Below are 115343 nucleotides of genomic sequence, written 5' to 3' on the forward strand. Positions count from 1 at the left end.
CACGCCCGATCGCGAACAGGGCGTCGATCAGCAGAATGCCCGTCTCCACTGGTTCCGCGACCAGATCGCGTTCGATGATCGCGGGCGCGGGGCGCTCGATCGGCATGCGCGCTGCGGCCGGAACCGCTTCGTCACGATCGAGCGGCCGGCACAACGGATCGACCACGCGGCCCAGCAGGCCGGGACCGACCGGCACCTCGATCACTTGCCCCGTGCCGGCAACGCACGAGCCGGCGGCAATCGAATCGCTTGCGTCCAGCAACACGGCGCCGATGGTGTCGGCGTCGAGCGTGAGCGCGAAGCCGAGCAGACCGCCGTCGAAGCGCAGCATTTCGTTGAGCCGGACATCCGGCAGACCCGACACGAGCGCGATGCCATCGGCAATATGCTCGACGCGGCCTACCGTCTGCGCTTGCGTCGAGAAGCGGGTTTGCGCGAGTGTCGCGCGGCTGCGCGCGAGCCAGTCGTCCGCCGGATCAGGCGTGGTTCGTGTCATGGCCGGGCAGTTCCGTTTGAAGGCGCGCAAGGTCCGCGCGAAAGCTGTTGCGCACGATCGCATGGGGCGCTTCGAGTTCAAAGGCCGGCGATCACTTGCGGATCGACCGACGCTTCGAGCGTGACTTCACGGCCCAGCGTTTGCGCGAGCACCGCGCGGCAGTGAGCCAGTTCATCGTCATTCAAGGCTCGTGCGGCGACGAGCCGAAGGCCGCCGGCATCCAGTTGCGCACGCGTGGTCTGTGGCAACTGGCCGAGCGCGTCGGCGAGACCCTCGACGAATCCTTCGACACGCGCTTGCGGCGGCAAGCGGTCGAGCAGGCGCGCCGCGATGTCGAGTGCCAGTTGCGAAGCGCGCGCGGCGTCGGACCGGGCCGCGTCGCGCCGCATCGCGTCGATTTCGTCCCGGGCGGCGGCCCGCAGTCGGTCGGCATCGGCGTGCGCCGCAGCTTCGAGCGATGCTTTCAGCGACGCGGCCTCCGCGGTGGCGGCTTCGAGCAGCCCTCCGCGATGTTGCGCGAGTTGCGCCGTCTGGGCTGCGGCCTGCGCCTGGGCATCGACCGCGGTTGCCTTCGCTGCAGCGGCTCCGTTCATGAGCGAGGCGACGACCTGCTGGCGTTCGCTGACCATGCGGGCGACCGGTTTGAACAGAAACCGTGCGAGCAGCCAGACCAGGACGAGCGCATTGACGGTTTGCAGGCCGAGCGTCCACCAGTCGATATGCATGTGGGTCTCGCGCCTATCTGATGAACGGATTGGCGAACAGCACCAGCAGCGCGATCACGAGGCAGTAGATAGCCATCGTCTCGATCATCGCGAGGCCCACGAACAGCGTGCGCGAGATGGTGCCGGACGATTCGGGCTGGCGGGCCAGCGCATCCATCGCGGCCGCGACGGCGCGCCCTTCGCCGAGCGCCGGACCGATCGCGCCGAACGATACGGCGATCGCGGCGGCGAGGATGCTGACGACCTGAATTAGATTGTTCATGGTGTGCCTTCTTGTTGATTCGTGGATCGGGGTGCCGCGTCGGCCAGCGCCGCGCCGATGAACACCATCGCGAGCACCGTGAAAATGTAGGCTTGCACCGCGCCGGTCAGCAGATCGAGCGCCATCAGCGGAATCGGCACCAGCAAGCCGGCGAGCGACAGCACGATGCCGACGACGAACACGCCGCTCATCACGTTGCCGAACAGGCGCACGACCAGCGAGAAAGTGCGCGTGATCTGCTCGACGACGTTGAGCGGAATCATGATCCACGTCGGTTCGGCGAACGTCGCGAGATAGCGGGCGAGGCCGCGGCTGCGCACGCCGTAGAAGATCGTCGCGCAGAACACGATCACCGCGAGCGCGGCGTCGGTCTCGATGTGCGCCGTCGGCGGCTCGACGCCCGGCACGAGCGAGGACCAGTTGCCGGTCAGGATGAACAGAAAGAGCGTGCCGACGAGCGAGCGATAGGCGTTCGGATCGGCCTGCATCGTGTCGCGGATCTGATCGTCGACCGTTCCGACCAGCATCTCCAGCACTGTCTGCGCCTTCGAAGGCACAAGGGCAAGACGGCGCGTGAGCAAGGCGGCAAGCGTTCCCAGCAGCACGATGATGACCCACGTTGTGACTACCGGCGCTGACACCGGAACGGGACCGAGATGAAACAGCGCTTGCGTGTCGAGCGGCGAGCGCATCATGAAGACACCCCGATCCGACGAAGCACCACTTGCCGCGCGATCAGCAACCCCGCCGCGCCGGATAGAAGCGCCCACGGCCCGATCCGCGCCAGAGCGAAGAACACCGCCGCCAGCACGCCGAGACGCGCGAGCTGCAACCCGATCGCGATGCCGGGCGTCCCTGCCGTGAGCAGCCGCACGTTCCAGCGCAAGCCCGTGAAATGAATCAGTCCGGCCAGCACGCCGACGGACAGACCGATTGCGATTTGAGTGGTCATCGTCACCTCCTCGTTCGGCGATGCATCCATTTCCATGCGAACCACAGTCCGGCCGCCGCGCCGATCATCAGAAGCGGTGCGGAGAAAAACACGCCGGTGCCGAAACGGCGGTCGAGCCAACGGCCGAGCAAGAGCGCGAGGAGCGTCGGCATCACGATCGTCCAGCCGAGGATGCCGATCTGACCGAGGCGCGCGCCGAGCGAAGGCTCGGGTTCCTCGCGTGCCTCGCGCTCTCGCTCCGTGGCTCGACGGGCCGCGCGCGCCATCGGTTCGGTGGACGGATCGGAGGGTTCGACGGGTTCTTGCTCGCGACTCATGGCGCTTTCGGGTCCGTTTCCCGGGCGTCTTCGCGCAACGCGATCGCCACGCCCGGGCGAAGATGCCGCAGAAGTTGTCTAACCGCCTGCGCATGAAGCCGCGTCTGCTCGACGCGAGCGCGCCGCGCCGCGTCGAGGCGCTTCGCGCGCGCGGATTCGACCCGGGCTTCTAGAGCGGCGAGTGTATCGCCTTGAACGCCGCCGCGGCATGCGATCGTCACATCGCGGCCGCCTGACACGCGAAGGACACCGCCTTCCACCGCGCAGAAATGCGGCGCGCCATCGGCGCCATGCCAGCGGATCACGCCGGGGACGAGCACGGTCAGGAAATCGGCATGGCCGGGCAAGATGCCGAAGCTGCCGCTTTCGTCCTCCGCGCGCAGCGCCACCACATCGGGGCTGTCGGCCAGCACGGCGTCCGGCGTGGCGATGGTCAGGCGCAGCGATCCGCTCATGGCGCAGCACCGGCGGCCGCGCCCGGCGTCGCTGCGCGCGATGCATCTTCCCGCGCGCGGGCCTCGTCCAGCGTGCCTACCATGTAGAGCGAACTTTCCTGCCATGTGTCGCACTTGCCGGACAGGATGGCCTCGCAGCCGGCGAGCGTCTCGGCGATCGAGACCGAGCGTCCGGGCACGCCCGTGAACGCCTCGGTGACCGCGAACGGCTGCGTCAGAAAGCGCTGCAGGCGTCGCGCGCGGCCCACGATGCGGCGGTCGTCCGCGCCCAATTCGTCCACGCCCAGCAACGAGATGACGTCCTGCAACTCGCGATAATGCTCGATGGTTCTCCGCACTTCGATGGCGATCGCGGCATGCGCTTCCCCCACGACGAGTGGATCGAGCAGCACCGACGACGACGCGATCGGATCGATCGCCGGGTACATGCCTTCGGCGGCCATCGAACGCGACAGCACGACCATGCTGTCGACATGCGCGGCGATGGTGGTCACGGCGGGGTCGGTGAAATCGTCGGCAGGCACGTAGACAGCTTCGATCGCGGTAACCGATACGTCTCCGACCGACACGATGCGCTCCTGCAACGCGGCGACTTCGCTCGCCAGCGTCGGCTGATAACCGACCCGCGACGGCAGCCGTCCGAGCAGGCCGGACACTTCCGCGCCCGCCTGAACGAAGCGAAACACGTTGTCCATCAACAGCAGCACGTTCTGGTGGCGCTCGTCGCGAAAGTATTCGGCGACCGTGAGCGCGGTCAGCGGCACGCGCCAGCGCGCGCCCGGCGGCTCGTTCATTTGCCCGTAGACGAGCACGGTGCGCGGTAATACGCCCGAGCCGCGCATGTCGAGCAGCATTTCATGGCCCTCGCGCGATCGCTCGCCGACCCCGGCGAAGACCGAGATGCCCTGATAGCGCTCGACCATCGCGTGGATCAGTTCCATCACCAGCACCGTCTTGCCGACGCCCGCGCCGCCGAACATGGCCGCCTTGCCACCCTGCGCGAGCGGCGTGAGCAGATCGATGATCTTGATGCCGGTGGCGAAGATCTGCGTGGCCGCCTCCTGTGACGACAGTGGCGGCGGCCGGCGATGGATCGGGCGTCGCGGCACGTCGGCGGGGAGGGGCTCGCCGCGATCGCCCGGCGTGCCGGTGACGTCGATCAGGCGGCCGAGCACGGCTTCGCCGACCGGCACCTGAATCGGGCCGCCCGCGCAGCGAACCGGCGCGCCGCGCCGCAAGCCATTGGTGAAATGCAGCGCGAGCGCACGCACCGTGCATTCGTCCAGGTGCGCTTGCACCTCGGCGATGATGGGCGGCCCGCTATCCGCGTCGATCGAAAGCGACTCTTCGATGAGCGGCAGCGCCGCGGTATCGAAGGCGACGTCGATTACCGCTCCGCGCACCGCGATCACGCGACCGCTTGCCGCCGAGCCGGAATCGGATGGTTCTTGAGCCATGGTCATGCGGTGATGTGGAAACCGGCGTCCGCGTAGATCGTGGAACCGGTCAGCGTCATGCCCGCGTCGCTTGCCAGCACCGCGGCGATCCGTCCGATCTCGTCGATGGTGACGAGGTGCTGCGCCGGCGTATGCGCGCGAACGTTGTCGAGCAGCGCGTCGAAATGATCGATGCCGGATGCCGCGCGCGTCTTCACGGCGCCCGCGGAAATCGCGTGCACGTGGATGCGGCGCGCGGCCAGGTCGGCGGCGAGATAGCGCACGCTCGATTCGAGCGCCGCCTTCACCGGACCCATCACGTTGTAGTGATCGACCGCGCGCTCGGCGCCATAAAAGCTCACGGTCATGAGGCTGCCGCCGTCGGCCATCAACGGCAGGGCGAGCTTCGCCATGCGGATGAATGAATGACATGACACCGCCATGGCGAGCGCGAAGCCATCGGCCGGGCAGTCGATGAGGTTCGCGTGCAATGCGTCGGCGCTCGCGTAGGCGATCGAATGAAGCAGGAAATCGAGCCTACCCCAGTCATGGGTCAGGTGCTCGAACACTGCTTCCATTTGACCGGAAACCGTGACGTCGCAAGGCAACACGATTGACGCCCCGAGCGCCTGCGCAACGGGTTCGACGAAGGGCCTCGCCTTCTCGTTGAGATACGTCACGGCGATCTCCGCTCCCGCGTCCCGCAACATTCTGGCGCAGCCGGTGGCGATGCTGTGTTCGTTGGCGATGCCGACCACGAGCCCGCGCTTGCCTGTCAGATCGATAACCGGATTCATTCGATGGACTCCTCGCGATGGTGAACGGCCACGGTTTCGTCGGCGATGATCTGTTCTTCGTCGGTTGGCATCACCAGCACCGTCACCCGGCTGCGCGCGCTGCTGATGACGCGTGCGTTGCCGGCATTGGACTGCGGATCGAGTTCGACGCCGAGCCACGCGAGCCGCTCGCACACGGCACTGCGCACCTGCGGCTGATGCTCGCCGATGCCTGCGGTGAACACGAAAGTGTCGATACCGCCGAGCGTGGCCGCGAGACGCGCCGCTTCGCCCGCGATGCGAAAGGCGAAGAGCGCCAGCGCTTCGCGGGCTTCCGGCCGATCGCTCGCCTGCAATTCGCGGCTGTCCGCGCTGATGCCCGATACGCCGAGCAGCCCGGATTGCCGGTACAGCATATACTCGACCGCGTCCACGGCCATGCGCCGCTGCTCGAGCAGATGCAGCACGACGCCCGCGTCCAGCGCGCCGCAGCGCGTCGCCATCGGAATGCCGTCGAGCGTCGAAAAGCCCATGCTGCTGTCCCGGCTGATGCCCGCATCGAAAGCCGCGAGGCTCGCGCCGCTGCCCAGATGAACCGCGATCACCTTGCCACGCGCCAGGCGCGGGAACGTCTGCGCCAGCCGCTCCGTAACGAACCGGTACGACAGACCATGAAAGCCGTACCGCTTGATGCCTTCATCGAACAACGCGCGAGGAAGCGCGAAGCGGCGCACGAGGTCGGTCTGCGTCGCGTGAAACGCGGTATCGAACGAGGCCGACTGCAGAAGGCGCGGCCGCAGATGCCGGATCGCGCGGATCAGCCGCACGCTTTGCGGCTGATGCAGCGGCGCGAGCGGTATCAGCGCGGTGATCGCGGCAAGCGCGTCGTCGTCGATCGCGACCGGTCCCGTGAAACGATCGCCTCCATGCACGACGCGATGGCCGACGGACGCGAGATCGTCGAGCGCGAAATGCGTGGCGAACCAGCCGAGCGTTTCGTCGAGGACATCGTGCAAGTCTTCCGTGACGCGCGAAGTCAGCGCGATGTCGGCGCGCTCGCCGTCTTTCGTGAGATGCAGGCGCAGCGGCGTCTCACGAAAGTCGATCGTGGCCTGTCCCATTCGCTCCGCCACGCCGGATGCCACGCGAAACAGCCCGATCTTGATCGTCGACGAGCCGGGATTGAAGGTCAGCAGAAGCGGCGCACTCATGATGTCCGCGCGCCTCTTTGAGCGCGTTCGAACGCGAGTTTCGCGAGCGCAGCGGATGCGAGGCGCACGCGCAGGCTGTCGGCGCGGCTCGTGAGAATGATCGGCAGGCGCGCGCCGAGCACGATGCCCGCTGCATCGGCGCCCGCGAAATACACCAGTTGCTTGGCCAGAATGTTGCCGGCTTCCAGATCGGGCGCCAGCAGAATATCGGCCTGTCCCGCGACGGGAGAGTCGATGCCCTTGACTTGCGCCGCAGCCGCGCTGATCGCGTTGTCGAACGCAAGCGGGCCGTCCATCCACGCGCCCGTGATCTGTCCGCGCGCCGCCATGACGGTAAGCGCGGCCGCGTCGAGCGTCGTGGGCATTCTCGGATTGACGGTCTCTTCCGCCGCGAGGACGGCGACGCGCGGTTTTTCGACGCCCAGCAGATGCATCAGGTCGATCGCGTTCTGGCAGATGTCGCGCTTCTGGTCGAGTGTCGGCGCGATGTTGACGGCGGCGTCGGTGACCAGCAGCGGTTTCGCGTAGGCCGGAATGTCCATCGCATAGACGTGGCTGATCCTGCGATCCGTGCGCAGCCCGGACCCCGATGCGACCATGGCCGAGAGCAGTTCATCGGTATGCAGGCTGCCTTTCATCAATGCGCCGATCTTCCCCGACGCGCCTAGTTCGACCGCGCGCGCGGCGGCAGCATGGCTGTGCTCGACCGGTTCGATCTCCACGCCTTCGAGACTGAGGCCCCCGGCATCGGCAATGGCGCGAATCCGGGCTTCCGGTCCGATCAGGATGGGATCGAGCAGCCCCTGGTCGCGCGCTTCCAGCGCCGCACCGATGGCATCGGCCGAGCAGGGATGAACGATTGCAGTGCGCAACGAGGGCCGCTGCCGTGCCTCGCGGATGAACGCTTCATAGCGATCATGCCGGCGCACGCCCACTTCCGGGCGCGGCATGGACGGCCACGCGATCGGCGCGGCAGGCGCGATCACCGTGGCGACGCCCAGCAGTACGACCTCGCCTTTCTGGTTCGTGCAGCGCGTGTCCAGCAGCACGATGCGCTTCTCGGCGCGCTTTTCGGTGACCGTCACGGTAGCGGTGATGGTGTCGCCCGGCGTGACCGGATGGCGGAACTGCAGTGTCTGATCGAGATAGATGGTGCCCGGGCCCGGCAGTCGCGTGCCGAGCAGCGCGGAAATCAGCGCGCCGGTCCACATGCCGTGCACGACCACATGGCCGAACAGATCAGTCGCGGCGAAGGACGCATCCATGTGCGCGGGGTTGACGTCGCCCGACATCGCGGCGAAGAGGTCGATGTCGTTCTGCCCGGCGGTGCGCACGATCGAAGCCGATTCGCCGATCGCGAGCTGGTCGAAGGTCCGGTTGCGCATGAGCATGTCGTCGTTCATGGCATGGCTCCTAGGACTGGAAGACATAAGTGCCGGGCGCATCGGCGAGCGTTGTTGCGTCGTCGCTTTCCCCCATGGCGGGCGGCGCGATGCGTTTCGGTCCCGAGTGCGCAGCGAGCCAGTCGGTCCACGCGAGCCACCACGAGCCCTCCTGCGTCGGAGCGACCGCCATCCATGCTTCGGGATCCATGCGCAGATCGCCCGCTTCCGTGTGCTTCAACCTAAAGTGGCGATGGGGATGCCCCGGCTCGCTGACGATCCCGGCGTTGTGACCGCCGCTCGTCAGCACGAAGGTGATGTCGGTATCCGAGAGATTGTGGATCTTGAATACCGAGTGCCACGGCGCGATATGATCGCGTTCCGTGCCGACCACAAACATCGGCGTGCGAATATCGCGGATCGAGACGGGCCGCCCGTCGACCCGATATCGACCGCATGCGAGATCGTTGTCGAGAAAGAGCTTGCGCAAATATTCGGAATGCATGCGATAGGGCATGCGCGTGGCGTCGGCATTCCATGCCATCACGTCGATCATCGGCGCTCGCACGCCGAGCAGATAGTCGTGAACGACGCGCGACCAGACGAGGTCGTTCGACTGCAGCAACTGGAAGGCCCCGGACATCTGACCGGCTGTGAGATAACCCTCCGACCACATCATGCTTTCGAGGAAATAGACTTCGCTGTCGTCGATGAAAAGTTGCAGCTCGCCCGGCTCGCTGAAATCGGTTTGCGCGGCGAACAGCGAGACCGATGCGAGCCGCTCGTCGCCCGCGCCAGCCATCGCCGCGGCGGCGATCGCAAGCAGGGTGCCGCCCAAACAGTAGCCCGTGGCGTGGATACGCCGCCCCGGCACGATTGCCGAGATGCTGTCGAGCGCGGCCATCACGCCGAGTCGCCGATAGTCGTCGAGGCCGATGTCCCGGTCTTGCGCGCCGACGTTGAGCCATGAGATGCAAAACACCGTGTAGCCCTGTCCCACCAGATAGCGGATCAGCGAGTTGCGCGGCGACAGGTCGAGAATGTAGTACTTCATGATCCAGGCGGGCACGATCAGTACCGGCTCGCCGAGCACTTTGGCCGTTGCCGGGCTGTACTGAATCAGTTCGATCAGATGGTTGCGAAACACGACCTTGCCGGGCGTGACGGCCAGATCGACACCGACCTTGAACTGATCCACGCCCGCGGGCGGCTGCCCGGCCGCCTGACGCAGAACGTCTTCCACCGCGTTGCCGGCGCCTTGCAGAAGGCTCAGGCCGAACGTCGAAGCGGCTCGCTCGAAGACCTCCGGATTCGTCAACGAGAAGTTTGTCGGCGCGAAGATGTCGAGCCATTGGCGCGCGACGAACGAGACGACATCCTCGTGATGACGCGTCGTACCGGGCACGTCACGGGTCGCCGTGTTCCACCATTGCTCCGCGAGCAGAAAGCTCTGCTGCCACAGCCGATACGGTTCCGTCTGCCATGCAAGAGCGGTGAAGCGGTTATCGCCCGGCGTGGCGTCGACGAGCGGCGCGACATAAAGCCCGGCTGCGACGTCTCGCACATAGTCGATGATGCCCCTGGCGTTCTGCATGGCGAGCGCGGCCAGTTCCATGCGCTTACCGGGCGCGGCGGCAAGATGGATGGACCAGTCCGCGAGCGCCAGCGTCAATGCTGCCGGCGACAGTCCTGCCGTCGTTCGGGCGATCATCGCTTCCTTCGCATGATCCAGCGCCCGAAACGGTGCTTCGGGCACGCTGCGCCGTGTGTCTTCGTGAACCAAGTCGTTCCCCGGCGGGGCGGAACTGAGACGGGCATCCATTCGTCGCTTCCTGTCGTTCTGGAATACTGAAGAGGTCTCGCCATGCTCGCGTGCGTGCTCTGACCGATTCTTTGAGATCGGCCGATGGCGGTTTGCATCGCGCACCGTGCACTATGTTGCGCTGCGGGAGAAATGTAGCGTCTTGCGAAGATGGCCGCGTTGACGCAAATCAACGATTGCGGAGAAGCGGATCGTCGCGGCGGGTCTCACCTTTGCGCGAGGGGCGAAATCGGCGAGGAGACCGCATCTTCCGTGGGTGGAATCGGGAAGGTGAGATGCACGCGGAAACCGCGGCCCGGCCCGCTGTCGAGCGACAGCGTGCCCTCGATTTCATCGGCGCGCTCGCGCATGCCGATTAGTCCCAACGAGCTTCCACCGTCCAGCATGGAAAGCGCTGTTCCTCGCCCGTTGTCGGAAATATGCAGGATGCCGATGTTTCCCGCACGTTTCAGATCGATGGTAATTTTGCCGGCACACGCATGCCGTGCGACGTTGGTCAAAGCCTCCTGCACGATATGAAACAAGTTTTCCTCGGCACTCGGTTCGAGGCCGAGGTCATCGGTGCTGAAGCGGGCATCCACCTCGATGCCATACCGTTGCACGAATTCCTCGACGAGTCTTTCGATCGCGGCGGCAAGTCCCAGCGTCTCGAAGGCAACGGGACGCATGCCGCTTGCAATACGCCGCAGCGACGCAACCGTCATGTCAATGAGGCATTCCATATCTCTGACGCGCGTCGATGACGGAGCGGTGATGATGCCGCTTTCGCGAAGCAGCTTCTCGAGGTCGGCAAGCGCCATCTTGAGCGCGGTGAGATTCTGTCCGAGATCGTCATGAAGCTCCCGCGCGATGCGCTTGCGTTCGTCTTCGCGCGCCGACTGGATAGAAGTCGCCGGTCGTGCGGCTCGAGCGGACCTTTCCAGCTCTTGGGTTCGCGGCTTCTGCTCTGGATGGATCGAATCTTCCCTGTCGTTCATTCGTTTCCTCGACGCGCGCCGACGTGAGCGGGAACCGGGGCCACAATGGCCGGATCTCCGGGCAGGTCATTGTGGATGGAACGAACTCGAAGAAACACTGACGCAAATCAAAAATGGCCCCCAGGTATCGGGGGACATTCGATAGGGACCGGTCTATCGTTCGTGATGCAGGCGGCCGCGTCCGCCTTCAATCGAATTGGCGAACCGGCCGTTCAGTGAGACATGAGCACGGGAACGGTCATCGACGCGAGGAGCGTTCGCGTGACGCCGCCGAGCACGAGTTCCTGCCAGCGCGCGTGACCATAGCCGCCCATCACCACCAGGTCCGCATTCAGGTCTGCCGCGCGGGAAAGCAGTAACTCGCCCGCTGAGGCATCGGTCGCGCCGACGCTCGGCGAGATCTCGGCCTTCACGCCGTGTCGCGCGAGGGACTTCGCGATATCCGCGCCGGGAATGCGCTCGCCATGCGCTCCGCCCCGGTCCGTATCGATGCTGACAATCGACACGCGCTCAGCCGTCTTGAGCAGGGGCATTGCGTCGTGAACGGCTCGGGCCGCTTCGCGACTTCCGTTCCAGGCGACCATGGAACGTCGGCTGGGCTCGGCGAAAAAGCCCGTGTAGGGAAGGAGCAGGACCGGACGCCCGGAGGACAAAATAAGTGTCTCCGGAAAATGATCGCCGACGTAGGCTTCTGCATCGCCCGGATCGTCCTGGCTCACGACCACCAGATCCGCGCAGCGCGCGAGACGCGGCACCACGACGTTCGCAGGCTCGGTCGTTTCGATCCATTCGCCGGGCACGCCCGCGCGCTTCAGCTCCGCGTGAAACAGCCGCTCGATCGCGCCGCGCCTTTCGCGCCGCATGGCCGCGTGCTGCTCGTAGTATCCGGCGGTCCCCGCCATGACTTCGAACGCGCGCGGGTCGGGTTCGAAGATCGCGAATAGTCCGACGATGTGTGCGTCGAAGCGCCTCGCGAGCTGCAAGGCGGTTTCCAGCCTCGGATGCGCACGCACGCTGGTGTCGAGATGCACGAGAACGGTCTTGTAGCTCATCACGTCACTCCTTGAACCGAAGGGCAAGCAGGTGAACACGTCGATTGCACGGATCCTCACAGCCAATGAGTCTAGAGACGTGGCGCGGAGATCCGATTGATGCAGGTCAACGGCGCGGCGCTTCGTCGCCGTGGTCCGCTTCCGTTGACTCAGGTCAATCGCCGATGCCGGCCCGGGCCATACAGTGGCCGCGTCGACACAACGTCATGCGCTCACGAGGAGTTCGAAGATGAAAGCACTTGTCTATCATGGCCCGGGGAAAAAGTCGCTCGACGAGCGCCCCGTTCCGAAGCTCGCCAACGCCACGGATGCGATCGTGCGCGTGACGCGAACGACCATCTGCGGCACCGATCTGCACATCCTCAAGGGCGACGTGCCGAGCTGCGAGCCCGGCCGCGTGCTCGGACACGAGGGCGTCGGCATCGTCGAAGAAGTGGGCGCGGCCGTTGCCGCATTCAAGCCGGGCGATCACGTGCTGATCTCGTGCATCTCCTCTTGCGGCAAGTGCGAGGCATCCCGGCGCAGCATGTATTCGCATTGCGCGACGGGCGGCTGGATACTCGGCAATCGCATCGACGGCACGCAGGCCGAGTATGTTCGCATTCCGCATGCCGACACGAGCCTTTACCCGATCCCGCCCGGTGTGGAGGAAGAGGCGCTCGCCATGCTGTCGGATATTCTTCCGACGGGCTTCGAATGCGGCGTGCTCAATGGCCGCGTGCAGCCCGGCAGCACGGTCGCGATCGTAGGCGCAGGGCCGATTGGTCTTGCCGCCTTGCTCACCGCGCAGTTCTATGCGCCGGCGCAGATCATCATGATCGATCGCGACAAGCATCGTCTTGAAGTGGCGCGCACTTTCGGTGCGACCGCGTGCATCGATATCGGACCGACGGAACCTGTCGCCGAGGTCTTGCGCCTGACGGATGGCGCGGGCGTGGATTGCGCGGTGGAAGCGGTCGGCGTGCCTTCGACCTTCGAGCTGTGCCAGTCGATCATCGCGGCAGGCGGGACCGTCGCGAACGTGGGCGTGCATGGCGCGAAAGCCGATCTGCATCTCGAAACGCTGTGGGACCGCAACGTCACGATCACCACGCGGCTGGTCGACACGGTGAGCACGCCCATGCTGCTCAAGACGGTGCGCGCGGGGCGCCTGGATCCGCAGCGGCTCATCACGCATCGCTTCTCGCTGGGCGACGTGCTGGATGCGTATGCGACCTTCAGCAACGCGGCGGACACTCACGCGCTTAAGGTCCTGATCGAGGTCTCATGAATCGCCCGAGGCGGCGCACGCGGCAGAAGGCGAGAGCAAACGGAAAGTCGCGCCGCCTTCTGCCGATCGCCAATTACGCGGTCCGGGAGAACGAAGGTGTCGAGAGTGCTGGTGGTCTGCTTTTCACGCAGCGGCAGGACGCGCTCGCTGGGCACGACGCTCGCCGCATGTTTGCGCGCCGATTTCGAGGCGATCACGGAGCCCGCCGATCGCGCGGGCGTGTCCGGATATCTGCGCTCGCTTGCCGACACCCTGTTCGGACGAAGCGTGCGCCTCGATCCGCCACAGCACAATGTGACGCGTTACGACGTGGTCATCATCGGCACGCCCGTGTGGGCCGGCAAAGTCAGCGCGCCGGTGCGCGCGTGGCTGGCGGCCAACCGGCGCAAGCTGCCGCATGTGGCTTTCTTCTGCACACAACGCGCGTGCGGCGCGGCCACGGTCTTCGCGGACATGAAGAAGTTCGTCGGCAAGCAGCCCGTCGCGCGCTGCACGATCACAGGCACACCCCGCGCGGACGATGAGCGGCGCGTCATCGATACCTTCGTTAAGCAGATCGAACGCAGACTCGCGCGGATCGACAATCTGGAGTCGGTGGTCTGAGCGAGACGCCCCCAAGGAGAGCCTTCACGTACCGGAACATCATGGTCGCGCTCGACGGGAGTAAATCGTCGCAGCGCGCGCTGGACGAAACGGCGCACATTGCGAAGTGTTCGAACGCGCGGGTGCACATCGTCTTCGTGGCGGATGCGGCAGCGCTCTCATCGTATCCGGCGCGCTACCGCTCGGAGGTGTTCGGCCATGCGCGTCGCATGCTCGACGACGCGCAGGCGCATTTGCACGCCGCGGGCACCGAATGCGAAACGCAACTGCTGGAAACGCAAAGCCACGCCGATCCGGTTGCGCGATGCCTCCAGCGCTGCGCGGTGGAACGGTCGGCCGATCTCGTCGTGATGGGAACGCACGGCCGCGCCGGATTTCGGCGGCTGGTGCTGGGCAGCGTCGCGGAGGCGTTCTTGAGAAATTCGACATGCCCCGTGCTTATGATTCGCTCACGTCCTCAGGCATGACAAGGCGACCGTTCAGGGCATTCAAATCGGACCGCTTCGAAACCAGACTATCGCGACATGGGACACTGGATGCGTGAAGTGGGCGCGGGCGGCGTCGAAACGCACGATGCACCCGCCGCCGTGCGCGCCTGGCATCTGCTGCGCTGGCCGCCGTTCGCCGCTCAGCTCCTGCTTGTTCCAGCTTTCTACCTCGAACTCATCGGTCCGTCCGTCGCGCTGTTCTGGGCGCGCGGGCTCGACGTATTCGCTGGCCTTGCATGCATCGGCGTGATGGGTCACATGCTCGCGCTGACCCGTCATCGCGCGGCGTTTCTGCGTAGCAATGCCTTGGACGCGGGCCTCGGCTTGGCCGCGCTACTGAGCGTCTTCGCGAGCGCCGCACGCTGGTCGGCGAGCGGATGGGTGCTGAGACTCGTGTTCATGGGCGCGCTCGCATTGCGTATCGTGCTCGCGCTGCGGGCGTTGTTCGTTCCTCATCGCCTGTTGATCTTGCTGTCGATCGGCGCGGTGCTCATCTTGCTTGCGGGCGGCGGCTTCTATTGTCTGGAACCGCGCGTGCAGACATACGCGGACGGTTTTTGGCTCGCGTTCGAAAGCAGCGCGAGCGTCGGCTACGGCGACATCGCTCCGACGACGCCGGCCTCGCGGGTCTTCGCCGTGTTCATCGTGCTGTTGGGCTACGGCATGCTGTCGCTCACCTTCGCGAGCATCGCGGCGCTGCTCATCGGCAACGAAGAAAAGCAGCTTCGGCGGGACATGCACAAAGATATCAAGCGCCTCGAGACGGAGATGGCGGACATGCGGGAAGACCTGAGCACGCTGCGTGAACTGCGCTCTCGCCCGGATGCTGCCACCAACCACGATGCCACAAAGCAAGCCACGAGGCGCGCGCCCCGATGAGCGGGCGCGCCGGCACCGCGTTCCGATGAGTTAAATCAAACCCGGAGCGCCCGCGCGCCGGTATCGTCGTGGCATCGACGAAGCCTCTGGAGCGGAGTGCAAGATGAGAAAGTCGGCGCTGTGCGCAGCATTGCTGCTCGGACTCGCGGCATGCGCGCCCGATGACCGCTGGAATCGATTCAGGCAAACGGAGCCGGCGCTCGTCGAGGCGCGGGAATTTGCCGCGATGGATTGCGCCGGCCCGGACGAATGCTCGCGCCGTTGGGAGCGGACCCGGGAGTATGTCGCGCGCTACTCCGCCACGCGCATCCGCCGTGCGAACGCCGCCGAGATAGAAACGGGACGCCCGCTCGAAGCCGGCGTCGTCTATCTGTAGGCGACACGCACGCCGTCGGGTACGAGCAGTGACGATGCGCGCATAAGCCTCAAAGGCATGTGCCGGGGCATGTATGGAATGGATGGCGGGCCGGGCCTGCTATATGCGCGATGCGCGAGCCAGATACGCAGCATCGAGATGAAGTTTCGCGCCTTCGTGCTGGCGCCGGCTGACGGTCCGATAGACGACGCGGCGTGATCGCACGCCGCGGGGATGAGTCGCCGGTGACGCGCCGATGGTGAAGCATGTAGCGCATCAGACGCCCGCTTCGCAGTGTATGCAGGAACCGTGAAGGAAGGGAGAGAAAGACCATGGGCCTCGGAATGCAGATCGCCTGTCTGGGTTTTGCCGGCTCGGATGAGATAGAGCGAGAAGCCGGCGTCGGTCTGGTTCGGCTCGAACGCGTCGCGAAAGACATTGCCAACTGCCACTTGAGCATCGAGGCCCATCTCGACCAGTCGGGAACCTGCCTCTATGATGCCCGGCTCGATCTGGTGACGCGCGAATTCGACGTCGTCTCGGCCGGGAGTATCTCGAGTTCCGATTTGAGCGCGGCGATCCATCAGGTGTTCGAGCATGCCGTGCGCCTTCTTCGGCAGAGAAGCAGCGCATGATCTACGAAGCGATGCGCGTCGGTCACCGGATGCGCAGAGCGCATACTTCCGGGCGCTCACACGAAGAGCGCTCCGCGCGTGCGCCAGTCCCGCTCTTTAACCCGAGGCGTTGCTCATACCCGTTCGAGCCCCTCGCGATCCAGAATCCGCACTTCCTTGCCTCGCGTGTCCACCACGCCAGCCTTATGCAGCTTTGAGAACATCCGGCTCACCGTTTCCAGCTTGAGGCCCAGATAACTGCCGATTTCCTCGCGCGTCATTCGCAGCACGAACTGCGCCGGCGAATAGCCGCGCGCCTTCATGCGCGACGAGAGATTGAGCAGGAACGCAGCGACGCGCTGTTCCGCCGACATCGTGCCGAGCAGCATCATGAGCCTGGATTCGCGCACGATTTCGCTGCCCATCAGACGATGTACGTGATGCTGAATGGTCCTGACCTCGCGGCACAGCCGTTCGAGCAGATCGAACGGAATGACGCAAACCACGCTCTCCTCCAGTGCGGTGGCGTCGCAGCTATAGTGGTCCGAACTCACGCCGTCGAGCCCGAGCGCGTCGCCCGCCAGGTGAAAGCCCGTGACTTGCCCGTTGCCTTCGCGATGCATGACGACGGTCTTGAAGCAGCCGCTGCGTACGGCATAGAGGCTGCGGAATGCGTCGCCGCAGCGGTAGAGCGTTTCGCCGCGCCGTACGGTCCGCGTCGCGCAGATGATCGCATCGAGCCGCTCGTATTCATCGCGCGAGAGCCCGCCCGGCATGCAGATTCGCTGCATCGAACAGGTCGAGCAGCGCACGCCGTTGCGTGTCGCGGCGGACCTGGAACTTTCCGCGATCTGAAAAGCGCAGCGCGGCGCCGGCGCTTCGGATCGAACGGCGATGGATCTGTGTTCGCTATCGAGTAACATGCAAGGCTCCTGTCGAATTTCAGATTCGCGTCCGAGCCGAATGTCGTGAGACCCGGAAGTTCGATACGCCGCATGAATCCATGCATCGATTATCAGCCGCGCTATCTCGAAAGCAAATCGGCAGCGATGGAAAGGTCGGTAGGGATTTGGGAAGGCGTGTAGGGAAATCCTGACACGCGGGAGGCCGGTCAGACTTCGTTGTCTTCGTCGTCGAACAGCTTATGCTTGACTGCATAACGCACGAGCGCCGCTTCATGCGACATCTGCATTTTCTCGAGTATGCGCGCCTTGTATGTGCTGATCGTCTTGGCGCTCACGCACAGCGTCTCGCCGATCATATTGATGGACTCGCCCGCGCAAAGCCGCCGGAAGACTTCGAATTCGCGGTCCGACAGATGTTCATGCGGTAGAAGCTCGGCGCGCCCGCTCAGGTTCTGCGCGAAGCGTTCAGCCATCGCGAGGCTCACGTACGCGCCCCCCGCGGCGACCTTGGTCACGGCAGAGACCAGTTCCGAGCTCGCGCTTTCCTTGGTGAGATAGCCGGATGCGCCTGCCTTGAACGCCCGCGTGGCGTATTGCTGCTCCGCGTGCATGGTGAGTACGAGAATGCGCAGGCCGGGCTTTTCCTCCTTGATCTGGCCGAGCAGATCGAGGCCGCTGCGGCCCGGCATCGACAGATCGAGGACCAGCACGTGCGCCGGCGTCGAACGAACGAGAGCAAGCGTACTGGCCGCGTCGCTCGCTTCGCCGGCGACCTCGAAGCCGCTCGCGTCGGCAAGAATATGGCGCAGTCCGTCGCGTACCAGCGTGTGGTCGTCCGCGATCAGCACTTTTATCGTCATGGTTGCGATTCCTTTTCCCGCACGGCGTCGCGCGGCAGAACTACGGTCAGCACGAAGCCGCTTTCCGGCATCGAATCTATCTGGACGCGCCCGCCCAGCGCGTTCGCCCGCTCGCGCACGCCCAGCAAGCCGAACGATTTCGCGTTCGCCGATGGCAAGGCCGAAGCGCCGATTCCGTCGTCGCCCACGCGCAGCACGCAATTGTCGCGGTCGGCGCTGAGCGACAGATCGACGCGGCTCGCGTGCGCATGGCGAACGATATTCGTGAGCGCCTCTTCGACGATGCGAAAAACAGCGGTCGCCGCGTCCGTATTGAACGCGAGATCGCCAGTGTCGAACTCGTGCCTGACCTCGATGCCGTGGCGCTGAATGAAATCCTCGACGAGCCAGTCGATGGCCGCCGGCAAACCGAGATCGTCGAGCATGACCGGCCGTTGATGCGCAGCGATGCGCCTGAGCGACGCGATATTGCAGTCGACCAGGCCAAGCATGCGCTGCATTTGGGCGGCGATGCCATCGTCGAACTTGCCCTGCGCGTCGAGCCGCGCCTTGAGCACGGACATTTCCATCTTCAATGCGCTGAGCGTCTGGCCGAGGTCGTCATGCAGTTCACGCGCGATCCGGCTCTTTTCCTGCTCGCGCATCTGCTGAAGATTCGCAGAAAGCGCGCGAAGTTCCTCGCGCGATTGCCTGAGGATGGCTTCTGCTTTCACGCGCTCGGTCACGTCGCGCAGGATGACGGTGAGCAGCTTGCCGTCACCGTCTTCGGTCTGCGATATCGATGCCTCGAGAGGAAACTCCTCGCCGTCCGCGCGCAGCCCGTGCATTACGCGGCTCCCGCCCATCTGGCGATCCGATACGCCTGTTCGTTCGAAAAGCCTGACTTGGCGCTCATGTCCCGCGCGATAGCGTTCAGGTATCAGGCGAGACAGCGGCGCGCCTATCGCGTCGCTCGAATTGCAGCGGAAGACCTTCTCCGCCATCGGATTGAACATCACGATGCGCTGCGCCGAATCGACCGTGATAGTGGCCTCCGTCGTGGAGCGGAGGATACCCTCCAGCCGCTTTTGGCCAAGAACGGCGCGGTCGGCCGAGGCGCGCGCGGTGCGCTGCGCGCCGAAAAGCAGGATCGATGCGGTCAGCAGCAGGGTCGACGTCACCGCGCCCGCCCACAACCAGAATTGCGCGAGTCCGCTGAGCGCGCAAGCGGACAACAGGCGTTGAAGTCCGGTCGACCATGCGACGATCAAGGCCGCCGCAACCAATGCTGCCAGCGCGATCCCATGGCGCGACCCGGTGCGCCAGCCGGGCGCACCATTCATGAGTATGGAAGGTCGGCGTTCGTTTCTGCTCATAGGGACCTGGTGACAAGCACCGATAGTCTGCGGACGCGCGTGGGCGGACCGCACGGGAGCGAAAGCTCGATCAATTATCGCCGATCCCTTGAGCTGAGCAAGCGCCTGACATTCGCTGTGCTCGGTTCGGCGAGGTCCATGCGAACCGCGTGACCTATGCAGAGTGCGCAGTCGCGCGCGAGACTCGTGCGACGCTCAGCCGGCTGACTGCGCTGCCGGCTCCCCGGGTTTCGCCCGAGCTTCGGCTTCGCGTCCCGGCATGAGCATGACCGGGACGCGCGCCAGTCGCATGAAGCGCTCCGCGACGCTGCCGAGCACGAGACGTCGCCAGCCGCGCCGGCCATGCGTGCCCATCACGACGAGGTCCGCGCCGAATTCCTCCGCGCAAGTCGCGATGCGCTGGGCGATGTCATCACCTGTCAGCTCGACTTCGCTCAAGCGCGGGGTTCCTTTCACGCCTTCCCGGGTCATGCGCTCGGCGGCTTGTGCAGTGACGCGTCGGCCCTCTTCGAGAAGCGCGTCGCGCATGTCGGAATAGAAGGTAGCGGTGGTGTCGTAGGCGAGAGGCTGCGGATCGACGACATAGAGCGGCTGGAGTATCGCGTCGTTGGCTCGCGCGACTTTCAGGGCCTCGTCGAAAGCATGCGAGGAGATAGTGCTACCGTCGACCGGCGCGAGAATGCGGGCGTACATGGCGAACTTCCCTGGAGAGGATTGACCTTGCTGCAAGCCAAGTCTACGGATGTCCGGACGTCCGTCCTTGACTCAAATCAAGCGATCACAAGGCGAGACTCGCGACATGATCGGTTGATCTGGCTCAAGGGCGCGTAGCGCGATACTCGTAGAGTCGGTCACGGGATGGCCCGGGCGTTTCTGGCGACGCCAAGCTGGCTCCTCGTGTATCAGACGTTCGGATTCGCGTGCCAAGGAATGCGTTTATCAATACAAGGAGAGCGTCATGTCGCTCAAGGGACAAGTGGACGATACGGACTGGAGCATCACCTGCAACACGGAGCAGGTGACGGAAGGCATCGTATGTTCGATAGGCGTGGAACAGCACGATGCCGAGCGCGGGCGGTTTGTGCACCGGTTCAGGCACGCACGCATCTTCGACAACGAGTATGAGGCCGTGCTTGCCGGGCTGAGTGAAGGCATGACCTGGATCCGTCTGCGCGCATCCGGAACGATCGATGTCTAGACGCCGCGACCGCGCCCGAAACAAGCGCGCTTCACCAACGCAAAGATTTAGACCGCCATGGTCGCCGTCTACGAGGCTGGGACGCTTAACGGCGATCAGCTGCTGAGAGTGCGTCGGGTCTCAGCAAGCGAGAGGCGACGGGCAAGAAGCCGCATTTGACGCAGCCCTGCGACAATAGCCGAAGTCACGCTGTATAACATCCGCTGCTTTGCTTCGGCAATGATATGCCCAAATGCGATTGTGTAACCAGATTGCAGTGGGTGCCAGCTATGCAGGCACCGAAACTGCCTAGTGTTGCCACACACGCGGGCAGCTCGTCTCGGGACGCGTCGTGACAGTCGCATTCGAATGCTGTGCACGACGGGAAAAGTGACTAACGCGCCCGTATGCGCGCTAGAGCTACTCATCTCCAAATTTCCAACAACGGTTGCAGACCACGTTTTCTTTCGTGTTTTGGGTCATTTGGATCGGCGCGGCAATACCCGCACCGTTGTCAGCCGAACATCGGCCAAATGCTAACCGCCTATTTTCCGCGGATATCGTACTCGCAATGCTTACGATCACGCTTGAAAAGCGGCGTGATCGCCTGTACCCATTCGCGGACTTCACGAAGTTGAAACGCGACCCAAGACGTAAAATTGTTCTTCATGTTCCATCCTATGGAGAGGTTTCACACCGTTGTGACGAACCAGTCGGACCCACCTCGGCGAAATAGTCCCAGCCGGCCTTCGCCGCAGACCATATCGGGCTATGTCGTTCTATCACGAGCCGCGGCTTAAGTGTTGGCCGGAAGCCGCTCAAAAATTTAAACGTATTCTCGTTGGGAATGCCGTCGAAATCAAATGTTAAATTTCGCTCGGCGGCGTTCTTGATGGCTTCCCAAACTAGAACGCTGATCGCGCCGCCATGGGCATTTTGCGTGCGGGACGACAAGATGTAATACGCCGCATGCGAGTCCATGGCCACACCGATTGCCGCGACGAGGGCCCCGTCAGCGTTGTAGGCTCCAAGAACGTATCCTGCGCCGCGCTGAGTGAATTCGGTAACAAGTCGGTGCATGACTTGCGACCCGTAGATGTTCTTACGGCTTCGAGCCTCAAGGTTGCTATCGTAAAACCGGTTAAATTCGTCCGGCGCAAGCGGCTGGATAGTCACGAACTTTTGACCGGTACGAACCATGTTCCGCGTCTTATAATGCAAGCCCTTCCATAAATCTTCCACAGTTCGTCCAACTGGAAACTGAAGCGTGTAACGGGTTGATACCGTGAATCCCTTCAACCCAAACGCCAGTGCATCTTCGACGCGCGGATCAAAGATTTGGTAGAAGCTATGGACCGTCGGGATCTGTGCGATCAACTCATTGGTGAGGCTCACGCGCTCAGCCATTGCCCGCACCGGATCTTTCTCATTTTCTTTGAACACTGGACCGAGCGTTCTAGTTAGCGAAGGCATATGTGACGTTTGCCAGGGTCCTCGCTTAATCAAGGAATAGGGCATCTGCGCCAAGACTTCGCCGTCTTGTAGGACCTTCGCAATGCTCCAGTTTCCATCAGTAGCGATGTCGAGCCACCAAGGTTCATGAAACACTGAAAGGGGCGCAAGAGAATCGCCGCTAGGGAGCGCGTCAGCTTCCCGTGATTTCCCCGGCGCCGGCGGCGTATTCGTGTTTACTGAAGCGCCGTCACGGTGTCGAAACTTCCGCATTTCGGGGGTGTTACTGATAGTCGCTGAAGGCATTGTTTAAACGTTGTTTTGGTTGCGAGCGTCAGAGATTCGTTGGAAAGAGTAACCAGTCTCCCAGTTTTGGACTGTACGGCGTCAAACAAACATTCGGCGATCACCGAGAGTAAAGCAGTTTTCGGTATTGATATGATCATTATCGTGTGCAACAATCGACTGGCGCTGATAAGTGCCCACAGCGGATAAGAGATCTAGGATGAAAACGACAACCGTCTTCTTTCACACGCTCTTCGGATAGCAGGCACTCATGCGTTCACTCTGCAGTCCGCTTCGCCGAGGTTGCAAGACGCGCTGTCTCGAATCATCGAATAAATCGTGAACGCCGAAATGCCCGATAGTCGTCGTATTGAGAGATATCGTCAAAGCAATGAATAGTTGCCCGCCGCCTCAGACTAGTGATTGTCGTGTGCCGCGGCCATCGCCGAAGTCATGGCAAACCGCTACAACTGCCTGTTCCACGTTGTGTTGAATAATTTTGGGTTCAAGTAAAAGACGTAAGTTGGGTTAGGTCTTCAAGATAACCGATTCTGCTGGCGGCATTTACTTCTATCTCGTAGTCCACAAAAAGGAGCAAGCATGGCACTTAGCGTAACAAGCGCAACCTTGAATGGAAACATTCTCACCATCGTCGGCACAAGCACGCAATCAATTGATGGAAAGGAGCTTGCGCCGCAGTCTTTCAGCGACGCGGTGGATGTATCTGCGTCGCCAATCGGCGCGAATACCTACGTATTGCACAACAGTTCTGGCGATACTGTGAACGTTCCCTTCAACAAGACCGTTCCCGAATCGGCTGACGGGACCGTTATTTCGAGCAACACTGCCTCGATTGTTGATGCGGCGGGGGGTGTTTGGACCTTGCACAACGATCCGACCTACGGCAACGTGGTCTATAAAAACGGCGTGCAAATCGGGAATACCGATCATGTACTGTCCTTGTTATACGTTGGCAAAGCGTTTTATGCGCTTGGCGATGACCAGAACTATTACGAATTCAATGCGACATCGAATTCGTGGAACCAAGTGGTCGAAAGCGCGAATGGTGCTACCATCTCAAGCAACGCGGCCTCGCTTATCGATGCTGCAGGCGGCATCTGGACGCTACACGACGATCCTACATATGCGAACGTCGTGTACAAAAACGGCGTGCAAATCGGCAATACGGATCATGTTCTTTCTTTGCTGTACTATGGCAAATCGTTTTATGTGCTTGGAGACGATCAGAACTATTACGAGTACGATTCATCGACCAACACCTGGAATCAGACCACTGATCCCCGCGGAAACAACTACCCTAGCCCCGTCCAACCTACTTTCTATGGCGTGAATGGTCATTTCGATTGGGGCGGTAGCGGGGTTGATCGACAAGGTGTCCAGCCAACTGCGGCGGTCTATAATGTCATCGTCGCTGCAATGAAAGATCTCGGCATGAAGACTTTTCGGAACGGCTTTGCGGGCTGGGGTGGCGAAGTGGCGATTTGGCAAGATTTTATCAATAATTATGCTACGCCGAACGGTATTTGCGTTTATCCCAACATCGAGGGCGACTATGATCCAACGCAGGACGGACACACGGCAACCGAGACATCGGCCTATAACGTCGGTTATGCGATCGGGCAGACCGCGGCGGCGCTGAAAGGTTATGTACCGTGGTACGAAATAGGTAATGAGGAGGACTCGTATGCCTTGCTCTCGGGAAGTTACAACGGTATTCAGCCCAGTCACTACGATAACCGTCGGTTCACTGTCATCCGCGGTTATTTTCTGGGCGTGATCGCTGGCATCCGCACAGCTGATTTAACGACGCCGATTATGATGGCTGGGATTACCTGGCTTCACACGGCCTTTAATGACATGCTATTCGCCGGTACTCAGCCGGATGGCACGAGTGGCCACACCAAAGTGGTCGTCGATTTGGTGGCGCTTCACTGGTACACCAATTCCAACTCGAACAATGACAACCCCGAGAGCTCGGAGGGTGGGTATAATCTGCTGGCGCATGCCGCAACTTGGGGCAAACCTATCCGGATCAACGAGTTTGGTGCGAATTGGAATGTTTACGGAAGCAATGAAACCAGCGTAAAGAATGCCGTTATCGGACCGAACTTGATGGCGAAATGGGTCTCTGTGGCTGCGCAGTACAACATCACAGGCTGCGATTACTATCAAATCATCGACGCTGCCGGAGATACCAGTACGCCGCTTACTGGTGACGAGATGAACTATGGCGTTTTGAAGTATGACGGCACCAAAAAGGCCCGGTACGCCACCATAAAAAACTTCATCAGCGCGCACCCTAAATAACCCGCTTCGCCTTACGTCGCTAAAACGCCCGCTTGATTTATCGGGGTCAGCGGGCGTTTTATGACATAAAGTCTGGCGTCGCTGGTTTAGCTCGGGCAATGGGCGCCTGTGAGCATCAGCCTTTGCGCACAATAGCGCCGGGCAACCGCTCGCCGGAAAACGGGTCCACACCCAGACCCAAGGCCGCGCAGTACATCTCCCATCCCACGCGCGTGCTCGATTCGAGTACATGCCGTTCTTATCGCAATCGAAGCCCGTATCTGGTCTTGGGATAACCTCGTAACTGCACCCGTAAGCCTGTTCGAATTGCCGGATCAGATCTTTTCGGTCGATCTCCGACAAGTCCACGTCTTTCGGGCGGTTGTTGCTCGTCGACTTCGTGTGTCATAGCCGCTCGCGCTTTAGAAGTGGACAGTCGTCTGGTGTTTCCAGCGCTCGAACACGGGCGTCATCCCCGACGGTCCCGGAGCATGCTGCAGGCCGCTTGCCGTCACGCGCAGCGCGCCCTCCGTGTCACAACTCTCGATTTCGATGGCGATGCTCGTGTCGAACTCTTCGTCGAACAGATCGATCGAGGAGATCACGCATTCCATGAAACGGGTCAGTCGATCGCTCGCCAGGCGCTGCGTCCGACCGTGAAGCGCGTAATGGCTCGCCAAGCAGTCGGCGATTTTCGTCAACACGAAGAACGACGCGCCGCCCACACGCATCGTCTCATGGGTGATCGTGTAATCGAAAAAGGGTGCGGGCTCGCGACGTACAGCAAAACGCAGTTCAAGGACATCGGCACCTTGGCAGGGTTGCCGGCAACGGGCGCGGGCGGCGATGCAAAGTTTCATAATGGTGAATTGAACGTCCGCTATCAGTTCACGCCGTCCACTTCCTTTGGGATAGGCTACAACTACACGAAAGGCTATGGTGTGAACGATGCACAGTATCATCAAGGTGTTATAGGCGCCGACTATCTGCTCTCGAAACGTACTGACGTTTACGCGGACGTGGTCTATCAGCACGCTTCAGGGACCGACTCTACCGGCAACAAAGCGGTAGCCAACTTGACAGGAGCCAGCGCTTCGTCGACGCAGAATCAAGTATTGGCCGTCGTCGGTATTCGCCCTAAGTTCTAACAGCCACCACTTGGAAAGCATCGACAAGCTGCCAAAGTAACGGTCGCGTGCCATCGCGCCACCAGCATCCGAGCTTTTTCTAGGCGGTCATGTCGATCAGGGTTAGCAACGGTCGATATTCGTGTATTAGGCCTCGGGCGGATTTGTGATCGGACCAGCAGCTCGAGTAACCGCTCCATCAACAGTGCGAATGGCAGAAGACAGCGTGCTTCGCCTTCGGCTTTGCACGAATGCGAGCAGATCGGCGTTAAGCGTATCGCGTTCACTGTCAACATGCCGTGCGACAAGCCGCGATACGTCTTGAGCGTGCCGCTATTCTGCGGCACAATCACTCGATGTTGAAACCCTCGTCGGCAACTTTACGATGCTGGGCGGCCGTCTGACTGCTCTTTCTTCCTCGAAGCATATGACTGCACGTGGCCCAGACCGTGTCAAAACGTCATTTTGAAGCGTTATGATTTTCGTATCCGATAGCGGAGGCGAGCGAGATGAAGCGATTCGTTCAAGGCGATAGCCGTACGCAAAGCTTTCTTCTTCCTGAGGCGTTGGACGATTACGTAACGGACACGAATCCCGTGCGCGTCGTCGACGTTTTCGTCGATGAACTAGATCTTCGGCAGTTAGGTTTTGAGGGAGTCGATCCTGCTCTCACTGGGCGCCCCTCGTACCACCCCGAGGTGATGCTCAAGATCTATATCTACGGCTATCTGAACCGCATTCAATCCAGCCGTCGACTTGAGCGTGAAGCCCAACGCAATATTGAGTTGATGTGGTTGACTGGCCGCTTGACTCCCGACTTCAAAACGATCTCTCGCTTCCGTCGGGACAACGGCAAGGCGATTCGCAGCGTCTGCCGTCAATTCGTGGTGCTGTGCCAGCGCCTTGACCTGTTTGCGGAGGCACTCGTAGCGATCGACGGTAGCAAATTTAAAGCCGTCAACCATCGCGACCGCAACTTTACGAGCGCGAAGCTCGAGCGTCGTATGCGGGACATTGAGGAGAGCATCGGCCGGTACCTCTTAGCGATGGACACGGCAGACCGACAGGAGCCGGGAATAGCAAAGGTCAGAACGGAACGACTTCAGGACAAGATTAAAGCTCTCAAAGAGCAAATGCGAAGCCTGAAGGAGATTGAGTTTCAACTTAAAGCGGCACCCGACGCGCAAGTGTCACTCACCGATCCTGATGCACGCTCGATGAAGACGCGCGGAACAGGAGTCGTTGGCTACAACGTCCAGACGGCAGTCGATACAAAGCACCATTTGATCGTGGCGCACGCGGTGACCAACGAGGGCATTGATCGTGATCAATTGACGTCAATGGCGAAGCTTGCTCGCACGGAAATGGGCGTCGAGAAGCTCACGGCGATTGCGGATCGTGGTTACTACAAGAGCGAGGAGATGCTCGCCTGTCACGAAGCGGGCATCACCGTGTATGTACCGAAAACCATCACGTCGAGCGCGACGGCTCACGGTCGCTTCAGTCGAGACGATTTCATTTACGACCCACAGGCGAACGAATTTCACTGTCCCGCAGGCGAGCGCCTCATCTGGAGGTTCTCGACTGTCGAGCGCGGACTGAAGCTCAGTAAATATTGGAGCTCAAACTGCCAACAGTGCGCGTTAAAAGAGAACTGCACTCCAGGTCCGCAACGCCGTGTGACACGCTGGGAGCATGAGACTGTGCTCGAAGCGATGCAGGCAAGACTCGACCATGCGCCCGAGATGATGAGAATCCGACGACAGACTGTCGAGCATCCATTCGGCACGATCAAGGCTTGGATGGGAGCCACTCACTTCCTGACAAAGACCATCGGACACGTCAGTACCGAGATGAGCTTGCACGTGCTTGCCTACAACATGAAGCGCGTGATTGCGCTGCTCGGTTCAACAAGACTTATCGAGGCGATGAGGGTGTAAGCGAGACGGCGGTCTCGATGTTGCCGAAGACGCAAGAGCAAGATCAAGTTCGGCGACTTCGCAGTTTGCTCATGCACTCGGCGGAGCGCCGCGCACAGTGTGGCTCTCTCGGAGTTTTGACACGGTCTGGGCCGTCTACGGAAGTTGAGAATCCCACTGGGTGCTGGGGATGCCGGAACCGAACCATACACCGATTTAACATAAAGGAATTGATCGTTTGTTATTTAGGGTTGCTATATAACTGTTCCCTAGTAGGCTGGTGAGTCTCGACCTTTCGAAGAGTATAGGGAAACCCGTTAGTGTTTCCGCTACCTTAAATTTGAGGATCGACTCAGGCGCCAGGGAAATACTTCGGACCCTCTGTGCGGTCAACGGCTTCGGACTTTGGCCACGTCAATGCGATACTTATTTACGAAAGCGGGCCAGTCGACATGTTGCGCCAGCGGGAGATCGTCAACCACCACGACTTTCGCTCGTGCCCGGCAGAAGAGAGCAATGCATGTCGCTGGGAAATTATTCCGCGAGGGATAAAGCAGACCGTCGAAGGCTGGGATGCCGCTGTAGTCGAGCGCTTTGTGAATCTGCCGAGAAATACGCTGCGTGTGGATGTAACGTCGGCTCGCCAGTTGGCCGAGATTGAGGCCGAATTCCCGCGCCATCACGCCTGGCGCGGTCATGTCAGCCAAGTTCAGTCGCTCGACTACGCCGACAGCACGCACAATGCGTCCACGAATCTCGCTTAGCGTAATGGTACGCGAACGGCTCCGGTGCCATTGGTGCTGATGGAAGACCGACTCCATCAATACTGTCGGAAGGTCGAAGCCCAAGTACAGAACCCCATAGTCACCGGTCGGATCGTCGTATCGATTTGCGGAGCTTGTACCAAAATAGAGCGGCGTGGCGGCGTATTCGACTCGGCTGATGTGCTGGAGCAGTTCTCCGGCCGCAATGACGCGGCTTGGAATCGACAAAGTCAAACCGCTTCCTCACCGTGAATACCGACCGCGTTCAGGACAACCTCGACAAGTCGATCAAAGTTACCTGGCGTCACGGCTTCGATAGGTGAGTGACCACCGAGCGCATCATTTCGAGACGACAGCGCTCGATAGAGCGTCCATGAGTCAACCGACGCCGCTCGGGTGAGCGCTTCGCGCGTAAATTTAAGCTTCAGCGGATCAAGCTGCCAATCGGGCAGTCGCTGACCCCGACGACCCACGTCTAATGAGAGAAGCCGCCGAGGCTGTGCTGACAGATCTTTATAAATCTGTTGGCGCGACTTGTGTGCGAACCGCGCAAACTCCGTCAGTGGAATGTTCCCGGGTGCATCGTATGCGCGCAACAACGCTGCACGTCCGCGCTGCACATCGGTCGCCGACGGCTGCCAGGGTGACTCGGCCCGAAGCGAGCGTGCTTTCGCTCGCAGGTCCGTGTTGAGCTGGAGGGGCGAGGGCGCGGCTTCCGCAAATTTCTCTCGAATCAACGCGTTCAGCTCTGCGATGAAGGCATCCTCATCATCGATGCGTACGGCGCGTTCGAAACGATGAGCGTCTTCAGCGGTGATCTCAGGGAAATCTATGGTGGGCATTGGCTTGGACATGATTTGGCCTCGTGCGAGACACATACCGGCACTTTGAACACTTTTGTCGCGTTTGTCAACTTTGTCGCCTTAGCCTGGCTTCCTGGCCACGCGGCAAACGACCGCAGTTAGGCTTAACGACGGTGATGAAGACGACTGGTAAAATGCGCCGACTGAGTGCAGGCGATGGGATTCCAACAGCCCGTTGCGTTCAAAGCTCACCTGAACCGAGGCAGCAAAACGTTGCGCCACGCTCGACGTTATCGCAAGTAAGCGTCAACCGAAATCGAGCAGCCACAGAGACCTGCGCGATCGTCCGCTACCGCAGCGGCGCACGCAGGAACCACGCTGCAACGACGTTTCGCGCGCGCCTTTCCGCGAAATCTTGTCCAAAGGTGCCGCTTAAGGTATGGATTTGTTGGACATGCTTACCCGAGCGGCGTCGCTCGGACTGAGCGAGCGAGACGCTCGTAACGGCGTCAAGCTATGGTGCCGCGGCCAACGCTACTGGACATGTCTCATCGAAGGCACGGTGCGCGTAGACCTTGACGGTGCGAAAGCTGGCGTCGTTACAGCGACCGAAGTGGAGTATGGGACGAGTCAGGAGAACACTCGGCTCTCGCGCAGCAGGAGCAGTTCTCAATAACCTTCATGGTACATGGCGTTGACCTGGCAAGCATCATGCAATAAACAGCGAACCTGACATAATATAATTTAACGCATTTTAATTAGTTGTCCTTATTGACGGTCCGCCTTACATCATTTGTGGATGAGTGAGCTTCGTGCCGTCGGTGAAGCGGGCCAATCGGTAGCGCCCAATGTCGAAATCTGGCGCCTCGTCTAACACCAGTTGGCTCGCGAGCAAACCCGCGCCAGGCCCCAACCCAAAACCGTGCCCGCTAAAGCCAGACGCGATCACGAGACCGGGTTTTGCATCGACCTTTGAAATGACTGGAATGAGATCCGGCGTGGTGTCAATCGCACCGGCCCATGCATGTGCGATCCGTAAGCCCGACAACGTTGGAAACACGCTCGCGACATTTTCCAGCGCACGTTGGAGCCATTCTCTATCTGGTTCGGGATCCAGCACGCGCATTCTTTCGAACGGAGACACGTCGTCGTCGCGCCAGTCCGCACCGGCCTCTGGTCCGTGAAAGAAACTGGAGCCGACGCGGATCTTTAGTTTCTTCTTTAACTTGCTGCGAAACATGGTTCGGAACTTGATCGAATGCCGCAGGTTCTGTGGCGCGAGTTCCACGCGTCCGTACCCGGGCACGGCGATGGTGTAGCCGCCGTCCAGCCTGCGCCTGAGCGCGAACTCAGGCCCGGAGAAACAGCCATCGATGACCTGCGGCGCCTCGGCGGTTCGCAACGCCGTGCCTATTACGTTGATGGCAGGCAAGTCGATGCCATGATGCTGACAGAAGAGCGCGCTCCACGCGCCTCCCGCAAGGACCACGGTATCGGCGGCGAGCAGACCGCGCTCGGTCCAGATACCGGAAACTCGGCCGGCACTCATGTCGAGCGTTCTTACCGCGCAATTTTGATATACCTTCGCGCCGAGCCTTTGCGCGCCGCGCGCGATCGCCGGTGCGGCTTTCGACGGTTCCCCGCGGCCATCCGTCGCCGACCACAGGCCGCCCGCCCACTTCGCGCGGCCAGACGGAGTGCGCGCGGCCAGTGCGCGTGCGCTGAGGATCTCGCTGCTAAAACCGACTTCGCGCGCGCGGACCAGCCACGATTCCCATTGCGCAAGGTCAGACTGATGCTCTGTGCCGTAAAGAATGCCGGCCCTTCGAAAGCCGATGTCCTCGCCCAGTTCTTCGCTCAGTTCGCTCCATCGTTTCAGGCTGTGCATCGCGAGGGGCAACTCGTAGAGATCGCGATTCTGCTGACGCACCCAGCCCCAATTGCGCCCCGACTGTTCGCCGCCGATGACACCTTTTTCGAGCAGAACCACCGATACGCCGCGTCGTACCAATTCATACGCCGCGCTGACACCAATGATGCCACCGCCAATTACCGCGACATCGCATCGCTCGGGGAAACCTTCACTATTTGCTACTTCGTCGAGCCTAAGCATTGTTTAAAGCCGCTGGGTTGGGGCTTCGCGCTAGCGTCCTGCATCGGAGACTTAGGGAATACGCAAAGCGCGAGCGCGTCGTGCGTACTGACCGGTCTGATTGTCCTATCTTCGATCGCCATATTGATAGGACAATCCTGCTGTTTTCAAAAGACCCACCGCGACGAAAACGAGTCTACCAAACTGAGTGGCGCGCAGTTCCTGTAGCACCTTTGTAACGCTATCTTGGCTCGCGAAGATCAACATCGAGAGCAAGCAAAGGCCGATGCCCAACCTGCTAGACTGAGCCTCGCTTCGCGTGGACACCTTGGGTCTGCGCGAGCGCTTGAGTTAAAAACCCATTAATAAAATTGGCCAACGTTAACAAAAACGGATTCCGTTCTTCGGACTGGCATGACATACACGACGCCTCGGCATCGTGCGTCTTAGTACTGCCATATTCAAATCACGGTTCGTTCGATCATCAAGGAGGGGGATGATGGAACACATCGCTACGCTGCGTTTGACGCTAGTGCGTTCAACGGTCGACGAAGCGGTGTTCAGCCCGAACTATCAACGCGAACTGAGCCAGTTTTATCAACTGGTGCGAGCTGACCGCACGCGGATAAGCGCCGTGTCGTTCACGATGCCCGGCGTCGCGGACGATCGGGGCTTTACTGGCGAATTCGTCGTGCCGCTTGCGCAAGCAATCGGACCAACGGTAGCGCGCGCCGCGCTTGCCTGGCGGCAAGGCCGCACTGGACGCATCGTGCGGCTGACGCTCAACACCCACGAATTCGACATTGGCACGCCGGAGGAATTCGAGGCGCTACTCAAACGCGCGCAAGGAGGCATCGTCTAGTCCAAACTCAGACTGAACTGCTCGGCGGCGACGTCCTCGGAATTTTGACCGTAAATACCGTCTCGTTGCCGTCCGACACGACGTCGATGGTGCCGTTGTGTGCCTGAGCAATGCTGCGGCAAATGTAGAGTTCCAGCTCCATACCGGATGAGACACGCTTGTTCTCGGGTGTCGTGCTGGCACACGTTAGCGGATCAAAAAGCACGAGCAACGCGGCAGCAGGAATTGGTGCGCCTTCGTTCGTAGATGACGGTCTTGTTGTAATACGCAATCGCGCTGATCGCAGCGGGTAGCGTGAAGACCACGTGGTAGTACTCGACGGGCAGGAGATCGGCCTCGCGCGCTTCCAGCCAGCGACGCGCCGCGCCAGCCTGGCACCGTGAGGTCGGTCGTCAATCGTGGAGAGCAATGGCCTAGGCTGCAAGTTGCATCTTATAAAATCGTTGTGTGAAGGCGGCAGGAGATAGATAGCCAAGACGGGCCTGCTTTCGCTGCCGGTTGTAAAAGATCTCGATGTATTCAGTGACGGCCTGTCGAGCCTCAGCGCGTGTCTCGAACCGGCAGTGATGCACGAGTTCGTTTTTGAGCGACCCCCAGAAACTTTCCATTGGTGCGTTGTCGTAGCAATCGCCCTTGCGGCTCATCGACACCGTCACGTCGAACTGTTTTGTCAGATCCCGATAATCGTGCGAGCAGTATTGAGCGCCGCGATCGGAATGAACAATCAGTCCAGCTTGTGGCCGTTTGAGCGACACCGCGCTGAAAAGCGCTTGCATCACCAAGCTGCGAGTCATCCGTTCGCTCATGGCGTAGCCGACCAATTCGCCGTTGAAGAGGTCCTTGATGCCGGCAAGATACAACCAGCCTTCATCGGTCCATAAGTAAGTGATATCACTTACCCAAGCCTGGTTCGGCGCGCTCATGTCGAAATTGCGTTCCAGCAAATTCGGTGCGACTGGCAGATCGTGCTTGGAATCCGTTGTATTTCTAAACTTGCGCTTCTGCTTACAGCGAAGTCCCAGTTTGGAGCGAATGCGCCTGATGCGATGAAGACCAACTCGCACGCCGTGATCCTGCAAATCGGCTTGCAGCCGCTCGCGGCCATAAGTGTGCCGGGTTCGTTCATGGGCTGCAGCAATTTCAACTTCAAGCCGTGCGTTCTCCTGTGCACGTGGCGACTCAGCACGTCGACGCCAAGCGTAATAGCTACTGGCTCCCACCTCGAACACCCGACATAGCAGTGCGATCGGATAGTCATGTCGCATTGCTTCGATCCGGTCGTATTTCACCGCGACTCCTTCGCGAAATAGACCGTGGCGCGTTCAACCGGTCGTTGCAACACCTTCTGGTCTAATGTCGGCCCAGGAGGAAACGTAGGTGAATCAAAAGAGAAGATGCGGGCTATCGCCTGCACAAAAGACGTTGTTGTGGCAAAGATGGAAAGATGGTGAGTCGCTAAGCGACATCGGCCGCTCGTTAGGCAAGCACGCGGCGTCGATTCACGCGATCGTGCGGCCGCACGGCGGCATTATGCCGATGATGAGGAAACGGTCGACCAGAGTGCTAACGCTTGCTGAGAGAGAAGAAATCTCGCGTGGCGTCCATGCAGACGTATCAATCCGTCAGATCGCGGCGAGCCTCGGTCGGTCGCCGTCGACGATCAGTCGTGAAGTGGCACGGCATGGCGGCCTGAACAATTACAGGGCGGCGCTGGCTGACGCAAGCGCCTGGGATAGGGCCAAGCGACCGAAGCGCTGCCGCCTTGCCGTCAACGCTAAATTGCGTCGACTAGTCGCCAGGAAGCTGCAACTGAAATGGGCGCCACAGCAGATCGCCGGCTGGTTAAAGCAGCAATATCCCGACGATGAATCAATGCAGGTCTCGCACGAAACGATTTACCGCAGTCTGTTCATTCAAACCCGTGGAGTGCTGAAAGCAGAACTGATGAAGCATCTGCGCACGCGTCGAATGATGCGACGTTCGAAGAAAGCGTCAGCAAAGGGACAACCGCGCGGACAGATCATTGATGCGGTATCAATCCGCGAGCGGCCCGCCGAAGCCGAAGACCGGGCTGTTCCGGGGCACTGGGAAGGCGACTTGCTAAGCGGCTCAAACAATACACACATCGCGACGCTGGTTGAACGTTATTCGCGCTTCACCATCCTCGTGAAGGTGAAGGTGAAGGGCAAGGACACTGAAAGCGTCGTGTCGGCGCTGAGCAAACAGGTGCGCAAGTTGCCTGTGGAGCTGCGCCGATCGGTCACATGGGACCGGGGCATGGAACTCGCAAAGCACAAGCAATTCACAGTTGCGACCGACGTGCAGGTCTATTTTTGCGATCCACAAAGCCCGTGGCAACGTGGCACGAACGAGAATACCAACGGATTGCTCCGGCAATACTTCCCCAAAGGCACCAGCTTGGCCGGATACTCGCAGGGCGATCTGAACAGAATTGCCTTAGAACTGAATCAACGACCCCGAAAGACATTAGGTTTCATGACGCCAGCAGATAAACTAGATGCCAGCATGGGTGTTGCGTTCACCAATTGAACGCGCCGTCGCTTTTTTTAGAACATCTCGCTCCATCATGACTGTTGCAAGCTCTCGCTTCACCCGCGCCAACTCCGCTTCGAGCTCGCTTTGCGGCTTTTGCGTCTCACCGACTTTGGCCAACGTACCTTTGCGTTCAGCAACAACCCAGGCACCCAGTGTCTTGACCGACAAAGACAAACGGCTGGCCGCTTCGCGCTGTGTGAGCCCGTCAACAACCACGAGCCTCACCGCCTGCTCGCGAAATTCCTTCGTATAGGTGCCCTTCGGTACTCGATTCATTTGATCTCCGTTTCGCTCATTCTACGAAACATTGATCTCCAATTTCTTCAGCCTAACTCACCGTGGGCAATGTCTGTTGCGGCACGAGTTGTAGGCGACTTCGATCGCCGCGCATCCGTCGCAGCGCAGCAGGTGCCCTCCCAGCGCCGCGGTGCGGCACTGTTCGATTGCGGACATGACCTTCAGCTGCCCGAGGCTCAGATTAGCGGAGCGATGCCACGCTGGACCAAGAGAGCGGAAGACGTCTGCGACCTCAAGCGCGCAATGCGCCACGATGACAGCTACTCAGTACGCAAACTCTCGAGAGGGCTAACCACCTCGCGCAGAATATCGGTGGCAACCTGGGCATAAAGCGCTGTGGTCTCAAGCTTCTTGTGCCCGAGCATGACCTGGATCACCCGGATATCGACCTTCTGCTCCAGCAGATGCGTGGCAAAGCTGTGCCGCAACGTATGCATGGACACGCGCTTGTCGATTCCCGCAGCCTCGGCTGCAGCATGAACCGCTCGGTTAAGCTGACGGGTGCTGAGCGGTTCGGTCGGGTTAAGTCCGGGAAACAACCAGCCTCCGTCGAGCATCTTTCCCTGAGCTCGTGCAACCCGCCACCAGACCCGCAAACGCTCAAGCAGGATCGGCGACAGCATGGCATATCTGTCCTTCTGGCCTTTGCCCTGCTCAACGCGCAGCGTCATACGCTCGCTATCGATGTCACCGACCTTCAGGGCTGTTACCTCGCTGGCGCTTAATCCCGTTCCGTAGGCGAGCGCCAGCGCCGTTTGATGCTTCAGGTTGGTCGCCGCCGCGATCAGCCGCCCAACTTCTTCGCGGCTGAGTATGATGGGCAACGTACGCGGAAGATAAATCGGACGCATCTTCGCCATCAACGCTTCTTGAGCGAGCGTCGTACCGAAGAAAAACTTCAGGCCGGTGATCGCGGCGTTCAGGCATTGCGACAGAAATCGCTCTGCGCGGTCAGCCTCACGGCAGCGGGCTGGGTAAAACTCGCTGAGTCGTGGAGCGAACCATTTCATGGCTTCACAACTTTCGCCGGCTACGCATCCGCTTCGAACGGCTCGCTTTCATCCACGAGGCCTTCATGAAAATCGCCTGCTGCATCATATGCTGGCGACAACTGCGAACGTCATTTTGTTAACGCCTCTAAATCATATGATCTTCGACAGGCGTATGACAAAGGCTTTGGCCGTATCGTAATCGAAGCTGCTCCTCGTCGCCGCCGCAATTTGAGCGAGCATTGACCGGGCGCGACGCGGCCCTCTGCAATTGAAAATGAATACGGCTGAGAAATTCAACAATTGTTTCCAAACTCGATATTAGGCTAAACGTCGTGGGCGCTTAACCTGGCGGCATACCATCGCGAAAACTGTTCGACATACGTTTCCGTAAATGGAGAGAAAGTACCTGGTCTATATGCCGGATCCTGCGTACCCTTGTGCGTGATCTCTACCAAATGCTTGTCCTGCAAGTTCGTCGCAAACCAGACTTCAGTCATCTCTTCGACGTCATAGTCGACACCTTCGACGGCATTGGCGTGAACCAGCCACTTCGAACGCACCAACGTCTTATCGGCGGCGAGCGGAATGATGTAGGAGACGACGGCGTGGTCACTCATAACATGCGTCCATGAGTTGTGAGTCCAAAGATGCTGGTCACCGAGGTCACGGCGGGTGAGCGAACCGAAAAGTCGGGTGCTGGCGACTTTGGTACTAAGCGTCTGCGATTCGCCCGCACCGGCAATGACTAGTTGCTGCATGCGAAACTGCGTCACTGCTTTTTCGTCGAGCCGCTCAATAGCTTCGCTAATGAACCCGTCCCGCTGCCAGCTGGCTTGGCAGAGGGCATTGCGCTGCTTGTAGTCCGCAAGCGCGCCGAGAGACTCTTCGCTGAGGTTCTCGGGACAATAGCCGAAGTCTTCCGGCAGAAACGAGGCTGTCAGCTCAGGATGCGTCGCTTGGCAGTGGTAACACTCGCGGTTGTTCTCGATCACGAGCTTCCAGTTGCCCTTCTCCACGATCTCCTGCTCGAATGCAATCTTCGTGTTTTGCAAATCGAATGGCGCGAATCGCGCAGTCATCGCTTGATCGAGCGTCGCGATATCTTCCGGTGCGTCTTCGGCCAGGCATACAAAAATGTGCGTTCCTATCACCTTCGTGTGCACGGGAATCAAGCTGCGGCAGGTCAAGTCGAAGTCTTTCCCCATGTGCGCCGCGTGTCGAAGCATGCCGTCCAAGTCGTAAGTCCATTGGTGATAAGGACAGACGAGCATGCCCACCGACGACTTCCCCGGTTCCTTGAGGCGCGCTCCGCGATGGCGGCAAACGTTCCGGTAAGTGCGGATATCCTTGTCATCGTCCCGAACGATGATAATCGACGCCCTGCCGATATCGATCGTCGATACGTCGCCCGGTTCCGGTACGTCCGCTGTCACGCCTGCGAGAATCCAATGCTTATGGAAGAAGACCTCGAGGTCTTTCTCGAACACGTCTTCGCGACTGAACAATGCACCGGCCATGCCGTGCCCAGGACTGCGGCTACGAATTAAGTCCCCATGGGAAATTATTTGAATCTCAGACACGGTCTTTCTCCACACGATGTTTATTGAGCTCATGCTCCCGCATGTGCGGAGTATTCGTTTGTCGAGAAGCGACGTCAACGCGCAAATTTTTCACGTTGAGATTACTTTGGATCATGCGTAAGTCAATGGAAACCAAAACACAACGCTCTAGGCATCGGAGCGCAGTCCTTCGATCAAGTGATCCAGAGCGGGCGTTATAGTGCGGCCGTGAGGCACGAAGACGTAGTACGAATCCGTAGATTTGTACGTCGCCGCCGACAGCCTGACGAGGTCTCCGGACTTCAGAAGGTCATGTACCAGACGGCCCCATCCGAGTGCGATGCCTTGTCCATATCGAGCCGCCTGAATGGCGTCCGTGTAAAGCGTGCACCGCAATGCGAAGTCTAAGCGTACACGCCGGTGACCTAGCGCAAGAAACCATTCTTCCCACTTCATCCAGCCCTCGGATGTCGCATCGGATTCGATGAGCGGTGCTTGCGCTATCTCGTCGATCGATTCACACGCACCTTGTGAGCGCAGCCAGTCGGGAGAACACACGGGAAAAACTTCTTCATCGAATAAAAGAGTCGCCGCTCCGTCTGCCCACGCGCCGTTTCCAAAGCGAACTGCGACATCGATATCCTTGTGTTGAAGGTCGGCGGTGAACATTTGGGTCGTGAGTTGGAGCCGTAAGTCCGGCAGCGCTTTTTTCAGCTGTGCTAGACGTGGAAGAAGGCGCAGATGCGAGAACGCGGATGTGGTAGCAAGTACAAACTCCTGCTGCGTTCGCGCGCTTGCTAATCGGTCGTACACACCCGCAATCTTTTTCATCGACTCGGCAACGACCACATACAATTCGCTACCCGCGTCCGTGGGCTCAATTGCGCGATGCAAGCGACGAAAAAGCAGGGCTCCCAGCGTCTCTTCCAGCGCCTTGATCTGTCGGCTAACGGCTGCTTGCGTCACCCCCAACTCGTTGGCGGCCAAGGTGAAACTCCCGAGACGGACGGCCGCTTCGAAATCCACCAAGGCGTTCATGGAAGGGATGAGCCGCCGGTATCCCCTGTTTCGAGTCGACGCAGTTTTCATTCGCTTAAACGAGGCGTTCTTAGGCGCCCTCCTTCAAGTTGGCGATTGATGCGAACGGTGACGCACGTTCATTTCAATACAATCGACGAAGCCTCGCCTTCGACGACAAGCACCGTGCAGCCCTTCGCCGAGTACGTGCTATGTCGCGAGCCCGCTGGATACGACACGGTCTGGCCGGGAAGAAACTCAGCGCCATCGTCATCGGTGAAGACACCTTCCAGCACCATGATCAGTTCGGTGCTGTGGTGTTGATGGCGCATGGAGCGAGCGCCTGCGGAAAGACGCATCCAGTAGCTGCTCCAGGCGCCGGTCTCATCGCTCGTTACAGGTATCCAGAAGAAACCGGACAAAATTGTGTCGCCGATCATCATCGGCCGCCAGTCGCTTTCGGCGATCGCGTACCAGCGGCGACCGTCTTTCTCTCGAAGACCGGCAAGCGGCCACGGTTGCAGCGTTTCGTTCTGAGGTGACATGGTCGAGCAGTCTAGTTTTTAAAGGTGAACGGGAGCCGGTGCGGCGTCGGAGTGATGGCGCGTGCGGTAATCGCGAGGTGATTCGCCATGCAACTTTCTGAACTCACGGCCTAGATGCGATGCATCGGAGAATCCACACGAGGTCGCAATGTCAGCGACGGTGCGATCAGAACTGGTCAACAACCATGAAGCAGTTTTTACACGGAGCTGTCGGCCATAAGCGTAAGGCGACTCCCCTGTCTCCAGGTTAAAGAGACGTTCGAGCTGACGCACTGACATTTCGAGCCGTTTTGCGATCTCGCTTAGCGAAAGTGGCTGCCCTATGTGCTGCTCCATCAACAAGATGGCGCGCTTGACCTTGGGATGCGTCGCGGGCCGAATACCTGGTGGATGGGGCTGCGGCGCATTGCCTTTCTGTGCATCGTCGACGAGCAAAATACGTAGCGCCTTCTGCACGACGCTCGCCTCCACATGTCGTAAAAGGATGGCCACCGCCACATCAATGGATGCACGTCCTCCCGAGCACGTAATGCGTCTTCGATCGATCACGAACAGGCGATCTGCGATCAACCTGCTTTCATCGACCTCTGGAAAGCGTTCGATAAAATCCCAGTAATGGAACCAGCTCACGCAGACTTTATAGCCTACTAGTGTCTTTGCTCGCGCAAGTGCAAAGACTCCCGTGCAGATACCAACCAGCGTGGCATCGCTGTCGCCTGCGGAACGCAGAAAACGCAGCGTCGCATCGCTTGCAGATGAGCCTGAATGCAGCAGGCCACCAACCACCACGATATAGTCGAATGCTTGCGCTTCGTCGAACGTCACCCACGGCGTAATTTGAATGCCGCAACTCGCCCTAATGGGAATTTTCGATTCGCCCACGATGGTCCACGCGCAGCGAACCGGCCTGCTCATGTCGCCTTCATCGCTCGCGAGTCTGAGCACATAAACGAAGCCCGAAAATGCCGTTAGGGTAAAGTTCGGTAACAGCACGATGCCAGTGCGAAGCGGGTCTGCTGCTACCATGAATGTAGACCGACCGCTCATGGTCGTGCATCAGACCGAAACCTGCGGCTGTTCCGTCTCCACGCCCGGCCAGCCTCGCATCATCGTGTCAATCTCTTCGTCGAGCCATTCGCGAAACTGGAAATATTCGGGCCGCGCTTTAGCGTTGCGATGCGTGATTAAATAATGGTGGCGGTCGTGGAACACAAGAGAATCACTCACGGGCCGCACCAATTTTTTCTGTTCGACCTGACGATGCACGAGATGATGCCATCCAAGCAACGTGCCCTCGCCCGCTTCGGCCTGCGCGACGAGCAGCCGGTAGTCGTTGCTCTCGAAGTTATCGTCTTGGTCAAGGCGATCGGAACCATCACCTTGTTGATACCAGTTCTTCCAAACGCGCCAGTCCACATGCTCGCAAACCTGCGCGCGACCCAGCAGGGAAAGGCTCAACGTGGGAAACGCAAGAAGATCGAGTGGCTTGAGCGAACGCCCGTGGAAGTGCCGCTCGTAAAACTGCGTGCTGCACACGGGATAAACGATGTCATGGAATAAGGGCTTAACTTCGTATTGCGTCTCGCGTGTCGGGTTCTTCGTGATGATGATGTCAGGCTCCATGAGATCGTCAAGTTCCATGAAGTGCTCGGTCACCATCACATGCAGGCGAATATTGGGAAAGCGCTGGCGGAATGCGGGCAATCGAGACGACAGCCAAAGCGCCGAAAATGTATGAGAAATGCAGACGGTCAATGCATGACGATCAACACGTCGAACGGCCTGCGCCGCTTCCGCAATATTCATGATCGACAAGTAGGACGCGTTGTAGAGAATGCGGCCTGCATCCGTTAGCGCAATATGACGCCCTGTGCGCTCGAACAGCGGCACTTCGAGCGTGTCTTCCAGCTCCTTGATCTGCCGGCTTACCGCCGCCTGCGTAACGCACAGCACTTCGGCGGCCTGCGTGAAGCTTTCGTAGCGCGCCGCCGTGACGAAGCATCGGAGCGCTCGCAATGACGGCATCTGCGCGAGAAGCCGGTCGGCAAATTGCTGTTTCTTCTGCATATGAACCACCTTCCAGGAGTCTCGCAAGGGCTGTCGAACTTAGTGCCAATTTTTCAATTGTTCAGCATACGCCCCGGGGGCGCCGAGCGCGTGGCCTAGTTCCTTCCCTGAACTCTTCGCATGATCCGGTCGAGGGCCTCTGAGTAACTGGCGAATATTCCCTTTTGCTGCAATTCGGCGTTCAGCTGCTCGTTTATGCCGCCGGGGGTGCTCGACTCTTCGATCATCTTAGAGAACGGTTGATCGCCTCGCGTCGTATCGTGTGCCAGCCCGACATGGTAGCCCGACAAAAACGACCGGGCCGCATCATACGGCAGCCCCTGGCGAACGAGCCACGCCGCTTGCTCTTCCAGTACCGCATAAAAACTGGCCATGGTCGCCGTAACCGCCGACAATGCGTCGAACTGTTGTTCGGTGTCCACTTCTACCGCCTTACCTAGCGGCGCAAAGAGCGCTCGCGAAATTTTGCTCGGCGGACAAATAGCCGTGCTGCCCTTGCCTTCCGCGACCGCCGGCAATGGCACCGTGCGTACGACGCTCGCAGCCGTGCGCACCATGCCAAAGACTTGCTCGATTGACACGCCAGCCATGAAGCTGATTATCTGATGCCGCGCATCGAATTTGAGTTCGCCGAGCACATCGGACGCGACTTGCGGCACGACGGCAAGACAGACCACGTCCGAGCTATCCAGCACGTCCTGGTTGCTCTTGCAGACGGTGACGCGCGCATCGAGACCTGCGAGCTTCCCCGTGATCTCAGCATTGCGCGGCGAAAGGGCAATATTCTCGAAAGGAACATCGAATCGAATCATTCCGGTCACGACGGCCCGCGTGATCGTGCCGGTGCCGATAAATCCAAAGCGCATAGTGCCTCGTCTGATCTGATCTGGTAGAAAGTGGTTCAGTCGAGCTTGAGCCACGTAGTCTTAAGCTCGCAGTATTGATCGTGTGCCCAGACTGACTTGTCTCTTCCGCCAAAGCCAGATTGCTTAAAACCGCCAAAAGGCGTCGACAAATCGCCTTCGCCGAAGCAGTTCACCGTCACCGTGCCCGCACGGATGCGTGCCGCGATCTTGTGTGCTTGATTCACGTTGTCGGTCCAAAGAGAAGCTGCAAGTCCATAGCATGTGTCGTTGGCAATTTGAACGGCATCGTCTATATCGTCGTATTCGATGAAGCATACGACTGGTCCAAACACTTCATCGCGCGCGATGCTCATCTCCGGCGTGACATTGTCGAAGATGGTCGGCTCGACGAACCAGCCGCCCGTTTCGGAAAGTGTAGCTTTGCCACCGCACACAACCCGCGCGCCTTCCGTCTTCGCTTTTTCGATGTGACCGAGCACCTTCTCATAGTGCTTTTTTTCGATTAGCGAACCGAGCTTGACGTCCGGATCGAGCGGGTTGCCTGTGCGCCAACCTTTCAGTACGCCTTGCACCTTGCGCAACAATTCCGCCTTCTGACTACGATGAACGAGGATACGCGAGCCCGCGCTACAGTTTTCGCCCATGTTCCAGAACGCTGCCGCGACGGCCTGCTCAGCAACGGGATCAAGATTCGCAACATCAGGCAAGATCACTTGCGGATTTTTGCCGCCGCATTCAAGCACCACGCGCTTGAGGTTCGTATCAGCCGAATAGCGCAGGAAGCGCTTGCCAGTTTCGGTTGAACCTGTGAACGCGATTAGGTCCACATCGCCGTGACAGCCGAGTGCCTGCCCCGCACTCTCACCAAAGCCTGTCACCACGCTGAACACGCCTGGCGGCAGGCCTGCTTCAGCGGCGAGATCGGCGATACGTAGGGTGGACAGCGACGTCTGCTCGGCGGGCTTCACGATCACGCTATTGCCGACGGACAACGCCGGCCCGACCTTCCATGCGAGCATCAATGCCGGAAAATTCCACGGCAGTACCGCACCGACCACGCCAATGGCTTCGCGCGTGATCATGCTCACCACGCTAGCTCCGGAGGGCGAAAGCGCATCGTAACGCTTGTCAGTGACTTCCGCGTGCCAGCGGATACAGGCCGCGGATTCCGGAATGTCAAGTCCGAGGCATTCGCTAATCGGCTTACCTGCTTCGAGCGCTTCGAGCAACGCCAGTTCTTCGGCATGTTCGTCGACTAATTGCGCAAGCCGCAGGAGCACAGCTTTTCTCTGCGATGGCGCAGCTTTCGACCATACGCCAGACTGGAAGGCGACGCGCGCGGCGACAACCGCGCGATCGACGTCTTTCGTATCGCATTTCGCTACTTTGGCGAGCACCTTTCCGGTCGATGGATTGAGCGTGCTGAAAGTTTCATTCGACAGCGCAGCCGAACGCTCTCCCGCGATGAACGCTCTGCCGTCGAGCTTGAGATTCGCTGCTCTTCGCTGCCATTCTTCATGCGTTGCCATTTCATGTCCTTGAGATTCAAAGCTCGGCGCCTGCCGAGAATTCCTTCATCCAGATTGCCGCCGATACTGCGACGTCCGCAATCGGCCGCATGGGCAACGATCGGGGGTGCGGTTGCTTGAGCAGTTGTTCAATCAACACGTTCGATTGCCCCAACGCAAACTCAGCGATGAGCTTGCCCGCGGCCGATCCGCGGCTCAGACCCAGGCCGTTGCATCCAACCGCTTCGAACACCCCATCGCTACGCTGCCCGAAGAGCGCGCCATTGTTCGCTGAAAGACACAGCGCGCCGCCCCACGTGTACTGCAACTCAACATTCTTGAGCATGGGAAAGCGGCGGTCGAAAGAACGTTGATGCATATGCCTAGCTTTTGCGAGATCGGCCGCGGAGACCGCGAGATCGGGCCTGAACGCGAAATGATTGCGAACACATATGCGGTTTGTTGAAAGCCTGCGCACGGTGGTTCCCATCGGATCGGCAGGGATTAGCGCCCACGATGACTGACCGCCGAGCTTGGCGACCTCGTCTTCGTTCATGACGCGCGACATCGATGCGAAGGTATACACCGGCAGCAAACCATTCGGATGTCCGCCGAACGTGGCCGCATACGCGTTGGTGCAAAGAATCACCTGCTTCGCTACGATCTTGCCTGCTGCGAAGTCCAAAACGCGGGCTTGTCCGCCCGTTCCCATGCTCGTCACTGCGCTCGATTCGAACACGTTGACGTTCCCAGGCTGTGTCGCTGCAAGACCGCGCATCAATGCGGCAGGCTGCACCGTGCTGCAACCCGGCGTGAAGAGCGCGCCTCGATAGAAACGTGTGCCTGTCACTTTCGTGATAGCCGCTTCATCAAGCCATTGGTACGGCTCGTCAATACGATCCAGTCCCTCTGCAAAATGCTCGAGCGCCGTGTGTCCCTTTTTATAAACGGACGCGTGAAACTTGCCGTCATCGCGCCAGTCGCAATCGATTCCATGTTGTCGCACGGTCGAACGGACGTAGTCGATGCCGTGTCGCTGTAGCCGCACATCCGCCTTGTCGACCTCGACGCTGCGTGAGTAACTTTCGCTACTGATGTCGTGCGGCAGGTCCACGAAGAACCCAGAGTTGCGCCCCGCCGTGGACCGGCCGATACGATCAGCTTCGATCAGCGCGATCGATGCCTCAGGCGCCAGTTCCGCTAGCCGGCGGGCAGCACATAAACCGGTAATGCCACCGCCGACCACGGCAAAGTCGAAGTGACGTTCTCCAACGACGCTTTTAGCTTGCTGCGCCGGTAGAAGAGTCTCCCACCAGCCGTTGACGCCATCAGGAGCGGGAAAACGCACGAATTCCAGTTTCGAGGCCATGCAGATTACTGAGCGTTGCGCAGCAAGGGTTTAACGAGTTTCGCAAATGCGCTGCGTTCTTCGTCATTGAGCGTGCCAAGCGGCGCACGTGCAACCTGGGCATAAAGCGCTGTGGTCTCAAGCTTCTTGTGTCCGAGCATGACCTGGATCACCCGGATATCGACCTTCTGCTCCAGCAGATGCGTGGCAAAGCTGTGCCGCAACGTATGCATGGACACGCGCTTGTCGATTCCCGCAGCCTCGGCTGCAGCATGAACCGCTCGGTTAAGCTGACGGGTGCTGAGCGGTTCGGTCGGGTTAAGTCCGGGAAACAACCAGCCTCCGTCGAGCATCTTTCCCTGAGCTCGTGCAACCCGCCACCAGACCCGCAAACGCTCAAGCAGGATCGGCGACAGCATGGCATATCTGTCCTTCTGGCCTTTGCCCTGCTCAACGCGCAGCGTCATACGCTCGCTATCGATGTCACCGACCTTCAGGGCTGTTACCTCGCTGGCGCTTAATCCCGTTCCGTAGGCGAGCGCCAGCGCCGTTTGATGCTTCAGGTTGGTCGCCGCCGCGATCAGCCGCCCAACTTCTTCGCGGCTGAGTATGACCGGCAAGGTACGCGGGAGATAAATCGGACGCATCTTCGCCATCAACGCTTCTTGAGCGAGCGTCGTACCGAAGAAGAACTTCAGGCCGGTGATCGCCGCGTTCAAACCCGGACGGTCAGTTGAAACTCCCCCACTTATGGTCGCGTAAATTCCCCCACCCTGTAGAGCAGGACTAAGGATTTTATTTAGCTGGTTTTCGATTTCCGCGCAAGCGTTTCAGCGGCTTCTTTGAGGCGGTAGCTGCGGCCGTCGAACTCGAGCAGGTGGCAGTGGTGCATGAGCCGGTCGAGGATCGTGGTGCTCATCGTATTGTCGCCAAGGTATGCGCCCCAATCCTGCACAACGCGATTGGACGTGACGAGAACGCTGCGATGCAGTTTGTAGCGTTGATGGATCAGGGTTTGCAGCAGCGCGCCGGCGGCGTCGGGAATCGTACGCGACAGGAACAGGTCGTCCAGTACGAGCAGATCGCTCTCGAGAATGGCCCGCAGCCGGGCTTCGCGCTGAGCAGTCGGGCTCAGCGCGTAACGATTAAAGAAGTCGTCGGTTTCAAGATACTGAACTTTGTGGCCTTGCAGGACGGCCTGATAGGCGATGGCCTTCGCGACGTGCGATTTCCCGGTGCCTGGTTTACCGATGATCAGCGCGTTGTCGCCGGCGGCGATGAACTTCAGCGCGTGCAGCTGGAAGCAGGCCTGGCGAGGCACTTTGGGATTGAAGCCCCAGTCGAATTCGGCGAGCGTGAGTTTCTCTTCGAGGCCGGAGAGCTTGTAGCGGCGTTCGATGAGCCGTGACTGGCGGCGATCTAGTTCGTCCTGCAGGATCAGTGCGAAGGTTTCAAGAAACGCCTGCTGGGAGCTTTGTGCCTGCAGCACGCGCGTTTCGAGCGTGTCACGCACGCCGGACAGGCGAAGCTGTCCGAGAGCCCGTTCGATTTCCGGTAATGTCATGCTCATACCTGTGTTTCTCCAGTTGGAGGTTGAGGTTCGGTGCCGTGCTGCGCACCGAGGGTAAAGAGTTCGCCGTATTCGGCGGCAGGACGGATCAGCGGGTGTTCCTGCGTGAGAGGCAGCTCGAGTTGCGGTGCCTGATCGAGACGCTCGAGTGCCTGCTCGAACAGCCGCTCGACGATCGCGCGCACCTGTTTGTAGCGGTAGACGTGATGACGTAAGGCGTGATCGCAGGCCTGTTCGACAAGCCGGGAGGGATATTTCTTCGCCAGACCGACGATGCCCCACATGGCGCGGTGGCCAACGCGACCTTCACTGTCAAACATGTGCTGGCACAGCGCCTTTGTTTGCGACCCGATGTCGCCAGCGCTCGCGAGCAGGAAGGCGCTCTGGCGGGACGGATTGAACGGGCGTTCGTCTTCAGGCAGTGCAAGCGAACCGGCCTGCAGGGCGCGAGAATGGGTGCGCAGCAACGCCTGCGTACGGCGGTCGCGAATCTCGATGGTGCAATCGTAGATGCGCACTGAAACGAGACTGCCGATCGGTGCAGGTCGTGCCGCATAGTTGCTGCGATCGATGTTGACAGTGGTATCGTCCCAGACGGTACGCACACCTCCGTGAAGTAGCGAAAGCCGGTGGTCGGCAACGGCCGCAGATGCGGCCTCTCCTCCTGGAACATGGCTTCGACCTGTCGCCGGGTGCTGCCATGGATGCGTTTGGCCGCCCAGTTCGCCTCCCAGTGCATCAGGAATTCGTTCTGGGCCTCGATCGACTCGAAACGGCGGCCGGCCAGCGCGGTGCCCTGCGTGTGTTGAATCGCGTTCTCGACAGTCCCCTTTCGATTCGGGTCGCGTACGCGGGCAGGGTCGGCGACGACACCGTAATGCTCGAGCATCGCCTCATAGAGCCGGTTGATCTCGGGTTCGTACAGGTCGGGCGTGATGACGCCTTCCCGGAGATTGTCCAGGACGACATAGCTGACAGCGCCGCCGAAGTAGCGGAAGGCGTCCTCGTGGAGCTGGGCCCAGACCTGCTTGCTGGATTTCCAGACCACGCACCGGAAACTGCGCCGCGAATATCGAAGCGTCATGACGAACAACCGCGGGCGCCGGTACCGGCCGGTCCTCGGATCGCGGGTCAGTGCGCCTTCGCCATAGTCGACCTGCGCTTCTTCGCCAGGGGCAAACTCAAGACGGTCGAACTGCTCGGGATCAATGTGGCGCAAGGCGCGAACGAAACGCTTGACGCTCTCGTAGCTGGCGGCGAATCCGAACTGGTCGACCAGATCCTGATAGATCGCCTGCGCGTTGCGCCTCAGGCGGACCTGCTGCTCGATCCATTCGCGATGCGGTTCGCTTGCCGAGCGGGCGAAATTGAACGTTGTGACCGCACTGGAATCGGCGGTTGCCGGTGGTCGCGACAGTGGGGGAGTTTGCGGTTCGGCGGTTTCAGAGCCGGTGGTCACCGTGGGGGAGTTTGCTGCAGCGGACTTCTCCGACTCGAAGATCGCCTGATAGCGACGGATCGTCTTGCGGTCGATGCCCGTGAGTCGCTCGATCTGGCGCTGGCTCTTGTTGCGTTCGAGTAATGTGAATACGGTGCTTTGCAAGTGCGGCTTCAAGACGTTCACTCCCTGAACTCCTTCTTGTGCGAAGGAGATGAAGATAGACGTCCTGCAACACCTCTCCCGGCAGCTTTAGTGGCTCAGCCGACGGTCGTCAGGTGGGGGAGTTTGAAGTGACCATACCCGGAGGAGTTTGACCGACCGCCGGGGCGGGCTGCTACAGGGGCGTGTCATTTGCGGCCGATGCGGCAATCGCATGCGTGTTCGCTATCAGAGGGTCAGCGCAAGACTAGAACCATACTACGTCTGTCACGATGTTGCCGCTCACGATGCGGGTGAGCCGTGCCAGTCTGTACGGGGGAGTGCGATCGACGATGCCATTAGTCTATTACTCATCGAGACGGTCAGACCAGCCGCCATCGAAGTAGCGCTCGCAGTCGAAGACGAGATCGCCGAGCGTATTGAGCAAGCCAACTCCATGCGTTTGAAACAGCTGGAGCGAGCGCGTTACGAAGCAGAACTCGCCCGTCGTCGTTATATGAATGTCGACCCCGCAAACCGGATGGTTGCCGATACGCTTGAGGCCGACTGGAACGATCGGCTTCGTCGGCTCGACGCATTACAACAAGAACACGATCGCCTACGACAGTCAGACCAGAACTTACTCGGCGATGAGGCCCGCACTCGCATCCGCGTTCTCGCCGATGACTTCGCTAACCTTTGGAACGACAAGCGTGTCGAATCCGTCGAACGAAAGCGTATGCTCGGACTCTTGATTGAAGACGTTACTTTGATAAAGTCGGAGAGGGTCTCGATTCACGTGCGCTTCCGAGGAGGCTGCACGACGTCACTCGACGTCGACAAACCCAAATCCATGGCACTTGTTCGCAAAACACAACCGGCTGTCGTGTCGGTCATCGATGAGCTTCTGGAGACGTATACAGATCAGGAGGTCGCTACGCGGCTCAATGAACTCGGGCATACGAACTGGCAACATCAGAGATTTACTGCCAGGAAGGTTGCACTGATTCGGACGACCTACAGCCTTCGAAGCCGATTTGAGCGACTGCGCTCGCTCGGCCTGCTTACCGGTGCAGAACTCGCTGCGCAGTTGGAAGTTAGCCAGACCACCATCCATCAATGGGGGCGGCAAGGTCTTTTGAAGCGCCAGATTTACGGGCACGATCACAGATGCCTGTACGAACCTCTCGGTGACGTCGTGCTTTTGAGGGGCACAGGAGGACGTAAAGCAACACCACCAACCTTTATAACCGCTTGAGCTACCGGACAAGGTGCAATATGAAGCCTACTCCTTACTCTGCGGCGAACGAACAGGCGTCGTCAACGGTTCCAGACCCAACTCGCGGGCAAAGCTGCGCGTACGGTGGTCGATGTAGGCAGAGCCGTTGTCCGACAGCCATTCGATGGGTGCGCCTGCCTGCGGCGTGCCGAAGCGTTGCTCGACCGCTGCGAGCATCACATCGCGCACGACGTCGCCGCTATGGCTGCCAGTAGTCGCTGCCCAACTAATAGCTTCCCGGTCATGGCAGTCCAGCGCGAACGTCACGCGCAACGGCGAGCCATCGTCACAACGGAACTCGAAGCCGTCCGAGCACCAGCGGACGTTACTCTGGTCAACGGCAATGCGTCCATCATGTCGGCGGGTATCGCGTCGCTGGCCAAGGCGCCGGAGCAGCAACTGATGGTCACGCATGACGCGATAGACCCGCTTGGCGTTCACGCACGGCGCACCGGTCAATTCGTGACTACGTCGCAGCAATGCCCAGACTCGTCGGTATCCATAAGTCGGCAAGCCCGCCACATGCTCGTGGATTGCAGCGACCAGTTCCGTGTCGTCGGTCTGTCGGGCGCGGCGGCCGTCCTGCCAGTCTGGAGAGCGGGCTTTTCTGACTGCCAAAGCAGAGCGCGCCACGCCGAGAACATCGCAGACCGTTTTCATTGGTCGTCCCCGGGCAGTAAGGGCGAGCGCGCAATCCAGTAATAGGATGGTCCGCTCCTCTCATAGGGGCATAATCGACGCTGACGCCGACCCTTTTTCGGAGGTGTGTCATGAGTCAATTGAGTTCCACCGCTGTCGCCCGCATGGGCATTGATATCGGGAAGTCTGTCTTCCATGTCGTCGGTCTGGACGCGAAAGGCAAGCCAGTATTCAAGGGCCGATTCAATCGTGAACGGCTGTTGGAGTTTCTCGCTCGCGCGTCTCCGACCATCGTTGGTATGGAAGCTTGTCCTGGTACCAACTGGCTCGCACGCAAAGCGGCCGCCTACGGACATCAGATTCGCATCGTCCCCGCGCAGTTCGTCAAGCCCTTCGTCAAGTCCAACAAGACTGATATTGTCGATGCGGAGGCCATAGCCGAAGCGATTTCTCGTCCTACCATGCGCTTCACCCAGCCCAAGACCGAAGCTCAGCTCGATTTGCAGGCTCTCCATCGAGTCAGGCAACGCCTGGTGTCTTGCAAGACCGCTATCGTCAATCAGGCCCGCGCTTTCTTGCTGGAATATGGCATTACTATCGGCACAGGTCCCGCCTACTTTGTTCGCGATATGCCGCGCATTATCTCCGACGAGAACAATGGGCTGACGGTATCGATGCGACAAGTTTTGCAGGAGCAATGGCAAGAATATCGCTCCGTCGAAGCTCGGCTATTGCAATTGCGTCGTCAGATCGAAGCAATCGCTGGCGCCGACGACGTCGCAACGCGACTTACCTCGGTTCCGGGTATTGCACACCTCACCGCGACAGCCATTACAGCTTTCTCGGGCACCGGAACACAGTTTAAATCCGGTCGCCATTTTGCAGCGTGGCTAGGACTCGTGCCTGGAGAATTTTCCACCGGCGGCAAACAACATCTGCTCGGAATTACGAAGCGTGGAAACCCCTATCTGCGCAGACTATTGATTCACGGCGCACGTGCTTGTGTTCTCCAGCTCGACCGCACCAAAGATCACCTTGGAGTCTGGATCTCGCAGATGGAGGCGAAGGGAATCCATCGAAACAAAGTAATTGTTGCGCTTGCCAACAAACTCGCACGTATCGCGTGGACGATTCTCACACGCCAAGGAACGTTCTACTTGCGACAGCCCCAAGCGCGATGATCAGCCCACTCTCTTCAAAGTTTGCAGACGGTAATTGATGACGAAACAGTGCACTGGCGTTCGGTAAGCCCGGGACAAAAACCGGCCGCTGAGGTCTGTCCATTTGTTGGGAACCGACCGCGCATATCCCATCATGGCCTTGCTGCCAAAAGCAGCTGACTCGCGAGAGGCCGGATACATTTACGCAAACTGTCTCGCCTGAAAAACCCGCTTGCAAAACCGGAGCGGACCATACATTTTTTGAGCGGCCATACTCGACTGCTTCCTTCAGATTTCTGCCTCCTGCGTCTTCTTGCCAAGCAGACGCTGCAGTTCCCTGATTTCCTTCATCGCTGTGGCCAACTGCGAAGCGGGTACCACGGCTTCTCCAGCCTTCACCGCAGCCAGGCTGCCTTCCTCGTATTGCTTGCGCCACGCAAACACCTGGTTTGGGTTGACCCCGTGCCGCCGGGCAACCGCTGAAACCGTTGCTCCCGGCTCCAGGGTTTCCTGCACGATGGCCACCTTCTCCTGGACCGAACGTCGACGACGGCGCTCCGGCTCGGTCAGAACTTCAATGCTTTTCACGATTTGCCTAGGCTTGAAACTAGTCACAAGATTCCCTCTTATTTTAAGGGGTGTCTCGTGTCCTGAGATTCAAGGGGCTACTCCAGTGGATTTGCCCCCGTAGTTCCGGACACCATCTCACACCAAGGTTGATGAATCGGCTTTACGTCGGAACTCGCGCGGCGAGCGGTATTTCAGCGCGCTATGCGGGTGTTTGTCGTTGTAGTGTTCGAATGCGACGGCCAAATTGCGCACGGCGGTCGCCGCGTCCGGCTTCGGCATGAACGCAACGTAATCGCGCTTCATCGTCTTGACGAAGCTTTCTGCCATGCCATTGCTCTGCGGGCTGCATACGGGCGTGGTCAACGGCTTGAGACCAATATCTGAAGCGAACGCGCGGGTCTTTTCGGCAATGTAACCCGAACCGTTGTCGCTGAGCCATTCGATTTGCGCGGGCGTTTTGCGAACGTTCCCGAAACGATGTTCGACAGCCGCCAGCATGACATCGCGCACAACGTCGCCGCTATGACCGCCTGTCGTCGCTGCCCAGCTGATCGCTTCGCGGTCACAGCAATCGAGTGCGAACGTCACGCGCAGCGGCGCGCCGTTGTCGCAACGAAACTCGAAGCCGTCAGAGCACCATCGCTGATTGCTTCTGGGCACCGCCACCGTACCTTCATGCCGACGCTCGATGCTCGGCCTCGCAGGCCTCCTGTGAAGCAACAAATCGTGCTGGCGCATCACGCGATAAACACGTTTCGCATTCACTGGAACCTCACACCGCAATTCCCGCTCGCTTCGCAGCAGGCCCCAGACGCGTCGATAGCCGTAGCTGGGCAAGTCAGCAACGAGCAAACGAATTTCGTCGACAATGCCAGCATCATCCGTTTTGCGTGCGCGCCGGCCATCCTGCCAGTCAGCAGTCCGGGCGAGCTTTACCGACACATTTGAGCGCGCTACACCGAGAACGTCACAGACCTGCTTCACTGGCCGTCCCCCGGTAATGAGGGTGAGCGCGCAATCCATTTTCGCGACTTCATGACCTCCACGGCTTCCCGGAGAATCTCGTTCTCCATGGTCTTCTTGCCCAGCAGGCGCTGGAGCTCCTTTATCTGCTTCAGCGCGTCGCTCAACTCGGACGCTGGCACAACTTCTTCTCCAGCGCTCACTGCCGACAGGCTGCCGTCCTGATGCAGCTTGCGCCACTGAAACAGCTGATTTGGATTGATGCCGTGCAGCCGAGCCACCATCGAAACTGTCTTGCCCGGCTCGAACGTCTCCCGAACCATCGCCAGCTTCTCATCAGCCGACCAGCGCCGTCGGCGCTCAGGTCCCGTCAACACTTCCATCACTTCGTTCTTGTTGTGAGTCATATACACAGTCTTATGCCTACCCGCTATTGTAAGTGGGAGACTGTGTCCGGTCTTTCAGGGGGCTGTTCCACTCCTGTACATAATCGCGCAGTCGTTCATTAGTCGCCAGCTTCGCTGGCTTCGGTCTTTTAGCGAATCGATCCGCCTTCCACTGCGCGACAGAGGCACGATACTCCAGATACCCACTGCGCGTTGCGGCATTGCGCGTCAGTTCTCGCGAAACGGTTGACGGACTGCGTCCGATACGCCGAGCGATCTCACGCACTCCAAGTCCTTGGACAGAGAGCAAGGCTATCTCTTCTCGCTCAGAGAACGACAAGTAACGACCAGTGATCGGTTTGGACATGAATAGTGGCATGCCGCCACGATAGCGGAACCAGCGCGAGCCCACCGCCTGAGACGCGCCTACCGCCTGCGCTGCCTTCTCGCTCGTAATGCCAGTCGCGATTTGTTGCCAAAAGCGACGCTCAATCTCGTTTCTAAGCGATGGCGCGCCCGGCGAGTACATCGCTGCTCGACCGGTCAACCGATACACCTGCTTTGCACTTCGCACCATGCAACACCTCCGCGATCAAGGGTGTTGCGACGACCGGTTGAATCCGCCCTTGAAGCGGCCGTCTGAGTGGCCTCCTTATTCGCCCAACGAACGACTGCAAGTGGCCTATTTCGTTGAAAAACCCGGTTATCGCCCATGGGCGCGCATGTCTGGGCGTGCAATCGACGCGCTCAGGGCTCTTTCCGAACATGCCGCATCTGGGCGTTGCTCTGCGATGCATTTCAAGCGGCCGCTGCCGCCGTTTCTTCCTGCTTTGGCATCAACCACTTCGCCATTCGCCGCAGGTTCTGCGCAGTTGCAGCTAGCAAGAACTCGTCATGAGCACCTGACGGACCTCGCAGTCGGAGACGATCCAGCTTCATGACGCGTTTGAGGTGAGCGAACAGGATCTCAACTTTCTTGCGGTCCTTGCGTGACTGCCTGTATGCCGGTGTTTTCGCAATAGCCCTTGCCTTATCGCGTGCTGATTCGTGGACGCTTCGGGCTATCTTCCGTATGGGTGTGTTCGGACAGCATTGGTCTTTCAATGAACATTCAGCGCAGTCCATCTGGCTTGATCGATAGACGACCGTGTTGGCCTTGGTGATGTGCGTGCGCGGATTCGTGAACGGACGCCGTTCGCTGCGCAGTGCGTGTCCGGCCGGACAGCGATACTCATTGCTTTGCTCGAGCCACTGAAAATCGCTGTTCTCGAAGGTCTCGTCGCTACGCTTTCCTTTCTCCCACACTGGAACATGCGGCTCAATCGCCTTCTCATTGATCATCCAGGCAAGCGTCGACGCAGTGCCATATGCGGTGTCACCTACCAGACGTTGTGGCTTGAGGCGGAAGCGCTGCTCGACCCGATCGATCATGGTCCTTGTTGAGTCCACTTCCTGTGTGCGATATGCGGGGGTGGCCTCGACATCCACGATGATTCCCGCGTGCAGATCAATCAAGTAGTTGGTCGAGTAGGCATAGAACGCCGGGCCACCGGGTGCTGCTGTCCAACGTGCAGCAGGATCGGTTAGTGAAATGTTCTTCGGTTGTGTGACAGGTTCCGGCGGAGGTTCCATGTCTTGGGCGTCAGTGTTGTTCGCGTCGAGCGTCGCCAGATACTCACGTACCGCACGGCTGGGCCTTTCGCCATGCCCCCAGCCGATCGCTTGAGTCCCGGGCGATGCCTCGAGTGCGATTGGCGTCGGCTTTGATGACGCTGGCGTCGATTGCGAACCCTTCACCATCTACGAGACCTTCGCTCATGCAGCGACGTAAAACTGATTCGGATACATGACGCAGCATGTCGCTGTCGCGAAACCGGCCATGGCGATTCTTTGAAAAAGTTGAGTGATCGAGCACCGCATCTTCGAGGCCGAGGCGACAAAACCAGCGATACGCCAGATTCAGATGAACCTCTTCACACAGGCGCCGTTCGGAGCGGATGCCGAAGCAGTATCCGATGATCAGCATGCGAATGATCAACTCTGGATCGATCGAAGGGCGCCCCGTATGACTGTAAAAGACGCCATGTGCCGACGCAGATCTCTGGCATCGAAGAAATGATCTATGCCGCGTAACAGATGGTCTTTCGGAACATGATCATCAAGGTTGAACGCGTAAAACAGCTGCTCCTGATTGCCACTTCGCTGACCCATCATGACGATGCACTCCGTCGATTGATGAATCAAGGATAACGAACAATCCGACTTTCAGGCGAGTTTTTCAACGAAATAGACCCATAGCGAGCGTAGGTAGTCAGCGCCTTTCCACGCCCTCCTGCATCGACCTAGCCGAACACGCTGATCATTTGGAGCATCGCCTTTGTATCTTGTTTTACATAATAGAAGTTTATAGACGTTCGCTTTGTAGCGGCAATATCCTAATGTCGTGTTTGGGGGTGCGGCGGAATTCTTGGACTATGAGGAGCTAATCCATGTATTCGTACGAAGACCGCATCCGAGCAGTGAAGCTCTGCTTGAAGCTTGGGAAGCGCCTTACCGCGACCGTTCGTCAATTGGGCTATCCCACAACGAAATCTCTCGAACGTTGGTATCACGCGTACGAGCGATTCCTGGATTTGCCGAGGGAACGTATTTGCTTGAGGCCGCGCTACTCGGCAGAACAAAAAAAGGCGGCCACGGACCACTACATGAGCAACGGCCAGTGTCTGGCAGCAACGACAAAGGCCTTGGGATATCCGGAACCCGGGGCGCTTCACACTCTTATCGTCCGTGCACGGCGCCGATATGCTCTCTGACCATCCACCCAACCGTTAATCCTATTTACACCCGGCATCCGCCCAAGTGTCGCGCCGGCGCCGAGGTCGCCATCGGGAGAGCTCACCCGATCCCAAAACCGCCTGATTACCACGCATATACAGGTTGCGACATTTGCTGCGAAAGTTTTGGGGAAACTAACGTGTCGTTGAGAAATCTGGAAGCAACGAAAGGCCAGTTGAATGAACGCAAGCGCGGAGCAGCGTCAGCAAAAAGCAGCTCTGCCGTCAGAAACCGCGAAACTCATACACACGCACCCTGACCGTTCAACCCGCGCTCTTAAAGGCGGATTGGACGCAACAGCCTTCGAAGAGCGACATCTGGATCCAACTGTCGTTACGAAATTCTAACTGGCCCTGTCAATATGCATCCTTCATTAACGCGAGGAGCGTGGGCCTATGCCCGGCTATCAAGTGTTTGAATACTTCTGTGCGAGCGCCTCGTACAGCGGCGGTCCAAACAGCTTCGAAACTTGACCTGAGATGAGCGCCGTTGCCATGAGAGACAACACCAGTGCGTGTCCGTTGATCATCTCGAAGACAATCACAAATGCGGTGATCGGGCTCTGCGTCACGGCGGCAAGATAGCCGACCATACCTAGCGCGATAAGCATCGGCAACTGTATGTTTGCAAAAGTGAGGTGCAGCGCGTTGCCGATCCCCGCACCGATTGCGAGCGATGGCGCGAAAAGTCCGCCAGGCGCGCCAGGAAGATAGGAGCAGATCATCGACGCCATTTTGAATAAAGGATAGCTCGCGCCCACTTGTGATTGACCTTCGAGCATGCCGCGCGCTTCCGCATACCCGCTCCCGAACGTGTGACCGCCGGCGGTCACGCCAACCATCGCGATGAGAAGGCCGCATGCCGCACCGAAGGACACCGGGTGCGCCTGACGCCAGCTGACCACACGCGCGGGCATCCAACGTTGCGTATTCAGCAGAAGCCAGCAAAATGTTCCGCCCGCGATGCCCGTTGCGGAACCTATCAGAACAACGGCCATTGCCAGCGAGTGAGGAAAGCGCCCTTCCAAGTTGATCGTGCCAAAATAGGTGTAGTTGCCTTGTAGCGCGAGCGACACGATGCCGGCAAAAATGATCGCTGTGATCGACACCCCGCTAGAGCGTTGCTCGAAAGTCCGCATGAGTTCTTCGATGGCGAAAACCACCCCAGCGAGCGGCGCATTAAACGCGGCTGACAATCCCGCCGCTGCCCCCGCGAGTGCCAAGTTGCGCTCAAGTGCGCCGCCGCTCAGCCTGAGAAGTCGCAATGGGTAAAAGCGGCGCAGGCTGAACATGAGTGCCGCGCCGACATGGATGGTTGGGCCTTCTCGCCCGATCGTGAATCCGCCGAGGATCGACAGATACGACAAGATAATTTTGCCGATAAGAATGCGTACTGTAAGCAGGCTCGATCCTAAATCACGCCTGTTATGCAGCATTGCGATGACCTGCGGAATCCCACTGCCCTCCGCGCCGGGAAAGAAGCGCCGGGTAAGCCATACACTTAAAGCGCTAACCGCGGGAGTCAACATCAAAGGCAGCCACCAGCAGAGTTTCGTAACGCGCACAAAAGTGTCGAAGCCGAAATCGATCAGCCTCGCGTACATCACTGCGACGAGCCCAGTCACGACCGCGCCGAGCCAGAACACACCGTAGTGCAGCCACAGCCGCCTACCGCGCACGATTACGCGTCGGTTGAGATATTCAGGATAGCGCATGAGTAGATGAAGGTATGCGACTTTTGTGTTCAAAAATCTTACTGACGCAGTCCTTATGTAGAGGTCTGCTGACTTCATTATTCATTTACGCGACCAAGATTTTCGAAGATTTCGAAGCACGCCGCGGAAATGGCAAGGTGACATCGGTGCGACGGCTCAACGCATACCCCATTCGAAACGTTATGTGGTGACTGACTCGGCGCGCATTTGCCTCCCGTCAGGAAGGAGGGCAAATCGATGTTGTCCTCAGACGAGCGCAGCAACGCCAGCTTTCGCAACCTGCGTGTCTTCTGCGGGCTTCATTCCGGACACGCCGATTGCACCGACAACATGGCCTTCTGCGATGAGAGGCACGCCACCCTCAAGAGCCGTGATAAGTGGAGCGGTGCTAAAAGCCGTACGCCCACCATTAATCATTTCTTCGTATGCCTTCGATTCACGCCGACCAAGCGCTGCAGTGCGGGCTTTACCGATGGAGATTTCGGCACCGATAGCTGCACATCCGTCGAGACGAAGCATGCCGAGCAAATGACCACCATCGTCTACGACTGAGATGGCAACCGGCCACTTCTGCTTGTCAGCCTCAGCGCGAGCGGCGGTGAGGATGCGGGAAACATCTTCGATTGAGATCACTGGCTTGCTTTGCATCTTGACTTTTCCTCTTTGGTATAGACGACCGGGGTCGCCTTGGCACACTGTCGTTGTCTGATCCGCCTTCAAGGTCAGACTAGGAACAGGCAAATTAGAAAGCTAGCGTCGCCCTCCACAGGCGGCAAAATCCGGTGATCGAAGGCGCCCGCTTCAGGAGAACGCGTTGTATGACGGGAGAGGAGAGGTGATTTACCCGGCCTCACTTTCATCAAATGCCTCTATATAATTGGGTACTGTCACCCCTGACTATTTGTTGTGTGATCCTGTCTAGGTTCAGCGAGAGAGTAAGCGCTTAGAAGCGTGCATCCCGCGAAAGTAAGCAAGTCGAGGGACGGCGTCGGCGTTACTCGCGCGTCGAACGCGTTTATATCGTTGCGGCTTATCCTGTGTACCCCGGTGGCGCGGTGGAAACCGTCCACTCCCGCTCCATCAATAGCACTTGCGCCAGGAGTCGGTGATCCGAAGGTATCTCCTCGACGCTAGAGCAATAAACGCATCAATTGTCGTCTCAACTAGCTCGCGCCAACCTTGCCCCAAGCTCAGGCAATGGCGCCACCGCCATCGACGAAAACAGTAGTTCCCGTCATGTAGGCATTGCTCATCAGGGCAATGACCTGCGCGGCGACGTCTTCAGGCGTTCCGACTCGACCGACTGGCAACCTTTTTGCCGCTGCATCGAATATGGCATGACGACGGTCGCGGTCAAGTGCGTCGTACATCTCGGTCACGACTAAGCCAGGCGAGACGCAGTTGACCCGTACAGGCGCAAACTCCAGGGCCAAGCCGCGAGTCAGCCCTTCGAGCGCGGCATTGATCGCCCCTTGGATGGCGGCACCGGCCTTTGGACGCACTGACAGAAATCCCGAGGTCAACGTCAGCGAGCCACCGTCAACGATCTTCGCCGAACGCGCCAGCCGGTATGCGCCCCAAAACTTCGATTCAAACGAGGCAAAAGCGCTCTCTAGCGGAAGCTCACGCACGGCGGCGACCATGGTTTGCGCCGCAGAACAGAATACATGATCGAAGCATCCTTGTTCGTCGAAGAACACTTCGAGGGCAGCGTTATCGCCGGTATCAAGGCTCGTACCGGCAGCGAACCCGCCAAGCCTTGCAAGCGCATCATGAACCTTACTCGCAGAACGCGACGCGATAGTTACCTTGGCTCCCTGTGCTATCGCAGCCGTGGCCACGCCAAGACCAATGCCCGAAGAGCCGCCCAATACAAGGATCTTCTTGCCATCTAATGCCATTTAATAGTCTCCGATTGCATCTTGTCAGTGTAATGTGTGTCACAGCGCTGCTGCCGCATGAACACACCAGTGAGCGCCAGAGGCAGTTTGCCTCTTGAGCACGCTCGCCACCAGCTCGGTGGCGAGTGCTCAAAAGCGGTGTCTTATCCCCCCTCCGAAGCTGTTCGAGGTACCTGCTGTGCTCAGCTTGTCGTACATGTAGCTCGCGTAAACATCGGTACGCTTTGACAGCGGATAATCGAAAGTCACGCCGGCCGTGTTGCGATCATAGGACACTGAGTTCAGCGATAACCGCGTGTTAGTGCGGGAATAAGCGAGTTCCAGCGCGGACACACCAATCGGGATTGTCACGCCGCCGTGATAGGTGTTGTTGGTCGAACCGAAATCAAATGATGCCGTGTGCGTGTAGGTCGCATACAACTGCACAAAGTTGAGGTTGTAGCTCGCTCCTAGATACCACGCATTCTGGTGATCGACCGGCGTGACGATGCCCAGTCCGGTCCTGACGCGCTGAATGACTCCCGCCAAGTACAACGGCCCTCGATCGTAGACGAGCGTGGCGGTTTCGTCGTGCGCGCCATTTCCTGGCGCAGTCGTCTGCACAGAAAACGTGAGGCCGCCAAGCGACGGTGACTGGTAAAGGATTGAGCTGTCCCAGCCCGTATCGCCAAGCACGGTCCTGCCATAGTTCACGATCCATGACTGGGTCATCAACGGACTGAAGCGAAACGATCCTCCCATCGGATTGGAGCGCGCCATGATGTAGAACAGCGGCGTCACCTGCCGTCCCATGCGGATCATGCCGTACGGACTCGCCAGCTCAACGTATGCATTGCGCGAGAATGCGCCATCGCCGGCGAATCGGCCAACCTGACCGTTATTCACGAAGATGTAACTCTCGATCGCGAAACCCGCTTTCAGCCCACCGCCGAGATCTTCGATTCCACGCATTCCGTAAAACGAGGTGATCTGCCCGCCGTTGAGCATGCCGACGACCGACGAAGGATCACCGCTCGCCTTAAAGTTTCCGATTACGGAATCCAGCAACCCATACAACTTGACCGTCGATGCCTGCGCATGCGCCAAATTTGACATGCCAAACAGACTAGCGACACATGCTGGGCCAATATATTTCGTTATCCTATGTATTTTAGCCATCTCTGTCTCCTCATTGATTTTGTCACGTGCCTAGTGGGTATGCTCCTTGTCTGCTATGGCGACGGAACGATGCGCACTGCCCGGCCGTGCTGAAGCGACTGCGCAACCGCTTCCATGACCGCAACATTCGAAAGCATTTGGTTAGTGCTAACGGGATAGTTCGCCTGCCCACCAATCGCCGCGCAGAAGCACTCGATGTTGTCCCTCACCGAATCATTCCACTCGAATGCGGCCCACCGTTCCGTTCCGTCGGCGCGACGCACACAGAGATGACTCGCACCCTTTGAATCCGGATGATCGGCATTGCGCAGCTCGGCCCAGCCTTGCGCTCCATACATCGCGACGCGCATATAAAGCGGCGTTTCGAGGATCGAATTGATATAGCCGGTAGCGCCGGTCGCAAATCGCACCTGGAGCGACAATGTCCGCCCCGCTTGCGAAACCTCGCGTGCAGGCGCCGTCGCGAAGACCTCTTCGATCTCACCGAGCAGATCAGCCAGCAGGTCGGTCATGTGAATTGCCGTTCCGGTCATCGCCAGCGGCACGGCATCGCTCTCGACCACGCGCCAATTGTCGGCGGCGAGACTCGCGAGCTTGTCGTGGCTGAAGTTGGCTTCCGCGTGGACGATCGCGCCGAGCTCACCGTCGCGCACCAATTTCGCGAGCGCGATCACTCCCGCCTCGAAGCGGCGCTCGTGACCAGTGCCCAGCCGCACCCCAGCACGCGCGCACGCCTCGATGCAGGCTCGTGCGTCTTCACGGCTCATTGCGAGCGGCTTCTCACAGAACACATGCTTGCCGTGCGCGGCAGCGCTTGTTACCTGCTGCGCGTGCAGCCGATGCGGCGTCGCAATCACGACAAGGTCAATGTCAGTGCAAGCGAGCATCGCTTCATAGTCGGTGGAAAACGGCACGCCAAACTCTTCGGCGACTGGACGATGAGCATCGCGGCTTCCTATTGCGGCAACGAACTGCAACGCCGGCGACGCGTGCATTTGGCCAAGCAGGTGCCGTCCCCACCATCCAAGCCCGACCAGCGCCGCCTTCAACGCCATGACTCGACCTCCATCACGTACAGACCGCCGTTATAGTCTGTCGAGTAGATCAAACCGGTTGCGTCAACAAACACATCTGCCGACTGGATCACGAGGGGCCGGTTTTGTCGGTGGTCGACCAGCCGATCCGGCGTCGGCGGCACGAGCGCCGCAATCTCGGCCGGCCGATAGGGGTCACGAATATCAAATACGCGCACGCCCGCGTTCTGATACGTCGCTACGATGATCTCCGAACTGACGAACGTGCCAGGGCGATTCTCATGCAGATTGTGCGGCCCGAAGTGACCGGGCTTCGCCGCATAATCGATCTCTGCTGGCGATGGCATGGTCGCGATGCTTACCGGGTTCGACGGCTCTCGGATGTCGAACATCCAGATGAACTTCTCGCCGTCGGCCTGATTGTCAAGTACCGCTTCGTCGAGCACCACGAGCAGATCGCGATCAGGCAGCGGCAGGCAGTTGTGCGTTCCGCCACCGAACGGCGGCGACCAGTTGCGATGCGCGACCAGCTTCGGCGCGGCGCGGTCGGCGACATCGAGGATCACCATGCCGGCATCGCGCCACGCGCAGTAGGCGGTATCGCCATGCACAATCGGATGATGCAGCCCGAAACGTCGCGTGCTATCCCAGACTGGGGTCTCACCGCCCGCCGCGTGCATGCCGGGAATCCAGTAGCGCCCCGCCTCGACCGGACGGCGCGGATCGGCCATGTCGATGGTGATGAAGATGTAATCGGTGAAGCCGTCAAGGAGCGCCGAAGCATAAGCCCAGCGCCCGCCGGTGTACCAGACACGATGAATGCCGCCGCCCTCGACGGACATGAAGCCGACCTCGCGCGGCGCGTCGGGCGTCGAGATGTCGTACACCGCCAGACCTGCTCGCCAGTGGCGCACCCCGCCGGACCGGCTCGCGGTGCCCACTTTCTCGCCGAGCGCGCCACTGTAATACGCGCGCTCGTCCTGGAACTCGGTGGCGGCGAACATATCTTTCGCGTTGATGACGAGCAGCAGATCGTCATGCGCCTGCAGATGGATGTTCCAGGTATCCGGCGGCGCCGCCGCGTAATGGATCGGCGTGGGCCGGCGCGGATCACGCACATCGATGACGCTGAAGCCCTTCGAGAACATGTGGCCAATGTACGCGTAGCCGCGATGCACCATGAGCTGAACGCCGTCCGGGCGCCCGCCTTGGTCGCAGTATCCGATCAGGCGCATATCGCGCGCAAAATCGGGAACCGGAAGCTCTGCTGCGGACATAACTTTCTCCAGTTGAAATCGGATAAATACGTGCCTTCACAGCGCTTTTAAAAAATCGGACGACGCGGTGTTGCGAAGGATGCCGGTCACGCTGTGGAATTCCCGCCAATGCGCATCGTCGGCTGCGTGCTCCGACGCTTCGTTGGCGAGCAGATACTCGCCCAGCGTGCGGCCGCGCTCGAACGCCATGCGCCCTTCGACGAGCCGCTCCTTTTCAAAATGTGCGAGTGCGTCATCGATCGACAGTGCCCGATTTCCCAACGCATGCGCAAGCACCTGCGCATCTGAGGCCGCCTTGGCGACGCCCATTCCAATATGTGGTCGCCCGACCGAGGCGGCATCGCCGATCAGCGCAATGCGCCCGAACACCATCTTGGGCGAGAACAGGTCGTAGATCGGCGTAAAAAACGGCCGCTCGATCACCGCGAGCGTGTCGCTGAACGACGGCGGCAACTGCCTACGCGCCGCGTCCTTGAGTTCGTCGATCAATTCCTGACGCACGAGGGGCGGCGGAATCGAAACCGGATGATGGTTACCCTGTTCATCGACGAGCATCGTTTCGAGCGTCCGAGGGGCGACCGGCCGGTACCAGACCCAGTTGTAGCGCCGCCGGCCCACGTCGAGCGCGTGATCGAGACCCGGAATCGGATAGCCGATGATCTTATTGTTTGGTGGGAGAAAGAACGCGAACTTGTCGAAGATCGTGTCGCGCGCGGATGCCGGTATTGTCGCCTCGTCGGCGACGCCGCGCCAGATCACGTAGCCCGCATAGATCGGCTGTACCGAGGGCATCACCATGCCGCGAATCCCCGAGCGGTAGCCGTCTGCGGCGATCAGCAAATCGGCGTGCTCCTGTCTGCCGTTGGAGAAATGCGCGGTCACGCCGTCATCGCGCTGGTCGATCGACACGAGATTGCAGCCGAGGTGATGATGGCCGTCGGGAATGGTCGCGCGCATCGACTGATGCAGCCGGTCCCAGGACGTGACGATCTGCGGATAATCGAGATGCTCGAGCACGTTGTCCGATTGATCGATCGCGATACGGTCCTTAATTGCTACGCCCAGACGCTCGATGTCCGCGCCGCTTTCGACGAGCGCGTCCAGCAGCTCGCCATGCGTGACGATGCCCGCGCCGCGCCCGAACAGTTCGACGTCGGAGCGCTCGAAAAGGTCGACCGACCAGCCAGCCTTGTGCAGCAACGCCGTGGCAAAGAGTCCGGCCATCGATGCGCCGATCACCAGCGCGCGAGGGCGCGCTGGATGGGTGGAATGCATGTTCATCGCTTGAACCTCTTGGCAATACGCTAAATGAGTAGAGAGAAAGGCATGCGCGTGCAGGGCGGCCCGGCACGTAACGGCGAGCTCAGGCGTCACGCAGCCGCGAATAATCGAAGAACGCCATTAGCACCATCGCCACGCAAGGCGGCGCGACTACCATGACGTTGGCGGCGGCGGACCAACCCCACAGCTCGACTAGTTCGCCGAACAGGAAGCCCGCGAACGGGCCGCTCATGTAAAAACCCGTCATCGCGGCGGACACCGCATAGCCGATTTGCAGCGGATGCGCGCTGCGCTGGATCACTGAGACGAATCGCGCGTAGAAAAAGCCGCTCACCATCAAGCCGAACAACAGCGAGAGTCCTGCGTGGGCAAGAGGCTGCACGGTTCCGTTGAACATCAGGAAGCTAGCCGCCGCGAGTATCGCCAGTCCGCAGAAAATGCCCGCCTTGCCGAGCCTGTCGCCCGCCCAGCCGCCGATGACCGCACCCATCGCGCCCAGCCCGTACATTCCGAGCGCCGATCCCGCCGCGACCGACGTGTAGTTCAGGTGCTCGCGCAGATACGTCGCGTACAGCGCGGTGTAGGAGAAGAACGACAGTCCGACAAGCGCGAAAGACGCCGAAGCGAGGCACACGTTGCGGTTTAGAAGCCGTGGCAGCGACGGCGCTTTCTCGAAAATTCCGGTGCGCTCGGCGGGCTCAATCGCTTCGCTGAAGCGGCCCGGCATGAAGCGCGCGAGCAGCAGCGCGACCACAATGCCAGCGACGCCGAACACGTAAAACGGCAGTTCCCATTGCCCGAAAGCGCGATGCAGATGGAAGCCGATCACTGGCCCCACCAGCGCGCCGAAGCCGAAAAACGCCTGCATCCAACCCATCGCGGCACCGCGCGTACGGCCGAAGTAGCCGCCGAGACAGCAATAGACGGCGCCGACCTGCAGCGCTTCGCCGACGCCCGTCAAGCCACGGAATGCCGCCAGCGTCGTGAATCCCTGGGCCAGCGGCGTGATGAGCGTGAACACCGAATAGCCAATCAGCCCGCCCACTAGAATCGATTTGCGTGTATATCTTGCATAGAACCAGCCAGCGACCGGACCGACGATCGCCACGCTGAACGTGAATACCGTGCTAACAAATCCCGCCTGCGCGAGCGAGAGTCCGTACGTCGTGCGTATCGCGCTCAGCAGCGATGGAAACACCTGGCGATCCATCGCGTTGAACATGTACGACGTGCCGAGCAGGCCCATCACCAGGATCAGCATCGGTCGTGACAGGCGGTCAGGCGCCATCTTCGCGAAGTCGTGTTGCGCGTAGCCTTGCATGCCGTTCATCGTTGTCTCCTGTGTATGCATCCGATGGCTCGTCTGAACCTCGACGGTGACGCCGTCTCGGTCCGTGCAAGCTCTTTTGTGCGATTTACCCGGCGCGCGAACTGACGCGCCGAAAAGGTTTCTATGCGTTTACGGTCAGTCCTTCGAGGCGAAAGCCGATATCGTCGAGCGACTGCATCAGCGCATCGCCCTGGCGCTGATCGAGCGCGGTCAGCGGCGCACGTACGTGCGCCCAGTCGGGCGTCGCCCCGCTACGCGCCAGCACGCTTTTCATCGCAGGGATCATTGGCATCGATGCGAAAACGCTGCGCACGGCGAGCGCCATCTGCTCGTCGGGCGCAGGCGCGTTAGCCGACAGTGCCGCAAAGTAACGCACGAGTCCCGCCGGATTCATGTTCGCCGTCGCGCTGATGCAGCCGGCAGCGCCAAGCGGTAATGCACGTGAAAGCAATGCTTCGCTGGCGGGAAACACCGAGAAGCCGTCGGCGGCGAACGTCTTCAGCGTAGCTTCCAGGTTCGCCCAATCGCCGGACGAATCCTTGATGCCGCATACGATGGACGGGTAACGGCTTCGCAGCTGCTCGATCAGGGACAGCGTGATCGGCACGCCTGTCATCTGAGGAATGTGATAGAGGTACAGGCGCAAGCGCGCATCGGCCACCTGCTCAATCACGTCCAGGTAGTAGCGCAGCAAGCCCGCCTCCGAAGGCTGCGGAAAATAGAACGGCGGCAGCATCAGCACGCGATGAATGCCGAGCCCGAGCGCCTGCCGGGTCAGGTCGACGGTTTCGCGCCCGGAACACGTGCCGGTGCCCGGCATGAAGCGCGCGGGATCGAGGCCTGCCGTGATCAGCGCTTCGAGCGCGTGGAGGCGCTCGCCGAACGATAGCGAGGCTGCCTCGGAATTGGTCCCGAACACGGCGAGCCCGACACCCGCGTCCAGCAGCCAGCGGCAGTGCGATTCGAACGCGGGTTGATCGATGTCGCCGGCCGTGTCGAACGGCGTCAGCGCGGGCGCGAGGACGCCGGTCATGGCGGGAGTCGATGCGGCGTCGGCATAGGTCATGTAAGTCATCCGTTTGCGTTAGAAAGGTGAGACGCGTGGCCGGGCTCAGGCGGGCTCGTCCGCGGTCGAAATGCGATGCGTGTGATCGTCGGTCCGCGGCTCGGCGCGCGCCGACGCGTCGTGCGCAAGCGCCAGCAGTTCGGCAAGGTGCACGACTTTGCGGCCGGCCCGCTGCTCAATCTGCTCGCGGCAACTGAAGCCGTTGCTCAGAATGAAGGCGGCGGGCGGCGCGCGGCGCACCGCCGGCAGCAGTACCAGTTCGCCGACCTGCGCGGAGATCTCCGCATGTTTTTCGTCGAAACCGAACGAACCGGCCATGCCGCAGCAGCCGCTGTCGAGCAGCGTCGCGTGCGCGCCCATCGCGTCGAGCAGCGCCTTGTCGCCCTGCGCGCCGAAGAGCGACTTCTGATGGCAATGCGTATGCACGATGACCTGGGCATCGAAGCGCGGCGGCCGGTAGTCGTGCGCCACGAGAAAATCACCCAACATCTGCGCTTTCGCACTCAAAGCGTGAGCGCGCGGATCATCCGGAAAAGTCTTGAGCAGTTCGTCGCGGAACACCGACATGCAGCCCGGTTCAAGCCCGACCAGCGCAACCGGCGCGTCGTCCGCAGCAAACATCGGCGTGAGCGCATCGAGGATCGCGGCAAGCCGGCCTCGCGCGCGATCAAGATAGCCGAAGTCGTACAACGGCCGGCCGCAGCACAACGGCGTCGGCGGCAGCACGGCAACAAAGCCTGCATGTTCGAGCACGCGCGCCGCCGCCTCGGCAATCTCCGGATGGAAGTGCTCGCAGAACGTATCGACCCACAGGATCACGCGCCGGCCTTCGCCTGCGGCCTGTCCGATGCGATGTGCCGCAAGACGCCGATAGGTGGTCCTGGCGAATTTGGGCAACGTGCGCGCCGGGTCCACACCCGCGATGCGCTTGGCGAGCGTGGCGACGCCGGGCGTGCGATTGACGAGATTGACAAGCCCCGGCATGCGCGCGGCGAGCGGCGCCCAGTCGCCGATGCGGCCCATCGCCAGCGCTTGGCGCGGACGTCGGCGCTTCTCGTAGTAATGCGACAGAAATTCGGCCTTGTAAGCCGCCATGTCCGTGTGCGTCGGGCAATCACTGCGGCAGCCTTTGCACGCGAGGCATGTGTCGAGCGCTTCCTTGACGGATTCGCTCTGCCAGCCGTCATCGATCAGATCACCTTGCAGCATCTCCCACAGCAGTCGCGCGCGGCCGCGCGTCGAGAAACGTTCGTCTTGCGTCGCGCGGAAGCTCGGGCACATCGTGCCGCCCTTCTGCGCGCGGCATCGTCCCATACCGACGCAGCGTTCAAGCGCGCGCTGGAAGCCGTTACCTTCGGCGCTGCGGAACTGCAGCTTCGTCGCAAAGTTGACGACTTTGTATCCCGGACCAGCGCGCAGATTGTCGTCGATGCGGTAAGCGTCAACGACCTTGCCGGGATTCATGCGGTTTTGCGGGTCCCAGATGCGCTTGAACATGCGCATCGCTTCCATCAACTCGTCGCCGAACATGATCGGCAGCAGCTCGGCACGCGCCTGGCCGTCGCCGTGTTCTCCGGACAGCGATCCGCCGAAATCGACCACCAACTGCGCAGCCTCGCGCGCGAAGTTGCGGTAATCGAACACGCCCTGTGCGGTGCGCAGGTCGAAGGTCACGCGCGCGTGCACGCAGCCGTCGCCGAAGTGGCCGAACAGCGACGTACGGTAGCCGTAGCGATCGACGAGCGCCTGAAACCCGCGCAGATAATCGCCGAGCCGCGCCGGAACGACCGCAGCGTCTTCCCACCCGACTTTCGGATCCACGACGTTCGGATCGATCGACAACTGCGTGCTCGACGCGCCATTCTCGCGGATCGACCAGATGTGCCGCTGCTCGTCGCGGCTCGTGATCAGGCGGCTCGTCGGACGCGGTCCGGCGTCACGGCTGCACAACGCGTCGCGGGCGCGCTCGGCCAATGCGATCGCGGCCTGCACGGTGTCGGCGCCGAATTCGAGCAGCACCCACGCGTCGCCGCCGGGAAGCATTGCAATTTCGGTGGCAGCCAGCTTGCGCGCCTGCAAACCGCGCACGATCTCTCGATCGAGGCCCTCGGCGGCGATCGGCTCGTAGCGCAAATATTCTGGAACGGCGTCGGCGGCTGTATAGATGTCTGGAAAACCGAGCGCCAATACAACACGTTCGCTTGGGCTGTGCACCAGCCGCACCTGCGCGTGCAGCGTGAGCGCACAGGTGCCTTCGGTGCCAACCAGCGCGCGCGCGACGTTGAAGCCGTTCTCAGGCAACAGCTGATCCAGGTTGTAGCCGGACACGCGGCGCCTGAGCGAGGGGAAGCGCGCACGAATCAGCGGCGCGTAGCGGTCACGCAGCGCACGCAGTCCAGCGTAGATTTCGCCCTGACGGCCGCCCGCAGCGATGATGGCGTCGAGCTGGGCGTCGCTTGTCGGTCCGGTCCAGAAGCGTGTGCCGTCGTAGGTCATCACCTCTAGCGCCTCGACGTTCTCTAGCGTCTTGCCAGCCATGACCGAGTGCGGCCCGCAGGAATTGTTCGCGATCATGCCGCCAAGCGTGCAGCGGCTGTGCGTCGACGGATCGGGGGCGAAGGTGAGGCCGTGCTGTTCGGCCGCGTCACGCAGCTGATCGCAGATGACGCCGGGCTCCACCACAGCGCGTCCTGCCTTCGAATCGAGTTCGATGATCGACGCACAATGTCGAGACACGTCGAAAACGACGGCGGAATTAACCGTCTGTCCACTCATCGATGTTCCTGCGCCGCGCATCAGCACTGGCGCGCCATGGCGCCGGCAAGCGCCGATTCCGGCCGCCAGTTCGTCAAGCGAGCGGGGCATTACGACCGCGACCGGCACCTGCCGGTAGTTGGATGCGTCGGATGCATAGACTGCGAGATGCCCGCGATCGAAGTGCACTGATTCGCCCAGCGTGCTTTGCAGGTCGCGCGCGAACGCGCTCGAAGCGCGATCGACTGGGTGCGCTCCGTCGGTATCCGACGCGGGCAGGCCGGTGTCGACCGGAGGAGAAATCGTTGACGACATGGAAAGTTGGGCTCGTTTGTTGTCGATTGCGATTGGCGCTGTGATCGGCGCTGAATTGGAGTTGCGGTCAGCCGCGCAGCCGCCTGACGAACTTGGCCACCGCTTCGCCGATCGCATGCGGGCAATCCTCTGGGACATAGTGCTTCGCGCTGACGGTGAGCTCCTCTTGATTCGGCCAAGCGCGGCAAAATTCGCGCGCAGCGCCCGCTGTGCCGTGGCCTTCGTCCGCGTTGATGAAAAGCTTGGGCAGATTCGTACTTTGCGAGAGCCAGTCGCTATAGCGCTTGACTCGAGCGTAGGTCTCGGGCGGATCGCCATCGAAGGGAATCTGGCGCGGGAACACCAGCGTCGGCAACCGCGACACGCCGGGCCTTAGGAAACGCTGCGCATATACCTGTTTTTCTGCGTCGGTCAGCGCGCGTTTCACGCCGAGCTCGAACAGCATCTTGTCGACGAAGAAGTTATCTTCAAGCACCATCTGTTCGCCTTCCTCGCCACGCAGGCGGCGAAACACCGCCTGACGTTCCGGCGGCATGTCGGTCCAAAGGCGCGGGCGCACCATTGCCTCCATGTACGCAATGCCTGATACCGATCCCGGATAACGCACAGCGCGATCGAAGCCCAGCGCCGCTCCCCAATCCTGCACGACGAGCACGATGTTCTTGCTCAACCCCAACTGCTCGAACCACGCGTCGAGATAGTCAGCGTGGTCGTCGAAGCGATAGGAATACGTCGGCGAATCGCTTGATTGGCCCATGCCGATTAGATCCGGCGCAAGACACCGGCCGAGCGATTCGAGATGGGGAATCACGTTGCGCCACGTGTAGGACGAGGTCGGGTTGCCATGCAGGAACACGATCGGATCGCCCTCGCCGACATCGACATATGCCATTTCCGCGTCGCGCACTTTCACGCGTTGCATGTCATAGGGGAATGCAGCCGAAATGTCCTGACTCATTGTTGTCTCCGTTCGATTGAAATGTGCGCCTGGGAGTTATCGCGTTCGTACGGCACGCCGCGCTTGGATACCTAGCGATTCCCCCTGTAGTTCTCATAGTTTGGACGTCTCATACTCGACGCTCAAACGAATTTTGGTCGGCTTTTCCATGAGGTTTATGAATGAACCCACGTCGTCTGACTCCGTCGATGTCGCTTCTGATCGCCTTCGACGCCGCCGCGCGCCGGCTGAGCTTCACCGATGCCGCATCCGATCTCGCCCTGACCCAAAGCGCCGTGAGCCGCCAGGTGCAAGCGCTTGAGGAACTGCTGGGCGTGCCGCTATTTCGCCGCATGAATCGCAAGCTGACGCTCACGGCGATCGGCGCGGTCTACCACCGGGACATAGGCCAGGCGTTGCAGCGCGTGCGCAGCGCCTCGTTGCAGGCGATCGCGTCGCAGACGGGACGCGGCAGCCTTGACCTCGCTGCACTACCAACTTTTGCGAGCAAGTGGCTAATGCCCCGCCTATCCGACTTCTATGAGCGGCATCCAGGCGTGCTGATCAACCTGCACTCGCGCATTGGCCAGTTCGACTTCGAACGCAACGGCATCGACGCGGCAATCGGCGTAGGGGACGGCGCGTGGCCAGGGCTTGTGTCGTACAAGCTCTGCGACGAAACCTTGCTGCCGATCATCAGCCCGTCAGTCGCGCAGGTACAACCCATCCAGTCTCCGCAGGATCTGACGCGCCATTTGCTGTTGCGCGTGACGGCACGATCCGATTCCTGGATCCGCTGGTTCGAGGATCAGCATATCGACGAGCGCTCGATGAACGTCGGCCCGCAATTCGAGCTGACGTCGCACTTGATCGAAGCGGTCTCCTCCGGCATCGGGATCGGGCTCGTGCCCAGTTTTTTGATCCAGGAAGAGCTGGCGTCCGGCGCGGTGATGCTCGCGATCGACCGGCCGTTGCGCACGGGACTGAGCTATTACCTCTTCCTTCCCGCCGGAGATCAGCCGCTGCCGCAGAGCGTCGCGTTCCGCGAGTGGATCCTGTCACGCGCGCAGCAAGATTTCACGGATCCACACACCGTTTCGCCTCTGCAATAATTTAGTTCGCGATCATTTATCGATCGATCGTTAAATGGTAGTTCGACGGAACGACCTGACCAGTGTTGCCGCGCCAGCGCATACCCTCGTGGAACAGTCCGCTGACGGAGATACGGTGGAAAACCGGCGCTTGCCGGGAGACCGGGCTTCGCCTTTTTTCGCTTTTCGCCGTATCGACGGCTTTCGTAGCTTTCGTTAGATTGATGAGCACTGCGGGTGTGCCGTTAAGGATTGCATCGGCCTGACGGTCGACGTGCGCTTCAAGACAGTTTGGGAACGGCATGCCTTTAACCCACTGACGCACGCCGACGTAGAAGATGCTTGCATGCAGACTCCACACCAGTTCCATGTCGACTTCACGCGTCGCTTTGTCGGTGGCGGGCGGTGGGCCGTAGACTCGCGGATTTCGTCGATCACCGGCTTGAGCACTCGCTCGCACATTTGTTCGAGATAACGTGTGTTGATGCCCTCGCGCGCCAATCCCGCGAAGATGAACGTGCGGATCAGCGGACGCGTCAGCATGACGCTCGAATACGCCTGATAGAACGCGGTGAGCCGCGCCTGCAGGTCGACGGTGCGATCGGCGATCAACGCGTCCCATAGCGGATCCCAGCGATAGATCTCGCTGTACACGCGGTCGATGAGTGCTTCCTTGCTTGGAAAATATCGGTACAGCAGCGGCTGAGTAACGCCGATCTGTCGCGCCAACTCGCGCGGGCTGCCGGAAAAGCGTGGGTCGCGAAATGCTCGATTGCTTTATCGACGATCTGCTTTTCGCGTTCTTCCGGCGCCATGCGGCGCGAGGTCGCGGTCTTCGCGGCCGCCGGGCGTGCGGTCCTGCGCGTCGACGACGGAGCCAACGGGACGCCGGGACGCTGGATGCGTGGCATTGCAGGCTCTCTGAAGTCTGTGGATTCGACAATATAGCAAATGCATCTTGCGATTGGTCGCCTCTGGTCCGGCGGCCATTCCATACGGTAATGGCTGTTATTGCCGCCGGCGATCTTCTCCAAAGGCCCACGGCGTCCGATCATCTGCTCACCGCAACTCAACTTCTCGACCGCGATGAGCACCTTCCCGAAACACACGATCGACGACGCGCCCGAAGCGTCCAAAGCCCATCTTGAAGGCACGAAAAAAGCGTTTGGCTTCGTGCCAAACCTGCAGTCGTACATGGCTGAAGCGCCCGAGCTACTGGCCGGCTACTCGGCGCTTTGGGACCTGTTTTCGAAAAGCACGCTGACGCCGCACGAACAGCAGGTCGTCTATCTCACCTCGAACTTCGAGAACGACTGCCATTACTGCATGGCGGGGCACAGCACGCTCGCGAAGATGATCCATATGGACGAAGGCGTGATCGCCGCGCTACGCGCCGGCACGCCGCTGCCCGATGCGAAGCTCGAAGCGCTGCATCGCTTCACCACGCTCGTTGTCCGCGCGCGCGGATTCGTGCCGGACACTGATGTCGACGCGTTCCTCGCCGCCGGCTACACCCGCCGCAACGTGCTGGAAGTGATCCTCGGCGTCGCGACGAAAGTCATGAGCAACTACACGAACCACATCGTGCACACGCCGTATGACGCGTTCATGCAGGGCAACGAGTGGACGAAGCCGCAGGCTGTTTCGGCATAACGGAATCGAACGACGGAGAACCAACATGTCCCTGCAGCAGAAACTCGATGCATTTAAGGCCGACTTCAAGGGCGGCAAGCCGCCATACAACGTGCCGCCGGAAATCCACCCGATCATGGAGCGCGCCACGGCCGAGCTGATCGCGAGCGGCCACGCAGGCCGCTCGATCAAGGCCGGTGACCGCGCGCCGCAATTCACCCTGAACGATCAGAACGGCCATCCGGTGTCGTCCGCCGACCTGCTCGCGCAAGGGCCGCTCGTCATTACGTTCTATCGCGGTGTGTGGTGTCCGTACTGCAACATCGAGTTGCAGGCGCTGAACGAGGTGTTGCCGCAGATCCGCGCGCAGGGTGCCAACGTCGTCGCGATCTCGCCGCAGACATCCGTGAACAGCCGCAAGTCGGTACGCGACAACAGCCTCGACTTCCCCGTACTGAGCGACGAAAAAGGCGAAACCGGCGCGGCGTTCGGCTTGCGCTTCTCGCTGCCCGATTATCTGGTCGCGCTCTACCAGAAGCTGAAGAACGACCTGCCCGCGTTCAACGACGACCCATCCTGGACGCTGCCGATGCCGGCGCGCTACGTGATCGGACAAGACGGCGTCGTGCTGTACTCGGAGGTCAACCCCGACTACACGCACCGACCGGAGCCGACCGACATGATTCCGGTGCTCGAAAAGGCCGCAGGCCGACACCCTTCCTTGCACCGCCCGAAGCAGCACACCGGGCGGTGATTTCCTTGTGAGACTTCACGGATGACTCAACCTACCCCGCGTACCTTCCTGGTCACCGGCGCGACCAAAGGCATCGGCCTCGCACTCAGCAAGCGGCTCGTGAACGCCGGTCACCGGGTCGTCGGCCTTGCACGCGCCGATGCCGACTTCCCCGGCGAGCTCGTGACCGTCGATCTCGGCGACCGCGCGGCAACAGACGCCGTCTTGCTTGACCTGACGCGCCGCTTCGCCTTCGACGGCGTCGTCAACAACGTCGGTCTCGTGAAGCCGCAGCGCATCGGCCACGTCGACCTCGCCTCTCTCGACGACGTGTTCGCGGTCAATCTGCATCCGGCTGTGCAGGCCGTGCAGGCGTTGCTGCCCGGCATGTGTTCGCGGCGCTGGGGGCGCGTCGTCAACATATCGAGCCTGACGATTCTCGGCAAGACAGAGCGCACCGCCTATGCGGCTGCGAAGGCCGCGCTCATCAGCTTCGCGCGTTCGTGGGCGCTGGAACTCGCGGATACCGGCATCACGGTCAACGCGGTCGCGCCAGGACCGACCGAAACCGAACTGTTCCGCGCGAACAACCAGCCCGGCAGCGAAGGCGAGCGGCGTTACCTGTCCGCCGTGCCGATGGGCCGCTTTGGCCAGCCCGACGAGATCGCGGCGACCATCGCGTTCCTGCTTTCGGACGAAGCCGGCTTCATGACCGGGCAGACGCTGTACGTTGACGGCGGCGCATCAATCGGCAAGCTGGCTTTCTGAAGCTGGCCCGGTGCGGCGGCGCCCGCCGCTGCGCCCAGTACCTCCTCGACAAATGCAACGAACGCACGCGCCTTCGACGTCGGCATGCGGCCAGCCGGAAAAACCGCCCACAGATCGACGGGTGGCAAACTCCAGTCCGTGAGCGCCGCTCGCACGGTGCCGTCGGCCAGTTCCGGCGAAAACATCCACTCCGACGCAATTGCCAGCCCCAAGTGGCCGAGCACGGCCGTGCGCATGCCTTCAGCGGCGCTCACGCGCACACGTCCGGACACCACGACAGCGACTTCGGTGCCGTTCTGACTAAATGCCCACGATTCTCCGCCGCCGCGTAACGAGTAAACGATGGCCTGATGACGGCTCAGCTCGGCCGGCGTGCCGGGCACGCCCATCTGCGCGAAATAGTCCGGCGTGGCGACCACGAGACGGCGGCTTCGCGAGACATGGCGTGCAGTCATCGACGAATCGTCGAGCGAGCCCATTCTCAACGCGACATCCACGCCCTCCTCCAGCAGGTCGATCGAGCGGTCGTCGAGGATGACGTCGAGTTCGAGGTTCGGGTGGCGGTCGAGAAAAACCTTCAGCGCGGGCAGCACGTGCAAACGCGAAAATGTCACCGCAGCGCTGATGCGTAGACGGCCTGACAAACCCGCGGACGATTCATGCACGGCCTGTTCCGCATGGTCGGCCGCCTCGATCGCGCGGCGCGCATGTTCGTAGAAGCGCTGTCCGGCATCTGTCGGCGTCAGACCACGCGTCGAACGCAGCAGCAAACGGGCGCCCAGATGGCCTTCAAGCTGCGCGACAGATTTCGACACTGCAGGCTGCCCCAGTGCAAGGCGCCGTGCAGCGGCCGAGAACGACCCCGCCTCGACTACCGCGACGAACGTTTCCATTGCTGCCATCCGATCCATGCAAACCCCTGCTCCGTTAGGTTATTTCGCCGTGCGCTCGACGACACGAAACGCAAAGCGGCCGTACCGGCAATCGGGCACGGTACGGCCGGCGTAGGCGTCGCGGCCAATCAGCCGCAGTCAGGCCGTTTCCGCTTGATAGAAAGCGTAGTCGGTGTAGCCATGCGCGTAGTCGCCGTAGAACGTCGTGCGGTCGTAGCGATTTAGCGGTGCGTCCACGCGCAGCCGTTCCGGAAAGTCGGGGTTCGAGACGAACAGCCGCCCGAAAGCGACGAGATCGGCGACGCCTGCGTCGACGGCATGCAGCGCACTTTCCGCGGTGAACCCGCCGGCCGCGACGATCGTGCCAGTGTACACACAGCGGATATCGGCGGTCGCACGGCGGATGCCGCGGTCTCGGTATCCTCGTTGCCGCGAATCCGCGGTTCGATCACCTGAAGATAAGCCAGGCCGTAGCCGTCGAGGTGGCGGCTCACGTATGCGAAGGTGGCGTGCGGATCGCTGTCCGACATCGTGCCGTAGGTGCCGCTGGGCGACACACGCATCGCAACGCGGTCGGCGCCCCAGACCGACACGGCCGCATCGAGCACCTCCAACAGAAAGCGCCCACGGTTTTCGAGGAACCGCCGTATTTGTCCGTACGATGGTTCGAGCCATCGGGCAGGAACTGCTCCAGCAGATAGCCGTTGGCCGCATGAAGTTCGACACCGTCGAAACCGGTGTCGATCGCAAGGGTCGCCGCACGCCGGAACTCGTCGACTACGCCCGCGATTCCGTAGGTGTCCAGCGCCCGGGGCATCACCTGCTCGACTTCCACGATATTGCCGGCCGCATCTCGGATCGCGGCGTGCTCGCGCGCCTGGATCGCAGACGGCGCGACAGGCACCGCACCGTCGATATTGGCGGGATGCGCCTGCCGCCTCGCGTGCCAGAGCTGCACGAATATGCGAGCGCCTTTCGCATGCACCGCGTCGGTCACGCCGCCAACCACGCGCGTGAGCATTGCTGTATAGGGCCGGCGCACCGGCGTACGCAACGCCGAGCGGCGACACCGTCGTCGCATCCGTGACCAGCAGCGCGCCAGCACTCGCCCGCTGTGCGTAGTATTCAACCATCAGATCGCCCGGCACGTTGTCCGTGTCGGTGCGCATCCGCGTGAGCGGCGCCAGCACGATACGGTGAGAATACGGACCAACTCGAACTGGACTCAAGAGAGGATTCGTGGCAAGCGGCGAGTGCTGTATGGAGGCTAGAGGCGTCATCATCGACGCCGTACTCTGGCGATAGAAGTCATCCCCCAGTGATAACACCTATTCCGTCGCGGAATACACCGACACCATTCGCCAACGGAATCACATTCATGCCGTGCACCATACTTCAGCCGCCGGCATCGGGAAGGCAAAGTTCCGTCCGTCGTTATCGACCCGTTGGCCCCTTGGCCCCCGTCGGACAAGAACTCTAATCATGCATCACGTCTTTGCCTTTGCAACGCCAAATAGCGTCAAGTGCCGATTGAGCTGGAAGAACTCGGCCTCCATTACGAACTGCACGCCGTCAACGTAAAGAAGGGAGAGCAGAAGCGCGACGACTTTCTGGCGCTCAACCGGAACGGCAAGGTGCCGGTTCTCACCGATACACATCGGACTTTCGTGCTGACCGAATTGGCGGCCATTCTCGTTCACCTGGCGGAGCTGCACGGCAAGTTACTCTCGACCGAACCGTTCTCGCGGGCCCGTACGTTCGAGCAGTTGTTCGTTCATGCTTCGGGACTGAGTCCCGCGTTCGGGCAGGCCGGCTATTTTTCGGAAGATGGCCCCTGTTGAATGTTCCGCACACGCAATCGAGCGCTTCGGCAACGAGGCGCAGCGGCACCTACGACTGCTCGACGGCAAGCTCGCGCAGCGGGAATTCGCCGCGGGAAACGATTATTCGATCGCGGACATCGGCCACTTCGATTGGATCTGGAGGCGGGCATTTCTCGCACTCGAACTTACGGACACGCCACATGTGGCCCGCTGGTACGAACGCATTAGCCAGCGTCCTGCCGTGCAAGCCGCTATTTCACGGATTGAGGCGCTGGCCGCGACGGCAAGCTGATGCCCATCCGACTCAGGGGCGCGTTACTCGCGTCACTTCGCAGAAATCGGTTGCGCTTCGCAGGCGGCTACGCACAGGCGATCACGGCCAGTTACCAGCTTCGCAGGGTGGTTGCAGCTTCCAAGGCCGTACCGGCGAATTCACAAGCGCTGCTCGCGTCGTAGCTAGTCGTGTCAAGAAACGTCATCACCGGCACTAGACATAAGTAACATTGCCACACATTCATATGTAGTGCGAAATGCTCAATCGGAGGAACGCTTCGGAAGTTCACTGAGGAGCAGCGGGCCTTGCACGAGCGCTGCAGTGTTTAGATCAGCTCGGCAGCTTCACGAATTCGATGAGCGGTCATTGGCAGCTCATTTTGTTCGAGCACTGTCGCGAATTCTTCCACTGAACTTTGTGGTCGTTTGCGTCGAGCACGCATTCGTTTGAATGATGAGATCGCGACTAGCGGCTCAAGATCCCATTGGTTCACGATGAATCGATCGGGATGTACGATTTCAATTCCGTACGGCGCAACAGCGCTTTCAGGGAAATCGCGGACATTAGCGGTGACGATGCAATCCGCGTGACCCGCTAGGGCGGCCGCTAGAACATGCCTGTCGTTAGCGTCGGGGAGATTGAGACTCTCGACCAGCGGAGACCACGCTTCATCAAGCACTTGCCAGTCGGGTACGGCGTCGCGCATGGCGTCTCGTCGTACCCAAAGCCTGCCCTTCAGCTCCGGGCGACGCTGTACAAGCGCCAGCATCCATTCTTCTTCGATTTTGCTCGACCATTTGGCGCTGAAAAGCCCGGCAGTGGCCAAACTGAGCAGCGCATCCGTCTGGGCGATGGAGAAGAGCACACAAGCATCAAGTACGGCTGTGTAACGCGCATTCCCAGCCATCAGTAGTCCAGGCCCAGATTGCGTGCGTTGTCTGCCATGCGGTCCAATGCAGATTCTTGTCGCTCGCGCATTTGATTGGCGTAGGCCATCAGATCTCCGAAAGCAACTCGCCGATGCGTCCCGACCATCCGATGCGGGAGTCTTCCCGCTTCAATTTCCTTGATCACGAAAGGCCGAGATACGTTGAGGAAGTGCGCCGCTTCGACGGTCGTGAACTCTTTCTGGCTTGGCACGACCGAAATCGCCCGCCCTTCGCTCATTGCGCCCAGCAGCTGGCTAATTAGCTTGAGTGCCGCTGGAGGCACGTCGATAGAAGGATGCTCGCCCGTGTCGGTCGTCAACGTAATCGCGGCTGCACGCGAGTGATTGAGCGCTTCCATAATGCAACGCTGGGCAACCCGCGCCATTTCGAGATCACTCTGACTCATCGGCGGCGGAGACACCTCCCGGATTCGATTCGTCGTTGTCATGGGGATACCCTCGTTAAGTTTTCTGGGTTAGAGTACGCGATAGATGAAATAAATGCAATATGTGCAACATCTGTCCGCTTTTTGGTCTAGACGGGCCGCGCCCGGTACAGATGTGGATGTCGGACACGCAGCGCCATGGAGTTTGCCAAGGAACGTCGCCGTTGGTGGAACGAGGGCCCATGAGAACTTGCCCCCGTTTTCCGAGCCAGCTGCGAGGTGAGTGAGAAGGATTTGAGCGAGGCGTCTCCACCATAGCGGTGACAGTGAAGACACGGACGGATGGCGGCGATCTTTGAAGGCGACTGGTAAAATCAGTAGACTGATCTAACAGGCTGTTGAAATACCCTCTGCGCGGGTCATCCGTGCGCAAGGGAGAAACGTTGATTTAAAGAATCAAACGACACTGAGCCCAAAGCGATGCGCGGCCCCGACGGCTGTACCGAATCGATGTTCACGATGTCCAGACTGGACGATTTCGTTCCGGCCAATCATCCGCTGCGACCGATTCGCCTGTGGCTGAACGAGGCGCTCACGCGCATGGACGAGGTGTTTTCGCGCATGTACGAGAGCGAGGCCAAAGGCGGTCGCCCGAGCATCGCGCCGGAGAAGCTGATACGCGCTCTGTTGTTGCAGGTGCTGTATTCGATTCGCAGCGAACGCATGCTGATGGAGCAAATCTCCTACAACATGCTGTTTCGCTGGTTCGTCGGACTGGCGATGGACGATGCGGTCTGGGACCACTCCACCTTCAGCAAGAACCGCGACCGGCTGATGGTCCACGATGTCATGGTCAGCCTGTTCAACGAAACTGTCGAGACGGCGCGCGTGCGAGGTCACCTGTCGGGCGAACACTTCAGCGTGGACGGCACGCTCATTCAGGCGTGGGCGGGGCACAAGAGCTTCGTGCCCAAGACGAAACCGGATGACGATTCGCCGCCTGAGGGCGGAGGCGGCTCGCAGGAAGAACTGGCGCGGCGAGAAACGCAGCAACGACACCCATGAATCCAGCACGGACACTCAGGCGCGCCTGTTTCGCAAGAGTCGTGGCACGGGCGCGGTGCTTTGCTACATGGGTCACGTGCTGACTGATAATCGGCATGGTCTGGTGGTGAACGCACAAGTCACGCAGGCCAACGGCACGGCCGAACGGGACGCGGCCGAGCAGATGCTTGCGGATGCTGCGCGATTTGCCGGTACGACCATAACGGTCGGTGCCGACAAGAACTACGATACGGCCGGATTCGTGGCGACGTGCCGCGAGAACAACGTGACACCGCACGTGGCGCAAAACGATGCACGCGCGGGCGGTTCCGCGATTGACGCTCGAACCACACGATGGCCCGGCTATGCAATCAGTCAGTGCAAACGCAAACGCATCGAGCAAGTGTTTGGATGGGGCAAGACAGTCGGCAGGATTCGGCAGGCGATGTATCGAGGTCTGAAGCGAGTCGACCAGCTCTTCGTGCTGACTCAGGCGGCGTACAACCTCACTCGCATGCGAACGCTTGCTGCCAGGACAGCTTGAAAGAGTACGCGAGAAGGAAAGCGGCATCGGCAGCATCTGAATCACAGAAAAGTCGGCGTCAATTCATTTGGAACCCTGCATCGCGCTAGCTCTTCCGAATAATCGAGTGCGCGTTCACGAAGGGATATTTCAACGGCCTGCTAGGTCTATTACGCCTAACGGCCAGCCCAGCTCAAGTGACCATCCGGCCGTCGAATTTAAATGCGGGCCGCCCTTACCTTGGTGAACTTCGTTCTAGATGTTTTCACTGGTTTAACGTCGCCCATCGTTTTCTCCAGGCTGAGTGTTTGAACATTTCGTGTGTCTCCTGATGCCACGTCAGTGAGAGAGCCACTGTCTGGAAATAGTTGGTGAGCGTTGCTGATTGGCTTCAGCCGACGCTGACACCGAAGTGGAAATGTTTTTGGATAGCTGAGCCTCTTCGTCAAGAAGATCGATGGCTAGTACCAATAATACTCGTCGCGGCCTTGCTGACGTCCATCTGCCTCCCCTAAGTGGTAAGCGCGTGCACGGACCGCTTGTTCCGTTAGCAGGTCTTGCATCGTCTGAGTTCCGTTTGTGTTGCCGCAAGGATAACGGCATCGTCCCATCGAGCGTGCCGCGACTCAGCCGCTTATCTCCCTTGCCTGTTTTGCCGTCCTTCGACGTGACACAAAGGCGCATGGCGAGCACCTGAAGCAGCTCTGCCGCGATCGCGGCTTCGTTGGGCTCTATCCGCTCGACGGCGAGGTTCCCTTCTCGCTCCCGGCGCAGAATGCAGCCCGCCATATTCTTTAAGGCGAACGTCCAGTTGAGCCGTTCGGCCGATATTGTCATGGCGAACCTCGATCATTTTCGGGGCGCGGGCGAGCCGGACAGCAGCACTGCCTCGAAGTCGGCCTTGCGGTGGCGCTAGGGAAGCCCGTTTTATGGATATCGATCCAACAAATCGACGCTGGCTCAGCGCGTTGAGGCGGCGGCTACCGAAAGCGATGGCGCTCACTGCGCGGGCGGCTCCCTCATCGAAGACTTCGGCCTGAGCGTCAATCTAATGCTCGCGTGCTCTGCACGGGTCGTCGTCGGTGGACCGACGGCTGCCTGATGCAATCGATAGAGAAGTCGCCAGGAGTGCCCCCGGTCCTTGGAAGCTGGGGGTTGGCGAAGCGTTAGCTTCGCGGTAGGGTTGGGGTTTAGCGAACTTCAGTATATCGACATCTATGTCTGACGATCTTTGGCTTATCGCACCGGAAGACGCTTATGCGCAGTGGCAACGGGAGGAAGCTACCGGCGCCGATCGCCGCGCGTTCGCCGACCAGTCGATCGTTCAGCACCGGTCAATGTTTTCGCGGTTCAACGATTTTCTGATTGCTCACCGTGCGACTGTGGCCAGCTACGGGGCGGACCACCTCGACGGCTTCTTCACCGTCCTTGCACAGGATTGCGCGCCCGGCACGACCACCCGCCTGCGCTATCTCAAGCTGATCGACCGGTTCACGCGGCACCTCATCAACATCGATTTGCGTGCGGACAATCCGGCCGCGCTGATGCTCATCAATGAGAGCTGGCCAGATGACGAACCGACGCCGATCTATCTCTCGCTAGAAGACGATTTGCGCCTACAGGCCGTCTGCGTCGACACGCAAGGCGCTGCGTTAAGAGAACTGCGGAACATGGCAATCGTTGCGCTCTTTCTCGCCTCGGGTTTGACGGCGGCCGAGTTGAGGCAACTGAGGTCCGATGATCTTGATGTCGCCTACGATCGCCCTACTGTCTTCGTCGACAAACACGGACCTCGCATCGCGCGACGGGTGCCCATCGACCCTTTTGCCGCAAACGTTCTGCGCGCCTACTATGAAGCGCGTCGAAGCATCCAGTGCGTGACGCAATGGTTGTTCATCGCCACCGCGGCAGGAAAACCAATGCAGCCGGACACGATGCTCAAATGCGTGCGTGTCGCTCTTAAGCGGGCCGGCTTGACTGCGGCCGACGAGAGCCCGCGCTTGCTCCGGAACACTTACGGTCGCCGGCACGTCGCAGCAGGCAGGACCAACGAACAGGTGAGCAACCTCATGGGCCTATCCAGCCACCGCACCGCCACTCGCCTTCGTCAAACTCTTGATCCTAATGAGATGCCGGAAGCACAGGCTTAGAAGCCTTTTGATCGGCTTCGGCCAGAAGCGCTCATTCTTAGTCGGTCGCACTTACGCAACTTTTCTCGTTCAGCAAGTAAGCCTGCGACTACGACATAGATTGTGCGTGCTGTGCTCCGAGCAGAGCGGCCCCGGCGTATGCGAAGGGACTCAGACGATGCTACGCAAACGACCTGCCGACGCGGAAACGCATGGGGCCAGCGCGGATTTGACCGCTTCGGGGGATTCAGCGACGCGGTTTTCGCGATCGCACTGACCCTGCTAATTGTCGAGATCAAGGTGCCCGGATCTCCAGAGGGCACGCATGGCTACAGCGACCTCGCAAGCGCCATGGCGGAGCAGTGGCGCGAATTCCATTCCGTGGCCCGAAAGAACTATCGCTACCGAATAATTCCGGGGCAGCTCGCAGCGAGGGCGCGGCAAAGATAGAAAGGAATAGCTATTTTCTAGCTTCGAATGCTCTTCTTCTTTTACCAATTCGAAAAAGGACCGCGGGAGCCGTCGATACGAGGCTAGGTTGATCGCTGCATGATTTGCTTTACGTGGAAACAATGCAGGGTCATTGCCGACGGTGTTCTTTAAGTTATACATTTTGAAAGCGTAAGAGGCATTCGTTCTTAGACGGCATTCTTTTTTGTCGAACATGGACGGTTCGAGGTAGCAATCCCTCGTGCAGTCAAAACGCCGAAAGCGGTGCCAAAAAGAGCCCGCCACCGAGGGCGGGCGAAACTACTGAGAGACAGCAGCCGAGGCGCTGCATCCTCCTATCAACGGCACCAACATTCCAAACTTGAGCAGCTCGTTTTACAAGTTTCAACGGATCGGCTTCAACTGAACGAGACGCCACGTTCAGACAGCGAAAGCGCCGACGATTGGCCAACCCGTCGCTGACAATGTCCATTGACCAGCTCTGGTTCGGTCCCGTTGGCACCGGCAGCGGTTTGCGCTACCGCCGAAGTCAATGCACTCGCATACTCGCGGACTAATGTGTCAAAATCGAGCAGAGCTTCATGCGCTTGACAATGCACAGCGCCAACTATAGGGCGGTGGACCACGCAAATAAGCCGAAATGTTATGGTAGAACATCCAGGCGAGGGTAGTTTAGCCGACTGACAATACATGCTGTCGGAGCAAAAGAGAACCCGCTAATTTGCTAATATTTTTGCCGCCTCCTCCAGTACCTTTGCGGCTCTAGGCGACGAGTGAGCAACGTAATTAGCCCTCATCTTAAGCTGCGCGATTAGCTTTGGACGGTTGTAGGTTTGGCCTCCACTTTTCCACGGGTCTAAGTGCTTTATAGCGTTTTCAGGAAGAATGGCGATTAACTCGGAGACATCTTCGCCATTCTCGCCTTTTGCGGCGAGCCGTTGAAACTCAGCGATGTAAAACTTCAATGCGCTGTCTTCGCGTTCGCTCGTCATTACTTCTCCAATAATGCAACAGCACAGGCTGACTTTCCAGACGAGAGCGCAATCGCAATGCCTACGCAACTGTTCGGCCGGCAGCTCTACATGTGATGCGACGGCTATGCTATGAACTGAAAAAGTTTCGCGAAGGAACTTAAGCTATCGTAAAGATTTTTTCTAGACAAGGACGAACAATCCATGTGGAGATTGCTACTCACGCACTCAGTGATTGTTGAGCGCCGCGATGAATGACGCCCGCGAGATGGAGGCGGGCGTACATCCGTCCTACGTCAGACATCCATTACGGCTTCGACCTATCGTTGGCCGCGTCCTCAAGATCTTCTTTGGCGTCGCCTACATCTTTGCGCACTTCGCCTGCTGCTTGCTGTGCGTCGCCTTTCGCTTCCTGGGCTGGATCATTCGTCATTTTTCCAATGCCCTCATTGATTTTGCCCTTCACCTTCTCCCCTACTCCCTTGACTTGGTCTTCATTCATGGCGTCGCTCCTTTTCGCCGGCAACATGCGGGCATCCACTCTTAGCAAGGAAAGTGCCTCCCACTCTTCACTTTCGAGCTTCAACGAGGATTTCCGCGATATCGTTACCGTCTAAAGTAAGCACATGATACTTCTCACAGAAGCGGTCCGCCATTCTCCATGACGCGTCCGGCTAACATCATGCAGTCGACTTTAAAGGCGCTAGCTGCGAAATTCTGGCTAGAAGTTAATTAAATTTATATCTGAATCGGTATTCCTCCCGTCCAGTAAGCGGGATCAGAAGTAGAATTTCCAGCAAAAGGAGTTCTACGCAATGAAGAAGTCGAAGTTCACGGATAGCCAGAACATGGACGCGCTCAAGCGCGCGGAAGCTGGCGTGACGGTGCCGGAGGTTTGCCGGGAGTTGGGCATCAGCACGGCAACGTTCTACAGCTGGCGCAGCAAGTACGGCGGGATGGACGTGTCGCTGATGGCGCGGATGAAGGAGCTGGAAGCGGAGAATGCGCGACTGCGCAAGATGTACGTCGAAGAGAAGATCAAGGCGGAGGTTGTCGCAGAGGCGCTGGCAAAAAAGACTGAGGCCATCTACTCGCCGCGAGATGGCCAGAGAAGCAGTAGCGAGCCGGGGCGTGTCGATCCGGCTCGCATGCGAGGCATTTGGCATAAGCCAGACGTGCTACCGCTACGAGCGGCAGCGCAATGCAGAGAACGAGCAGATTGCCGACTGGCTGCTACGGCTGACCGACAATCAACGCAATTGGGGCTTTGGGCTGTGTTTTCTGTACCTGCGCAACGTGAAGGGCTTCGGTTGGAACCATAAGCGCGTGTACCGGATTTACCGAGAACTGGAGCTGAACCTGCTCATCAAGCCTCGCAAGCGGCTTGTACGGCAGGCGCCGGAGCCGCTGATCGTGCCGGCGTCGGTGAATGCGGTGTGGTCGATGGACTTCATGCACGACCAGTTGAAGGACGGGCGCAGTATCCGGCTGTTCAACGTGATCGACGACTTTAACCGCGAAGCGTTGGGCATCGAGATCGACTTCTCGTTACCCTCGGAACGTGTCATCCGGGCCTTGGAGCAAATCATCGGCTGGAGAGGAAAGCCGTTGGCGATACGGTGCGATAACGGTCCGGAGTACCTCAGTGATGCGATCACGCAATGGGCTGCAAGGCTTGGCATCGCCTTGAACCACATTCAGCCTGGCAAGCCGCAGCAGAACGCCTATGTGGAGAGATTCAACCGGACGGTGCGCTATGAATGGCTGTCGCAATACTACTGGGACGACCTCGCGCACGTGCAGCACTTCGCAACCGAATGGATGTGGCAATACAATCACGAGCGCCCGAACATGGGCCTTGGCGGCATGACGCCAAAACAGTGGCTTATCGCCGCCGCATAGCCTCTACTTCTGACTCGCGTTAAAAGTGGGGGGATTACCCAGGCGTCGCCATCCTGTGACGGCGTCTTTTTATTATTGGATAAGGGACATGCTGTCGGAAAGAAATACTGCCAAGAAAACACTCAACTAACGCAAACTTCGCGTTTTCAGTATCAGCTTCAGAAAGTATCGGTCGTTAAGCATATTCGGGTACAGCCGCGGGCCGTATTGCGAGAAAGTGGCAAATAACCACCTAGATTAAGTACTTCCCCTGAGAGAAAAGATGCTCCACAATCTAAGCGTCAAAAGTAAGCTGGCATACGCGTTCTCGGTTCTGACTGTCATGGTGGTCTGTATTTCGATCAACTCCATTTACGCGCTCAATCAGTCACGACAAGCATTCGAGTCTTATTTGGAAGGTGTTAATGCGCGCGCAAACGTTGCCGCACAACTACGCGCGGCGGTCGACCGACGCGCCATCGCCGCGCGCAATATTGTGTTAGTCACCACCGCGTCTGATCTTGCACTGGAGAAGACGGATGTCGTCGCGGCCCATTCCGACGTTCAGGCACATCTGACGGAACTCAAGCGGCTGGTTGCGAGACCCGATGCATTGGATCAGGCCCGCGCACTCGTTGGCCGTATTGATAAGATTGAGCAGGCTTATGCCCCTGTCGCTACTGCGATCTTGGAGCTTGAGAATGCAGGTCGTCGGGACGCGGCGATTGCGAAAATGAACGCAGAGTGCCGCCCCTTGCTTGCCAAGCTGACCCATGCCACAGACGAGTATGCGGCGCTCACGCGACAAAAAGAAGCTGAGATCGCAGCCGATTATGATCAGCAGTACGTCCTGACCCGCAATATCCAGCTCGGCGTTTGTCTCGCCGCCATTCTGCTGGCGATCGGTGCAGCAGCGGCCATCACCCGCTCGATTGTCGAGCCTCTCAAGCGCGCGGTTCAGACGGCCAACGCGGTCGCGCAAGGCGACTTACGAACGACCTTGCATGTTTCAGGTCGCGACGAGACGGCGTCGCTGTTGCGGGCGCTCCAACAGATGAATGATCGATTGACCGCAACAATCGGCCAAGTACGAGAAAGCAGCACCGCTGTCGAATGCGCTGCAAGGGAGATTGCCACCGGCAACACTGACCTCAGCCAACGCACCGAGGAGCAGGCTGCATCGCTGGAAGAAACCGCTGCCAGCATGGAACAACTTAATTCGGCCGTTAAAAGCAACTCCGAAAGCGCCTCACATGCGGCATCGCTCGCGGGCAACGCTTTCGACATCGCTCGACGAGGAAACGCAGTGGTTGGCCGCGTGGTTGAAACGATGAACGGCATCAGCGACAGCTCGACCGAGATCGCCAACATCACCGCAATCATTGAGGGCATCGCATTCCAGACGAATATCCTGGCGTTGAATGCGGCAGTAGAAGCGGCGCGTGCCGGCGAACAAGGGCGCGGCTTTGCGGTCGTCGCCAGCGAGGTTCGAACACTCGCTCAACGCTCGTCAAGCGCCGCCAAGGACATCAAGATCTTGATCGAGAACTCGGTCCAAAAAGTTCAGGACGGAGCGCTCCTTGCAAGCGATGCGGGGCGGACGATGGCTGAAGTGACCGCTGCTGTGACCAAAGTGACTGACATCATGCAGGAAATTGCTGCGGCGTCAGGCGAACAAAGTCGCGGCATCGAACAAGTGAATCAGGCCATCGTGCAAATGGATCAGGTCACCCAGCAAAACGCCGCTCTGGTTGAGGAGGCGGCGGCCGCCGCTCAGGCGCTTCATGATCAAGGGATACACCTTACCGCCGCGGTTGCTTTCTTTTCCATCAGCGACGCCTAAACGGTTTCGGCGCGCCGACTTGCACTTAGACCTCTTCGGTTGGCTTTTGCCACTCGTCCGAAGAAGACAGGCTGACGCACGGTTTAACCCTCAAGTTCCATCCCGGCCTGCCGTCATCTTTTAGGGATGTTCAATTTTCGGCCATGACAACACGTCCGGGCCATCTAACCAAACTAAGGAGCATCCGAGGGAGCACCGGCGCTATCACCGATCGAAAGTAAGGCAATTCCGATGTCGGGCGAGAGGGCGATACTCCGTTGGCATGAATAAGCAATGATCGCACCGCCCTACCCTCTCGATGAAGATGCTCGACTAAGAACACTACATTCCGCGTGTGTGCTAGATACACCGCCCGATTCGTTTTTTGACGACATAACTCGCCTTGCCTCCGACATTTTCGACGTGCCGATCTCGCTGGTGACTTTAGTGGACGCGGACCGCCAGTGGTTCAAATCGCGTGTCGGCATGCCAGTGGCCGAGACATCAAGGGAGACATCATTTTGTGCCCATGCGATCTTGTCCCGGGAACCGATGGTGGTGCTCGACACCCATCATGACGATCGTTTTCATGACAATCCGCTAGTAGCCGGCGCGCCGTTCATTCGGTTCTACGCGGGTGCGCCGCTCACAACAAACAACGGCCACGCTGTTGGAACGTTGTGCATCATTGGTACACGGCCCCGGGCGTCTTTCAGTGTTCGGGAGAGGTCCCACCTTTCAGCGTTGGCCAACTTAATCGCGCAGCGCATAGACGCATTGCGCTCGACGGCTTGCCGAGACAAGGTGACCGGACTTCCAAATCTGACACGATTCTTAGATGATCTAGCACTTTTCGATGAGCAGTGCGAAGCCGATGTAGAGACAACTACGCGGGCAGTGCTCATTGATGTATGCACGCTGGACTATATCAACCGCATGGTCATTGCTATCGGGCTGGAGTCCATTAATGCCGTGGCGGTCGATACCACAAAAAGGCTCACGGCCGCGCTCGGCCCAGGCATGACGCTCTATCGAATCGGCTATGCGCGATATGGTCTCGTTACGAAGGCGTCCTGCAAAGAGATTGAAAAACTTCTTGACCGCGTCACCCGCGCGTTCGAACGACCTTTGACCGTTGCTGCGGATCTGCCCATCGATGTCACGCCTTCGATTGGGGTCGTTCGACTTGTTGAAGCCGCTAACCCCTCCGACTTGATCGCTGCGTTGATTTTCGCTGTAGAGCGTGCGCGTGATGAGCAAAAGCAAGCGGTGTACTACGACTCGGAAATGGGCCGTCATCGCAACCGTGCGTTTCTCCTTATTAACTCGTTTAAGGATGCGCTTTCGAAAAATCAACTGCGCCTCGTCTATCAGCCCCGCATGCGGTTGAGCGATGGAGTCTGCCTGGGCGCAGAAGCATTGGTTCGTTGGCGGCATCCCCAACTTGGCGACATTTCTCCGGGCGAATTTATTCCACTTGTCGAGAACACAGCGCTCGTCAACACACTGACTGATTGGGTGCTCGCAACTGCCGTAAGACAGCTTGCGATGTGGCAATCGAGCCATCCGACAATTCGATTATCGCTCAATGCTGTGGGATCGGACCTGACGCGTGACGGATTCGTTCCGTTGGTCGAATCCACGCTTAAAAGCTTTCGGGTGAACCCTCATCTATTGGAGATCGAAGTAACGGAAGGCTCGCTCATGCGACATTCCGATCGCAGCGCCTTGGCGGTAAGTCAGCTTCGAGAGCTCGGCGTGACGCTTGCGATCGACGATTTCGGGTCCGGATTCAGCAACCTTGCGCAACTCAGCCATCTCGACGTGGCTACCGTGAAGATAGACCAGGCGCTTGTCAGAGCGGTCTCCGATAGCCCACGTGACGCGACCATTGTTCGCACGGTGATCCGTCTCGTTCATGAGTTAGGCTTCACGGCTGTCGCCGAAGGGGTAGAAACCGCCGAAATACTTGGAAAGGTCCGAGAGTGGGGATGCGACGAAGTTCAAGGGTACTTTACTGGTCGGCCAATGGAGGCGGACATGTTTTCGGTGTGGCTTGAGATCGAACAAACTGCCTTTTACCTATAACATCTTTTGACATCTGACTCAAACTAAACTTATCCAGCGTGTCGGCGCGACCTTCAGGTTGTCGCGTACGTGGTGGCCGAGAAACGGCTTGTCGCAATAAGCGTCACGTCGGCTATCATGTGACCCCAGCACTACGAACGATTGGACGCTTGATGACGGCTCGGAATCCGGCCTTGGTACGAGACCGATCAAGATTCGCCAGAAGAAGTATCTGAACAATGTTATCGAGCAAGATCATCGGGCAGTCAAGCGACGCACGCGGCCTATGCTTGCCTTCAAGAAGTTCCGTTGTGCCTGGATACTGCTGAGCGGCATCGAGCTCATGCACATGATCGCCAAAGGCCAAATGCAAGCACGGGGCGTCGGATGCTCTCATGCCCAGCAGTTTTACTCACTGGCAACATAAGCAATCCTACTGATACTGTAGTCAATTCGCGATCTCGCTCTGTCCGCGACAAAGCCGTCCACGGTCGTGCACAGGGCGTTGCAAAGGTAACGAGGATGCTTAAGCGAGTGCTCAGATGCATTGCATAGTTTAAGGCTGCATACTTCGCCGGAGAGCGCAGATTCGCCACCTCCGCACAGGTCAATCAGTTTGGATCATCGAGGTGAATAGTTGAATTGCGACGGTTCGCTGCAACCAGTCAGCCGAGCAACGAATGCAGTTCGTACCGCATTAGATCGTGAGCCGACGGCGCAAGCGTTTCGTACGCTGCTTTGAGGTCAACGAATTCTTTGCCCTCTTCAGCATTCGCGAACGCATGCAGCTGCCCGATCGAAACGACGGGCAAGAGAATCACTTAATCAACTTGATCAACGACCGACAACATGAATTTTCGGCCGTCGGCCACCTTGCCATTTGCCGCTTGCATCTTTAGCGATCGGGAGTGTTGGCGTCGAAGCGATGTCGAGCGAGTGGTTCACGCGGCTGTCCGTAACATTGCCTGGCGCATTACGTCAGCAAGTTCGGCCGCAACAAACTTCGATACATAAGCGTTTGCACCTACCTTTCGCACGTGCTGTTCATTCGCGGATCCCGACAATGAAGAGTGAATGACCACGGGGATCATCTGCAACGCAGCGGCCGCTTTAATTTTGCGGGTAAGCGTGAAGCCGTCCATTTCCGGCATTTCAAGGTCGGTAAGCACTAATGCAATGTCATCCGTGACCTTCCTACCCTCCTTCGCCGCTTTTGCGCCTGCCTTCTCCAGCAGTTCCCACGCTTCCTGGCCCGTCTTGGCTATAATGAACGGTACCCCCATTGACTTCAGGCTCTCTTCGATAAGGGCGCGTGCAACGCCGGAGTCGTCTGCGGCAAGTACTCGTGCGCCCGGCGGCAGCGTCAAGCGTCCAGTGTTCTGCTCATTGATCTCCGGTTCGCTCGCAGGCAGCGCGTCGCGAAGAATTTGCTCGACATCAAGGACCTGCGCAAGCCGACCGCCCGCGTGGGCATCCAGGCGCGCGATGCTCGTCACTGCTTTACCGCTGGAGTGACCCTCTGCCGAAAGCACTCGATTCCACTCGAGGCGCACGATATCGTCAACCTCTTCGACGGCGAAGCCCTGCGTCGTGCGAGCGAACTCCGTCACCAAGAGAATACGGCTTCCCTCGCGTGGGGTACATCCCGTGACGCGTGCGAGGTCGATGACCGGGATGATTTCGCCGCGTACGTCCGCCACGCCGAGAATTTTGTTGGACGAGCCCGCCAGTTCCGTGAGCGTCGGCATTGTCACGATCTCCCGAACCTTAAAAACGTTGATGCCATAGAGCTCGCGAGCGCCGGTACCAGGCGTTGCGCCGAGTCGAAAAAGCAACAATTCGAACATGTTGCTGCCCGCTAAACGGACTCTTTGTTCAATATCATGCTGATCATTGTTCATCTGTTTCCACCATCGACGGTTACCATACATGGCTAACGGCTTCGTCACGATGTTTCTGAAGAAAGCAGTAGTCGCGTTGTCGGTTTGGACAGGTTGAGAGGTAATGTTTACGGTCTGGTGCTCGTCTACAACCGCTACTGTGATCTCCTGGTCTTGCGCCGCGCGCGCGGACCTGGAATAGCTGCGCAAGGCGACGCATGATGCAGCGAGCATGGATTTACACCGAGCATCACGCAACGGGCCGATGACGTGCAATCTGTCCTGCATCGGTCGCGGCAGGAGTCGGCGTTGCATTCGTTTCTTCGGAGCTCAACATCTGCTCCGTAATGCCGCCGTCCAGCCGCCTCAAAACCGGTTACGTCTCAGTTTGCCCGTTCGTGCGGACTGCGCTGTAAGTCATTTAATCTTTTCTCGATTGTCAACGCTTGTTCCTTGGGGGCAACCTTGATGCCCCGTGGCCGGCCGCTTCTCGCCGCTTGCCGACGTTCGTACCCAAACATCGATCGAGCGCTTCTCTGTGCACGCCCTTTCGTAACCTTTCTGAGCCGCCGCTTCGCGCCGAAGGGATTGTTCGCACAGCTCTCCTGCGCGAGCAGCTTGACTAGTCTGCAGTAGCTGTTGACGTCCAATTCTGCTACTCATGTTCGTTGATAACGCTAATGGGAAAAAAGAAGTCCGGAGGGTACGCACGGTCGTCTGGTGGCTTCGAACCTTATGTGCGGTTGCGCGGCTCGCCGGGAACCGTAGATTGAGCTCCTGCACTGACTGCTGCCTGTGCAACACCTGCCATGGCGGCTGTGAACGGGCGCCGATTGGCTAAAGATCAACTGATTGCTGAGCGGCGCAGTTAATAGCGCGGTTGAACTTCGTCCAGTGGATTCGTCAATCGACTGTCGCAAGCATCATCTACCATGCTCAACCCTCGCTCGAAAGCCGAGCGATATACCCGATCGATACCCGGTTCGGTAACGAGGGAGAGCGTGGGCAAGTGATACCCGTCAGCGCTAATTATCCGAAGAAGAACAGGGCAGCGGTTGCCGTCAGCAGCTGGCTGTTCAGTGATGAGTAGTCGATGAAGCCGGTAGCGGATTTCCATTATCGTTCTCGGTTGCAGAAGTAATGCGGCATGGCATCAAACTAGCACGCCGCACGACCGGCCGTCGCGAACAATCCGCTCTACGCATCAAGCTAGAGGCGGAGTGGACAGACCGTCGCGCCGTGTCGACCGGATGATACGTGCAGCGCAGACTTCCGGATGCCACTCCCCGCGAAGTAGTGGAATCTCACGACGCGTCGTCCGCGTGGTACCGCCCTCACAAAGTGTTTCTCCATTTTTCGCGACTATTTACATATAGCTTGCAGGGGCTGCTGCATAGGTCTACCAATTCAAAACAGACCTTAGGTCGCTATGATGCAGCACTATGCTCTTTTCAGCGATCTTTCTGCCCGTCGATGGATTCGGCGGTGCCTGATTATTCCAGGCAATCAAAAACGCGGCGAACGCCTCCGCCCGCATTGGCCGACTGATGTAATAGCCTTGAATACTCGTACAACCTTCTGAGACCGCAAAGGCATACTGTTCAGCGGTTTCGACACCTTCCACAGTCACCAGCAAACCAAGACACGTGCTCATCGTAATGATGGCTCGAGCGATCGCGACGCTCTCCGCATCGGACGGAATGCCGCGTACGAACGATCGGTCGATCTTCAATCGATCGAAAGGAAATCTGCGCAAATAGCTGAGGGACGAGTAACCGGTTCCGAAGTCATCCATTGAAACGCGAACACCCATGCTGCGCAGGCGGTTGAGCGTTTCGAGCGTCGCGCCCGTATCGGCAAGCAGCACGCCTTCCGTCACCTCCACTTCGAGTCGCTGCGGAAGAAGATGTGCATCCTCGATAGCCGATGCCACGATCGACGCAATCGACTTGTCGTGAAATTGCGCAGGCGACAGATTGACCGCCAAGCCAATCTCAGGCGGCCAGGTTGCAGCCTCGGCACACGCAGTCTTTAGCACAAAAGTCCCGAGCGGCACGATCAGCCCCGTCTCCTCCGCAAGACTAATAAAGGTGGCGGGGGCGATAAGTCCAAGCGATGGATGCCGCCAGCGCACCAAGGCTTCGGCTGACGTAATACGGCCTGATGCCGCATCGACGAGCGGTTGATAATGAACTTCGAGTTGACCACTCGACAATGCTATGCGAAGACCCGCTTCAAGGCTCTGCCGTTCTTGAAGCCGCTCATGCAGGATCTTCTCAAAACGCCGAACCGTCCCCTTGCCTTCGCTCTTCGCGAGATACATTGCGAGATCGGCATTGCGCAGCAGCGACGAGGGGTCGCCGCCGTCTTCGGGGAACAACGCAAGCCCGACGCTTGCACCGATATGAATTGTTCTACCATCGATATCAAACGGCCGCGCACCAAGTTGCTCGACGACCTTGCTCGCGATATCAAACGCGGATACATCGCTGACGTCGCCGGTAAGCATCACGACGAATTCATCGCCCCCGAGCCGCGCGACGATACCTCTGTCTTTGACGAGCGTCGAAAGTCGAATGGAGACGTCTTGCAGCACGGCGTCGCCTACCGCATGACCGAGGGTATCGTTCACTATCTTGAAGCTATCTAGGTCGATGAGCAGTATTGCGAGGCCCTGGTCGGTGCGTCGTTCGGTGCACGTATGCCGCTCCAGCAACTCGGTGAACTTTGTGCGGTTGTGCAAGCCCGTCAGCGGATCGGCAAACGCGAGTCGGCGCATCTTTTCTTCGGTGCGCAGCCTTTCGCGCTGATCGCGCACTGCGATGACCGTCTGTACACTGTGCCCAAGTGGAACCGTGGAGCGCAGCACGCGCACTGGAACGATGATCCCGTCTACGCCAATGAGATTCGCTTCGCGCTCTTCATTCTCTAAAAGCGTGGTGAGTTCGAGCGCCGGCAGAAGCCGGCTGACTTCGCTTCCCGTCAGATCGTCCTGCTTCAAACCTGACAGGCGCTCTATGCTCCGGTTTGCCGCGATGATTATGTTGTTCTGCGTAATCAACAGCCCTTCAAGCGCAACATCCGCGAGATCACGCAACCTCTTCCTGTCTTGACGGATTCTGGCTGTAGCTGCAAGATCGAAGCGCCAGCCCAGAAAAGCAAGCGCGATCAACGCCAAAGAAATCCCTGCAACGATTGGTGTGATCGTCTGCGGCGCAACGGCATCCGACGGAAACTCGATGCTGGGGTCTTGTTGCAAGGTCATCGCCGCCATGCCGCAAAAGTGCAATATGGCGATGCCCAAAAGCATCAACGGCGCGGCACATGTTTGCCATGTCCTATTGCGGCTTGCGATCGCCATCATCGAGAACCCGAAGATCGGCAGGCTCACAATGATCGATGGAATGACCAGAGTAAGATCCCATCTGATCGTTCCTTGCACCAGATACGCGCTTTGTCCTACATAATGCAACGCCGCGACGCCCACGCCGATAATCACTCCCGCTGCGAATTGCCTTGGACCGCGACGGCTGCTGAGAGACACGACTACGCCCCCGCCGATACCTACGACCGCGCATGTCAGCGAGATCGCCGTGAGAACAGGTTCGAACGCCACCCGCATATTAGGCTGATAGGCAAGCAAGACGATAAAGTGCGTCGCCCACGCTGTGCAGCCGCTCGACAGCACGCTCGTCGAACCCCACCGGATGCGCACCGCGCCGCTCGATCGCGCGGCGTGACGTGCAATCGCGATCGACGCATAAATGCCGACGGCGCACACGAGGGCGGCGAGAAGCATCGTGTGGCGATCGTGCGCATCGACGATGCAGTCGAGGATTTGTGCGACTAGGGAGTGTCGCAAATGGTTATGCATCCATTATCCTTATTACTGGTATCGTGAGGCAGAAGGCGCTGTCGCAATCGTGCTTCCATCGCGTCGGCCGTCAGGGGTTTGTCAAACAGGAACCCCTGTCCGATCACACAACCACTCTCCGTTAGAAAGTCGCGCTGTTCGACGGTCTCGACCCCTTCTGCAACGATCTGAAACCCAAGTGCGTCCGCCAGTGTGATCACCGCCTTGATGATCGCCTCGCCGCGCGGCGCCACACCGATTGCCTGAACGAACTTCTGATCGATCTTGATTCGGTCGATGTCGAAGCGCTGCAACGAAGCGAGACTCGAATACCCCGTCCCGAAGTCGTCGATCGCGATCGATACCCCGACTTCGTTTAGCCTTTCGAGCGTCTGCTCGACTGTATCGATATCGCGTATCAACGCGCCTTCAGTCAGTTCGAGTTCCAGCCATTGTGGCGGGAACTCGTGCAAGGTCAGTGAGCGCTGAACTCGTTCTAGAAAGCGCGGCTCTTCGAGCTGAACAGGAGAGACATTCACGCCGATGCGCATGGGCGGCAATCCCGCATCGAGCCATCTTCGTCCCTGTTCAAGCGCTTCGGCCAGCACCCATTCGCCGATCGCATGAATCTGCCCGTCGGACTCAGCGATAGGGATGAACGTCGTCGGGGAAATGCTGCCGAGCAACGGATCGTTCCACCGTATCAAAGCCTCCGCGCCGATGATATGCCCCGAACCCATATCGACTTGCGGTTGATACAGCAACTCGAACGCGTTGATCGATCGGGCCGTTTGCAGGCGTGCGGTGAGATTGAGGCGTCGGGCAGCGGCAAGATGCAACTGCTCGTTAAATTGTACGATGCGATTGCGCCCGCCCGCCTTTGCGGCGTACATGGCGACATCAGCGCGACTCAGCAGCGCCTGAGGATCATTGCCGTGATCCGGGAACGTGCTGATGCCGATGCTCGCACGCACTTGTATCACCTGCCCCGCGAGGGTGACCGGCTGATTGATCACCTCGATGACCTTGCCCGCCAGACCCCTGACGGCTTCCACAGGCGAGCGGATGGACACGATAACGAACTCGTCGCCGCCATACCGGGCGATGTCTTCGGTGGCATCGTCCGTTGCGTCCCGCAGTCTCGACGCAACAATCGTCAAAAGCTGATCGCCGACGCGATGCCCGAGCGAGTCGTTGACGATTTTGAAATCGTCGAGATCGATAAAGAGCACGTTGAGCAATTGACGCTTGCCGCGTTGGGAATCGAGCAGAAGACCCAGTTGGGAACTCAACGTGCCCCGGTTCAGCAAACCGGTCAGGGGATCATGCTCGCTCAGGCTTCTCAATGCTTTCGATCGCTCCGCGAGCTTCAATGCGGTGCGATAACTCGCCAACCCGAGCGCCAAGGGATACACCACGAGCATGGGCAAACAGGCCAACAACGTCGGTGCATCGGGAATCCACTCTGGCTCCATCCGCCCGCCAAAAGCGGCTGCCCCGATCAACGTCCCCAAGGCGCACGACAGGAACCCCTTGGCCAACTGGCGCCAACCGCCTGCTGCTACATTGTTCATCATGAACATGAGCAGGACAAGGGTGCTGGGAAGCCACGTGAAACTCATTGCTGCAACAGACGTTCCGCTCACGAAATCGTCCACATACATGTTGATTCTTTCCGCATTTGCCGGCGTGCGCGACCGGCGCGCCAACAGGTATGCGATGTGTGGCCAGACGACGCAATACACCGCAATATAGGCCTTCACCGCATACGACGAATGCTCGCGCCAAAGGATCATCTGGACGAAAACCAGCCCAAGGGTGAGTCCTACAGTCCGCAACACATAAGCGCGTCTTGCAAAGCCGCGCCCACGTGCATAATCCGATCTACGAGCATTCATGTGCGACGTCCGTCAGGAGACGAATTTCTGTCGATTAAAAGGTCTGCCATTCGCCCGACGCAGGTCCCGTCACACGAGCCGGTGTTGCGGTAGCGCGAGGCGCGGCGTTCGCGCGTTCCGCACGTTGCGTTCGTTTTGGCTCCAGCTTTCGATTTGTCTCGACTCGAATGCCCACGTCCCTTTGCGGACTGCCACTCAGACGGAACACGGAAACCAGATCGCGAAGCGCACCGGATTGTTGCGCCATCGACTGCGCCGCGGCGCTCGCCTGTTCGACCAGCGCGGCATTCTGTTGCGTCACTTCATCCATCTGCGATACAGCGACATTGACCTGCTCGATGCCCGTATGCTGTTCGGATGACGCGGCCGAAATCTCGCCCATCAGATCGGCGACGCGCTTCACCGACTGCACGACTTCGCTCATCGTCCGTCCCGCTTCTTCGACAAGTTCCGCTCCCACGCTGACCTTGGCGACCGATTCGCCAATCAGGTCCTTAATCTCCTTCGCGGCCGCAGCGCTTCGCTGCGCGAGCGTGCGCACTTCGCCGGCGACGACGGCAAAGCCGCGCCCTTCCTCACCCGCTCTCGCCGCTTCCACGGCAGCATTCAGCGCAAGAATATTGGTCTGAAACGCGATTCCCTCAATCACCGCGATGATCTCCGCCACCCTCGCGGAGCTCGTGCTGATGTCCTTCATCGTATCGACGACACGGCTCACGACCGCACCGCCGCGCACCGCTACCTCGGACGCGTTCGCTGCAAGTGTGTTGCCTTGCTGCGCGTTTTCCGTGTTCTGCTTCACGGTCGATGTCAGTTGCTCCATACTCGCAGCCGTTTGCTGAAGCGATGCCGCTTGCTCTTCCGTGCGCTGACTCAAATCGGTGTTGCCCGACGCGATCTCGGCGGAAGCCGTCGCAATGTTCTCGCTACCATTCCGGACACGGCCGACGATATCGACGAGCCGTTCGTTCATGTTGCGCAGTGCCTGAAGCAGTTGACCCGTTTCGTCCTTGCTGTCATCGACGATATGCGACGTCAAATCACCTTGAGCGACCGTCTCGGCGACTTCGAGCGAACGGCGGATTGGCACCAAGATCGAACGCGTGATCGAGAATCCGATCGCGATGCTGAGCGCAATGGCAAACGAGGCAAGGACTGAAGTGACGATCAGCGTGCGGTGATAGTCGGCTGCAGCCGTTTCGGCCGATTCGCGCGCCCCCTTGGTATTGAGCGCGATATCACGATCGATCAATGTCGATACCGCCACAAACAAAGGTGCCGATTCATTCGCGGCAGCTTCACGCGCGGCAGTGAAGTGGTCATCGCCGGCATCGTTCAACGCATTGATCTTGTTGTCCGCGACGAGGTATGCAGCCCAAGCCGTGTTGAAGTCGTCGAAGAGTTGCTTCTCTTCTGCGTTGGAGATCAAGGGCTGATAAGCCGTCATCGCGCGATCGAGCGTCGCCAGACCTTCACGACGCTTCTGCACTTGCGCTGCCTTTTCCTGTGCATTGGTCGCCAGCAGCGCGCCCATCGAGCCGCGTCTTACCGCATTCGTTCCGGAGCGGATATCCCCAAGCGTGAGCACGCTCGGCAGCCAGTCGTTTGCGAGTTCCGCCGTTCCCTTGTAGACCTGCGAGACCTGAAAAAGGGCCAGTCCACTAATCAAGCAAAGCGCCATCAGCGTCAATCCGAAGCCGATGCCCAGCTTCGCCCCAATTCTTATATTTCGTAAAGCTCTCATGTCGTGGTCCGTTTCGTCGTTGTCGTTGTCGCGTTGAAGACTCGGCCCATGCCGGACGATCCTAATACGCGCCATGACTCCCCTTACGGCAGCACTCCGGCGAACTTAAGTTTTTTCCAAATTTTTAACGTTTGCCGGTAAAGTCACCGCTGAAAGCATACGGTCGATCACTCACGTCGGCTTAAACTACCGCCTAAAATACGCATGCGAACATGCAAACGGTCGACGCGCATGGCACCGAGCGATGTTTCATTTTTGCCAGATTTTCCCTTCCAGCATACGGTTGCATGTTTGCAGAGCTTTCGTTATCTTCGGCCGCAAGAGCTTTGAGTAACGTCATAGACATGGAAAGCGACCCGATCCTGACTACGCGCGAGGCAGCCGAAATACTCGGCGTATCGATTCGCACGGTTCAAACCTGGGTGGAAGAAGGTGCGATCGACTCGTGGAAAACGCCGGGCGGGCACCGCCGCGTCCGGCGAAGCGCCGTATTCGCGCTTCGCGAGCGGCGGCTGGTCGCGCCGGTTCAAACCGCCTATACCGTCCTGATCATTGCCAGCGAAGGCGCAGGCAGGCGATGCAGCGAAAGCTTGGCCAGCGTGCCCGCCGTTCAGGTCAGCGTAGCCAATGACGCGCTGCTGGGTTTGATCGAGGCGGGGCATCAAATGCCGGCATCGGTCGTGATGGAGATCGATCGGCTCGATTGGGAGCGGATCGCCTTGCTCAAGCGGCTCCTTGCATCGCCAAGACTTGCGCATTCGAACATCGTCGTACTGTCCGATTTAAATGCGGAAGAGTTGCGCTTCGATCTCGGCGATACGCGCATGCGTCTCGTGAGCAAGCGCGCTGCACCGGAACAATTGCGCGCTGCAATCGCGCCGTATCTGGAAGCCGTCGCCGATATTGCGGCCGCACAGGAGTTGGCGCGCTTGCAGGCGGTTGCCCGCACAAATCTGGTCAACAGTCCGCAGCAGGAAGAATTCGACGAGATCGTTGCGTTGGCGGCAAACGTCGCGAAGGTGCCGATTGCATTGATTACGTTGCTCACCGCCAGGGAACAATGGTTCAAGGCCCGCTACGGCTTGGCGACTCAGGAGACACCCAGAGACTACGCGTTTTGTGCTTACACCATCGCGCAACCGGACGGATTGATTGTCGAGGATGCGGCCGAAGATGTACGGTTCCGCGCCAATCCACTTGTCACCGGCGATATGGGCATAAGGTTTTACGCCGGAGCGTCGATCATCGACTATGAGGGGTACGCGCTTGGCGCGCTGTGCGTAATTGATCGCGCGCCACGGGCATTTAAAGCACCGCAAATGGCGATGCTGCGCACACTTGCTGCGCTTGTATCGGACAAGATCAATCTGCAGACACGCAATCGGCAGCTTAGAAAAGCGAAGGGCTGAGCTGTGCGGCGTAGGGCTACGCATCGAGTTCTCGGTCGTCGCGCTCGAAAGTTGCCCCTGCCGCTGCGGGTAAGTAAATCGATTCGTCAGCTTCGACAAAATGGTAATCAGCGATTTTCCGTTAGTTATCCGCACGAAGCGCGTCGTTCAGCGTCTCACCGCGTGAGCCAGCCGGGTTGTCCGAGCATGGGTGAAACGGTCGTCACTACATCCGTGCTGCCACTCGACAGCGGCGAGACTTCGCCGATCATCGCCGAAGCGGTTCAGGCGTTCGTAGGCATCTGTTCACATAGCGGCGGACACTCGCTGTCAAGATAGCTTTGGACGCGGTAAATCAATTGCCCTCTGCTCGCCGCGATTAACTGCAGTCGTCGTCGAGGGTATCAGTGAAAACCTTTAGTTGAGTCTATCCGACAAATGTCCAGCTTGGAAACCTGGCTTGCTAACTTGCCTTGGGCCTAATGCCGGCTGCCCAGTCCATCATGAGGGACAATCACCGCCCTCCACCACCGCACTCATTTCTCGCGACGTCACCCGGCTACAGTTCCCTCGTTTCCCAAAGGGGTGAAAGCGACCCACTTCAGCCATACAAAACTCTCCAAACCGGTCACTCATTTTGACCGGGGACGCTGCAGACTTGAGTGCCGCTTAGCGGCCGTTGCAGATCTTGAAGAGTCACCCCAAACAGCCACTCGATGACGTGCCGCTTTGCAGCATTCATTGGCCTATCAAGATGGCTGCTACCCTACCCGTCGGATGGAGAACATTGAGCGAATGCAGCGTGAATCGAAATTCGAAGCAAACCGATGCTCATTCCTGCTGTCAGTCTGTTGGAGCTGTCAGCGCCTCCAGAAGCAGAACAATATCAACCGGTTTGACAAGGTGGCGATCAATCCCAGCCTCGTGTGACTTTCGCTTGTCTTCCTCCTGGCCCCAGCCAGTGATGGCTATTAATGTTGAGCCAGCTAAAGCGTCGATCGCACGGATGCGTCGTGCAAGTTCGTAACCATCTATATCGGGCATGCCGACGTCCAAAAGAACGGTATCAGCTTGTATCCTCTTCAGCATGTCTAGCGCAGCGAGTCCACCGTGCGCAGTGCGTGTCTCGGCACCCAACATCTCTAAAAGCATGGCAAGGCTGTCTGCCGCGTCAACATTGTCGTCAACGATGAGAATCCTCCTACCCGCAAGGGACTTCTGCCGAAATGGCTCATCTTCGGGCTTTTGATTCCGCATGGCGGTGGCGGTGGTTAAGAGCGGTAGACGGATTGTGAATTCACTGCCTTGATTCAGACCATCGCTGCGTGCACAGACAGAACCACCATGCAACCGAACAAGGCTTTGAACAAGTGTCAATCCGATGCCCAAACCCCCTTGCGCATGTTGACGGGAATTTTCCGCCTGACTAAACATGTCGAAGACTATTGGCAGCATCGCTTCGGATATCCCGATACCATCATCACGCACGGACACAACAGCATCCGTGTCATCGCGCATGGCCGTAACCTGGATATGGCCGCCCACATTAGAGTATTTTGACGCGTTGTTCAGCAGATTCGCGAAGATCTGCGTGAGCCGTACCGGATCGCCGATCACATTCAGCGGCTCCGCTGAAAAGCTTAATGTAAGCTGGTGCTGACCTTTATCAATGACAGGCCGACTCGTCTCCACAGCGTTTGTCAGAATCTTAGACAGATTTAGTGCCTGCTTTCGCAGCTCGATCTTGCCACTTTTAATACGCGAGACTTCTAGCAAATCGTCTACAAGGCGGACGATGTGAGACATCTGGCGCTTGAACATGCGATGAACACGGATGCGCGTATCGCCGTTGGTCGCATGATCTAAAACATGGAGGCCGTTTCGAATCGGCGCCAATGGGTTTCGAAGTTCGTGAGCGAGCACTGCAAGAAACTCATCCTTACGGTGATCCGCGTCTTTCAGCGCTTCCTCGGCAACCTTCAAATCACTAATGTCCTGGACTATCGAACATGTGCCGATCAGGTCATCGGCCTCATCGCGTAGAGGCGCTGCGCTCACTCGCATCCAAATACGCCGTCCCGGGACACCGGTGTAAAGCATTTCTTGGCCGGGGAGCACCGTTTCCCCACGTAGCGCTCGTGCGCCGGGCCAGTCGTGCGGAGGGATTGGTACTCCATGAGCGTCCCATGCTTGCCAAAATGCAGCCCGTTCTGGAAGCGTCGATGGAACAGCCGTCGGTATGTATCGCCTCATCAATTCGTTGCTGAGCGTCCACTGGCCGCTCTGGTCGGTGAGACCGACACCCGCCGGCAATTGATCAATAATGGTCTGTAGCCGATGCTCATCCATGCGTCGCGCCGTTCGCACGGCGCTTTGCTCACATGCGACGCGCTTCTTGGCGATAGCTATCTCCGTGGTTTCGTTGAAGATGCAGAAGACACCGGGAGTGCGTCCCTTGCTGTCGTAAATAGGGCTGCACGAGACCGCGAAATGGGGTTCGCCCTCTGAACAAACGCTCACGGCCGGAAGCTGAATATCGTCGGAGCGGACGGGGGCACGCTGTTTCAGCGCTTGCGCCACGGTTTGTCGCAACGCATCCCACCTGCCGGGCCAAACATCTGCGGGCGGTCGACCGATGGTCCCTGCCGCTTTCATATCAAACAGATCGCATAGCTCCTGATTTGGGATAACAGCCAGTTCCGAGCCCCACAAGACGCACGCGGGAAACGAACACCACACACAGCTAGTGAACGACGCTTGCAAGCAGACGTCCCATCGTTCGACGGGACCCACGGGACTTCGGTTCCATTCGATGCTATGCAAATACCGCGCGACGCGGCTGTCGTTTCCAAACAGTACGGACAGGTCCATGGATGTAAAGGTAGGCAGAAACAATCGCGCAGGCTAGCACGGACAGACAGGGCCTGGTATTGAAGCCCTTTTGCGGCACGACAGCTATATAAGGTGGACAGGCCATTACCTCAAACCTAGGCAGTTTGCGCTTTCGATGAAGCTGTGTAAAAGCGCCATAAGCGATTGCAGCATCAGGCCTTTCTGACAGTAGCCATCGAAGTCACCTTCGGACGCCCGTTGCTTTACGAAGGCGTCATCGTGCGCTGTCAGAGCAACAATCACCATCGACGAAGTCTTAGCGTTCTGCCGGAACGCTCGAGCGACCGAGAAGCCGTCTATTACTGGCATTGAGATGTCCAGCAGCAGGGCGTCCGGTTTCCAGATGCATGCTGCGGCGATCGCGGCCGCACCGCCGTAGACGGCCAGCACTTTGAATGGGCCACCGTCAAGATATGCGGCAAGCGCTTCAGCCGCATTGGTGTTGTCATCGACTATCAAGATCCGTGGATGCCTGCGTTTGACGCAAATCGCCCGATCGGTCCAACGATAGGGGTAAGACGCCTGAGGTTTTATCGCTGACATGTATATGATCGTAGTGCTATGTGACATCCATTATGGCGGAAGTCGTCCATCCCCCTTGCTCCAGTACCGGGCGCCCAAAAAGGAAACCGCAGCGCTCGGCAATTTGCCTGCCTCAAAACGGCCAGCGAGCGGGGGGAAACGAGAGCGTGGCTGATCAAGCTAGATGTCGGCCTAGACCGGCGACTCCTGGTCGGGGTCGAGATAGTGTTACGCCGAAAAGCGTTCGTTGAGCAAGGCGCCTATCGGATCCCGACCATGGCAACTGGAAGACGTTTTGGAATGGCCGTTCATGGCCGGGAGCCGGCGCAAGGCCGCCGGGAAGAACGGCGGGCGCAGGTCAGCTGCATCCCAATACGGGATTATGCCCATAGCTGCATTTTGAAGCCTCTTTGTGACGGCCGGCACCGACACACCTCCTTTTCGAGACTCGAGCCGGAGCAGGTCGAGTGCCCTCGCTGCTCACCGCATCCCTCCATAACGGCACACGGTCCTCCCGGCGCAAAGGGGCGCTCCTTGGGCGCCCCTTGGTTGGTCAACGTCCGGCGATAAGACCGCCGTCAACGTGAAGGATCTCGCCGGTTGTAAAGGCGGCGTCCTCGAGATATAGCACCGCTCGAACGATATCCTCGACTTCGCCGAGCTTGTTCATGGGATGGAAGGCGGCCAGCTTGCCAACCATGCTCGGATCGTGCATCGGTGTGCGGATAACGCCCGGAGCCACGGCGTTCACGCGGATGCCGCGCGTGGCGTACTCGATCGCCATGCTCTTGGTCGCGGCGTTCATCCCGCCCTTCGTGAGCATGGCGATGAAGGCGGGCGAGCGCGAGCTCGCGAATTCCGCCGTCGAAGCCGTAATCTGGACGACATGGCCGCTGCCCTGCTTGAGCATCATTGGAATTACTTGCTGCGTGGTAAAGAAAAAGCCGTCGAGGTTGGTCTTCACCTTGAGCCGGTAATCCTCTTCGGTATATTCAGTGAACGGCTTGCCGATGAAGATGCCGGCGTTGTTCACCAATGTATCAATGCGGCCGAAGCTGTCGAGAGCTGCCGCGACCAGATGCTTACCCGTGTCGGGGTCGCCGATGTCGCCGGCGATGGTCACGAGGTCAGGATCGGCTGAAGGCTGGATCGAGCGCGATGTAGCGACAACGCCGTAGCCCCGGGCGCGAAAGCCGTTGACGATGCCTTCGCCAATGCCCTGCGAAGCGCCGGTGACAATGGCTACTTTTTTCTGGCTCATGCTGTTTCTCCTGGCTGTTGAGTGAACCTGGATGCAGTTGGCATCCCGTGGTATGGACAGCAGGTTATCGCTGGACTTTCGGAAAGAGGAGCCGCTATCCTCGCGCAATGACTGATAAAAAACGCACAGAACTCGACTGGCAGGACATGCGGATATTCCTGGCGCTGGGGCGCTATCGAAGCCTGTCCGCCGCTGCCCGCGCCCTGCGGGTCAATCACGCGACGATTGCCCGCCGTATCCAGTCACTCGAGAAAAGCGTCGGTCAGAAGCTCGTCGAGCGCCGGCCTGAGGGCTACGCACTGACGCCTGCTGGAACACACGCGTTACAAGTTGCAGCGGAAATGGAAACCGCGGCGCTGACGATAGGGCATGCGCAGCCGAGCGATGGCGACGCTATCCTTCGAGGCCTGGTGCGCATAAATGCACCGCCCGCACTATGTCAGGGCTTCATCCTTGCACGCCTCACACAGATTACCGAGTCCTATCCCGGTATCGACATTGATCTTGCGACAAACCTTCGTTCCGTCAGTCTCGATCGTCACAAAGCCGACATTGCGGTGCGTGTAGGTCACCTCGTCGACGCGGACCTGATCGCAAAGCCACTCGGTCGCATGGCGTTCGGCTTCTATGGCGCACCAGCGCAGTGCGAACGAGCCGAACGCGGGGAGGTGCCGGTTTTCGTGAGCTTCAACGAGGAAAGCGCCGACATGCCGGGCACGAACTGGCTGACACAGCACTTCCAGCACTCGCGCGTTTCACTTCGCGCCGAGAATCACATCTTGCAGGCAATCGCCGCGCGAGACGGTGCGGGCCTAGGCTTGTTGCCTCATTATCTAGGCCGAAGCTTGCCTGGGCTGATCCCGTGCTCGCTGGGGCCGTTGCCCCCGCCGCGAGATATGTGGCTATTGATACGCAGACAGGACCGAAACGTCCTGACAATACGCGCGGTCATGCAGCACCTTATCGATTCATTCAAGCAAAGCGAAACACTTTTCGACGCTTAAGTTCTAGGCGCGTCCGACCCGCAACTCGCCGCACACCGACGAGGAAGAAGCGATACTGCCGGAGGAATATGGCGTTGGGCAACGCGTAGTCGACTGCCGATGAACGACCCTCACCGGCCGCTCGCAGAGCGATAGGTCGGACGTCGCCTCTTCAAGACAACAGCCAGTCGCAGATATCGGCTCAGATCGCCCGAAACGCGGGGCTCTCGCACTCAATGCAACCGCGCATCACGCATTGCATCCACCGGCTTACGAATACCCTTGCGTCGACGACGCCGGCCCAGTCCGCCGCAGAAAGCGCTCGCGCGCCTTAGCAGGCGCGCAGCGATACACGGCATAGTAAAGTTAGCCAGACAACGCTCGATGAACAAGCCCAACCGTCCGGCTACAAGTCTCACGTAGCCGCGCGTTCGGGCACCCTGGCCAACAACGGCCCCAGACCCTCCGCCACGGTCAGATGAGAAATCACGGCGTCACATAGCTTCTGGTACGGAAGCTCGGCGATCATCGCAGTCTGAATCGCCGCAAGCACTTCGCCTGCTTCCGAGCCGTTCATCGTGAAGCCGAGGATGCGGTCGTCGTCAGCGCCCACGAGTTTTTTCTTGAAGCCCTGCGTTTCGTCCGTCGCTTCGGTGCGCAGGACGTTGCTCATCGGTAGCGTCGCAATGCGCACGCCGATTCCCGCGCGCCGTGCGTCGGTTTCGTTGAGGCCGACGCGCGCCAGAGGCGGATCAGTGAACAGCGTGTACGGAATCAGCCGGTCGCTCGTGCTGCGATGTCCGCCTGCCATGTTGTCGCGCACGATCCGGAAATCGTCGACAGAGACATGCGTGAACTGCGGGCTTCCCGCCGCTTCGCCGATCGCGCGTCTTCTGTTTCGAAGTCGGTCTCCATGACGAGCGTATTGCTGATAGCGGCGGCGCTGACGGCTGACCGGTCCGACTGGCGTCATCGACCAATGGCCGTTCTCCGCCGTGCCGAGCAGCGCGGCAAAGCAAGCGTCGTCATCGAAGCGCAGCCAGCACAACCAGTCAATGGAGCCGTCGCGACTCACCAGCGCGGCGGTTTCGCCATCACCCAACATGGCATAGTCTTCAATCGGCTTGCTCATTGCGACGTTATCCGGGGGAGACCGTTCGAACTCTGTATTTTCTGGCGAGCAAATGCAAGCCATCGCGCGCGCATCAAGCTTCCAGTCAATTGAATCGATTTCGCTGAGCGCCCCTTAGCAGCCAGCTTCGCAAAGCCGCCGCGTCATTGAAATGCGCACGCGAATCTGGCGCGCCGAGCAGTACGAGCAGCGTCGGATGACCCGACACCATGGTAACGATGATGAGGCAATGCCCCGCCTCGTTTGTGAAACCGGTCTTCTGCAAGCGGACGTTCCACGACGCATCGTAGACGAGCGGATCAGTGTTGTGATACATGAGCGGGCCATCGCCGCCGAGCACGAATTTTTCGTGCGACGTCGCATATTCACGGATCGTTGGGTACGCGTATGCAGCGCGCGCCAGCCGCGTAAGGTCCCGAGCGGTCGACACGTTATTAGGTGACAGCCCGGTCGGATCGACGAAACGAGTGTGACGCATCTGCAAGTTGCTTGCGGTGAGATTCATCGCATGCACGAAGCCCTTTCGGCCGCCAGAATAGTCCCGGCTAAGCGCAAAGGCTGCGCGATTCTCAGACGACATCAACGCAATGTGCAACATGGTTCGGCGCAACAGCAACGAACCAACCGGCAGACGCGAGCTCGACCTCTTCAGGCGGTCGACGTCAGCATCGGTAATGCGCGCGGGTTTGATCAAAGAGCGGTCGGAATCGATCACTACCATGGCGGTCATCAGCTTCGTGAGTGAGGCGATGGGCATGCGCCGATCCGCATTTTTCGCATATAGGGTCCGTCCCGTTGTGAGGTCGAGCGCGATGGCAGCGCAGGATCGTACCAAGGGCTGATGGCTGCGCTTCTTTCTGACATGCTGCTTGCCAACATGATGACCGGACAAGTGATGCTTGTTGATGTGGTGTCTTGCGATATGTTCCACGATGCGTTTCGCCTGCACAGCTGCTGAAAAAAAGCTTGCTAGCAGCAAAACGAAGAGAAAAAGATGGAATTTGGCCATGTAAGCTCCAGCGGGATAAAGCGCGTGCGCTGAACCTAAGGACGTATCGACGCGACCGTTTCATTGCGCTGCCTTAGTGCTGTCGTAACGACGCGCGAGCGCTTCGTACAGCGGCGGAGCAAAAAGTCTCGACACGCGGCTCGCGATCAACGCAGTCGACATCAGCGACAGGACGAGCGTGTGCCCGTTGATCATCTCGATCACGATGACGAATGCCGTGATCGGACTCTGCGTCACCGCGGCAAGATAACCGACCATGCCGAGCGCGATCAGCATCGGCAACTGCACGTGCGCGAACACTAGATGCAGCGCATTTCCCACGCCGGCCCCGATTGCCAGCGACGGCGCGAACAGGCCGCCCGGCGCACCCGGCAAGTACGACCAGATCATCGACGCCATCTTGAGCACCGGATAACTCACACCGAGCTGTGACGTGCCTTCGAGCATGCCGCGCGCTTCCACATAACCGCTGCCGAACGTATGACCGCCCGCGACCAGGCCAATAAGCGCAATCATCAGCCCACATGCGCCGCCGAACATGACTGGATGCGCCTTGCGCCATTCAACCAGCCTCCGTGGCATCCAGCGATGCGTGTTGAGCAGAAGCCAGCAGAAGACGCCGCCTGCGATACCCGTGATTACACCGAGCAAAACGACGACGAGCGCGAGCAGATCCGGGAAGTGTCCATCGATATTGATCGTGCCGAAATACGTGTAATTCCCTTGCAAGGCGAGCGAGACGACGCCGGCAAAGATGATCGCCGTGATGAGCACGCCGCTGGTTCGCGCCTCGAAGCTGCGTGTCAACTCTTCGATGGCGAACACGACGCCCGCGAGCGGCGCATTGAAGGCCGCGGACAATCCCGCCGCTGCACCTGCGAGCGCCAGATTGCGTTCGAACGCGGCACCGCCAAGGCGACGCAGCCGCCTCGGGTAAAAGCGCCGCAAGCTGAACATGAGCGCGGCTCCGACGTGAATGGTCGGTCCTTCGCGTCCAATCGTGAATCCACCAAGAATCGAGAAGAACGATACGACAACCTTGCCAACGAGCACTCGTAGACTTAAGAGACGCGACGCCGCTTCGCGTCCGTCGTGCAACGTCGCGATGACTTGCGGTATGCCGCTTCCCTCCGCGCCAGGGAAAAAGCGCCGCGTGAGCCATACAGCCAGCGCTGCGATGGCAGGCGTGATGAACAGCGGAAGCCAGAAGTACCGGCTTTCAAGACGCAGAAACAGGCCGTATCCGACATCGATCAAACGCGCATACAGCACCGCGACCAGGCCGGTCGCAATTGCGCCCAGCCAGAATACGCCGTAGTGCAGCCAGAGACGACGAGCGCGCAGGATCGTTCGTCGATCGAAGAGCCGGAGTAAATGCATCGGGGACGTCGGTCCAAAATAAGGCACATTGTGCCGTAAACGAGCGACTGGATTCTATGCATCGACATCCTGCATATCGTCTTACTCTCGATTCTGCAAAAAGATCCAGCCGAACGATCCGTACTGCGCCTTGTGCTCTGCGGCTAGTTTGAGCAAGCACCGCTCGCCTCTTGCGGTGAGGTGAACCTGCACTTGCCGGCCATCAGTTTCATCCGCGCGGCGTTTGACGAGACCCGCCGCTTCGCATCGCGACACCAACGCGGCGGTGCCATTCGGTGCAGCCTGCAGGCGCTCGGCGAGCTCGCCGACAGTGGCCCATTGACGGCCCTCGAAACCGCGAACGTGCAGGAGCAGTTGATATTGGAGCGTCGTAATGCCGGCGGCGTTGGAGATCTCTTCCGAAGCGCGCAGAAATTTGCGCAACTCATAGCGGAAGTTTGACATGGCTTCGAAATCCTGCTTGTCGAGAGGCGGGATTGTGGCCGAATGTCTGCTCGTCATGCTTTGTCCTTCAGGGTCGATACAGTAAGTCATGATTGGTCGACGAGGTAGCAACTGTCGGACCATTGCGCGGGAGCCGGAAGCACCGCAGAAATTATGCACGGTGCGCCGATGCCATTTCGATGCAAATGGTCGGAGGACACCCCAGGGCTCACGACACTTTTCAACACCACCCCAAAGCGGATTTAGCGAATCAACTGGGCGATGTCAAGCGATCGAGATACGCCGAAACGGCTTCGATATCACTTGCAGAACAGGCGAGGTACCCGTCAGGGCGCACGAGTGAGATTACGTCGTCTTGCAAAGCCGGCCTGACATTGCCGTCGATCAAGTCAGGATACATTTTCAGTAATTGCTCAACGCCGGGGTCACGTGCCCCGAACAATACGAACAAGGGTCGTGGGCCTGATCCGGCCGAAGGATAACCTTCGACCGGCGCCACTCGCGCGCCAGGCACCAGTCCGCCGTGATGCGGACCATTGAGCGGGCTATTGGGGTAATGGACGTCTACCTCCGACATCGTTTCGGCAACACCACGGGTGAAGTGCGTGAGTCCCAGCGCAAGGTGACCGGCGAGATTGCGGAGTCGCTGTGCTACCGGGTTGCAAATCGTCGCAACGGCGGTCAGCCGCTCAGCCGCTTTCAGTACTGCGTCACCAACCGCGCTCCGTTCAGGACTGTAGCTGTCCAGCAAGGCCTTGTCTGCATCACCGCGAATGACGAGAGCAAGTTTCCAGCCAAGGTTGATAGCATCCTGCATGCCGGTATTCATGCCCTGCCCGCCTGCGGGGCTGTGAATGTGCGCAGCGTCTCCGGCAAGAAACGTGTGATCCTGCCGATAGCTTGCAACCTTTCTGCCATTTATACGAAAGCCGGACAGCCAGACAGGATCGTTCAACTTGGTTCCAGCAGGCCCACGCTTATTGACGAGTTGTTGCACCTGATCGAGTGTCGGCGTCGGCGGTGTTGAGCCTGCGGTGGCCGGCAGATCACTGATGATTCTGTACCGCCCTGCCTGAATCGGGAAGATGAGTAAGACGCCCTCCTCATGCCAATAGATGGAAGCGTCCGTATCCGGCCGAGGGTATCCGCTCATATGCACGTCAGCAAGGAACCAATCACTCCGCAATGTTTCCCCGGCAAAGGGTATGGCCAAGACGTGGCGCACGGTGCTATGCGCACCGTCGCAACCGATCAGCCATTCGGCACGGACGTCCTCCTTTCGACCATCAGGGCGAACCAGGACCACGTCAGCGCCTGTGCTGTCCGGTACGATTCGCGTTGCTTCGACCTCACGCTCGACACTTATTCCCTGTCGGATTAACCGCTCCTCCAGCAGTCGCTCAGTCTCGGATTGTGGCAAGGCCAACGCATAATGTGCACGCTTGGAATGGAATCCATGGCGACCCGGCCAACCACTCGATCGTTCGCCATGAATGTAACGCCCTCGATCTTAAACCCCGCATCGACGAACGGTGTGGCGCCGCCCACTCCTCGCTCAAGAAGCTCCAGCGTTCTGCTCCAAAGCACCATGGCTTTGGACTTGTCGGTTCGATGCGCCGCCTTATCGACGATACGAACGGGTATGCCATATCGGGCAAGTTCGGAAGCAAGTGTCATCCCGACCGGACCAGCACCGACGATAAGCACGGGCGTCTTCATAACTTTGGAATCCTGAATAATAGGTTGAGAAAAAAGCCCAGGATGCACTGGTGTTCACAACAAAGTAGTAAGCAAGTCGCGTAGCATGCTTGCTACGTCTTCTCGACCATCAGTGCGCCCTGTAGCGAGTGTAACGACTGCCAGGCCAACCGATGCGGCATGTAATAACCGCGCCGCATGTGCCGCAGGTGGGCGGTTGCTTACGCGAGCAAGAAAAGCATCGATCTCAGTTGCGATACCATCCGCAAGTTCGCAGAACATGGTGCGGATTTTAGGAGCCTGGTCTCCCGCCTGAGCAAGCGCCATCAACACCCGTGTGTTGTCGTGCCGAGTTATCAAATCAGCAATGGCCATGGCCGCCTGGTCAATCGATTTGAGGGCATTGAACAATGCTTTCACCGCAAACAGTTGACGATCAACGGCGGTTCGAGCAATCGCCGTCAGGAGATCGACCCGTGTGGGGTAGTAGTAGGTGAGGTGGCTAGCCTTAAGCCCCGCTCGGGCAGCGACACGTGGCTGGGTTAGCCCGGTGAATCCCTGCTCGCGAACGATGGCCAGTCCGGCATCAATGATTTCACTCCGACGATCAGTCATGAAGCGATCTTAACTGGTATACCTACCAAATCCATATCAATTTGGCGTTTTCCCATTATTTGAGCAACGAGATGATCAACCCGCTTATCGCGATGGCATCCTCACCTGTCGTCTTATGCCTTCCTAAATATGTCCCGGGGCCTGTGCAGTAAGGCAATGGCTTAAAGTCGCTTCGTCGGCGCGATCCATATGGAAGGGCGCCCGGACCAAACAGTACTCTTGCTGTCGATCGTGTGCACGAGCAACATAGACAGGTCTGGGCCCAGCAGCGAGCCCACACGACATGTCGCCTGCGGCCCATGGATCACCACTTCCAACCCACGCCTGCCATGCCGCTGTAGTCTTGCTCGTGTTTCGCAAAGTCCACACCAGCCCGTGCGAACACCGACATGTTCTTGCCAATCTCCCATGCTCCACCTGTTGCTGCATGGCCTACGGTGCGCGCGAGCGGCGTGCCCGATACTTGATACACCGCGCCCGGCGCTTGAGCAAATGACGCATTCAGCGTCTGCCCCAGGCTGCCAATGCGCTGCTGCACGTTCGCATCGATCTCCCATGTGTTGGTCGCTCCGTCACGGCGTTTCTGCGTGAAAAGATACCGCACGCCTGCGATACCGGTCGTCGCGGCCTGAGTGCTGCCCTGATAGACGAGATCGAATACGCCGCCCTTGCCTTCACCAAAACCGTCCTGTGCGTATCGGCCCACGCGCATGCCGACATACGGCTGCAGCGCCATGTCATCGCGCAGATGCAAGTTCAGACCACCTTCCGCATAGGCGGTCGCGGCGCGCGTTTCGACGCTGCCTTGCGGCGTGCCCGACAAACCGGCAAAGCCGACGACGCGATTCTCCGCATTGCTCCATCGCCCGATGCTTCCCATGCCGCGCACGAAGAAGGGCTGCGCCGCCGGTTGCCACGCGCCGTAAATCAGCGCCTGCCAACCGTTCGTGTGACCGCTCGCACCCGGCGCATTGAAGCCGAGATCGCTGTAGTCTGCATCGACCGCCACGCCGGCGCGAACGTCGCGCGCGACTTCGCGGTCGTAGCCGACGGCAAGCGAACTCGACCGCGTATCGAGTGCGTTGCTGCCAAGCGTTGCATCGCCCGATACATGCGACTGGCCATATCGCACCGACGCCCACACGTCGTTCGACGGACGCACCTGCGCTACCGACGTCATGCGCTCGCTCACCGTATTGCCCAGCGCCTCGGTGTTCTGACGCGCGACGCGCAGCAGGCCAGTCGCCTCGACACCGGTCATCTGCGCAAGCGCCGATTGCGCGCCTGCCGTGGTTTCGAACAATAAGGCATCGGTGATGGCGTTGCCGCCCGCAAGCAGCACGCGGTTCAACGCGCTCGCCACCTGCAACTGATTACGGTTCTGTCCGACCATCCCGAAGCCCGAGAAGTCGCCCGCCTGATAGAAGATCGATGCGATCTTCAGCGTCAGGTCGATTTCGCCCGGCGCATACGAGAGTGTGGGCGAGAGATACGCGTAGTCCATGCCGACGCCCGCGAACGTGCCGTTGAGCGCGCCCGTGTAAGTCAGGATGGTGTACTTCGTGTTGGTTTTCCATGCATCGGGCAATGCGTTGACGACGACCTTCGCCCCGCCATTCGCCCCGCTCTGCGCGATGTCGACATCGCCCGTCACCGCGACGCTGCCGGTCTGGCCCGCCGCGTTCGCACTGACGACGAAGGTCGATCCATCGTTGAATGCGAGCGTGCCGTTCACGCGCAACGCCTGACCCGGCGTGCCCGCGACCAACGCGCCGCCCGAGTTGAACGTCGCGTTGCCCATGAGCGAGCCGCTCCCCAACAACACACCGCCCGCGTTCACCGCAACATTCGCCGCCGTGATGGTATCGACCTGCACCGTGCCGCCGTCGTTGACGATGCCGAGACTCGCGCTCGCAAGGTTCTGCACCAGACCGCCGCTCGTCACGGTCACGCCGGCCACGTTGCCGTCGCCGGTCAGCATGCCGCCGTTGTTGACGAGCGTCCTCGTCACGGTCGCGCCGTAGCGCACGCGCTGCACGCCGCCGGAATTGACCGTGGTCGTATCGGCCGCGCCGCCTGAACTGACGACCTGCGTGCCGCCGTTGAGCGTGGTTGCGCTCGCGATGCCGTCGGCCTGCACATCCTGCAACGCGCCAGCGTTGACGATCGCATTCCCCGCGAAGCCGCCGAACGCCACTTGCTGAACGCCGCCGCTGTTGACGACCGTGTTGTAGGCGTAGCCTTCGATGGCGCCATCGACATATTGCAGGCCGCCTGAATTGACGGTCGTGTCGCTGGCAACGCCGCCGGCCAGAATGTTCTGCGTGCCGCCGTTGATCGTCGTCGCGCTGGCGACGCCGCCCGAGGTCAGCGTCTGCGTGCCGTTTGCAAGCAGCGTCGTCGTCATGGCGAGCCCTCCCGCGCTGATCACCTGCTGACCGCCGTTCACGACCGTCGTGTCCTGCGCCACACCGCCCGCAGAGACCGTCTGCGTGCCGCCCGACACCATCGTGCTGGCTGCCGTTCCCGCGACGGCCTGCATGCCGCCTGTCGCGACCGTCGTGCTCGTCGCGTTGCCGCCGAAGGCCACCTGCTGCACGCCCGCCGCGCTGACGATTGCGCCCACGGCCGTGCCGCCAGCCTCGACGAGCTGCGTACCGCCGGAGACGATCGAACGCAGCGAGGAGCCGCCTGCATTGATCATTTCCATGCCGCCCGAGCCCACGCGCGTGTCGCTGGCGACACC

General features: G+C 59.5%; 96 protein-coding genes and 17 pseudogenes (2 of these 113 cut by a window edge). 32 read left to right on the forward strand and 81 right to left on the reverse strand.

Features of this window, described 5'->3' with window-relative positions:
- From P9292_RS00280 to P9292_RS00345, 14 genes are all read right to left on the reverse strand, one after another.
- Positions 1-496, reverse strand: the 5' end (the start) of a protein-coding gene (locus P9292_RS00280; RefSeq protein ID WP_309853626.1) for a F0F1 ATP synthase subunit alpha. Its footprint begins 1034 nt before the window's first position; only the first 496 of its 1530 coding nucleotides appear in the window; the start codon lies at positions 494-496; its stop codon lies off the left edge, out of view.
- A gap of 77 nt (positions 497-573) precedes the next feature.
- The gene (locus tag P9292_RS00285) at positions 574-1221 is read right to left on the reverse strand and encodes a F0F1 ATP synthase subunit B (protein WP_309957770.1); all 648 of its coding nucleotides are present in this window, start codon (positions 1219-1221) and stop codon (positions 574-576) included.
- 13 nt (positions 1222-1234) lie between these two features.
- Entirely contained in the window at positions 1235-1483 is a 249-nt protein-coding gene (locus P9292_RS00290; protein ID WP_309853631.1) for a F0F1 ATP synthase subunit C, read from the reverse strand.
- Positions 1480-2178: a F0F1 ATP synthase subunit A gene (locus P9292_RS00295; RefSeq protein WP_309853633.1), complete on the reverse strand. Its 699-nt coding sequence runs from the start codon at positions 2176-2178 to the stop codon at positions 1480-1482. The genes P9292_RS00290 and P9292_RS00295 overlap by 4 nt, the downstream gene beginning before the upstream one ends.
- Positions 2175-2435 carry an ATP synthase subunit I gene (locus P9292_RS00300; protein ID WP_309853636.1) on the reverse strand — a complete coding sequence of 87 codons (261 nt, stop codon included), beginning with the start codon at positions 2433-2435 and terminating at the stop codon, positions 2175-2177. The genes P9292_RS00295 and P9292_RS00300 overlap by 4 nt, the downstream gene beginning before the upstream one ends.
- 2 nt (positions 2436-2437) lie before the next feature.
- The gene (locus P9292_RS00305) at positions 2438-2752 is read right to left on the reverse strand and encodes an AtpZ/AtpI family protein (protein ID WP_309853638.1); all 315 of its coding nucleotides are present in this window, start codon (positions 2750-2752) and stop codon (positions 2438-2440) included.
- Complete coding sequence (locus P9292_RS00310; RefSeq protein WP_309853641.1) at positions 2749-3207, reverse strand: F0F1 ATP synthase subunit epsilon; 459 nt, start codon at positions 3205-3207, stop codon at positions 2749-2751. The genes P9292_RS00305 and P9292_RS00310 overlap by 4 nt, the downstream gene beginning before the upstream one ends.
- Positions 3204-4664, reverse strand: coding sequence for a F0F1 ATP synthase subunit beta (atpD, locus tag P9292_RS00315; protein WP_309853645.1), 1461 nt, complete (start codon positions 4662-4664; stop codon positions 3204-3206). The genes P9292_RS00310 and atpD overlap by 4 nt, the downstream gene beginning before the upstream one ends.
- A gap of 2 nt (positions 4665-4666) precedes the next feature.
- Complete coding sequence (gene fabI / locus P9292_RS00320) at positions 4667-5428, reverse strand: enoyl-ACP reductase FabI (RefSeq protein WP_309853689.1); 762 nt, start codon at positions 5426-5428, stop codon at positions 4667-4669.
- A gap of 8 nt (positions 5429-5436) precedes the next feature.
- Positions 5437-6630, reverse strand: coding sequence for an acetate/propionate family kinase (locus P9292_RS00325; RefSeq protein ID WP_309853649.1), 1194 nt, complete (start codon positions 6628-6630; stop codon positions 5437-5439).
- Positions 6627-8033: a bifunctional enoyl-CoA hydratase/phosphate acetyltransferase gene (locus P9292_RS00330; RefSeq protein WP_309853655.1), complete on the reverse strand. Its 1407-nt coding sequence runs from the start codon at positions 8031-8033 to the stop codon at positions 6627-6629. Before P9292_RS00330 ends, P9292_RS00325 begins: the two co-directional genes overlap by 4 nt.
- Before the next feature lie 10 nt (positions 8034-8043).
- Positions 8044-9834, reverse strand: coding sequence for an alpha/beta fold hydrolase (locus P9292_RS00335; protein ID WP_309853658.1), 1791 nt, complete (start codon positions 9832-9834; stop codon positions 8044-8046).
- 206 nt (positions 9835-10040) lie between these two features.
- Positions 10041-10811 carry a sensor histidine kinase gene (locus P9292_RS00340; RefSeq protein ID WP_309853661.1) on the reverse strand — a complete coding sequence of 257 codons (771 nt, stop codon included), beginning with the start codon at positions 10809-10811 and terminating at the stop codon, positions 10041-10043.
- 212 nt (positions 10812-11023) lie between these two features.
- A complete protein-coding gene (locus P9292_RS00345) occupies positions 11024-11863 on the reverse strand; it encodes a universal stress protein (protein WP_309853664.1) in 840 nt (279 codons plus the stop codon).
- A gap of 229 nt (positions 11864-12092) precedes the next feature.
- Here P9292_RS00345 and P9292_RS00350 point away from each other — a divergent pair, with 229 nt between their 5' ends.
- The 6 genes from P9292_RS00350 to P9292_RS00375 all read left to right on the forward strand — a co-directional run bounded on the left by P9292_RS00350 (position 12093) and on the right by P9292_RS00375 (position 16093).
- Complete coding sequence (locus tag P9292_RS00350; RefSeq protein ID WP_309957772.1) at positions 12093-13133, forward strand: zinc-dependent alcohol dehydrogenase family protein; 1041 nt, start codon at positions 12093-12095, stop codon at positions 13131-13133.
- Positions 13134-13229: 96 nt separating this feature from the next.
- A complete protein-coding gene (locus tag P9292_RS00355; protein ID WP_309853670.1) occupies positions 13230-13736 on the forward strand; it encodes a hypothetical protein in 507 nt (168 codons plus the stop codon).
- Positions 13737-13777: 41 nt separating this feature from the next.
- Positions 13778-14203, forward strand: a complete 426-nt coding sequence (locus tag P9292_RS00360; protein WP_309853673.1) for a universal stress protein — start codon at positions 13778-13780, stop codon at positions 14201-14203.
- A gap of 57 nt (positions 14204-14260) precedes the next feature.
- The gene (locus P9292_RS00365; protein ID WP_309853676.1) at positions 14261-15103 is read left to right on the forward strand and encodes an ion channel; all 843 of its coding nucleotides are present in this window, start codon (positions 14261-14263) and stop codon (positions 15101-15103) included.
- A 103-nt stretch (positions 15104-15206) separates the two neighbouring features.
- Positions 15207-15479 (forward strand): hypothetical protein, encoded by a 273-nt coding sequence (locus tag P9292_RS00370; RefSeq protein ID WP_309957774.1) that lies wholly within the window; start codon positions 15207-15209, stop codon positions 15477-15479.
- Between the two features lie 311 nt (positions 15480-15790).
- Positions 15791-16093: a hypothetical protein gene (locus P9292_RS00375; RefSeq protein WP_309853682.1), complete on the forward strand. Its 303-nt coding sequence runs from the start codon at positions 15791-15793 to the stop codon at positions 16091-16093.
- Positions 16094-16206: 113 nt separating this feature from the next.
- On the opposite strand, the gene fnr is transcribed toward P9292_RS00375, so the two are convergent.
- The 4 genes from fnr to P9292_RS00395 form a co-directional block, all read right to left on the reverse strand.
- Positions 16207-16995: a fumarate/nitrate reduction transcriptional regulator Fnr gene (fnr, locus tag P9292_RS00380; RefSeq protein WP_309957776.1), complete on the reverse strand. Its 789-nt coding sequence runs from the start codon at positions 16993-16995 to the stop codon at positions 16207-16209.
- A gap of 188 nt (positions 16996-17183) precedes the next feature.
- The gene (locus P9292_RS00385; protein WP_309957778.1) at positions 17184-17837 is read right to left on the reverse strand and encodes a response regulator transcription factor; all 654 of its coding nucleotides are present in this window, start codon (positions 17835-17837) and stop codon (positions 17184-17186) included.
- Entirely contained in the window at positions 17834-19192 is a 1359-nt protein-coding gene (locus tag P9292_RS00390) for a PAS domain-containing sensor histidine kinase (RefSeq protein WP_309854170.1), read from the reverse strand. The genes P9292_RS00385 and P9292_RS00390 overlap by 4 nt, the downstream gene beginning before the upstream one ends.
- Positions 19193-19387: 195 nt before the next feature.
- Positions 19388-19885, reverse strand: a complete 498-nt coding sequence (locus P9292_RS00395) for a universal stress protein (RefSeq protein WP_309854167.1) — start codon at positions 19883-19885, stop codon at positions 19388-19390.
- Between the two features lie 265 nt (positions 19886-20150).
- Between P9292_RS00395 and P9292_RS00400 the strand changes: the two genes are divergently transcribed.
- Complete coding sequence (locus P9292_RS00400; protein ID WP_309854164.1) at positions 20151-20390, forward strand: UDP-glucose 4-epimerase; 240 nt, start codon at positions 20151-20153, stop codon at positions 20388-20390.
- Positions 20391-21047: 657 nt separating this feature from the next.
- Here the strand turns inward: P9292_RS00400 and P9292_RS00405 are convergent.
- A complete protein-coding gene (locus tag P9292_RS00405; protein WP_309957780.1) occupies positions 21048-21812 on the reverse strand; it encodes a GNAT family N-acetyltransferase in 765 nt (254 codons plus the stop codon).
- Between the two features lie 894 nt (positions 21813-22706).
- On the opposite strand from P9292_RS00405, the gene P9292_RS00410 reads away from it, so the two are divergent.
- The 3 genes from P9292_RS00410 (at position 22707) to P9292_RS00420 (ending at position 27480) form a co-directional block, all read left to right on the forward strand.
- Positions 22707-24434 carry a hypothetical protein gene (locus P9292_RS00410; RefSeq protein WP_309854158.1) on the forward strand — a complete coding sequence of 576 codons (1728 nt, stop codon included), beginning with the start codon at positions 22707-22709 and terminating at the stop codon, positions 24432-24434.
- Between the two features lie 470 nt (positions 24435-24904).
- Complete coding sequence (locus P9292_RS00415; protein ID WP_309854155.1) at positions 24905-25561, forward strand: porin; 657 nt, start codon at positions 24905-24907, stop codon at positions 25559-25561.
- A gap of 488 nt (positions 25562-26049) precedes the next feature.
- Entirely contained in the window at positions 26050-27480 is a 1431-nt protein-coding gene (locus tag P9292_RS00420; RefSeq protein ID WP_309851542.1) for an IS1182 family transposase, read from the forward strand.
- A 368-nt stretch (positions 27481-27848) separates the two neighbouring features.
- Here the strand turns inward: P9292_RS00420 and P9292_RS00425 are convergent, their stop codons facing one another.
- Together P9292_RS00425 and P9292_RS00430 are read right to left on the reverse strand one after the other, a co-directional pair.
- Positions 27849-28457 carry an RES family NAD+ phosphorylase gene (locus P9292_RS00425; RefSeq protein WP_309957783.1) on the reverse strand — a complete coding sequence of 203 codons (609 nt, stop codon included), beginning with the start codon at positions 28455-28457 and terminating at the stop codon, positions 27849-27851.
- Positions 28454-29065: an integrase gene (locus tag P9292_RS00430; protein ID WP_409015112.1), complete on the reverse strand. Its 612-nt coding sequence runs from the start codon at positions 29063-29065 to the stop codon at positions 28454-28456. The genes P9292_RS00425 and P9292_RS00430 overlap by 4 nt, the downstream gene beginning before the upstream one ends.
- A 415-nt stretch (positions 29066-29480) precedes the next feature.
- Between P9292_RS00430 and P9292_RS43030 the strand changes: the two genes are divergently transcribed.
- Entirely contained in the window at positions 29481-29702 is a 222-nt protein-coding gene (locus P9292_RS43030; RefSeq protein WP_409015106.1) for a ProQ/FINO family protein, read from the forward strand.
- Positions 29703-29810: 108 nt separating this feature from the next.
- On the opposite strand, the gene P9292_RS00435 is transcribed toward P9292_RS43030, so the two are convergent.
- Positions 29811-31139 carry an FAD-binding oxidoreductase gene (locus P9292_RS00435; protein ID WP_309957787.1) on the reverse strand — a complete coding sequence of 443 codons (1329 nt, stop codon included), beginning with the start codon at positions 31137-31139 and terminating at the stop codon, positions 29811-29813.
- 475 nt (positions 31140-31614) lie between these two features.
- On the opposite strand from P9292_RS00435, the gene P9292_RS00440 reads away from it, so the two are divergent.
- The gene (locus P9292_RS00440; protein ID WP_309853796.1) at positions 31615-31980 is read left to right on the forward strand and encodes a hypothetical protein; all 366 of its coding nucleotides are present in this window, start codon (positions 31615-31617) and stop codon (positions 31978-31980) included.
- Positions 31981-31987: 7 nt separating this feature from the next.
- Here P9292_RS00440 and P9292_RS43035 read toward each other — a convergent pair whose 3' ends face one another.
- The 3 genes and pseudogenes from P9292_RS43035 to P9292_RS00450 all read right to left on the reverse strand — a co-directional run.
- Positions 31988-32185 carry an ATP-binding protein gene (locus P9292_RS43035; protein ID WP_404989507.1) on the reverse strand — a complete coding sequence of 66 codons (198 nt, stop codon included), beginning with the start codon at positions 32183-32185 and terminating at the stop codon, positions 31988-31990.
- Positions 32186-32219: 34 nt separating this feature from the next.
- A pseudogene (locus tag P9292_RS00445) lies at positions 32220-32357 on the reverse strand (transposase zinc-binding domain-containing protein); the annotation flags it as partial.
- 36 nt (positions 32358-32393) lie between these two features.
- A pseudogene (locus tag P9292_RS00450) lies at positions 32394-33293 on the reverse strand (IS3 family transposase); the annotation flags it as partial.
- A 64-nt stretch (positions 33294-33357) separates the two neighbouring features.
- Between P9292_RS00450 and P9292_RS00455 the strand changes: the two are divergent.
- Positions 33358-34530 carry an IS30 family transposase gene (locus P9292_RS00455; RefSeq protein WP_309853794.1) on the forward strand — a complete coding sequence of 391 codons (1173 nt, stop codon included), beginning with the start codon at positions 33358-33360 and terminating at the stop codon, positions 34528-34530.
- On the opposite strand, the gene P9292_RS00460 is transcribed toward P9292_RS00455, so the two are convergent.
- The 3 genes and pseudogenes from P9292_RS00460 to P9292_RS00470 all read right to left on the reverse strand — a co-directional run.
- Positions 34495-34812 (reverse strand): transposase, encoded by a 318-nt coding sequence (locus P9292_RS00460; protein ID WP_309853792.1) that lies wholly within the window; start codon positions 34810-34812, stop codon positions 34495-34497. The two genes, P9292_RS00455 and P9292_RS00460, sit on opposite strands and share 36 nt — an antisense overlap.
- A gap of 60 nt (positions 34813-34872) precedes the next feature.
- Positions 34873-35085, reverse strand: a pseudogene (locus tag P9292_RS00465) (transposase zinc-binding domain-containing protein); the annotation flags it as partial.
- Positions 35086-35093: 8 nt separating this feature from the next.
- Positions 35094-35756 (reverse strand): annotated as a pseudogene (locus P9292_RS00470) (tyrosine-type recombinase/integrase); the annotation flags it as partial.
- Between P9292_RS00470 and P9292_RS00475 the strand changes: the two are divergent.
- Positions 35747-35965 (forward strand): annotated as a pseudogene (locus P9292_RS00475) (transposase); the annotation flags it as partial. The pseudogenes P9292_RS00470 and P9292_RS00475 overlap by 10 nt on opposite strands.
- Before the next feature lie 183 nt (positions 35966-36148).
- On the opposite strand, the gene P9292_RS00480 reads toward P9292_RS00475, so the two are convergent.
- The 11 genes and pseudogenes from P9292_RS00480 to istA form a co-directional block, all read right to left on the reverse strand.
- Entirely contained in the window at positions 36149-37405 is a 1257-nt protein-coding gene (locus P9292_RS00480) for an aromatic ring-hydroxylating dioxygenase subunit alpha (protein ID WP_309853790.1), read from the reverse strand.
- Positions 37406-37552: 147 nt separating this feature from the next.
- The gene (locus tag P9292_RS00485) at positions 37553-38422 is read right to left on the reverse strand and encodes a LysR substrate-binding domain-containing protein (RefSeq protein ID WP_309853786.1); all 870 of its coding nucleotides are present in this window, start codon (positions 38420-38422) and stop codon (positions 37553-37555) included.
- A 119-nt stretch (positions 38423-38541) separates the two neighbouring features.
- Positions 38542-38946 carry a cupin domain-containing protein gene (locus P9292_RS00490; RefSeq protein ID WP_309853783.1) on the reverse strand — a complete coding sequence of 135 codons (405 nt, stop codon included), beginning with the start codon at positions 38944-38946 and terminating at the stop codon, positions 38542-38544.
- Between the two features lie 18 nt (positions 38947-38964).
- Positions 38965-39972, reverse strand: coding sequence for a GlxA family transcriptional regulator (locus P9292_RS00495; RefSeq protein ID WP_309853780.1), 1008 nt, complete (start codon positions 39970-39972; stop codon positions 38965-38967).
- 30 nt (positions 39973-40002) lie between these two features.
- Positions 40003-41013 carry a LysR family transcriptional regulator gene (locus tag P9292_RS00500; RefSeq protein ID WP_309853776.1) on the reverse strand — a complete coding sequence of 337 codons (1011 nt, stop codon included), beginning with the start codon at positions 41011-41013 and terminating at the stop codon, positions 40003-40005.
- A 95-nt stretch (positions 41014-41108) separates the two neighbouring features.
- Positions 41109-41879 (reverse strand): pyrroline-5-carboxylate reductase, encoded by a 771-nt coding sequence (locus P9292_RS00505; RefSeq protein ID WP_309853771.1) that lies wholly within the window; start codon positions 41877-41879, stop codon positions 41109-41111.
- A gap of 35 nt (positions 41880-41914) precedes the next feature.
- Positions 41915-43408 carry an aldehyde dehydrogenase gene (locus P9292_RS00510; protein ID WP_309853768.1) on the reverse strand — a complete coding sequence of 498 codons (1494 nt, stop codon included), beginning with the start codon at positions 43406-43408 and terminating at the stop codon, positions 41915-41917.
- A 16-nt stretch (positions 43409-43424) separates the two neighbouring features.
- Positions 43425-44756: an FAD-binding oxidoreductase gene (locus P9292_RS00515; protein WP_309853765.1), complete on the reverse strand. Its 1332-nt coding sequence runs from the start codon at positions 44754-44756 to the stop codon at positions 43425-43427.
- 5 nt (positions 44757-44761) lie between these two features.
- Positions 44762-45454: a tyrosine-type recombinase/integrase gene (locus tag P9292_RS00520; protein ID WP_309853762.1), complete on the reverse strand. Its 693-nt coding sequence runs from the start codon at positions 45452-45454 to the stop codon at positions 44762-44764.
- A gap of 80 nt (positions 45455-45534) precedes the next feature.
- The gene (gene istB / locus P9292_RS00525; protein WP_309853760.1) at positions 45535-46305 is read right to left on the reverse strand and encodes an IS21-like element helper ATPase IstB; all 771 of its coding nucleotides are present in this window, start codon (positions 46303-46305) and stop codon (positions 45535-45537) included.
- A pseudogene (gene istA, locus P9292_RS00530) lies at positions 46302-47929 on the reverse strand (IS21 family transposase). Before istA ends, istB begins: the two are co-directional and overlap by 4 nt.
- 127 nt (positions 47930-48056) lie before the next feature.
- Here istA and P9292_RS00535 point away from each other — a divergent pair.
- Positions 48057-49142: a recombinase zinc beta ribbon domain-containing protein gene (locus P9292_RS00535; protein WP_309853759.1), complete on the forward strand. Its 1086-nt coding sequence runs from the start codon at positions 48057-48059 to the stop codon at positions 49140-49142.
- Positions 49143-49178: 36 nt separating this feature from the next.
- Here the strand turns inward: P9292_RS00535 and P9292_RS00540 are convergent.
- Positions 49179-49862 (reverse strand): annotated as a pseudogene (locus P9292_RS00540) (DDE-type integrase/transposase/recombinase); the annotation flags it as partial.
- Between the two features lie 71 nt (positions 49863-49933).
- Here P9292_RS00540 and P9292_RS00545 point away from each other — a divergent pair.
- Complete coding sequence (locus tag P9292_RS00545) at positions 49934-50983, forward strand: IS110 family transposase (RefSeq protein ID WP_309852647.1); 1050 nt, start codon at positions 49934-49936, stop codon at positions 50981-50983.
- Positions 50984-51143: 160 nt separating this feature from the next.
- Here P9292_RS00545 and P9292_RS00550 read toward each other — a convergent pair.
- The 4 genes and pseudogenes from P9292_RS00550 to P9292_RS00565 all read right to left on the reverse strand — a co-directional run.
- Positions 51144-51541, reverse strand: a pseudogene (locus P9292_RS00550) (transposase); the annotation flags it as partial.
- A 126-nt stretch (positions 51542-51667) separates the two neighbouring features.
- A protein-coding gene (locus P9292_RS00555; RefSeq protein ID WP_309852655.1) for an IS3 family transposase occupies positions 51668-52878 on the reverse strand; the annotation gives its coding sequence in 2 pieces (ribosomal slippage) (positions 51668-52560 and positions 52560-52878; 1212 coding nt in all).
- Positions 52879-52972: 94 nt separating this feature from the next.
- Positions 52973-53437, reverse strand: a pseudogene (locus tag P9292_RS00560) (transposase); the annotation flags it as partial.
- A 242-nt stretch (positions 53438-53679) separates the two neighbouring features.
- Positions 53680-55095 (reverse strand): annotated as a pseudogene (locus P9292_RS00565) (transposase).
- 275 nt (positions 55096-55370) lie between these two features.
- On the opposite strand from P9292_RS00565, the pseudogene P9292_RS00570 reads away from it, so the two are divergent.
- Positions 55371-55658: pseudogene (locus P9292_RS00570) on the forward strand (IS3 family transposase); the annotation flags it as partial.
- 464 nt (positions 55659-56122) lie between these two features.
- Here P9292_RS00570 and P9292_RS00575 read toward each other — a convergent pair.
- From P9292_RS00575 to P9292_RS00625, 11 genes are all read right to left on the reverse strand, one after another.
- On the reverse strand, positions 56123-57430 hold the full coding sequence (locus P9292_RS00575; protein WP_309852644.1) for a chloride channel protein: 1308 nt from the start codon (positions 57428-57430) through the stop codon (positions 56123-56125).
- Positions 57431-57676: 246 nt separating this feature from the next.
- On the reverse strand, positions 57677-58078 hold the full coding sequence (locus tag P9292_RS00580; RefSeq protein WP_309852641.1) for a heme-binding protein: 402 nt from the start codon (positions 58076-58078) through the stop codon (positions 57677-57679).
- A gap of 542 nt (positions 58079-58620) precedes the next feature.
- Positions 58621-59331 carry an SDR family oxidoreductase gene (locus tag P9292_RS00585; protein WP_250495368.1) on the reverse strand — a complete coding sequence of 237 codons (711 nt, stop codon included), beginning with the start codon at positions 59329-59331 and terminating at the stop codon, positions 58621-58623.
- Between the two features lie 129 nt (positions 59332-59460).
- The gene (locus P9292_RS00590) at positions 59461-60489 is read right to left on the reverse strand and encodes a porin (RefSeq protein WP_309852637.1); all 1029 of its coding nucleotides are present in this window, start codon (positions 60487-60489) and stop codon (positions 59461-59463) included.
- A 53-nt stretch (positions 60490-60542) separates the two neighbouring features.
- Positions 60543-61544, reverse strand: coding sequence for a Gfo/Idh/MocA family oxidoreductase (locus P9292_RS00595; protein WP_309852634.1), 1002 nt, complete (start codon positions 61542-61544; stop codon positions 60543-60545).
- On the reverse strand, positions 61535-62800 hold the full coding sequence (locus P9292_RS00600) for an LVIVD repeat-containing protein (protein WP_250495371.1): 1266 nt from the start codon (positions 62798-62800) through the stop codon (positions 61535-61537). Before P9292_RS00600 ends, P9292_RS00595 begins: the two co-directional genes overlap by 10 nt.
- 36 nt (positions 62801-62836) lie before the next feature.
- A complete protein-coding gene (locus P9292_RS00605; protein WP_309852630.1) occupies positions 62837-64075 on the reverse strand; it encodes an FAD binding domain-containing protein in 1239 nt (412 codons plus the stop codon).
- An 88-nt stretch (positions 64076-64163) separates the two neighbouring features.
- Positions 64164-65411 carry an MFS transporter gene (locus P9292_RS00610; RefSeq protein WP_309957789.1) on the reverse strand — a complete coding sequence of 416 codons (1248 nt, stop codon included), beginning with the start codon at positions 65409-65411 and terminating at the stop codon, positions 64164-64166.
- 121 nt (positions 65412-65532) lie between these two features.
- Positions 65533-66477 carry a dihydrodipicolinate synthase family protein gene (locus P9292_RS00615; protein WP_309852625.1) on the reverse strand — a complete coding sequence of 315 codons (945 nt, stop codon included), beginning with the start codon at positions 66475-66477 and terminating at the stop codon, positions 65533-65535.
- Between the two features lie 45 nt (positions 66478-66522).
- On the reverse strand, positions 66523-69546 hold the full coding sequence (locus P9292_RS00620) for an FAD-binding and (Fe-S)-binding domain-containing protein (protein WP_309957791.1): 3024 nt from the start codon (positions 69544-69546) through the stop codon (positions 66523-66525).
- Between the two features lie 67 nt (positions 69547-69613).
- Positions 69614-70504 (reverse strand): haloalkane dehalogenase, encoded by an 891-nt coding sequence (locus tag P9292_RS00625; protein WP_309852620.1) that lies wholly within the window; start codon positions 70502-70504, stop codon positions 69614-69616.
- Between the two features lie 161 nt (positions 70505-70665).
- Here P9292_RS00625 and P9292_RS00630 point away from each other — a divergent pair, with 161 nt between their 5' ends.
- Positions 70666-71595 carry a LysR substrate-binding domain-containing protein gene (locus P9292_RS00630; RefSeq protein ID WP_309957793.1) on the forward strand — a complete coding sequence of 310 codons (930 nt, stop codon included), beginning with the start codon at positions 70666-70668 and terminating at the stop codon, positions 71593-71595.
- Between the two features lie 16 nt (positions 71596-71611).
- On the opposite strand, the gene P9292_RS00635 is transcribed toward P9292_RS00630, so the two are convergent.
- Positions 71612-71944 carry a hypothetical protein gene (locus P9292_RS00635; protein ID WP_309852661.1) on the reverse strand — a complete coding sequence of 111 codons (333 nt, stop codon included), beginning with the start codon at positions 71942-71944 and terminating at the stop codon, positions 71612-71614.
- A gap of 716 nt (positions 71945-72660) precedes the next feature.
- Between P9292_RS00635 and P9292_RS00640 the strand changes: the two genes are divergently transcribed.
- From P9292_RS00640 to P9292_RS00650, 3 genes are read left to right on the forward strand one after another with little or no spacing between them, the layout of a single operon-like run.
- Positions 72661-73227: a carboxymuconolactone decarboxylase family protein gene (locus P9292_RS00640; protein ID WP_250495378.1), complete on the forward strand. Its 567-nt coding sequence runs from the start codon at positions 72661-72663 to the stop codon at positions 73225-73227.
- Positions 73228-73252: 25 nt separating this feature from the next.
- Complete coding sequence (locus P9292_RS00645; RefSeq protein ID WP_309852614.1) at positions 73253-73960, forward strand: peroxiredoxin-like family protein; 708 nt, start codon at positions 73253-73255, stop codon at positions 73958-73960.
- 21 nt (positions 73961-73981) lie between these two features.
- Positions 73982-74707 (forward strand): SDR family oxidoreductase, encoded by a 726-nt coding sequence (locus P9292_RS00650; RefSeq protein ID WP_309852611.1) that lies wholly within the window; start codon positions 73982-73984, stop codon positions 74705-74707.
- 26 nt (positions 74708-74733) lie between these two features.
- Here P9292_RS00650 and P9292_RS00655 read toward each other — a convergent pair.
- From P9292_RS00655 to P9292_RS00675, 4 genes and pseudogenes are all read right to left on the reverse strand, one after another.
- Positions 74734-75618, reverse strand: a pseudogene (locus P9292_RS00655) (LysR substrate-binding domain-containing protein); the annotation flags it as partial.
- Between the two features lie 120 nt (positions 75619-75738).
- On the reverse strand, positions 75739-75975 hold the full coding sequence (locus P9292_RS00660; RefSeq protein ID WP_309852658.1) for a hypothetical protein: 237 nt from the start codon (positions 75973-75975) through the stop codon (positions 75739-75741).
- 92 nt (positions 75976-76067) lie between these two features.
- Positions 76068-76681: pseudogene (locus tag P9292_RS00670) on the reverse strand (alkene reductase); the annotation flags it as partial.
- A pseudogene (locus P9292_RS00675) lies at positions 76659-76883 on the reverse strand (hypothetical protein); the annotation flags it as partial. The pseudogenes P9292_RS00675 and P9292_RS00670, both read right to left, overlap by 23 nt.
- Positions 76884-77123: 240 nt before the next feature.
- Here P9292_RS00675 and P9292_RS00680 point away from each other — a divergent pair.
- Together P9292_RS00680 and P9292_RS00685 are read left to right on the forward strand one after the other, a co-directional pair.
- Entirely contained in the window at positions 77124-77441 is a 318-nt protein-coding gene (locus P9292_RS00680; protein ID WP_309852608.1) for a glutathione S-transferase N-terminal domain-containing protein, read from the forward strand.
- Entirely contained in the window at positions 77428-77715 is a 288-nt protein-coding gene (locus P9292_RS00685) for a glutathione binding-like protein (RefSeq protein WP_309852605.1), read from the forward strand. The genes P9292_RS00680 and P9292_RS00685 overlap by 14 nt, the downstream gene beginning before the upstream one ends.
- Positions 77716-78022: 307 nt before the next feature.
- Here the strand turns inward: P9292_RS00685 and P9292_RS00690 are convergent, their stop codons facing one another.
- Together P9292_RS00690 and P9292_RS00695 are read right to left on the reverse strand one after the other, a co-directional pair.
- Positions 78023-78604: a PIN domain-containing protein gene (locus P9292_RS00690; protein ID WP_309852603.1), complete on the reverse strand. Its 582-nt coding sequence runs from the start codon at positions 78602-78604 to the stop codon at positions 78023-78025.
- Positions 78604-79074 carry an excisionase family DNA-binding protein gene (locus P9292_RS00695; RefSeq protein WP_309852599.1) on the reverse strand — a complete coding sequence of 157 codons (471 nt, stop codon included), beginning with the start codon at positions 79072-79074 and terminating at the stop codon, positions 78604-78606. The genes P9292_RS00690 and P9292_RS00695 overlap by 1 nt, the downstream gene beginning before the upstream one ends.
- 417 nt (positions 79075-79491) lie before the next feature.
- Here P9292_RS00695 and P9292_RS00700 point away from each other — a divergent pair.
- Positions 79492-80599, forward strand: a pseudogene (locus P9292_RS00700) (IS5 family transposase).
- Positions 80600-81039: 440 nt separating this feature from the next.
- Here the strand turns inward: P9292_RS00700 and P9292_RS43040 are convergent.
- Positions 81040-81189 carry a DUF2934 domain-containing protein gene (locus tag P9292_RS43040; protein WP_409014297.1) on the reverse strand — a complete coding sequence of 50 codons (150 nt, stop codon included), beginning with the start codon at positions 81187-81189 and terminating at the stop codon, positions 81040-81042.
- A gap of 606 nt (positions 81190-81795) precedes the next feature.
- On the opposite strand from P9292_RS43040, the gene P9292_RS00710 reads away from it, so the two are divergent.
- Together P9292_RS00710 and P9292_RS00715 are read left to right on the forward strand one after the other, a co-directional pair.
- A complete protein-coding gene (locus P9292_RS00710) occupies positions 81796-82728 on the forward strand; it encodes a site-specific integrase (protein ID WP_309852594.1) in 933 nt (310 codons plus the stop codon).
- Positions 82729-82866: 138 nt separating this feature from the next.
- Positions 82867-83157 (forward strand): TMEM175 family protein, encoded by a 291-nt coding sequence (locus P9292_RS00715; protein ID WP_309852591.1) that lies wholly within the window; start codon positions 82867-82869, stop codon positions 83155-83157.
- 716 nt (positions 83158-83873) lie between these two features.
- On the opposite strand, the gene P9292_RS00720 is transcribed toward P9292_RS00715, so the two are convergent.
- Both P9292_RS00720 and P9292_RS00725 read right to left on the reverse strand, forming a co-directional pair.
- Positions 83874-84149 carry a hypothetical protein gene (locus tag P9292_RS00720; protein ID WP_309852588.1) on the reverse strand — a complete coding sequence of 92 codons (276 nt, stop codon included), beginning with the start codon at positions 84147-84149 and terminating at the stop codon, positions 83874-83876.
- 286 nt (positions 84150-84435) lie between these two features.
- Positions 84436-84630 (reverse strand): CsbD family protein, encoded by a 195-nt coding sequence (locus tag P9292_RS00725; protein ID WP_309852586.1) that lies wholly within the window; start codon positions 84628-84630, stop codon positions 84436-84438.
- A 313-nt stretch (positions 84631-84943) separates the two neighbouring features.
- Between P9292_RS00725 and P9292_RS00730 the strand changes: the two genes are divergently transcribed.
- The 4 genes and pseudogenes from P9292_RS00730 to P9292_RS00745 all read left to right on the forward strand — a co-directional run.
- Positions 84944-86030, forward strand: a protein-coding gene (locus tag P9292_RS00730) for an IS3 family transposase (protein WP_309852583.1) whose coding sequence is annotated in 2 segments (ribosomal slippage) — positions 84944-85206 and positions 85205-86030 — 1089 coding nt in all. Because the reading frame shifts where the segments join, the coding sequence is not laid out codon by codon here.
- 262 nt (positions 86031-86292) lie between these two features.
- A complete protein-coding gene (locus P9292_RS00735; RefSeq protein ID WP_309852580.1) occupies positions 86293-87852 on the forward strand; it encodes a methyl-accepting chemotaxis protein in 1560 nt (519 codons plus the stop codon).
- A gap of 273 nt (positions 87853-88125) precedes the next feature.
- Positions 88126-89919, forward strand: a complete 1794-nt coding sequence (locus P9292_RS00740) for a sensor domain-containing phosphodiesterase (RefSeq protein WP_309852577.1) — start codon at positions 88126-88128, stop codon at positions 89917-89919.
- A gap of 166 nt (positions 89920-90085) precedes the next feature.
- Positions 90086-90325, forward strand: a pseudogene (locus P9292_RS00745) (DDE-type integrase/transposase/recombinase); the annotation flags it as partial.
- Between the two features lie 514 nt (positions 90326-90839).
- On the opposite strand, the gene P9292_RS00750 reads toward P9292_RS00745, so the two are convergent.
- The 5 genes and pseudogenes from P9292_RS00750 to P9292_RS00765 form a co-directional block, all read right to left on the reverse strand.
- Positions 90840-91799 carry a chemotaxis protein gene (locus tag P9292_RS00750; RefSeq protein ID WP_309852653.1) on the reverse strand — a complete coding sequence of 320 codons (960 nt, stop codon included), beginning with the start codon at positions 91797-91799 and terminating at the stop codon, positions 90840-90842.
- Between the two features lie 1378 nt (positions 91800-93177).
- Positions 93178-95277 carry an EAL domain-containing protein gene (locus P9292_RS00755; protein ID WP_309957796.1) on the reverse strand — a complete coding sequence of 700 codons (2100 nt, stop codon included), beginning with the start codon at positions 95275-95277 and terminating at the stop codon, positions 93178-93180.
- Positions 95278-95289: 12 nt separating this feature from the next.
- Positions 95290-95652, reverse strand: a pseudogene (locus tag P9292_RS43045) (MHYT domain-containing protein); the annotation flags it as partial.
- Complete coding sequence (locus P9292_RS00760) at positions 95625-97529, reverse strand: EAL domain-containing protein (protein ID WP_309852571.1); 1905 nt, start codon at positions 97527-97529, stop codon at positions 95625-95627. The pseudogene P9292_RS43045 and the gene P9292_RS00760, both read right to left, overlap by 28 nt.
- A 34-nt stretch (positions 97530-97563) precedes the next feature.
- Positions 97564-99273, reverse strand: coding sequence for a methyl-accepting chemotaxis protein (locus P9292_RS00765; protein WP_309852568.1), 1710 nt, complete (start codon positions 99271-99273; stop codon positions 97564-97566).
- 344 nt (positions 99274-99617) lie between these two features.
- Here P9292_RS00765 and P9292_RS00770 point away from each other — a divergent pair, with 344 nt between their 5' ends.
- Positions 99618-100682 (forward strand): GAF domain-containing protein, encoded by a 1065-nt coding sequence (locus tag P9292_RS00770; protein WP_309957797.1) that lies wholly within the window; start codon positions 99618-99620, stop codon positions 100680-100682.
- Between the two features lie 822 nt (positions 100683-101504).
- Here the strand turns inward: P9292_RS00770 and P9292_RS00775 are convergent.
- The 3 genes from P9292_RS00775 to P9292_RS00785 all read right to left on the reverse strand — a co-directional run bounded on the left by P9292_RS00775 (position 101505) and on the right by P9292_RS00785 (position 105336).
- Positions 101505-103373: an ATP-binding protein gene (locus tag P9292_RS00775; RefSeq protein WP_309852562.1), complete on the reverse strand. Its 1869-nt coding sequence runs from the start codon at positions 103371-103373 to the stop codon at positions 101505-101507.
- Positions 103374-103637: 264 nt separating this feature from the next.
- Positions 103638-104096: a response regulator gene (locus P9292_RS00780; RefSeq protein ID WP_309852559.1), complete on the reverse strand. Its 459-nt coding sequence runs from the start codon at positions 104094-104096 to the stop codon at positions 103638-103640.
- A 532-nt stretch (positions 104097-104628) separates the two neighbouring features.
- The gene (locus P9292_RS00785; protein WP_309852556.1) at positions 104629-105336 is read right to left on the reverse strand and encodes an SDR family oxidoreductase; all 708 of its coding nucleotides are present in this window, start codon (positions 105334-105336) and stop codon (positions 104629-104631) included.
- A 107-nt stretch (positions 105337-105443) separates the two neighbouring features.
- Between P9292_RS00785 and P9292_RS00790 the strand changes: the two genes are divergently transcribed.
- Positions 105444-106340: a LysR family transcriptional regulator gene (locus P9292_RS00790; protein WP_309852552.1), complete on the forward strand. Its 897-nt coding sequence runs from the start codon at positions 105444-105446 to the stop codon at positions 106338-106340.
- A 394-nt stretch (positions 106341-106734) separates the two neighbouring features.
- Here the strand turns inward: P9292_RS00790 and P9292_RS00795 are convergent, their stop codons facing one another.
- The 8 genes from P9292_RS00795 to P9292_RS00830 form a co-directional block, all read right to left on the reverse strand.
- The gene (locus P9292_RS00795) at positions 106735-107451 is read right to left on the reverse strand and encodes a trehalase-like domain-containing protein (RefSeq protein WP_309852550.1); all 717 of its coding nucleotides are present in this window, start codon (positions 107449-107451) and stop codon (positions 106735-106737) included.
- An 85-nt stretch (positions 107452-107536) separates the two neighbouring features.
- Positions 107537-108343, reverse strand: a complete 807-nt coding sequence (locus P9292_RS00800; RefSeq protein ID WP_309957908.1) for a serine hydrolase — start codon at positions 108341-108343, stop codon at positions 107537-107539.
- A gap of 177 nt (positions 108344-108520) precedes the next feature.
- Positions 108521-109840 carry a chloride channel protein gene (locus P9292_RS00805; protein ID WP_309852541.1) on the reverse strand — a complete coding sequence of 440 codons (1320 nt, stop codon included), beginning with the start codon at positions 109838-109840 and terminating at the stop codon, positions 108521-108523.
- Positions 109841-109921: 81 nt separating this feature from the next.
- A complete protein-coding gene (locus tag P9292_RS00810; RefSeq protein ID WP_309852650.1) occupies positions 109922-110341 on the reverse strand; it encodes a MarR family winged helix-turn-helix transcriptional regulator in 420 nt (139 codons plus the stop codon).
- Positions 110342-110534: 193 nt separating this feature from the next.
- Complete coding sequence (locus P9292_RS00815) at positions 110535-111710, reverse strand: FAD-dependent monooxygenase (RefSeq protein ID WP_309936360.1); 1176 nt, start codon at positions 111708-111710, stop codon at positions 110535-110537.
- On the reverse strand, positions 111662-112003 hold the full coding sequence (locus P9292_RS00820) for an FAD-dependent monooxygenase (protein WP_309852536.1): 342 nt from the start codon (positions 112001-112003) through the stop codon (positions 111662-111664). Before P9292_RS00820 ends, P9292_RS00815 begins: the two co-directional genes overlap by 49 nt.
- A 54-nt stretch (positions 112004-112057) precedes the next feature.
- Positions 112058-112597, reverse strand: a complete 540-nt coding sequence (locus P9292_RS00825; RefSeq protein WP_309852533.1) for a TetR family transcriptional regulator — start codon at positions 112595-112597, stop codon at positions 112058-112060.
- 304 nt (positions 112598-112901) lie between these two features.
- On the reverse strand, positions 112902-115343 hold the 3' portion of the coding sequence (locus P9292_RS00830; RefSeq protein ID WP_409015113.1) for an AIDA repeat-containing protein. It continues 1545 nt past the right edge of the window; 2442 of the gene's 3987 nt are visible here — the last part of the coding sequence; its start codon lies off the right edge, out of view; it ends in the stop codon at positions 112902-112904.

The organism is Caballeronia sp. LZ001 (genome assembly GCF_031450875.1).
In the GTDB taxonomy this organism is placed as follows: domain Bacteria; phylum Pseudomonadota; class Gammaproteobacteria; order Burkholderiales; family Burkholderiaceae; genus Caballeronia.

Excerpts from the sequence above, each read along its gene's own strand:
- P9292_RS00285 (WP_309957770.1), bottom strand. The coding sequence starts at position 1,221 with ATGCATATCGACTGGTGGACGCTCGGCCTGCAAACCGTCAATGCGCTC.
- P9292_RS00290 (WP_309853631.1), bottom strand. The coding sequence starts at position 1,483 with ATGAACAATCTAATTCAGGTCGTCAGCATCCTCGCCGCCGCGATCGCC.
- P9292_RS00295 (WP_309853633.1), bottom strand. The coding sequence starts at position 2,178 with ATGATGCGCTCGCCGCTCGACACGCAAGCGCTGTTTCATCTCGGTCCC.
- P9292_RS00300 (WP_309853636.1), bottom strand. The coding sequence starts at position 2,435 with ATGACCACTCAAATCGCAATCGGTCTGTCCGTCGGCGTGCTGGCCGGA.
- P9292_RS00305 (WP_309853638.1), bottom strand. The coding sequence starts at position 2,752 with ATGAGTCGCGAGCAAGAACCCGTCGAACCCTCCGATCCGTCCACCGAA.
- P9292_RS00310 (WP_309853641.1), bottom strand. The coding sequence starts at position 3,207 with ATGAGCGGATCGCTGCGCCTGACCATCGCCACGCCGGACGCCGTGCTG.
- atpD (WP_309853645.1), bottom strand. The coding sequence starts at position 4,664 with ATGGCTCAAGAACCATCCGATTCCGGCTCGGCGGCAAGCGGTCGCGTG.
- P9292_RS00325 (WP_309853649.1), bottom strand. The coding sequence starts at position 6,630 with ATGAGTGCGCCGCTTCTGCTGACCTTCAATCCCGGCTCGTCGACGATC.
- P9292_RS00330 (WP_309853655.1), bottom strand. The coding sequence starts at position 8,033 with ATGAACGACGACATGCTCATGCGCAACCGGACCTTCGACCAGCTCGCG.
- P9292_RS00335 (WP_309853658.1), bottom strand. The coding sequence starts at position 9,834 with ATGGATGCCCGTCTCAGTTCCGCCCCGCCGGGGAACGACTTGGTTCAC.
- P9292_RS00340 (WP_309853661.1), bottom strand. The coding sequence starts at position 10,811 with ATGAACGACAGGGAAGATTCGATCCATCCAGAGCAGAAGCCGCGAACC.
- P9292_RS00345 (WP_309853664.1), bottom strand. The coding sequence starts at position 11,863 with ATGAGCTACAAGACCGTTCTCGTGCATCTCGACACCAGCGTGCGTGCG.
- P9292_RS00350 (WP_309957772.1), top strand. The coding sequence starts at position 12,093 with ATGAAAGCACTTGTCTATCATGGCCCGGGGAAAAAGTCGCTCGACGAG.
- P9292_RS00360 (WP_309853673.1), top strand. The coding sequence starts at position 13,778 with ATGGTCGCGCTCGACGGGAGTAAATCGTCGCAGCGCGCGCTGGACGAA.
- P9292_RS00365 (WP_309853676.1), top strand. The coding sequence starts at position 14,261 with ATGGGACACTGGATGCGTGAAGTGGGCGCGGGCGGCGTCGAAACGCAC.
- P9292_RS00370 (WP_309957774.1), top strand. The coding sequence starts at position 15,207 with ATGAGAAAGTCGGCGCTGTGCGCAGCATTGCTGCTCGGACTCGCGGCA.
- P9292_RS00375 (WP_309853682.1), top strand. The coding sequence starts at position 15,791 with ATGGGCCTCGGAATGCAGATCGCCTGTCTGGGTTTTGCCGGCTCGGAT.
- fnr (WP_309957776.1), bottom strand. The coding sequence starts at position 16,995 with ATGTTACTCGATAGCGAACACAGATCCATCGCCGTTCGATCCGAAGCG.
- P9292_RS00385 (WP_309957778.1), bottom strand. The coding sequence starts at position 17,837 with ATGACGATAAAAGTGCTGATCGCGGACGACCACACGCTGGTACGCGAC.
- P9292_RS00390 (WP_309854170.1), bottom strand. The coding sequence starts at position 19,192 with ATGAGCAGAAACGAACGCCGACCTTCCATACTCATGAATGGTGCGCCC.
- P9292_RS00395 (WP_309854167.1), bottom strand. The coding sequence starts at position 19,885 with ATGTACGCCCGCATTCTCGCGCCGGTCGACGGTAGCACTATCTCCTCG.
- P9292_RS00400 (WP_309854164.1), top strand. The coding sequence starts at position 20,151 with ATGTCGCTCAAGGGACAAGTGGACGATACGGACTGGAGCATCACCTGC.
- P9292_RS00410 (WP_309854158.1), top strand. The coding sequence starts at position 22,707 with ATGGCACTTAGCGTAACAAGCGCAACCTTGAATGGAAACATTCTCACC.
- P9292_RS00415 (WP_309854155.1), top strand. The coding sequence starts at position 24,905 with ATGCTGCAGGCCGCTTGCCGTCACGCGCAGCGCGCCCTCCGTGTCACA.
- P9292_RS00420 (WP_309851542.1), top strand. The coding sequence starts at position 26,050 with ATGAAGCGATTCGTTCAAGGCGATAGCCGTACGCAAAGCTTTCTTCTT.
- P9292_RS00430 (WP_409015112.1), bottom strand. The coding sequence starts at position 29,065 with ATGCCCACCATAGATTTCCCTGAGATCACCGCTGAAGACGCTCATCGT.
- P9292_RS43030 (WP_409015106.1), top strand. The coding sequence starts at position 29,481 with ATGCTTACCCGAGCGGCGTCGCTCGGACTGAGCGAGCGAGACGCTCGT.
- P9292_RS00435 (WP_309957787.1), bottom strand. The coding sequence starts at position 31,139 with ATGCTTAGGCTCGACGAAGTAGCAAATAGTGAAGGTTTCCCCGAGCGA.
- P9292_RS00440 (WP_309853796.1), top strand. The coding sequence starts at position 31,615 with ATGATGGAACACATCGCTACGCTGCGTTTGACGCTAGTGCGTTCAACG.
- P9292_RS00460 (WP_309853792.1), bottom strand. The coding sequence starts at position 34,812 with ATGAATCGAGTACCGAAGGGCACCTATACGAAGGAATTTCGCGAGCAG.
- P9292_RS00485 (WP_309853786.1), bottom strand. The coding sequence starts at position 38,422 with ATGAACGCCTTGGTGGATTTCGAAGCGGCCGTCCGTCTCGGGAGTTTC.
- P9292_RS00490 (WP_309853783.1), bottom strand. The coding sequence starts at position 38,946 with ATGTCACCTCAGAACGAAACGCTGCAACCGTGGCCGCTTGCCGGTCTT.
- P9292_RS00495 (WP_309853780.1), bottom strand. The coding sequence starts at position 39,972 with ATGGTAGCAGCAGACCCGCTTCGCACTGGCATCGTGCTGTTACCGAAC.
- P9292_RS00500 (WP_309853776.1), bottom strand. The coding sequence starts at position 41,013 with ATGCAGAAGAAACAGCAATTTGCCGACCGGCTTCTCGCGCAGATGCCG.
- P9292_RS00505 (WP_309853771.1), bottom strand. The coding sequence starts at position 41,879 with ATGCGCTTTGGATTTATCGGCACCGGCACGATCACGCGGGCCGTCGTG.
- P9292_RS00510 (WP_309853768.1), bottom strand. The coding sequence starts at position 43,408 with ATGGCAACGCATGAAGAATGGCAGCGAAGAGCAGCGAATCTCAAGCTC.
- P9292_RS00515 (WP_309853765.1), bottom strand. The coding sequence starts at position 44,756 with ATGGCCTCGAAACTGGAATTCGTGCGTTTTCCCGCTCCTGATGGCGTC.
- istB (WP_309853760.1), bottom strand. The coding sequence starts at position 46,305 with ATGAGCATGACATTACCGGAAATCGAACGGGCTCTCGGACAGCTTCGC.
- P9292_RS00545 (WP_309852647.1), top strand. The coding sequence starts at position 49,934 with ATGAGTCAATTGAGTTCCACCGCTGTCGCCCGCATGGGCATTGATATC.
- P9292_RS00575 (WP_309852644.1), bottom strand. The coding sequence starts at position 57,430 with ATGCGCTATCCTGAATATCTCAACCGACGCGTAATCGTGCGCGGTAGG.
- P9292_RS00580 (WP_309852641.1), bottom strand. The coding sequence starts at position 58,078 with ATGCAAAGCAAGCCAGTGATCTCAATCGAAGATGTTTCCCGCATCCTC.
- P9292_RS00585 (WP_250495368.1), bottom strand. The coding sequence starts at position 59,331 with ATGGCATTAGATGGCAAGAAGATCCTTGTATTGGGCGGCTCTTCGGGC.
- P9292_RS00590 (WP_309852637.1), bottom strand. The coding sequence starts at position 60,489 with ATGGCTAAAATACATAGGATAACGAAATATATTGGCCCAGCATGTGTC.
- P9292_RS00595 (WP_309852634.1), bottom strand. The coding sequence starts at position 61,544 with ATGGCGTTGAAGGCGGCGCTGGTCGGGCTTGGATGGTGGGGACGGCAC.
- P9292_RS00600 (WP_250495371.1), bottom strand. The coding sequence starts at position 62,800 with ATGTCCGCAGCAGAGCTTCCGGTTCCCGATTTTGCGCGCGATATGCGC.
- P9292_RS00605 (WP_309852630.1), bottom strand. The coding sequence starts at position 64,075 with ATGCATTCCACCCATCCAGCGCGCCCTCGCGCGCTGGTGATCGGCGCA.
- P9292_RS00610 (WP_309957789.1), bottom strand. The coding sequence starts at position 65,411 with ATGAACGGCATGCAAGGCTACGCGCAACACGACTTCGCGAAGATGGCG.
- P9292_RS00615 (WP_309852625.1), bottom strand. The coding sequence starts at position 66,477 with ATGACCTATGCCGACGCCGCATCGACTCCCGCCATGACCGGCGTCCTC.
- P9292_RS00620 (WP_309957791.1), bottom strand. The coding sequence starts at position 69,546 with ATGTCGTCAACGATTTCTCCTCCGGTCGACACCGGCCTGCCCGCGTCG.
- P9292_RS00625 (WP_309852620.1), bottom strand. The coding sequence starts at position 70,504 with ATGAGTCAGGACATTTCGGCTGCATTCCCCTATGACATGCAACGCGTG.
- P9292_RS00630 (WP_309957793.1), top strand. The coding sequence starts at position 70,666 with ATGAACCCACGTCGTCTGACTCCGTCGATGTCGCTTCTGATCGCCTTC.
- P9292_RS00635 (WP_309852661.1), bottom strand. The coding sequence starts at position 71,944 with ATGGAACTGGTGTGGAGTCTGCATGCAAGCATCTTCTACGTCGGCGTG.
- P9292_RS00640 (WP_250495378.1), top strand. The coding sequence starts at position 72,661 with ATGAGCACCTTCCCGAAACACACGATCGACGACGCGCCCGAAGCGTCC.
- P9292_RS00645 (WP_309852614.1), top strand. The coding sequence starts at position 73,253 with ATGTCCCTGCAGCAGAAACTCGATGCATTTAAGGCCGACTTCAAGGGC.
- P9292_RS00650 (WP_309852611.1), top strand. The coding sequence starts at position 73,982 with ATGACTCAACCTACCCCGCGTACCTTCCTGGTCACCGGCGCGACCAAA.
- P9292_RS00685 (WP_309852605.1), top strand. The coding sequence starts at position 77,428 with ATGGCCCCTGTTGAATGTTCCGCACACGCAATCGAGCGCTTCGGCAAC.
- P9292_RS00690 (WP_309852603.1), bottom strand. The coding sequence starts at position 78,604 with ATGGCTGGGAATGCGCGTTACACAGCCGTACTTGATGCTTGTGTGCTC.
- P9292_RS00695 (WP_309852599.1), bottom strand. The coding sequence starts at position 79,074 with ATGACAACGACGAATCGAATCCGGGAGGTGTCTCCGCCGCCGATGAGT.
- P9292_RS43040 (WP_409014297.1), bottom strand. The coding sequence starts at position 81,189 with ATGGGACGATGCCGTTATCCTTGCGGCAACACAAACGGAACTCAGACG.
- P9292_RS00710 (WP_309852594.1), top strand. The coding sequence starts at position 81,796 with ATGTCTGACGATCTTTGGCTTATCGCACCGGAAGACGCTTATGCGCAG.
- P9292_RS00715 (WP_309852591.1), top strand. The coding sequence starts at position 82,867 with ATGCGAAGGGACTCAGACGATGCTACGCAAACGACCTGCCGACGCGGA.
- P9292_RS00720 (WP_309852588.1), bottom strand. The coding sequence starts at position 84,149 with ATGACGAGCGAACGCGAAGACAGCGCATTGAAGTTTTACATCGCTGAG.
- P9292_RS00725 (WP_309852586.1), bottom strand. The coding sequence starts at position 84,630 with ATGAATGAAGACCAAGTCAAGGGAGTAGGGGAGAAGGTGAAGGGCAAA.
- P9292_RS00735 (WP_309852580.1), top strand. The coding sequence starts at position 86,293 with ATGCTCCACAATCTAAGCGTCAAAAGTAAGCTGGCATACGCGTTCTCG.
- P9292_RS00740 (WP_309852577.1), top strand. The coding sequence starts at position 88,126 with ATGATCGCACCGCCCTACCCTCTCGATGAAGATGCTCGACTAAGAACA.
- P9292_RS00750 (WP_309852653.1), bottom strand. The coding sequence starts at position 91,799 with ATGAACAATGATCAGCATGATATTGAACAAAGAGTCCGTTTAGCGGGC.
- P9292_RS00760 (WP_309852571.1), bottom strand. The coding sequence starts at position 97,529 with ATGAATGCTCGTAGATCGGATTATGCACGTGGGCGCGGCTTTGCAAGA.
- P9292_RS00765 (WP_309852568.1), bottom strand. The coding sequence starts at position 99,273 with ATGAGAGCTTTACGAAATATAAGAATTGGGGCGAAGCTGGGCATCGGC.
- P9292_RS00770 (WP_309957797.1), top strand. The coding sequence starts at position 99,618 with ATGGAAAGCGACCCGATCCTGACTACGCGCGAGGCAGCCGAAATACTC.
- P9292_RS00780 (WP_309852559.1), bottom strand. The coding sequence starts at position 104,096 with ATGTCAGCGATAAAACCTCAGGCGTCTTACCCCTATCGTTGGACCGAT.
- P9292_RS00785 (WP_309852556.1), bottom strand. The coding sequence starts at position 105,336 with ATGAGCCAGAAAAAAGTAGCCATTGTCACCGGCGCTTCGCAGGGCATT.
- P9292_RS00790 (WP_309852552.1), top strand. The coding sequence starts at position 105,444 with ATGACTGATAAAAAACGCACAGAACTCGACTGGCAGGACATGCGGATA.
- P9292_RS00795 (WP_309852550.1), bottom strand. The coding sequence starts at position 107,451 with ATGAGCAAGCCGATTGAAGACTATGCCATGTTGGGTGATGGCGAAACC.
- P9292_RS00805 (WP_309852541.1), bottom strand. The coding sequence starts at position 109,840 with ATGCATTTACTCCGGCTCTTCGATCGACGAACGATCCTGCGCGCTCGT.
- P9292_RS00810 (WP_309852650.1), bottom strand. The coding sequence starts at position 110,341 with ATGACGAGCAGACATTCGGCCACAATCCCGCCTCTCGACAAGCAGGAT.
- P9292_RS00820 (WP_309852536.1), bottom strand. The coding sequence starts at position 112,003 with ATGAAGACGCCCGTGCTTATCGTCGGTGCTGGTCCGGTCGGGATGACA.
- P9292_RS00825 (WP_309852533.1), bottom strand. The coding sequence starts at position 112,597 with ATGACTGATCGTCGGAGTGAAATCATTGATGCCGGACTGGCCATCGTT.